This window comes from Aeromonas sp. s12, assembly GCF_040907925.1.
GTDB lineage: Bacteria > Pseudomonadota > Gammaproteobacteria > Enterobacterales > Aeromonadaceae > Aeromonas > Aeromonas veronii.
This window is the reverse complement of the sequence record NZ_JBFOCT010000037.1, coordinates 56,970-168,275: the sequence shown is the minus strand read 5'-3', so window position 1 is coordinate 168,275 and position 111,306 is coordinate 56,970. Positions and strand designations below refer to the sequence as shown.

Sequence of the window (111,306 nt, the reverse complement as noted above, 5' to 3'; positions counted from 1 at the left end):
TTGATGTTGTCGCCCGGCATTACCATCTCTACGCCTTCCGGCAGTTCGATGGTACCGGTCACGTCGGTAGTACGGAAGTAGAACTGCGGACGGTAGCCTTTGAAGAACGGGGTATGACGACCGCCTTCTTCTTTGGACAGTACGTACACTTCAGATTCGAACTTGGTGTGCGGCTTGATAGAACCCGGCTTGGCCAGTACCTGACCACGCTCTACGTCTTCACGCTTAACACCACGCAGCAGCGCGCCGATGTTCTCGCCTGCACGACCTTCGTCCAGCAGCTTACGGAACATTTCAACACCGGTACAGGTGGTAGAAACGGTATCTTTGATACCAACGATTTCTACGGTCTCACCTACTTTAACGATACCGCGCTCTACACGACCGGTAACTACGGTACCACGGCCAGCGATAGAGAATACGTCTTCGATAGGCATCAGGAACGGCTGGTCAATCGCGCGCTCCGGCTCCGGGATGTAGGTATCCAGGTGGCCAGCCAGCTCGATGATCTTCTCTTCCCACTGAGCGTCGCCTTCCAGCGCTTTCAGTGCGGAACCACGAACTACCGGCAGGTCATCACCCGGGAAGTCGTACTCGGTCAGCAGTTCACGAACTTCCATCTCAACCAGTTCGAGCAGCTCTTCGTCATCAACCATGTCACACTTGTTCATGAACACGATCATGTACGGGATACCAACCTGACGACCCAGCAGGATGTGCTCACGAGTCTGCGGCATCGGGCCGTCAGTCGCTGCTACTACCAGGATCGCGCCGTCCATCTGGGCAGCACCGGTGATCATGTTTTTAACGTAGTCGGCGTGACCCGGGCAATCTACGTGGGCGTAGTGACGGGTAGCGGTGTCGTATTCTACGTGGGAGGTATTGATGGTGATACCACGCTCACGCTCTTCCGGTGCCTTGTCGATCTGGTCGAAGGCGAAAGCTTTACCACCGAAGTGCTTGGCCAGCACGTTGGTGATAGCTGCAGTCAGGGTGGTTTTACCGTGGTCAACGTGGCCGATGGTACCCACGTTAACGTGCGGTTTATTACGCTCAAATTTTTCTTTAGACATGATCGTCCCTCTAAACTAACGCTGAGTACGCGGTGGCAAGCTAACCACAGAACAGTTTATATGATGGATTTGAATCTGGTGGGAAAGAGAGAGGTACTGATGGCTGGTTCGCTTGCCGAACTCACCCTAGGGTGCGGCTCTGCTAACGCCTGAGCCATATCAGCATCTTGGAGCGGGCAGCGGGAATCGAACCCGCATCATCAGCTTGGAAGGCTGAGGTAATAGCCATTATACGATGCCCGCATTTCTCTAACCCAAAGAACTCAAACCGCAGAGAAATATGGTGGAGGGAGAAGGATTCGAACCTTCGAAGGCAGAGCCGTCAGATTTACAGTCTGATCCCTTTGGCCGCTCGGGAACCCCTCCAGACGCCAGATTGTCACAACGGTAATTCTGCTTGCACCCGTTGTGTTTATCGCTTTTGCACGGCAAATAGACGACAGACAGTCAAGCGTCGCGCATTTTATTGTAAGGTTTTGGGGGATGCAACCATTGAACCCGGCAAAATATGCTTTATTGCTGGGAAGTTTGCAAAAAAGCGGGGGCAAACAAGCCAATCCTGCTGCGTCCCTTGTCGCTCCCCCACCCTTGGTGTATGGTCGCCGTGCCCAAGAAACAGTGATGACACCATGACGACAGAGCATAACCCCTATCTGCAATTCACCCGCGAACAATGGGCGTTATTGCGCGATTCGGTCCCCCTGACCCTGACCGAACACGATCTGCAGACCCTGCGCGGGATCAACGAGAAGGTGTCATTGCGGGAAGTGGAAGAGATATATCTGCCTCTCTCCCGCCTGCTCAATCTCTATGTCAAAGCCAAACAGCGTCGCAGCCGGGTGCTGGAGCAGTTCCTCGGCCAGTCCCGCGGCAAGGGCACCTATATCATCAGCATTGCCGGCAGCGTGGCGGGGGGCAAAAGTACCACGGCCCGTATTCTGCAGGCCCTGCTGGAGCGCTGGCCGGAACACCCGCGGGTGGAGCTGGTCACCACCGACGGCTTCCTCTATCCCAACAAGGTACTGGAAGAGCGCGGCCTGATGCGCCGCAAGGGGTTCCCGGAATCCTACGATATCCGCCATCTGGTGGAATTTGTCGCCAATATCCGCGCCGGTCACGAGAAGGTCGAAGCGCCGGTTTACTCCCACCTTATCTACGACATCATTCCCGATGAGAAGAAGGTGGTGGAGCAGCCGGACATTCTGATCCTGGAAGGGCTCAATGTGCTGCAAAGCGGCATGGACTACCCTCAGGAGCCCCATCGGGTCTTTGTGTCGGACTTCGTCGACTTCTCCATCTATGTAGATGCCGATGCCGAACTGCTGCGTACCTGGTATATCGAACGCTTCCTGAAATTCCGCAGCGGCGCCTTCTCGGATCCCGACTCCTACTTCCATAACTACGCCAAGCTGGCGGAGAGTGAGGCGACCCAGATCGCCAGCAACATCTGGCAAGATATCAACTATCTGAATTTGCAGGAAAATATCCTGCCAACGCGTGAGCGTGCCAACCTGATCATGACCAAGGGCCATGAGCACGCCATCGAGCAGATCAAGCTGCGCAAATGATGACTGCCGTTGCCGGATAACGAAGAGGGGCCCGCGGGCCCCTCTTCTGTTTGGCATCATGAGCGGCCTTGCTGACCCTCAGTCGCCCCGGCGCAGGGAGAGCTCGCCCCCCAGATAGAATTTGATCCCTTCGCCTGTCTCCAGTCGCAGGGCGCCGCGATCGTCGATACCACGAGCGATGCCGCGGATCTCCTGATCCCCCATCAGCAGGCGCACCGGGCGACCGGCAAAGTGATCGAGCCGGTTCCACTCATCGACAAAGCTTACCAGCCCCTGCTGCTCAAAGGTGTGCAGCGCCCGCTGCAGATGGACGATCATCCGGGCTGCCAACTGATTGCGATCGACCAGTTCCGGATTAATGTGACGCAGCTCGGCCCAGGCCTGATCGATCTTCTCACCTTCGCGGGCAGGCATCGCCAGATTGAGACCGATGCCGATCACCAGATGACAACTGGCCCCGGCGCTACCGCTCATCTCCACCAGTATTCCCGCCAGCTTGCGGCCCTGATAGTAGAGGTCGTTCGGCCACTTGAGCTCGACCCCCTGATAACCAAGGGACTCCAGCGCTTCAACCACTGCCACGCCGACCGCCAGACTCAGCCCCATGGCCGCCGCCATGCCTTGCTCGAGTCGCCAGTACATGCTGAGGATCAGCTGGCAACCAAACGGCGAAATCCAGGGTTTGCCACGACGACCGCGCCCGGCTGTCTGACACTCGGCCAGACAGCTCTCGCCGGAGCGCAGCTCATTGACCCGATCCAGCAGGTGTTGGTTGGTCGAGCCAATGACCGGAAAACAGTGCACCGGCGCCATCGGGGCCAGTGCCTGCAAGGTAGCCTGATCATAGAGCGCCATCGGCACCGCCAGCCGGTAACCCTTGCCGGTCAGGCTAAAGAGATCCAGCCCCAGTTCCTTGAGCGCCGCCATGTGTTTGCTCACCGCCGCCCGGCTGATGCCGAGCTGCTCACCCAGCTGTTCGCCGGAGTGAAACTGGCCGTCGCTAAGCAGGGTGATCAGAGTCTGCCTGATAGGAGTCAACGTCATGAGAGCACCTCGTCGAGCCATGTTTCACCGTGCGCGCCCATAAAGCGCACCTCATGCTCCAGCACCACGCCAAACGTCTGCTCCACGCTGTCGCGGACATGGGCCGCCAGCGCGATCAGCTCCATGGCACTGGCGCCCCCCAGATTGACCAGCACCAGTGCCTGCTCCTGATGAACAGCGGCACGGCCAATGGCGAAACCTTTCAAACCGCACTGATCGATGAGCCAGCCTGCCGCCAGCTTGGCCTGTCCTTCTCCGGCCGGATAGCAGGGCATCTGCGGATAGCGCGCCTTGAGATTCTCCGCCAGCGCGGCAGGCACCACCGGATTCTTGAAGAAGCTGCCCGCATTGCCGAGCACCGCAGGATCCGGCAGCTTGGCCATGCGGGTGGCACAGACGGTATCGAAGATAGCCTGCGCCGGAGGCTCATCACCGAGCGCCGCCAGCGGGCCATAGCCGAGCACCGGCCGCCACGCCTTGGGCAGTTTGAGCCCGACGGCGGTGATCAGGTGGGAATCCTGATACTCGTGTTTGAAGATGCTGTCGCGATAACCGAAGCGGCACTCTGCCGCCACGATCTGTTCAATCTCGCCACTCTGCCAGTTGAACGCCTCGACATAGGCGCAGAAGTCGGCCAGCTCAACGCCATACGCACCGATGTTCTGCACCGGCGCTGCACCGACCGTACCGGGAATGAGCGCCAGATTCTCCAGCCCGAACCAGCCCTGTTGCAAGGTATGGCGCACCAGCTGATGCCAATCTTCACCGGCCGCCACATGGAGCAACCAGTGATCGCCACCATCTTCAGCGGTAATCCCCTTGAGCCGGTTGAGCACCACCAGACCGAGAAAATCGGTGGTGAAGAGCATGTTGCTGCCGCCGCCCAGATTGAGGCGCGGCAGCTGGTTGAGCTGTGGATCGGCACGCAGGGTTGCCAGATCGGCAACCTGCTCCACCTCGGCCAGCCAGAGGCAGTACGCATCGAGGGCAAGGGTGTTGAGCTTCAACAAGGAGGCGTTGGCATTCAGTTTCATCGGTCTATCCCGGCTTGGTGCAAGGGCGCAGTCTACCTCAAGTTGCCCCATGACGAAAAACCCGAGCCCTTTTCGGGGGAATAGCAGTGGTTTAGAGTAGGCGACTTCAACTGCTGAGGAACAACTCATGAACAACCAGTTTGCCGTCATCGGCCTGGGCCTGTTTGGCAGCGCCCTGTGCGAAGAGCTGCAACGGCAAGATGCCGAAGTACTGGCCATCGATATCGACGAGAGCAAGACCCGGCAAATCGCCGCCCTCTGCAATCACGTTATCGTGGCGGATGCTACCGACGAGGCCACCGTAGCCGAGCTGGGACTGGCCAATTTCGATATCGTCTTCGTTGCCATCGGTGACAACCTGGAGACCAGCATCCTCACCACCCTCGTCTTGAAAGAGGCAGGCGTGAAGAAGGTGTGGGTCAAGGCGCGCGACAAGTTCCACGCCAAGATCCTGCAGAAAGTGGGCGCCGACAAGGTGATCAACCCAGAGTGGGACATGGGACGCCGGGTCGCCCAGAGCATGCTGGACAACCGGCTGTTCGACTATCTGGAGCTGGGCCACGACATGGTGCTGACCGAGTTCGTGATTGGCCTGCAACAGAACGGCCGGGAACTAGGCGACTTCCACCTGCTGCAACAGAGCGATTTCCAGCTGCTCGCCATCAAGCGTGGTGATGTGCTGCACAACGTACTGACCGGCAAGATGGAGTTGCAACTGGGCGACATCCTGATCCTGGCGGGCAACAAGCACGCCATCGACCACTGGCTCGAAACCCTATGATCAACTGGCGCAGCAGCTACGCCTTCGCCCTCCATCGGGAGCAGGACTCTCGCTGGAGCGAAGCCCGGCTGATCCTCGGCAGCTTTCTGATCATTCTGCTGATTGGCACCATCTTTCTGGTGCAACCCTCCAGCCACAATGGCGAGGTCACCTTCGTCAACGCCCTGTTTACCGCTACCTCGGCCATCAGCGTGACAGGTCTTGGCGTGGTGGATACCGGCACCGCCTTCACCCTGCAGGGGCAGATTTTCCTGCTGATGCTGATGGAGATCGGCGGTCTGGGCCAGATGACCATGACCCTGCTGCTGATCGCCATCTTCAGCAAGCGGGTCGGTCTGCGCCAACAGGTGCTGGCCAAGGAGGCGCTGGGACAGGAGGGCTCGGTCAACATCATCCAGCTGGTCAAACGGATCGTGCTGTTCGCCTTTATCGCCCAACTGATCGGTACCGGCATCATGGCGATCCGCTGGGTGCCCGAGATGGGGTGGGTGCACGGCCTCTATGTCAGCTTCTTCCACGCGGTATCAGCCTTCAACAACGCCGGGTTTTCGCTCTTTGCCAACAACCTCATCGACTATAGGGACGACCCCATCATCAGCCTGACCATCGCCGGTCTGCTGATCCTGGGGGGGATCGGCTTTACCGTCATCGTCGATCTGGTGCGCAACCGCCGCTGGCGCAAGCTGAAGCTGCACAGCAAGCTGATGTTGCTGATGACCCCGGCGCTGCTGCTGGCCGGTACCTTTATGTTCTGGCTGCTGGAACACAACAACCCGGGCACCCTCGGCAAGGCCGGTATCGGTGGCCAGCTGCTGGCTGCCTTCTTCCAGTCTGCCAGCGCCCGTACCGCCGGTTTCAATACCATAGATATCGGGCTGATGACCCCGGCGGCGCTGCTGTTCCTGATGATGCTGATGTTTATCGGTGCCGGTGCCACCTCCACCGGTGGTGGTATCAAAGTCACCACCTTCGCCGTGGTGCTACTGGCGACCAAGGCGTTTCTGACCAAACGACCCCATGTCACCGCTTTTGGTCGCACCCTGTCGCCCCAGATCGTGACCCGCTCGCTGGCCATCATCATCGTCAGCACCATGGTGCTGATGCTGGCGATGTTCCTGCTGATGGTGACCGAGGATCTGCCGTTCGACAAAATCATGTTCGAGACCATCTCGGCGTTTGCCACCGTCGGCCTCTCCACCGGCATCACCGCCTCCCTGAGCGAGCCGGGCAAGCTGATCCTGGTGCTGGTGATGATCTGCGGCCGTCTCGGCCCGCTGACCCTGGCCTTTATGCTGGCCCGCCCGGTCGAGACCCGCATCCGTTATCCGGAAGAGAACGTCTATACCGGCTGACCGGTTATGAAAACGGGGCAGCCACTGGCTGCCCCGTTTTTTATTCAGCTTGTTGCTGCGCCTTGAGCCAGCGCCCCGGGCTCATCCCCAGCTCCCGCTCGAATGCCCGACCAAAGGCAACACTGCTGCTATACCCCGCCCCCAGCGCCACCTGCGCCATAGGCTCCCCCACCAGCAGTTGCTGGCAGGCGCGCGCCATGCGCCAGTGGGTCAGATAACCAAGCGGCGCTTGACCGACCCGCTCCTGAAACCTCGCGGCAAAGCGGGCCCGCGACATGCCGGCCTCCCGCGCCAGCGTGGCCACCGTCCAGGGTTCATCCTCACGCTGATGCATCACCGAGATCGCCTTGGCCAACTGGGGATCGGAAATACCTGCCAGCATCCCCTGCTGACACACCCCTTGCTCGACCAGATGACGCAGCAGCAGGATCAACAGTACCTCCAGCAAGCGGGAGATCAGCGGATCCTGCCCGTAGCGGGGGTGAAACGCCTCGTCAAACAACTGGTTCAGCACCGGCGTCAGGGCAGGCAACTCCCTTAGCGGCAGCAGCAGCGAGCCCGGTAATGCCAGTTGCAACGGCGATGCGCCCCCCTTGCCGAATGCGACATTGGCGCACACCAAATCACAACCCCCCAGCGTTCTGGGTTCAAGCTTGTGAGGACGTCCCCGAGGGAACAGGATCAGGGTCGGCTCCTCGAGCAGCAAGCTTGCTCCCCCCTCTTCACGCAACATGACGGCGCCACTGCGCAGCAGATGAAGATGTCCGCCACTCGGATAATCATCACTGGAGGAGTTCTGGCACAGGTTGCCGGCGAAGAAGATCTTGGCTTCAGGGGAGGCATGAACCAACAGGGCAGAGAGCGGATCCATATTTGAGACGAATAGTATTTATTTGCAGACGATGAGTGATAAAACGTATCACGAATGACGGCACACTGTCTCCCGTACCTTCACTACCACAGGAGAAGATCATGAGCCGTATCCAACCCGTATCCCAACCGCAACCCGCAGCCGCCCAGACCCTGGCCACCCTGCAACGCAATCTGGGTATGGTGCCCAACCTCTACGCCACCCTGGCCCACTCGCCAGCCCTGCTCAATGGCTTCCTGGCCTTTGCCGAGGCGCTTGGCAAGGGGCGTCTCACTGCCCCACAACGGGAGTTGCTGGCACTGGCCATAGGTCAAGCCAACGCCTGCCAATACTGTTTGTCTGCCCACACACTACTGGCGGGCAAGGCCGGATTCTCGGCCCAGGAGATCCGGGCTGCCCGGCTCGGCCAAGCCTCGGCTCCCCTTGATCACGCCCTGCTGCAACTGGCAACGGCGCTGGTCAGTCAGCGCGGAGTGATCAGTGACGAGCAGCTTGCTAGAGCCCGGGCCGCAGGCGTAGATGACGAGCTGCTGCTGGAGGTGCTCGGCCAGGTGGTCGTCAATACCCTGACCAACTATGGCAACCACCTGGCAGCGACCGAGATCGACTTCCCGCCCGTCACTCTGACCCCTTAAACAAGGAGCCCCCCCATGCAACAACATGACAAAGGCTTTCTGGTCGCCCTGGCGGGCGTGGTAATGACCCTGCTCTGGATCGGCGTCTTCAAGTTTACCCCGACCGAGGCAGCCGCCATCAAACCACTGGTAGCCAGCCACCCCTTGATGAGCTGGCTCTATGGCCCCCTGTCGGAACAGAGCGTATCGAACCTGATCGGGGTGGTCGAGATAGTGATCGCCATCGGACTGGTCGTGGGTCTGTGGCAACCTCGCATCGGTTACTGGTGCAGCATGGGGGCTATCGTCACCTTCCTGGCGACGCTGAGCTTCCTGCTGACTCTGACAGGTGTCTGGAAAGTGGTTGATGGCGTGCCAGTCACCGAGTTCTTCCTGTTCAAGGATCTGGTGTTTCTCGGTGTGGTTCTGCACTACCAGCACAGGATCCGTGCCAGCTTGTCCACTCAGGCAGCCTGACAACAATGCCTTTGGCGCCCGGGATGGGCGCCTTTTTTCGTTATGCCGCCCTGGTCTGGCGCTTGCTGGCCGTCTTGCGCGGTCGGGGCCCGCCAGTCGTGCTGGCCGCCGGACTCTTGCGCCTGGTAAAACGCCGCTTGCCGGCACCCGGCGCCTCCTTGGGCAGGGCGCTGAAGCTGGCGCCGGAATCCTGTCGCGCCCCTTCAATCAGACCGTTGAGCTGCTCGGTGAGCGGCCCCATAAACTGCTGGTAGCTGCCGTGGCGCTCGGCGATCTGGCCAAGGCTCTGCTCCCACAGCGCAGTCATATCCGGCGTGGTAGCGGTGGCTGGCAACGCCTGAACCAGCGCCCGCCCGGTCGGGGTCGCCTTGATGCTCTTGCCCTGACGCACCAGAAAGCGGCGCTTGAACAGCAGGTCGATAATGCCTGCCCGGGTCGCTTCGGTGCCGAGGCCGTCTGTGTCGCGCAGGGTCTTGCGGATCTCGGGATCCTGCACATAGCGGGCGATGCCGGTCATGGCCGCCAGCAGAGTCGCATCGGTGAACGACTTGGGCGGCTGGGTCATCTTCTCCTGCAGTTCGCCCCGCTCGCACAGCAGTTGCTCTCCCTCTTTCAGGGCAGGCAGCGTGCCCGCTTTCTCTTCGTCGTCATCTTCTTCTACCCCGAGCAGTGCCTTCCAGCCCGCTTTGAGAATGCGCCGCGCCTTTGCCTGAAACAGACCACCGGCGATGCGCAGCAGCACCTTGCTGTCGTTGTATTCGAACGGGGGATAGAACTGCAGCAGATACTGGCGGGCAATCAGGCCATAGAGCTTCGCCTCGTCGGCCCCCAGCGTGGCGGGGTTGCCCTGCTTCTCGGTGGGGATGATGGCGTGGTGGGCATCCACCTTGCTGTCGTTCCACGCCTTGCTGCGGATCTTGCCGTCTGCCTCGCTCACCGCCTTGGCCAGCGCGGGCGCAGTAGCGGCGATGGCGCCGCGCACCTGCTCGGCCCGCTTGAAATGGTCGGTCGGCAGATAGCGGCTATCGGAGCGCGGATAGGTGATGAGCTTGTGGCGCTCGTAGAGGCTTTGGCAGATGTCGAGCACTCGCTTGGCATCCATGCCGAAGCGCTTGGCGGCATCGATCTGCAGGCTGGAGAGGTTGTAGGGCAGCGGCGCCGCCTGCTTGCGGGCCTGCTCCTCCACCGATTCGACCTGAGCGGACTGGCCGTTGATCCGGCTCACCACTTTGTCGGCCAGCGCCCGATTGAGAACCCGCCCCTCCTCATCCTGCCACGGCAGGCAGGCTTCCGATGGCAGCCACTTGGCGGTGAAGCGCTCGTTGCTATCGGTCAGCAGATGGGCCAGCACCTCGTAGAAGGGTTTGGGCACGAAGGCCTCGATCTCGAGATCCCGCCGCACAACCAGCCCCAGCAGCGGGGTCTGCACCCGACCGACCGAGAGCAGCTCGCTGCAACCCGCCTTGCGCCCGAGCAGGGTGTAGGCGCGGGTCATGTTGATACCGTAGAGCCAGTCGGCCCGACTGCGGGCCAGTGCGGAAACCGCCAGCGGCACGAACTCCTTGTTATCCCTCAGCTTCTCGAGGGCGCGGCGCACCGCAGGCGGGTTGAGATCGCTGATGAGGCAGCGCTGCACCGGCTTGGATTTCGGGTAGCCGAGAAAGTCGATCACCTCATCCACCAGCAACTGCCCTTCCCTGTCCGGGTCACCGGCGTTGACCACGCAGTCGGCCTGCTTGATCAGCCGCTTGATGACGGTGAGCTGGGTTTTGGTCTTGGGCTTGGCCACCAGCTGCCACTGGGCGGGGATGATGGGGAGATGCTCCATCCGCCACTGCTTGAAGGCGGCGTCATAGGCATCGGGCTCGGCCTGCTCCAGCAGATGGCCGATGCACCAGGTGACCACATCCCCCTGGGCTGTTTCGATAAAACCGTCGCCCTTCTTGTGGGGCTTGGGCAGGGCATCGGCAATGGCGCGGCCCAGCGTGGGCTTCTCGGCGATAAAGAGTCGCATCGGTGGCTACCTGCAATACTGTATATGCAGACAGTATACAACTGCCACCGCGAAAGCCCAACTGCCCCTATTCGTCAAACGGGTGCTCGTGGATGGCGGCAAACAGCCGCGCCTGATTGAGCAGCGGCGCATAGTGGAAGGCATTTTCGCCATCTTCCGCCAGCAGGTAGTCGGTCAGCTGTTCGCGCACCGCCTCTTGCAGGGTCTCCAGCTTCCACGGCTTGGCAAGGTAGTAGTGCAACCCGCCGCGATTGACCGCCTCGACAGTGGCCTCAAGCCCCGCTTGTCCGGTCAGCAGCAATTTGCGGCTGGCCCGGGTGGAGGCTCGCCGGTTCAGCTCCACCAGAAAATCGACCCCCAGGGTTCCCGGCATGATGTGGTCACAGAGGATCAGCGCCAGCTTGTTGCCGTCGCGCTCCCACTCCTCCACCACCGCACGCGCCTCATCAACGCTCTCGGCGGCTTCCAGCTCGAAGTGGGAACGGAACGGGGCGAGATCGTGGATCACCGCATCCAGCACCTCCCGCTCATCGTCCACACACAGGATCAGATAGTGTTTGTTCATTGCTCCTCCTTGGCGACATGGTTTGGCACGCCGCGCGATTGATGCTGGCGACGGCTCAGGCCGCATGCTCTTTGTTGTGATGAGGTTCGCCCCCGTAACCGGCCTGCCCCATGCCATCCAGCGGCAGACAGACCCGCATCCGGGTGTAACGGCCCGGCGCCGAGTCCACCTCAATCCGGCCGTGGTGCTGCTGAACTATCTGCAGCGAGACGCTCAGACCGATACCGAGGCCGAAATGGCCCTCCCGCTTGGTGGTGAAGTTGAGATCGAAGATCCGCTGCCACAGCTCGGGCTCGATGCCGCAACCGCTATCCTCGATCTCCACCATGACCCACTCGGGATCCAGCAACCCGGTGCGGATGGTGAGTCGCCCCGAGCCGCTCATGGCATCCAGACTGTTGGCGATCAGGTTGGTCCACACCTGTTGCAGGGCGATGGGGTGACAACGCACCAGCGGCAACGGCTGGTACTCCTTGCAGAGCTCATGATGCTTGAGGCGGTTTTCGAAAATCATCAAGGTATCTTCCAGCCCCTCGTGCAGGTCTACCAGCGAGGGCTCGGCCCGATCCTGCCGGGCATACTGCTTGAGGCTCTTGACCAGATCGCCGATGCGACGGGCACACACTTCGATATTGCGCAGGAAGCTGCCGGTCTGCTGGAACAGCTCCAGCCGGGAGAGCAGCGCCTCCCGCTCGTCGGCAGTGCGGCTGGCAAACCAGCGTTGCCAGTTCAGCTCGTCATCCAGATTCATCTGTACCGCCAGCCGCGCCTGCTGGCGATCACCAAAGCGCCCCTCCGCCAGCCGGGTCTTGTCACGGATCTCGCTGGTCGAGACCGGCTGTGAGGAGAGCGCCTGACAGAGGGTCTGGTTGCCCAGCCCCTTGATGGTTGCTGGCAGCTCGAGATTGACCAGATCTGGGATGGCGGCCCGTAAGGTCTCGCTGCCACGGATAATGGCCGCCACCGGGTTGTTCAGCTCGTGGGCGACACCGGCCACCAGTTGACCCAGCATCGCCATCTTTTCGCTCTCCACCAGCTGGGCGTGAGCGGCATCGAGTGAGTTGAGGGTCTGTTGCAGCCGCATCTCGGTGCGGATGCTGTTTTGCAGACGGCGGTTGAAGTGGCGCAGCAGCAGGTTGGTAAAGGAGGGGAGCAGTTCGCTGCGCGCCTGCATCACCCGGGAGAATTGCAGCTTGTCGAGCTTGATCACCTCGGCACCGGTCAGGGTCACGCCGGTGGTGAAGGCGGGTTCGCCGGTGACGAAGGACATGCCCCCCACCAGCGAGCCGGTACGGTAGTGCACCACCTCCTGATCGATCCCCTGCTCGTCCCGCTTGCGCAGCACCACCTCCCCCTTGGCGATAAACCAGAGGAAGCTGTTGGGCTCCCCCTCGCGGGTCAGCACATGGCCCGGGCTGTAGTGGCGGCAGACCCGCTCCTCGTCATTGCCCTCGAAAAACTGGTAGAGGCCGTCGATCACCACCCGCGACAGCTCTTCATCGCTGCAGTGGGTGTAATCCATAAAGCCCTGCCGATAGGCGGCCAACTGGCGATCGACATGGGCTCGCAGCAGCTTCTGGTTGTCGAGCACGGCGGCATAGCTCAGCAGGTCCGCCTCGGGGCGCTGCAATACAAAGTGGCTCGCCTGCTCGATCACCGCCCGGCGCAGGCTGCCATCGCGCCAGGGGCGTTGCAGGTAGTAGTCGAGACGACCGAGGTTGACCGCCTCGATGATCGATTTCATCTCCGGCTGGCTGCCGAGCAGGATCTTGCGGCACGCCTCGTGACGGCTGCCGAGGCGGATCAGAAAATCGGCCCCTCGCCCATCCCCCAGCTCGCTGTCACACACCACCACGGCGGGTGGCTGCCCCTTGCGATCCAGCTCGTCCAAGGCCAGCTCAGCCGATCCCTGACCGACCACCACCACCAACGCGAAATGGCCGAGCAGCGGAGCCAACTCCTGTTCGAATTCGGCCAGCAGTTGCACGTTGGCGGCGACACACAGCAGTGAGAAAGGGCTCATCAGCGACACTCCGTTGAGGCTCACTGCTCACTATATCAGCGAATCTTGTGGGGTTTTGCGAGGGGGCTAACAGCTGTCGCGGAAAGTGAACAAATAGATAAAATAGAAAACAACTGAATTTAATTCGACAAATGTATCAATAGCGAAACAAAAGACAAAATGTGACAACAATCAAAAATATAAACCATGATGAAGGTCAACGCCTTATCCCTATCATTACTACTACTATTGGACTAGTACTATGTAGGTAATTATTGACCGTAGGAAAACGCCGCCATGATTGGAAAACTGATAAGAAAAACCTGGTTCTGGCTCCTGCTGCTCGGGGCCCTGCTGGGTGTCGCGGCACTGGGTGTCACCGTGACCGTGCTGCACAAGACCAGCTCCACCGAATTCTGCGTCTCCTGCCACTCCATGCAGACTCCGCTCGCCGAGTATCAGGGCAGTGTCCACTTCCAGAACACCAAGGGGATCCGCGCCGAGTGCGCCGACTGCCACATCCCGGGCGACCCCACCTCCTACCTGTGGACCAAGATCCGCGCCGTGAAGGATATCTATCACGAGGCGATCGGCACGCTGGATACCCCGGAAAAGTATGAAGCCCACAAGCTGCGGATGGCTCAATCCGTCTGGGACGAGCTGAAAGCCAACGACTCCGCCACCTGCCGCAGCTGCCACAGCTACGAGGCGATGGACATTCTGGCCCAGCGCCCCAATGCCCGTGCCGAGCACCCGGTCGCCATCAAGGAAGGCCAGACCTGTATCGACTGCCACCGCGGTGTCGCCCACATCATGCCTGACATGAGCGGCCTGGCTGCCGCCGGTGCCAGCGAGCTGGCACAGGCTGCGGCCCAGACCCCAGCTAACGTCACCACCCGTTACGCCATCGCCACCACCCCGCTGTTCCTCGATGCCGCCGCCAAGACCGACGAAGGCACCCTGATGCCCTCCACCAAGGTGGAAGTGCTGGCCAACGAAAACGGCCGCGCCAAGGTGCAGATCGAAGGCTGGCAACAGGATGGTGTGAGCGAAGTATTCTACGCTGCACCGGGCAAACGGATCCTCAGCGTACTGGTCGGCGATGCCGCCAAGAAAGCGCTGGTCACCGGCCAGAGCGAAACCGACAGCGCCACCAACCTCACCTGGCATCAGGTCAAGCTGACCGCCTGGGTCGACCAGAGCCAGCTCATCGGCGATCAGGGCAAGCTGTGGCAATACGCCTCCACCCTGATGTCCAACAACTGTACCGGCTGCCACGGCCTCACCGCGCTGGATCACTTCAATGCCAACCAGTGGATCGGCGTTATCAAGGGGATGGAATCTCGTACCTCCCTGACCCCGGAACAGGCTCGCATGTTGACCCAGTATGTCCAGAAACACGCCAGTGACATGAGCGCGGCCCACTAAGGCTGGCACAGAGGAAAACCGTTATGACTTTTTTCAATGACAAGAAGACCAATCTGTCCCGCCGCAACCTGCTCAAGGGGCTCGGCGCCTGCGCAGCCCTGCCCCTGCTCGGCGGCATTTTTCCCAAGAGTGCGCTGGCACAAGCCATCAGCACCGCATTGAGTCAGTTCCCGACCCTGGTGCCCGCCCAGAAGGGCATTCTGACCGGCGCCCACTGGGGGGCTTTCGAGGCGATCGTCGAAGATGGCCGCATGGTGCGCGTCCAGCCGGTGGCCGATGATCCGGCGCCGAACGATCTCATCGACATGGCGCCGTTCCAGGTGCACGCCAAGAACCGCATCAAATACCCCATGGTACGCAAGAGCTGGCTGGAGCATGGCCCGGGGGCCAAGCCGGAGCTGCGCGGCGCCGACGAGTGGGTGCGAGTGAGCTGGGACAAGGCGATCGAACTGGTGGCCGGTGAGATCCAGCGCGTACAGAGTGACTTCGGCCCGCAGGCGATCCACGCCGGTTCCTACGGCTGGAAGAGCGTCGGCATGTTCCACAATAGCCGCACCCTGCTGCACCGCTTGATGAACCTCTCCGGTGGCTTCACCGGTTATGCCGGTGACTACTCCACCGGTGCGGCTCAGGTGATCATGTCCCATGTGATGGGCTCCATCGAGGTGTACGAGCAGCAGACCGCCTGGCCCAACGTGGTCGAGAACGCCGAACTGGTGGTGCTGTGGGGGGTCAACGCTCAGGTCACCCTGAAGAACAGCTGGAACATACCGGACCACGAAGGTCAGGCCGGTTTCATGGCGCTGAAAGAGAAGGGCACCCGCGTCATCAGCATCGATCCCATCTACAACGAGACCGCCAAGCTGGTCGGCGCCGAGTGGATTGCGCCGAACGCCTACACCGACGTGGCCATGATGCTGGGTGTGGCCCACACCCTCTACAGCGAGAAGAAGCACGATCAGGCTTTCCTCGATCGCTACACCGTCGGCTTCGACAAGTTCCTGAACTACCTGCTCGGCAAGGATGACGGCCAACCGAAGAGCGCCGAGTGGGCGAGCACCGTCTGCGGCGTCGATGCCAAGGTGATCCGCCAGCTGGCTCTCGACATGGCCGCCAAGCGCACCATGATCATGGCCGGTTGGGGGATGCAGCGTCAGCAGCATGGTGAACAGCCAAACTGGATGCTGGTCACTCTGGCCTCCATGCTGGGCCAGATCGGCCTGCCGGGCGGCGGCTACGGCTTCAGCTACCACTACTCCTCCGGTGGCAGCCCCACCGCCAAGGGTGGCATTCTGGCGGGTATCTCCGCCGGCAACGCACCGAAGAACAGCCCGGCTCCGATCCCGGTGGCCCGCATCGCCGACTGTCTCGCCAATCCGGGCAAGACCATCGACTTCAACGGCCGCAAGGTGACCTATCCGGACATCAAGCTGGTCTACGTGGCGGGCGGCAACCCCTTCCACCACCATCAGGACACCAACAACCTGCTGCAAGCGTGGCGCAAGCCGCAGACCGTGATCGTTCACGAGCCTTACTGGACCGCTACCGCCAAGCACGCCGATATCGTGCTGCCGGTCACCACCAGCTACGAGCGCAACGATCTGGAGATGGGCGGCGACTACTCCCAGCGCTATGTGTTCCCGATGCACCAGTGCGTCCCGCCCCAGCACGAGTCCCGCAATGACTTCGACATATTCAGCGCCATCGCCGCCAAGCTGGGCGTGCAGGAGCAGTACACCGAAGGGAAGGACGAGATGCTGTGGCTCAAGCAGATGTACGACGGCATGGCGGCGCAGGCCCGCGGCGCCCGCGTCGCGCTGCCGCCGTTCAACATGTTCTGGGAGTCCAACAACTACATCCGCTTCCCGATCCCCGAGGCCAACCGCCAGTGGATCCGTCACGCCGATTTTCGCGAGAATCCGCTGCTCAACCCGCTCGGCACCCCGTCCGGCAAGATCGAGATCTTCTCCAACACGGTGGCGGGGATGGGTTACGCCGACTGTGCCGGCCATCCCAAGTGGTATGAGCCCAAGGAGTGGGTGAAGAGCGAGGTGGCAGGGCGCTATCCGCTGTCGCTCAACACCTCCCACCCGACCCAGCGGCTGCACTCCCAGCTCGACAACACCCCGCTGCGGGACAAGTTCGCCATCGCCGACCGCGAGGCGATCATGATCCATCCGCTGGATGCCAAGGCTCGTGGCATCGCCCAGGGGGATCTGGTGCGCGCCTTCAACGAGCGCGGCCAGATCCTGGTGGGCGCCCTGCTCTCCGAGGATGTGCGCCAAGGGGTGGTGCGGATCTGCGAAGGGGCCTGGTACGACCCAGCCAAGCCGGGTGAAGTGGGTAGCATCTGCAAGAACGGCAACGTCAACTGCCTCACCTTCGACGAAGGCTCGTCCAGTCTGGCTCAGGGCAACTGCGGCCACATGGCCCAGCTGCAGATCGAGAAGTACACAGGCTCGGTGCTGGCCAACACCGCCCACGCGATACCGGCCAACGGCTAAGGCGATTGCCACCCAATAAAAACGGCGCCATCAAGGCGCCGTTTCTTTATCTGTCTGCCAAAGCGCAGGCATGGTCGGGACGGGTTTAGAACTCCCCCTCCTCCATATACTCCTGCGCGCACTCAACCAGCTGCGGCCACAGCTCTTCCGGCACCCAGGCGTCCGGGTCATCTTCATCCCCGTCGTACTGGCTCCAGAAATAGCGGCGCAGGCCGGAGGCAAACTCGTCGCTGATCTCGGCCAGCTCCGAGAGCGGCCCCAACCAGGCGATGCGGCGCAGGCCGGAGGCGAGATCGTTGATGGCATCCATCAGGGTGCGATCGTCGAAGCTCTGCTCCACCAGCAGGGTGAAGCGCTCGCGCGCCTGCTCGGTCTGCTCTTCATCCAGCTCGCCCACATCGGCCAGCAGGTCGACAAAATCTTCCAGAAGGAACGCGATCAGGCCATCCCTGTCTTCAAACCACTGGATCTGGGCGCCCTTGACCCCCAGCACAGAGGCATCAAACGAATCGTCAAGGTGACACAGTGCCCACGGATCGTCGGTCATGCTTCTCTTCCTCAGGCTAAAACAAATGCCATATGTTATGCCTAGCTCTCGACTCTTGCCACCTTGGGCAACGAGAGGGAGGCGGCCAGACCGCCCAGTTCGGCGCGGCCCATGATGAAACTGCCCCGATAGGCTTCCGCCAGATCGGAGACGATATTGAGGCCCAGGCCCGAGCCCGGTACCTTCTCGTCGAGCCGCACCCCGCGCAGCACCGCCTTGGCGATCTGATCCTCGCTCATGCCGGGGCCGTCATCCTCGATACGCAGGGTGATCCAGCCCCCCAGCTCGGCGCTGGAGATACGCAGCTCGCTGGCGGACCACTTGAAGGCGTTCTCCAGCAAATTGCCCACCATCTCGTCGAAATCCTGCTCCTCCACCCCGACCGCCAGATTGGCGGGCACCTGCAGGTCCACCGTCTTGCCCGGATAGAGGCGGGAGAAGGCGCGGCAGATATACTCCACCCGCGCCCGCACCGGGGTCGAGACCCCGAGAATCTTGGCGGCGCCGGTCACCCGTGCCTTGCCGAGGTGGTAATCGATATGACGCTGGATCTGGTCGAGCTGCTCGCCGATGGCAGCCTGATCCTCCGGTGGCAACTGAGCCACCTGATTGCGCATGATGCTGAGCGGCGTCTTGAGGGCGTGGGCCAGATTGCCGGTGTGGGATCGCGCCCGCTGCAGCAGCTCGCCGTAGTGGTGCAGCAGCCGGTTGATATCCTCCACCAGCGGCTGGATCTCCAGCGGATAGCGCAACCGGAACCCCTCCTGATGACCCTCGTGAACCCGCCCCAATTCGCGGCGCAGCAGGTGCAGCGGCCGCAAACCGTAGACGATCTGGAACATGAAGCCGAGCACCAGACCGGCGGCAGCAAAGCCGAGACCGAGAAACAGGCTGATGCGGGTCTTGTTGAGGGTCTGGGTCAGGGCGCTGCTGTCCTTGGCCATCACCAGAGTGAAGACCCGATCAGAACCTGGAAGCAGCACGGTACGGGTCATGATCAGCAGCGGCTCCTTGTTGGGCCCCTTGCCGACAAAGAGGTCGGGATCGCCAAACGCCGACTTGAGGCCATCGCTCTTCAGGTTGGTATCCCACAGGGAGCGGGAGCGCCCCACCACATCGCGGCCCAGCTCCAGCTGCCAGTAGTAGCCGGAGTAGGGTTGATTGAAGCGGGGATCGGAGAGGGAGCCGGTGACCACCGGCAGGCCGGTTTTGGCCACTTCCAGCCGAGAGAGCAGATCATAAAGCTGCAGGCGCAGGCCGTCGGCCTCCGCCTCCTGCCAGTAGTTGCGCATCATGGTCTGCAGGCTGAAACCGGTGGCGAACAGAAACAGCCCGCACCACACCAGCGCGATGGCGACCAGTCGCCCCCGCAGGGTTCTGACCAGCCTCATTCGTTGATCCGGTACCCGAGGCCGCGCACTGTCTCAATCAGATCGGGGTTGGTTTTCTTGCGGATCCGGCCGATGAACACCTCCACGGTGTTGGAGTCACGGTCAAAATCCTGAGCATAGATGTGGTCGATCAGCTCGCTGCGCGATACCACCTTGCCCCTGTGCTGCATCAGGTAACCCAGCACCCGGAACTCGTGGGCGGTCAGTTTGATGGGAGTCCCTTCGTACCACACCTGCGACGCAGCCATGTCGAGCCGCACCCCACCAATCTCCAGAATGGAGCTGGCGTTGCCTGCCGCCCGGCGCACCAGCGCATGGACTCGCGCCACCAGCTCGGCCACCTGGAACGGCTTGGTAAGGTAGTCATCGGCACCGGCGTTGAGCCCTTCGATCTTCTCGTGCAGCTGACCACGGGCGGTCAGCACCAGCACAGGGGTATCGATCCCCTTGCTGCGCCACTCTTTCAGCACGCTCAGGCCATCGCGCCCCGGCAGGCCGAGGTCGAGAATGATGGCGTCATAGGGTTCGGTCTCACCGAGGAAGCCGGCCTCGTTGCCATCGTGGCAGAGGTCGGTGACAAAGCCGGAGAGGCGCAGCTGTTCGGCCAGCTGGCCAGCCAGAATTTTTTCGTCTTCAACAATCAGAATTCGCATGAACAGGCTTCCACACAGGGGTTATTCATCATCCTCGACCGGGGGCTTTGGCGGTTCGAACAGCCGCTCCAGATGGTGGCCCTTGGCCCACACCAGCTCAAGGTTGTCAGCCCGATAGGCCACCTTGATTACGCTGTTTTCCCGATCGATGACTCGCAGTTCATAGAGCCAGATACCATCCTCTTCCCCCAGATCCACCCGCAACACCCGCACCGGCAATCTGGCCGCCACCTCCATCATTTCATGGAAGGGCCGAACCCGTCCCTCATGGACAGCTTGCTGCAGCTGGGCTTCATCAGGCGTGACCGCCTGTGCCAGCAACGGCAGCAATAACCCAAGCAGAGGGAGCGCTCTATTCATGGATGATTCATCTCCAAAAACCTAACATAATGGCGTTTATAGTCTGCCAGCCATGAATCCGGAATGAATATGATCCCGCGCAGTTTCCTGCTGATCCTTTGCCTGTTGAGTGCCACATGCTGGGCGGCACAGAGCCGTCTCGACATGGCCGGGCTGGTCAAACTCCTGCTGGCGCAAGGGTATCACGACATTCGGGAAGTGGAGCTGGAAGGGGACAAATTCGAGGTCAAAACCCTCAATCGCCAGGATCAGAAGGTGCATCTTATCGTCGATGCCTACACTGGCGAGATCAAACAACAAGAGGCCGATTAGGCCTCTTTTGCATTCCAGCGCCCCCGCATGGGGCGCAGCAGTTTCTCCCGTCTCGGCCAGAGCAGGGCGCAGGCCAGCAGCAGGTAGATGAGGGGCTCCCCCCAACCACTCTTGAGCGACCACCAGTAGTGCACCGGCACCAGCAGGGCGATGGCATAGACCCAGTTGTGCAGCTTCTGCCATGCGGCGCCCATGCTGCGCTGCAATACGGGCAGCGAGGTGATGCTGAGGGCGGCCAGCAGCAACAGGGCCACCATCCCCACCACGATATAACTGCGCTTGACCAGCTCGCCGCCAATCAGACCCCAGTCAAACTGCAGATCCAGCCCCAGCCACGCCATAAAGTGGAGCAGCGCCCAGGCAAAACACCAGAGCCCGAGGGGGCGGCGCAGCTTGATAAGCTGCCCCTGCCGCCAGCGCTTGGCCAGCGGCGAGACCAGCAGGGTGAGCAGCAGCAGGTTGAGCGCCCCCTTGCCGAGGTAGTGGATAAGCTCGGGCACAGGATCGCCCCCCAGCAGACCTGCCGGAATGGCAAAACCCAGCCAAAGCAGGAAGCCGAGGGAGCCCAGATGCACCAGCGCCCGCAAGCCGCTGATATGGGCCGGTTTCAATCTCAGTACCATTGGCGCAGATCCATCCCCTGATAGAGCGAGGCGACTTCGTCACCATAGCCGTTGAACATCAGGGTCGGCTGACGCTTGGCGCCAAACACTCCGCCTTCGCCGATGAAACGCTCGCTGGCCTGACTCCAGCGCGGGTGATCCACCTGCGGGTTGACGTTGGCGTAGAAGCCATATTCGTTGGGAGCCAGCAGGTTCCAGGTGGTTGGCGGCATCTCCTCCACCAGCCGGATCGAGACGATGCTCTTGATGCTCTTGAAGCCGTACTTCCACGGCACTACCAGCCGGATCGGCGCGCCATTCTGGGCGGGCAGGGTCTTGCCGTAGAGCCCCATCGCAAGGAAAGAGAGAGGGTGCATCGCCTCGTCGATACGCAGCCCTTCGACGTAGGGATACTCGATGCCGCCCCCCAGACTGGAGGCCTGCCCCGGCAGCTGCTTCGGGTCAAACAGGGTTTCGAAGGCGACAAACTTGGCGCGACTGGTGGGCTCGGCACGGCGGATGATCTCTGCCAGCGAGATGCCGTTCCAGGGCAGTACCATGGACCAGGCTTCGACGCAGCGCAGCCGGTAGATCCGCTCCTCCAGCTCGCTTTTGTTGATGAGATCCCACACATCGAGGGTAAAAGGCTTGGCCACCTCCCCCTCCACCTTGAGGGTCCAGGGTTCGGGCTTGAGGTAATGGCCGTTGCGAGCCGGGTCGGACTTGTCGGTGCCCAGCTCATAGAAGTTGTTGTAACTGGTGGCCTTCTCTTCCGGTGTCAGTACCAGATTGGCCGGGCGCTCGGCAGGCTTGCTGTTGAGCGGTTTGGTGGCTAACTGGGGAGCATCCTCTTTACCGCGCAGCAGATCGAGTACACCGGCCTGAGTGGGAAACGCCAGGGTGGCCGCGCCCAGACCCAGCCCCTTGAGAATAAGGCGGCGGTCCTGATAGACGGCTTCCGGGGTGACATCCTGTTCGGTGAGGGGGTGGGCGGTACGACGCTTGATCAACATGAAAAACTCCCGGGGCTGAGTGAGGCAGTATGGATAAGACCCGCCCCGGCAGATTTTTATTTCACACAAATTTACATCATGTGGTGCAGGGGCAGTGCCTTGGCCATGGTGCCGACCAGAAACAGGACTACGAACACCAGCAGGGGAACGATCACATTTGGCGCCATCAGACTCACTCCATGAGCAGGACAGGGCCTCTAACTATGGCCGACTGTCAGGCCGGTCACCAATGAATTTTTTTCGCGAGCGCAAGCGTATTCCTGAGTTGAAAAGGGTGATGAAGATCACACACAATTCGGCCCCCGCTTGCCGCCCCGATTGCCGGGGGTAGGCTGCCCATTTTGCGAAGCCAACTGAAGAGTCGCCCCCATGAGCCCACTGATCGCCATCGCCATCACCACTGGAATTCTCTCCGCCGTCTGGGGCTGGATTGCCGTCGCATTTGGCCTTATCTCCTGGGTCGGCTTTCTCGGCTGCACCAGCTATTTCGCGTCAAGCGGCGGCTACAAGGCGCTGCTGCAAACCATCTTCTGCAACACCAGCGGCATGCTGTGGGCACTGCTGCTGATCCATGGCGACAGTCTGTGGGGAGCGGGTGTGGCGGGTTATGTGATGACGGGGGTGGTCGCCACCCTGATGTGCGTACAGGCCAAGCAGCAGTGGCTCGGCTACATTCCCGGCACCTTTGCCGGTTGCTGTGCCACCTTCGGGGCGGCTGGCGAGTGGCGGCTGATCCTGCCCTCCCTCATCATTGGCGCCTTGTTCGGTTACCTGATGAAGGCGAGCGGCCTCTGGCTCTCCCATAAAACCCAGAAAGCCGATGCCGCTCCGGCGGTAGTTGATCCCGCCTGATTTATCCCTTCGATTTGAAGTTTGCAGCTTCGATACCGTGCCGATTCAATAACTTGTAAAAATCGGTACGGTTTCTGCCCGCCATGTTGGCCGCCAGGGTCACGTTGCCCTCGGTGGTGCGCAGCAAACGGATCAGATACTCCTTCTCGAATTCGGCCCGCGCCTCGTTGAACGAGGGGATGCCGCCGCCGCCGCCACTCAGGGCGGACTCCACCATGGAGACCCCGATCACCGGGCTGCAACAGAGGCTGGCGAGCTGCTCCACCACGTTACAGAGCTGGCGCACGTTGCCAGGCCAGGCAGCGGCCGCCAGCATCGCCAGCGATTCGGGCGAAAAACCCATGGCGGCGCAATCGCTGTGGCGGCTGCGGTAATCGTCGAGCGCCTGACGGGCCAGCAGGGGGATATCCTCACTGCGGGCACTGAGAGACGGCAAGGTGATATTGGCGACGTTGAGACGGTAGAAGAGATCTTCCCGAAAGCGCCCCTCCTCCATCGCCTTGACCAGATCCTGATGGCTGGAGCTGAGCACCCTCACCTCCGGCGTGCCCTGACCATACTCCTCCATCACCTGCAGCAGCTTGGCCTGCAGGGATTCGGAGAGGCTGCCAATCTCGTCGAGAAACAGGGTCGCCCCCTTGGCCTGCTCGAACAGACCGGACTGGCCATCTTCACCAAACAGCTGCAAGTCGAGTGACGCCCACGGAATGGCGGCACAGTTGATGGTATGGAGCGGCTTGTCGCGCCGCTGGCTGGCCTGGTGCAGCGCCTGCGCCATCGCCCCCTTGCCGGAGCCTGACGGCCCCATGATCAGTACCGGTACCTCCATGGTCGCAATGCTGTGAGCCTGGATCAGCAGCTGCTCCAGCTGAGGATTGCGGGTCAGGATCAGCGACTGCCACTCCTGCTGCTGTTTCGGCCGCGTCAGACTCAACGCATGTTCGATGGTGGCGAACAGCTCATCCTTGTTGATGGGTTTGGTCAGGAAGCTGAATACGCCGGAGCGGGTCGCCTGAATGGCGTCCGGGATGGTGCCGTGGGCGGTCATGATGATCACCGGCAAACCCAGCCACTGGGCCTGGATCCGCTCGAACAGCGCCAGACCGTCCATGCCGGCCATCCGCAGATCGCTCAGCACCAGATCGGCCCGTTGCTGACGCAACCGGTCGAGGGCTCCTTCCGCGCTGTCGGCGGTATCCACTTCATAACCCTGACTACGCAGCCGCATGCTCATCAGTTTGAGCAGGCTGACGTCGTCATCCACCAACAGGATCCGGCTCATGGTATTACCTCACGATTCTCGTTCAGCTTGCGCTGGTTGAGCTGGTCGTCGATAGCGGTCAGCTGCTCGATCTGGCGGCGCAGCCGCTGGATCTCCTGACTCTGGTCATCGCGACGGCTGTCGCGAGCCAGCAGCTGCTCGCCAAGGGCGATCCAGCTACGTAAAAAGGCCTGCGCATCGAGACCCAGTTCGGGCAACATCTGCTTCAGGCGCGCCAGACCGGCGGTGCGATTGGCCACCGACTCGGCGGGGTGGGAGTCAACCATGGCCAGACTGACCCGGCTCTCCAGATCGTCGGCCCCTTTCAGACGCTGACGCTCCTGCACCCGTTGCTGGGGGTGACTGGCCAGCAGCCAGTCGGAGTATTGCAGACGCACCTGCATCTCCTTGTTGGCAAACTCCATCCGCTTGGCAAAAGCGATATCGGAGGACTCCCGCTGTGCCTGTTGCGGCAGCAAGGAGCAACCCGCGAGCAGCCCTGCCATCAGAGCTGGAAATACGCGTTGTATCTTCATAGTCCTCATTTCAACGTCAACCTGAAACAGACATCAGCCTGTTCATCCTCTACCAGAACCAGTTCCCCCCCCAGGCTGTTGGCAGACTCACGGGCGATGGAGAGGCCCATGCCCGAGCCTTTCAAGAGACCTTGCCGCACAGTGCTGCCCTGCTCGAAGGGTTCAAAAATGCGTTGCTGATCGGCCACGGGGATCTTGGGCCCCTCGTTGGCCACTTCCAGCCAGCTTATCTGTTCATTCTGCCCTGCCCTGATCCAGATATTGCCCCCGCTGGCGCCGTAACTGACGGCGTTGGAGAAGAGGTTATCGAGGATCAGCCGTAGCCGGTAGGGCTCCGCCCACAGGGTAACCGGCACGGTCGGCAAGTGTACACGGATCTGCTTGGACTCCAATGCCAGCCGGTACTCGGCAGAAAGTTCCGACAACATCGGCAGCAGGGGGACGGGCTCCAGTTCGAAGGCCTCCTGCTGACTGAGCCGGTTGAAGTCGAGCAGCCGCTCGATCAGGGTCTGCAGGCGCCGACTGTTCTCGTCGAGCATCTGGCAGATCTCCAGCTGATCCGGCGTCAAAGGCCCGACCAGCTGCTCGCAGAGCAGATCCGTCCCCTCCCGCAGCACCGCCAGCGGGGTCTTGAGCTCGTGGGAAACATGACGCAGGAACTGGTATTTCTGCAGCTCCAGCTCCTTGAGTTTGTCGTGCAGCCAGACGATCCGCTCCCCCAACAATACCAGCTCGGCAGGGCCGTCAACCGGCTTGGGATCGGGTTCGACCCCGGCACCCAGACTCAAGATGCGCGACTCAATCTGTCGTACCGGGTGGATGATGAGGTAGGTGAAGATAAAGACCATCAGCAGGCTGAGCGCCGCCACCGCACCGCTCACCCACCAGAGCTCACTGGTCAGTCCGGCGATGGTGAGCTGCACCCGATCCATGTGTTCGTCAACCCGGCTGCGGGTGACTATTTCGAGCTGCTTGTTGGCATCGTTGAACTGCTCGAGCTTGTCCCCCGCTACCGCCGCCCGGGCCAGCGCGGCATCCTGCAGGCTGTCGAGCCAGGCCAGCCCCTGATCGAGCCCGCTGTAAAGCTGGCCGTCGGTGATGGAGTTGCGGTGTTCCGCCAGCAACACCCGATAACCATCGAGTTGCTGCTGGTAGCTGGTGAGACTGCGGCGATCCCCCAGCACCGCGAAGCGGCGCAAGGTGCGTTCGATATCGATGGCTTGCGCCGTCAGCAGGGTGGCGCGGCGGGTATCCTTGACCGCCCGCTCCATCTCGTCGCTGGTGAGCTGACTGAGGTGGGCAAGGGAGGTGCTGTTGTGCCAGATCATGCCGCCCAGCGGCATCAATACCAGCACAAATCCCATCAATACCACCTGCAGCAGGGAGCGTGGGCGAACCTTGGTCATCATCTCTTCTCTTGCATTCTCACCGGTGCGCCAGCATAGCCGCACCGCCCCAAAAAACAAAACCGGCCAACAGGCCGGTTTGTATTATCTGGATTGTGGTGATTCACGCCAACGCGACAGAGGCCAGACAGATAATCATGATCATCGCCAGCGCGCCCGAGGCGGTCAACAGCGCCCATTTCAGCTCCACACTCATGCAAACCTCCTTTCTGCCAATCAGTGCCGGATCACAATAGATAAGACAATGTTAAGCCATAGTTAATCCGATAACCGTGAGCTGCGTATACATTTCAGATGAGCCCAACCCCGGGAAGGTGAGCATGTTCTATCTGTGTAGCATTGGTTCCAATATTGACCCGCATATTCATGTCAGCCGCGCGCTGGCCGAGCTGTTTGCGAACGTCGGCCCCCTGCGGCTGAGTTCGGTGATCCGCACCAAGCCGGTGGGAATGCACTCCAGCCACGACTTTCTCAACTGCCTGCTGGTGGTGGAGAGCCCGCTCGATGCCGCCCGCCTCAAGCAGCACTTTGTCGCCCTCGAGGTGGCCCACGGCCGGGATCGCAGCGATCCGCTCTGCAAGGTGCACGACCGGCCGCTCGACATCGATATTCTGGCCAGCAACAGGAGCGGTGACTTTGCCTCGGCAGAGGTCGATTCCTATCTGGCGGAGCTGCTGGCCGAGCTCTACGGCCATGGCGAGGTGCATGACCCCAAGGTGGCGCTGCAAGTGACGCTCCACGCCCCGTCGGGCAAGCTCAAACCCGGCAAGGGCTTGCTGACCCGGCAGGTCGGGCTGGGGCCGCTGGTGCTTGGCAATTCTTCAGAGGGTAGCCAGCGCGCGCCCGCCATCTACTTTGATGCTGGCCCCCGTCATATAACTGTTCCCCATCAGTAACTGCACCGCCTGCCAGATGGGCTCAAGTCCCCCCTCCCGCGCCAGCGGTGTTTTTGCCAACACCTGCTGGCGCCACGCCTCGTCATGCTCGTCGAGAAACAGAATGGGGCCCGGCTCTATGGTGTTGACCCGAACCGCAGGCGCCAGGTCTCGGGCAAAGCTCATGGCCAGCGAATGGGCTCCCGCCTTGGTGGCCACATAGCTGGCAAAACGGGGGGCCGGGGCATGGATATAGATATCGGTGATATGAATGATGCTGGCGTTGGGATTGCTGGCCAGCTGGGGGGCCAGCGCCCGGTTTAGCTGGAAGGGGGCCGCCATGTGCACCCGGTAGAACTGCTCGAACTGGGCCAGTTGCGCCGCCGGATCAGTTGCCTGCGGCTCGAAGGCCGAGGCGTTGTGGATCACCAGCGTCAGATCCTGATGGGTCGCCAGCACATCGATCAGCTTGCCAACGTCCTCTTCCCGACCAAAATCCGCCTGCACCAGTTCGACCCCCAATGCAGCCAGCGTGGCCAGCTCCGGCCGCTCGCTGCGATAACTGCCCGTCACCTGCCAACCCGCCGCCACCAGCTGTTCACAGAGATAAAATCCGAGTCGACGGCCGCAGCCCGTAACCAATGCACGCATACGATCTCCTTTCCCTTTCATGGTCTTGCATGAACGAAGCCCGCCTGCCAGCGGATCACCGCCGATGGCTTGTGCCTATCAATCCCTGCGGCACAAGCCATTGGTCGCGGGCCACCCACCCGCGTCATAGTGGCGGCATCCCCCCTCTTGCGGAGTCACCACCATGCTGAAAGTACACCACCACATGGGTCGCCTGACCCACTCCCTCACTGCCGGACTCGGCCTGGCAGAAGCGCTGGATCGCCTGCATCAATCGGGTCTTGGCGGCCTGCCGGTACTGGATGAGCAGAAACGGCTGATCGGCTTTCTTTCCGAACAAGATTGCATTCCCAGCCTGCTCACCGGCAGCTACCACTGCGATACCCGCACCCGGGTGGAGGATCTGATGAACCGCACACCCCTCTCGGTCGGGCCGGATGAGAGCATTCTGGATCTGGCTCGCCAGATGGCCGATGCCAAGCCCAAGATCTACCCGGTGCTGCAACAGGGCAAGGTGATCGGCATCATCAGCCGCCGTCAGGTGATGCAGGCCCTCAACCAGCAGATGAAGGTGTGCCAGCAGACCTAGATCTGGTAACGCCCCTTGTCACCGATATCGAAGTGCAGGGGCATCCGCCACTTGGCCAGCGCCAGCAAGGTCAACAGGGCGCCGCAGACCAGCGCCACCAGTGCGGCGGCCCACTCCACCCGCAACCACTCCAGCAACCATAACGCCGGCAGCAATACGGGCACCAGCTTGATGCCGGGAATGGCGAAGCAAAACTGCTCCTTGAACGCCAGCCCGGAGAGGGTCGCCAACGCCGCCCCCAGCACCAGCGCATCCGGCGCTCCCACCGCTGCCAGGGCCAACGCGCCCCAACCAAATCCCTGCAGAATCAGGCGAATCCGCTTGTCGTAGATATGCAGCGAGAAGCCGCAGATTGCGCTTGCCACTGCCAGCGACATCAACCATTGTGCCGACGGGAGCAGTGCCATCCCGCTCAGCAGCGCCGCACCGCGGCAAAGCAGCAACAGGGCTGCCGCACTCAAGCCAAGGCGGTAGAGCGAGACGGTCAACTTGTCGATCCCGTCCAGCGGGCTCTCGATTTCAGGATTTGCCATAAACAGTCGCTTCTAACGGATCAGGTGCCATCCAATATACTGGAATCAGGTCTTGGAATATCTTCAAACGGGCTCAGGAGACGTAGTTTGCGTGTGATCCCCCTGTTTTGGTTGCTGTTTCCACTCGGATTGCCCGCCAAAGAGCTGGTGATCTGCGGCACCATGGAGCCCCCGCTCAAGTATCTCGATGCAGATCAGAAACCCCGCGGACTCGATATCGACATAGTCACCGCCATCTTCGACAAGCTGGAGACGCCCTTTCGGATCGAGCTGGCCGACTCCGGTGCCCGCCTCACCCGCAATGCCGAAACCGGCGCCTGCGATCTGGTGATGACCCACTCCTACAAGGCAGAGCGGGAGAGTTATCTCATCTATCCCCAACAGGCCCATCTTCGCCACAGCTGGCACTTCTTCGTGCGCAAGGCGGACCTGATGAAGATCCGCTACGAAACGCTGGCCGATCTCAAACCCTGGCGCATCGGCGTGACCAAGGATTTCTCCTACACCCCTGAACTGGCGGTGGCGATGACCGACCCGGCCTATCAGTTCCAGGAGATCACCATGAACCAGCTGCAACTGCGCAAACTGCTGGCCGGACGCATCGATACCGTGCCCATGCCGCTGGTCACCGCCTTCACCCAGATCAAGGAGGAGGGGCTGACGGGAAAGATCGATTACCTGCCCAAACCGCTCAAGAGCAGCCCCTACTTCAACACCTGGGCCCGCGCACGAGCGGATGCACAGACCCCCGCCCTGATGGCGGCCTACGATGCCGAACTGCTGCGCATGAAGCGAAACGGCAGCCTCAAGGCCCTCTACGACAAGTACGCCATCCCCTATATCGAACCCTGATCAAGGGGTCAGGGTTTCACATCCCGCAGGATCGGGTTTTGCAGCGAAATCAGAGTTTCAGTGGACTGGATCTCGTCGATGGTCTGGATCTTGTTGATCAGCACTATCTGCAGCTCGTCGATGGAGCGGGTCATCACCTTCATGAAGATGCTGTAGTGGCCGGTGGTGTAGTAAGCCTCCACCACCTCGTCCAGCGCCTGCAGCTTGGCCAGCGCCGAGGGGTAATCCTTGGCACTCTTCAGATTGATCCCGATAAAGCAGCAGACGTCGTAACCCAGCTTCTTGGGGTTAACCTGCACCCGCGTCCCCTCGATGATCCCCGCCTGTTTCATCTTCTCCACCCGCACATGGATGGTGCCCGGGCTGACCGCCAGTTGTTTCGCAAGTTCGGCGTAAGGGATCCGCGCATTTTCCATCAGAGCGGTGAGGATGGCCTGATCGAGATTATCGATCCGGTAATTTTCCGGCATTTTTTTGCACTCCCGTTGACGATACCTCATTAAATAACGGCTTATTTTGAAGAAAAAAATGCATAAAGCCTATTTCTATTATCGAATATTGAATTTAGTTGGCAATCCGTTGAAGAATCACCACATCCAACGGGGTTTGAAACAGGAATTCAGCATGAAACAGCACTACATTCGCAGCCAACAGCAGATCAGCTTCGTCAAAGAGATGTTCTCCCGCCAACTCGCCCAGCAACTGGGTCTGATGGAGGTGCAAGCCCCCATTCTGAGCCGGGTCGGTGATGGTACTCAGGACAACCTCTCTGGCCACGAGAATGCAGTGCAGGTCAAAGTAAAAACCCTGCCGGATCACAGCTACGAAGTGGTCCATTCACTGGCCAAATGGAAGCGCCAGACCCTGGGTCGCTTCGGCTTCGGCCCGGGTGAAGGGATCTACACCCACATGAAGGCGCTGCGTCCGGATGAAGACAAACTCACCCCCATCCACTCCGTCTACGTGGATCAGTGGGACTGGGAGAAGGTAATGCCGAGCGAGCGCCGCGATCTGGCCTATCTGCAGGAAACCGTGCGCGGCATCTGGGCCGCCATCAAGGCCACCGAGCGCGCGGTCTGTGCCGAACATGAGCTGACCCCCTTCCTGCCAGCCGAGATCCAGTTCCTGCACAGCGAAGAGCTGCTGGCCCGCTACCCGGATCTCGATGCCAAGGGGCGCGAGCGCGCCATCGCCAAAGAGCTGGGTGCCGTATTCCTGATCGGCATCGGCGGAGCCCTCTCCCACGGCGAGCGCCACGATGTGCGCGCCCCGGATTACGACGACTGGAGCAGCCACAGCGAGCTGGGTCTGGCCGGTCTGAACGGCGACATTCTGGTGTGGAACCCGGTGCTGCAAGATAGCTTCGAGATCTCCTCCATGGGGATCCGGGTCGATGCCGAGGCGCTGCGTCGCCAGCTGGCTATCACCGGCGACGAGGATCGCCTGCAGTACGACTGGCATCAGGATTTGCTGGCAGCACGGATGCCGCAAACCATCGGTGGCGGTATCGGCCAATCCCGTCTGGCCATGCTGCTGCTGCAAAAAGAGCATATCGGTCAGGTGCAGGTTGGTGTGTGGCCCTCTGAAATGAAGGCCGCTATCCCTGGCATGCTGTAACGAATGAAGGCCATGCCGGCGCTATCGCAGCTGGCATGGCAACAAGCAGGTGGCCGTCGGGGTTGAGTGAGCGCATCCCCGGCAGGCTGTAAGAAGCGAGGCCAGCAGTGGCCGCGCTTCGCAATCGGGGGCTTGCCCCTGCGACCCGCTCAACCCACGCCAGGTCGCGTCACTACATTCCTCCCGGCAATCTTCGGATTGCCGTTTTTTTCTTCCGAATCCCCGCCACCAGATATGACAACGCCAGCACGAAGGCTGGCGTTGCAAACATAGATACGAGACTGGTTACTGGGTCATTGTCAGGCCGTTGCTGTCGGCCCCCAGCACCAGTTTTTTGCCCGGCACGATGCGGCCGGAAAGCAGGGCCTGCGCCAGCGGGTTCTCCACCTTCTGCTGGATCGCCCGTTTGAGGGGACGCGCCCCGTAGACGGGGTCGAACCCGGCATGCACCAGCTTCTCGAGCAGCGCTTCGCTCACCTCCACCTCGTAGCCCTGAGCCTCCAGTCGGCCCATCAGGCTCTTGAGCTGGATGCGGGCGATGGACTTGATGTGATCCTCGCCGAGGGGATGGAACACCACTGTCTCGTCGATCCGGTTGATAAATTCCGGCCGGAAACTGCGGGTCAGCACATCCATCAGCATGGCCTTCATCTCGTCGTAATCCTTCTCGGAGTGGTGCTCCTGAATCAGATCCGACCCGAGGTTGGAGGTCATGATCACCACCGAGTTGCGGAAATCGACGGTGCGACCCTGACCATCGGTCAGGCGGCCATCGTCCAGCACCTGCAACAGGATGTTGAACACATCGGGATGCGCCTTCTCCACCTCGTCCAGCAGGATCACCGAGTAGGGACGACGGCGCACCGCCTCGGTCAGATAACCACCCTCTTCATAACCCACGTATCCGGGAGGCGCCCCCACCAGACGGGCCACACTGTGTTTCTCCATAAACTCGGACATATCGATCCGCACCATGGCATCCTGGGTATCGAACAGGAACTCGGCCAGCGCCTTGCACAGCTCGGTCTTGCCCACCCCGGTGGGCCCCAGGAACAGGAAGGAGCCGATGGGGCGGTTAGGGTCGGAGAGACCGGCACGGGAGCGACGAATGGCGTTGGAGACCGCATCGACCGCCTCTTCCTGACCAATCACCCGGCTGTGCAGCTGATCTTCCATCCGCAGCAGCTTGTCGCGCTCCCCTTCCAGCATGCGGGCGACCGGAATACCGGTCCAGCGGGCCAGCACGTCTGCAATCTCCACGTCGGTGACCCGGTTGCGCAGCAGACTGGTCTCCTGCATCTCGGCCTGAGTGGCGAGATCCAGCTGTTTCTCCAACTCCGGAATGCGGCCGTACTGCAGCTCGGACATCCGGCCCAGGTCGCCTGCCCGGCGCGCCACATCGAGATCCTGACGGGCCTGCTCCAACGCAGCCTTGATATGCTGGGTGCCGGCGAGTGCGGCTTTCTCGGCCTTCCACACCTCGTCCAGCTCGTTGTATTCCCGATCTTTTTCGCCAATCTCCTGATTGATCAGCTCCAGACGCTTGCGGCTGGCGTCATCATCCTCTTTCATCAGCGCCTGCTGCTCCAGCTTGAGCTGGATGATGCGCCGCTCGAGACGATCGAGCGCCTCGGGCTTGGAGTCGATCTGCAACCGGATGCTGGCTGCCGCCTCGTCGATAAGGTCGATGGCCTTGTCCGGCAGCTGGCGATCCGCAATGTAGCGGTGGGACAGCTGGGCCGCCGCCACGATGGCGGGGTCGGTGATCTGCACATGGTGGTGCAGCTCGTAACGCTCTTTCAGGCCGCGCAGGATGGCGATGGTATCCTCGACTGTCGGCTCCTCCACCAGCACCTTCTGGAAACGGCGCTCCAGCGCGGCATCCTTCTCGATGTACTGACGGTACTCATCCAGAGTAGTGGCTCCGACGCAGTGCAGGTCGCCACGGGCCAGCGCTGGTTTCAGCATGTTGCCCGCGTCCATGGCCCCTTCGCCCTTGCCGGCGCCGACCATGGTGTGCAGCTCGTCGATAAAGAGGATGACGTTGCCCTCCTCCTTGGCGAGATCGGTCAGTACAGCCTTGAGCCGCTCTTCAAACTCACCGCGATACTTGGCACCGGCCACCAGCGCCCCCATGTCCAGCGACAGCACCCGCTTGTTTTTGAGCCCTTCCGGCACTTCGCCGTTGATGATGCGCTGAGCCAGTCCCTCGACGATGGCGGTTTTACCGACACCGGGGGCACCGATCAGCACCGGGTTGTTCTTGGTACGGCGTTGCAGCACCTGAATGGTACGGCGGATCTCGTCATCACGGCCGATCACCGGGTCGAGCTTGCCGATCTCGGCCCGCTCGGTCAGATCGATGGTGTACTTTTCCAGCGCCTGACGGTTCTCCTCGGCGTTGGCATCCTCCACCTTCTTGCCGCCACGCACCTTGTCGATGGCCGCTTCGAGCTTCTCTTTGGTCAGCCCCTGAGCACGCAACAGCTCGCCCAGCGTCCCCTTCTCGTCGAGGGCCGCCAGCACGAACAGTTCGGAGGAGATGAACTGATCCTTGCGCTGCTGGGCCAGTTTGTCGCAGACGTTGAGCAGGCGGCCGAGGCCGTTGGAGAGCTGCACGTCCCCTTCCACGCCGCTGACGCGCGGCAGGCGATCCAGCTCCTCACCGAGGCGGGAGCGCAGGGCATTGATATCCATCCCGGTCAGGGTGAGCAGCGGACGGATAGAGCCGCCATCCTGATTGACCAGTGCGGTCATCAGATGAACGGGTTCGATGAATTGGTGATCACGACCCAGCGCAAGAGACTGGGCATCGGAAATAGCAATCTGGAATTTGCTGGTAAGGCGATCGAGGCGCATTGCACTCCCCCTTCAAACAGGCAGACGCCGCTTGCGCGGCAAACAACATAACTTTCTGAGATGAAAGATGAGGCCCGTACGGGCTATTTCAAGGGCATGGGCTGGTTATTTTTTCTGCAAAGCGGGGAGAGGGCAGGATCCCCGCCTCTCTCATACGGATCTGTTCTTGAGAGAGACGGGCTATTACTTGGCGGGTGATTGCTTAGCGGGCCAACCAGATGAGGGAGGCCATCCGGCCGGTCTGGCCGTCGCGACGATAGGAGTAAAACTGCTCGCTATCGCTGAAGGTGCAGTATTCGCCGCCATAGACGGCGGTAACGCCGGCACGGGCGAGGCGCAACCGCGCCAGCTGGTAGATATCCGCCAACCATTTGCCGTCGTTGGCGGAAGGCACGAAAGCCGCGACCGCTTCAGCCTGCTCCGCCATAAAGGCTTCGCGCACCTCGCCACCCACTTCAAATGCAGTGGGGCCGATGGCCGGGCCCATCCAGGCCAGGATCTCACCCGGCTCACAGCCCATGGCCGCGATACTCGCCTCGAGCACGCCCTCTTTCAGTCCACGCCAGCCAGCATGGGCAGCTGCGACCACAGTACCCGCCCGATCGCAGAACAGCACCGGCAGACAGTCAGCAGTCATTACGATGCAGGCCTGATCCGCCTCATGGGCGCAGGCAGCATCGGCATCCGGCGCTTGCTGATAATGGCTGCTGACCGGATGAACCACGGTGCCATGCACCTGATTAAGCCAGTTGAGGGGCCCCGGGATGGCGGCCGCCTGCTGCAAGCGAGCACGATTGGCCTCGACTCGCACCGGTTCATCCCCCACATGGGCGCCCAAATTGAGACCGGCAAAGACCCCTTCACTGACGCCGCCATCCCGGGTGGTCGACAACGCCCTGACACACGCCGGGGCTGGCCAGTCGGGTTCGATCCATTTCATCTGTGACTCCTTCAATTCACCGATATAAAAACGGGGCTCCTGCAAGGGAACCCCGTTTGGCATCTGTTCGGGCCGGATGACGCCAGAAACCGACGCAGCAGGCCCTATCGCATCAGTTCCAGACTAAATCATCCGGATTGGCGAGCGTATCCGCGCGCAGCACTTCCATCAGCTCCACCATGTCTTGCGGTGTAGCTGAATGCCACTGCATCACTTCACCCGTGATGGGGTGAGCCAGTTGCAGCATGGTGGCATGCAGCGCCTGACGGTTAAAGTTGCGCAGTGCCTGAGTCAGCTCAGGGGTAGCGTTGCGCAGCGGGCGCAGACGGCCACCGTAAGCGGGATCACCCACCAGCGGGTGTTTGATGTGCGCCATGTGGACACGGATCTGGTGGGTACGGCCGGTCTCCAGACGCAGACGCAGACGGGTGTGGCCACGGAACTTCTCGTGAACCCGGTAGTGAGTTACGGAAGGACGACCATTGGGCACCACGGCCATATGAGTACGCTGGGTCGGGTGACGGCCTATGGGCGCATCGACGGTGCCACCTGCGGTCATGTGACCGATGGCGATCGCTTCGTACTCACGGGTGATCTGGCGCGCCTGCAACGCTTCCACCAGATGGGTCTGGGCGGGTACGGTTTTGGCAACCACCATCAAACCTGTGGTGTCTTTATCCAGACGGTGCACGATACCGGCGCGAGGTACCTCGGCAATGCCGGGGTAGCGGTGCAGCAGGGCGTTGAGGATGGTGCCATCCGGCGTGCCTGCGCCCGGGTGAACCACCAGTCCGGCCGGTTTATCGATCACCAGAATGTGTTCATCTTCATAAACGATGTTGAGCTCGATATCCTGGGCATCCCAGCGAGTATCATCTTCCAGCTCGACATTCACATGCACCTGCTGCCCGGCCAGAATCTTCTCGCGCGGGGTGTTGGCAACCTGACCGTCCAGGGTCACTCTGTCCTGTAAAATCCACTCCTTGATGCGGGTGCGGGAGTAGTCTGGAAACAATTCGGCCAGGGCCTGGTCGAGTCGCTGCCCGAATTGGTGATCCTGGAATTCGCCTGTCAGTTCAATATGCTGGCTCATGTATGGTCTCTTGAGCGGGGGGTATCAATTCGAAATAATCCGGGTATTCTAGCTTTTCTTTTAGCCAAGCATAACGGATACTTTGCCAATTTCGTGGAAATGGACCGGATGTTGTTGATGGGAAAGAAGTCTCACCTGCTGATGTCGCTCGCCTTGGTCGCTACCTTGATCACAGGCTGTTCCAGCACCAAACCCAAGGTACCCGACGAACCGCCGGAGACCCTGTACCAGAAAGCACGCCTCAAACTGGACGTTGGCAATTACGTGCAAGCCACTGAATTGCTTGAGGCTTTGGACTCTCGCTACCCGTTCGGCGCCTACTCCAATCAGGTGCAGCTTGACCTCATCTATGCCTACTACAAGCAGGATGATACCGCTCAGGCGATCGCCAATATCGACCGTTTTATCCGCCTCAATCCGGCGCATAAAAATATCGATTACGTCTTCTATATGCGCGGCCTGACCAACATGGCGGCGGATTACAACTTCTTCCAAAGCCTGTTCGGTATCGATCGGGACGACAAAGACCCTGCTTATGCCCGTCAGGCATTCCAGGACTTCAAGACCCTGTTGCAGAACTACCCCAACAGCGTCTATGCCGCCGATGCCCGTGCGCGCATGATTGGCCTGAAGAATCGTCTGGCCCGATATGACCTGAGCGTGGCCGAGTATTACGTGAAGCGTGATGCACTGGTCGCGGCCGCCAACCGGGCCAAGCTGATTGTCGAAACCTACCCCGACACAGCCGAAACCGAGAAGGCACTGGAGATCATGGTCGAGTCTTACGACTCTCTGAAGATGCCGCAGCTGGCCAAGCATGCCCGCGAAGTGCTGGCCAAGAACTACCCGGAGAACCGCCTCGGCCGTGGCTGAGTGATACGGATAAACCGGTAACAAAAAACCGATGCCAAGGCATCGGTTTTTTTATCGCTGCAAGCAACGCTTACTTCGCGACGTTACCCGCCACGTTCAGGGCATCCCAGGTGCGGGAGAAGGGCGGCGCATAGGCAAAGTCCAGCATGCCGAGCTGCTCGGTGGTCACCCCCATGGTGATGGCCACTGCCAGCGCGTCGATGCGGTGGACCGCCCCCTTGCGACCGAGGATCTGGCCGCCCAGCAGCCGTTTGCTGCCCGCCTCGTAGACCAGCTTGACGTGGATGTCGGACTGACCCGGGCAGTAGTTGGTGTGGCACTTGTCCTTGATCACCACGGTGCGATAGTCGATGCCCATCGCCTTGGCTTCCTGCTCGGAAAGACCGGTACGGCCCGCCTCCAGCCCCAGCACCTTGAGCGCCGCAGAACCGAGGGTACCCGGGAACTCCTGCTCGGCCCCCGCCAGGTTCTCGCCCACCATGCGCCCCAGCTTGTTGGCGATGGTGGCTAGCGGCACATAGACCTGCTGCTGCTTCACGCTGTGCCAGACGCTGGCACAGTCACCGGCCGACCAGACGTTGGCCAGCGAGCTGCGCCCCTGACGGTCCACCTTGATGGCACCATTGCCGAGTCGTTCGATGCCGGTATTAGCCAGAAACTCGGTGTTGGGCTTGACCCCGGTGCAGACCACCACGATATCGGCCTCGTACTCGCCCTGGCTGGTGCGCACGCCGGTCACCCGACCATCCCCCAGCAGTGCTTCAACTCGCTCACCCAGATGGAGAGAGACCCCCTGCTCGCGCAGTTCGGTTTCGATGTGCTGGGTGATCTCGCCATCAAACGCATCGGGGATGACCCGCTCCGCCAGCTCGATCAGGCGCACCTCTTTACCCTGATGGACCAGCGCCTCGACCACTTCCAGCCCGATAAAGCCGGAACCGATCACCACGGCGCGGCGATTATTCTTGTCTTGCACCGCAGCTTTGAGCGCCAGCCCGTCGGCCATCCGGCGCAGACCGAATACCCCTTTCTGCTGCAGACCGGGGATGGGGGGCATCACTTCGCGGGCACCGGTGGCGATCATCAACCGATCGTAGCGATCGGTGAAGTTGTCGCCGTTGTGCTCCACCTGCAGGGTCTGGGCAGTTGCGTCAACGCTCAGCACCCGATGGCCAATCTTGACCTCGATCCCCTTGGCGGCGAACTGCTCGGGTGTGAACTCGGCCATGTAACCGGGCTCCTGAAACTCGTCGCCGACGAAATAAGGCAGGCCGCAAGCACCGAAAGAGATCACTTCGGAGGCCTCATACACCACGATGTCGGCATCTTTGGCCAGACGGCGCGCCTTGGCCGCCGCGCTCATACCGGCGGCTTCGCCACCGATGATCAGAATTCTCATTGTTTTTCCTCTCAATGGCGCAGGGAGGGCATGCCCTCCCTGCGGTCTATGACGGGAAAGAGTCACCCCTTTCCACGAGCAGATCAACCGACGCAAATCAGACGGTGGACTCTTCGCCGTCCAGACTCACTTCGTGATCGCTGTTGAACACATGCATGTCGGTCTCGCCCATCAGGCGGCTGGTGACCGTCCCTGCGGTGATGGAGCCGGAGACGTTCAGCGCGGTACGGCCCATATCGATCAGCGGCTCGATGGAAATGAGCAGACCGGCCAGCGCCACCGGGAAGTCCAGCGCGGAGAGCACGATCAGCGCGGCAAAGGTGGCGCCACCGCCAATCCCGGCCACCCCGAAGGAGCTGACGGTGATGATGGCGATCAGGGTCATGATAAAGCCGGGATCCATCGGGTTGACCCCGACGGTCGGGGCAATCATCACGGCCAGCATGGCAGGATAGATACCGGCACAGCCGTTCTGGCCGATGGTGGAACCGAAGGAGGCAGCGAAGTTGGCGATCCCCTCAGGAATACCCAGCGACTTGGTCTGGGTCTGCACGTTCATCGGAATGGAGCCCGCACTGGTACGGGAGGTGAAGGCAAACGCCAGCACCGGCGTGATCTTCTTGAGGAAGCGCAGCGGGTTGATGCCGACCATGCTCACCAGCAGCAGGTGCACGACAAACATGATGGCGATGGCGCCGTAAGAGGCCATCACAAAGCTGAGCAGGTTGAGAATATCTGCATAGTTGGAGCCGGAGACCACCTTGGTCATCAGCGCCAGTACGCCAAACGGGGTCAGGCGCAGCACCAGAGTCACCATTCGCATTACGATGGCATGAGCCACGGCCACGAAGTGGCTGAAGCTGGCGAAGATCTCCGGCTTCTTGCGGGCGATGCCGGTAGCGGAGAGGCCGATGAAGATGGAGAAGATCACCACGGCGATGGTGGAGGTCTTGCGCGCCCCGGTCATGTCGAGGAAGGGGTTGGCGGGAATGAACTCCAGCATCATCTTGGCGAAAGACATGCTCTCGACGCTGCCGAGGGTAGTCTGCAGCGCGGCGCCACGGGCGCTTTCGGCGGCCCCGGAGGTGAGCCCTTCAGCGGTCAGGCCAAACAGGTTGGACATCAGGATGCCCGCCCCGGCGGCGATGGCGGTGGTGAAGATCAACACGCCTATGGTCATGGCGCTGATCTTGCCCAGCGCAGTGCCGCCATTGAGCTTCAAGATAGCGCTGATGATGGAGACCATGATCAGCGGGATGATGATCATCTGCAGCAGCTTCACATAGCCGCTACCCACGATATCCAGATAGTCGATGATCTGAACAATGACGGGCGAACCTGCACCGTAAAGCAGTTGCAACGCGGCGCCGAACAGAATACCGAGCCCCAGACCGGCAAATACCCGGCGGGTGAAGCTCACATGTTTTTCCTGTAACCGGTAGAGAAAGAACAGCAAGATGGCGGCGATGGCTAGATTGCCGATAACGCTAAATGTCATGGTATGACTCCCCAAAAAGCGGGCTTGGGCCCGAGAAACAAGAGCAAGCGCCATGCTTGCCCTGGCAACCGTGTCAGACGGTCTGCGCCGTCGTGACAAGAACAAGGGGGTCTATCGCCCCCTTGTCACAGATTCACTGCTTCTGCTGTTTCGCTCGCATGATGTTGATGATTTCGATGTCGGTATCCAGCATCCCCTCTTTGGAGAGGCGGCCCAGATTGGCGATGGTCTGGTCCACATCGTCGGAGACGATCCCCTCGCTCTGGGGGACATGCAGGTTGTTGATAGCCATCAGCGAAGACTTAACCGCCGCCGAGGTGGAGGTGGAGACCTTCATGGAGCAGGCGCTACCCGCGCCGTCGCAGATGATGCCGGAGACATCGCCAATCATGTTGTTGATGCAGTGGCTGATCTGCTGATACTGGCCGCCCAGCAGCCAGGTGATGGCCGCACCGGCCCCCATGGCGGCGGTACTGGCGGCGCACAGCGCCGACAGCTTGTTCTGATAGGTCTTGATGTAGATGGCCACCAGATGGCTCATCACCAGTGCCCGGGTCAGCTGCTCGTCGCTCGCCTTGAGGAAGCGGGCCGCCGCGACCACCGGCATGGTGGCGGCAATGCCCTGATTGCCGGAACCGGAGTTGGACATGGCGGGCAGCATGGCACCATCCATCCGCGCATCGGAGGCAGCGGAGGAGAGGCGCATCGCCAGCGTCATCAGGTCATCGGAGAGCAGCTTGCGCTCCACCTGCTCGGTGAGGATCTTGCCGATCTTCAGGCCGTAACCCTGCAACCCTTCATCTGCCAGCGCCTGATTCATGGTGGCGGCCTCGCGGATGAAGTCGATCTCAACCAGCGGCACTTCCAATGCAAAATCGACGATCTCCCGCAAGGTCATGGCCGGTTTGGCGGATTTGGCTGGCTGGATCTGCACGCCGGGGGCACTGGCCTGCTCCATCAGCACCTCGCCATCCTTCTCCATCAGGATGATGCGGGTGTGGTCGGTGCAGATCACCACCCGGGCACTATGGCTCTCCACTTCGGCCAGTACCTCGGCGTAGAGCACGTCCGGCACATCCTTCACATCCACCTTGATCACCGGCAACAACGTCTTGGCCGCTTCCACCTGTTCTGGTGTGAGGGTCTTGAGCACCTCCAGCCCGGCATCGGGGTGGCCCCCTGTGATGCCGACCGCAGCGGCCACCGGCAGACCGATCATGCCGGTGCCCGGCACCCCGACCCCCATGCCATTCTTGAACAGATTGCCACTGACCCAGACGCTGATACGGGTCGGGGTCTCCCCCAGCAGCTTGCGGCAGTTTGCCGCTGCCAGCGCCACCGACATCGGCTCGGTACAGCCCAGGGCCGGCACCACTTCACGCTTGAGCAGGGTAATAAAGTCGGTCCATTGTGCTTTCATCGCAGTGTTTCTCATGTTCAGGGTGCCCGCAGGCAGTTATTGCTTGTTCAGATCCGCCTTGTGGTTGCGGATATGCAGATAAACAGTATGACGGGAGATGCCGAGCATCCGGGCAACCAGCTGGGCCGCCTCCTTGATCTCGAAGATCCCCATGTCGAAGAGCCGGGTCACTATCTCCTTGTTGCGCACCGTGCAGGAGAGCGAATCGTCCCGATCCACCTTCTCAATCACCTGAGTCACCAGCTCGTCCACCGAGCTGGCAAAAGTCTCGTTATTGAGCGGAGCCGGTGCCGTGGGCAACGCAAAAGTATCGAGCAGGCAGCCAAGGGAGGTATCCAGACTGAAGTTCACGCAGAGCATGCCGATGGGCTTGCCCTGCCGGTTGCTGATGGTGATGGAGGAGGACTTCATCAGCGTCCCGTCGCGGGTACGGCTGAAGTAGCTGCTCCACTGGCTGCCCGCCTCCCCCTGCAAGCGGTTGAGGGCAAAGTCGGTGACCGGCGCCCCCTCCCGACGACCGGTGACATGGCCGTTGGCAATCTTGATGACCGATGCCTCCAACGTATCGAACGCATGCAACACCACCTCGCACCCTGCGCCAAACAGCGCGGCCAGCGCCTCGACCGCGGGCTCGAAACTGGCGATCAGATGACGTTCTTCATCCGTTAACGAATTGATCTGGTCAGTGGTGGCTGCTGTGGACATATATGAGTAACTTTGAGTAAACCGCAGTTGATTCTACTATCAACAAGATCAACTAATGTTGAGCGGCATCCCCTTTTTGCTCGCCATTATGCCCACCTTTTAACAAAGTGCGACAAATTGTGAAGCGGCGCACAGCAGGGCAGCAACTCAGAGGTGATAGCGGGCCAGCAACTGCTTGTAGGCGGGAGTCTGTTTGAATGCCTTGAGGGCAGAGGAGAAGCGGATAGCCAGCTGGTCGTGGCCGGGCTTGTGGGTAAACGCGAGGAAGTTGCGGTTGTCGTCGGTCAGCAGGCGCGAGCCGTGGTTCACCTGATCCTGCAGCCCCTGGGTATGCAGCAAGTAGCGACCGACCCGCTCGTTGAGCACCACCCCGTCCAGCCGACCGGCCATCATCAAATGCAGCTGTTTGATGGCATTCCCCTCCCCCGTCATCGGCATCCGGAGCACCCCGGGATCGATCAGAAAATCGGGACTGTAGGCATAATCTTCCTGAATACCTATCCGCAGACCCTTGAGGTCGGAGAGCTGCTTGAAATCCACCGGACGGGCCGTCGGATAGAAGAGCACTTCACCGCTGTAAGAGAGCGGCTCTTCGGGGTAGTGGAGCCAGTGCTGGCGGGAAGGTTCAAAGAAGACGTCGACTACCGCATCCCCCTGCTTGAGACGGGCCTGCTGCAGAACCCGCTTCCAGGGCAGCACCCTGATTTCAGTGCGATAACCCATCTGGCGCAACACGGTACAGGCCAGATCGAGATCGGCGCCGGCCAGCTCGCCATTGTCACCACGCATCACATAAGGGGGCCACAGCTCGGTCAGCAGCGTCAGAGTCGGCGGCTCGTCCGCCGCTACGGCCGAACCAGCACCAAACAGGGAGGCCAGCAGCCAGCCGTACAACCCGATCCTTCGCCAACCCTGACACCACATCATGGAGATCCCTCATGGTCCGTATGGATTGAGGATATACAAGGGATGAGCAATAAAAAAGGAGGCCGAAGCCTCCTTGATATCCACTCTCTGAATGACACTTACAGTGCTTTCAGGATTGCCTCGACGCTGGCCTTGGCATCGCCAAACAGCATCTGGGTATTTTCCTTGAAGAACAGCGGGTTCTGGACGCCGGCGTAGCCAGTGTTCATGGAGCGCTTGAAACCGATGACGTTCTGCGCTTTCCACACTTCCAGTACCGGCATACCGGCGATCGGGCTGCCCGGATCTTCCATCGCAGCCGGGTTTACGGTGTCGTTGGCACCAATCACCAGCACGGTATCGGTATCGGCGAAGTCGTCGTTGATCTCGTCCATTTCCAGCACGATGTCATACGGGACTTTCGCTTCCGCCAGCAGCACGTTCATGTGGCCAGGCAGACGACCGGCAACCGGGTGGATACCGAAGCGCACCTTGACGCCGCGATCACGCAGCTTCTGGGTGATTTCAGCCACCGGATACTGGGCCTGCGCCACCGCCATGCCGTAGCCCGGGGTGATGATGACGGAGCTGGAGTTCTTCAGCAGGTCAGCCACTTCCTCGGCGCTGGTTTCGCGGTATTCGCCCATCTCCTGATCAGCCGTGGAGGCCACGCCATCGGAGCCGAAGCCACCGGCGATCACGGAGATGAAGGAGCGGTTCATCGCCTTGCACATGATGTAGGAGAGGATCGCACCGGAGGAACCTACCAGAGCGCCGGTGACGATCAGCAGGTCGTTGGAAAGCATGAAGCCCGCCGCCGCCGCCGCCCAACCGGAGTAGGAGTTCAGCATGGAGACCACCACCGGCATGTCGGCGCCACCGATGGAGGCAACCAGATGCCAACCGAAGGCGAAGGCGATCAAGGTCATCACCAGCAGGGCGAAGGTAGAGCCACCGGTGTTGACGAAGTAGACCATCAGCGCCAGAGAAGCGACCACGGCCAGCAGGTTCAGCTTGTGGCGGTGCGGCAGCATCAGTGGCTTGGAGGAGATGAGACCACGCAGTTTGCCGAAGGCAACCACGGAACCGGTAAAGGTTACGGCACCGATGAAGACGCCCAGGAAGATCTCGACCAGATGGATGTTCAGCATGGCGCCGGTCAGGTGCTCGACCTGGGCAACGCTGTTGGCCTGCTCGAACGCCGCACGGGCGGCTGCCAGGGTGGCATCCAGGTTGGAACCGACGGAGACGACCACCTCAGCAGGGGCAGAGGGGTGCAGATCGATGAAGCTGTTGAAGCCCACCAGCACTGCCGCCATACCCACGAAGCTGTGCAGCACGGCCACCAGCTCGGGCATCTCGGTCATCTCGACCTTGAGTGCCAGACGCACGCCGATGGCACCGCCAATCACCATGGCCAGGATGATCCAGTGAACACCGCTGGTCTCCGGGTTGAATACGGTAGCGAGCAGGGCGATAGCCATACCCGCGATACCGAACAGGTTGCCATGTTTGGCCGTTTCTTGCTTCGACAGTCCCGCGAGACTGAGGATGAAGAGCACGGCGGCAACGATATAGGATGCTGTTACCAGTCCTTGAGACACGTTAAACCCCCTTAATCCTTACGGAACATCTTCAGCATGCGCTGAGTGACGGTGAAGCCGCCGAAGATGTTGATACTGGCAATCAGCACGGCGATGAACGCCAGCGCGGTAACCAGAGTCGACCCTTGCCCGATCTGCAGCAGGGCACCGACCACGATAATGCCGGAGATGGCATTGGTGACCGACATCAGCGGCGTGTGCAGGGCGTGCGATACGTTCCACACCACGTAGTAACCGACCACACAGGCCAGGATGAATACGGTGAAGTGGGAGAGGAAGGCTGCCGGGGCAACGGAGGCGATCCAGCCGAAGGCGGCGATGCCGAGGGCACCGAACACGAACTTCTTGTTGGAAGGCTTGGCCTCTTCCTTCTTGGCTGCCGGTTTGGCGGCGGCCGGTTTCTGCGGGGCGGCAGAGACGGAGATGGCGGGCGGCGGGAAGGTCACTTCACCGGCCTGGATCACCGTCATGTTGCGCTGAACCACGTCCTCGAAGTCGATGGCGACGTTGCCGTCCTTCTCCTTGCACATCAGCTTCATCAGGTTGACCAGGTTGGTACCGTAGAGCTGGGAGGACTGGGCAGGCAGACGACCCGGCAGATCGGTGTAACCAATCACCTTGACGCCGTTGTCGGTGACATGCAGCTCACCCGGCACTGTGTATTCACAGTTACCGCCAGCCTGAGCGGCCATGTCCACGATGACGGAGCCCGGCTTCATGCTGTCGACCATCTCTTTGGTGATCAGCTTGGGAGCCGGCTTGCCCGGGATCAGGGCGGTGGTGATGATGATGTCCACCTCTTTGGCCTGCTGGGCGAACAGCTCCATCTCGGCCTTGATGAACTCATCGGACATGACTTTGGCGTAACCATCGCTGGATGCGCCGTCTTCGCCACCGAAGTCCAGCTTGAGGAATTCCCCACCCATGGATTCGATCTGCTCGGCCACTTCCAGACGGGTATCGAAGGCACGCACGATGGCACCGAGGGAACCGGCCGTACCGATGGCAGCCAGACCGGCAACACCGGCACCGATCACCAGTACCTTGGCAGGCGGCACTTTACCGGCTGCGGTGATTTGACCGGTGAAGAAGCGACCGAACTGGTGCGCAGCTTCAACCACGGCGCGATAGCCACCGATGTTGGCCATGGAGGAGAGGGCATCGAGGGACTGGGCACGGGAGATCCGCGGCACCATATCCATCGCCATCACATTGATGTTGCGCTCGGACAGCTTCTTGACCAGCTCAGGGTTCTGGGCAGGCCAGATGAAGCTCACCAGAGTGGCGCCATCTTTAATTTGTGCGATCTCGGCATCGGTCGGCGCATTGACCTTGAAGATAAGGTCGGCTTGCCAGACATTCGGCACCACGCTGGCACCGGCAGCCTCGAAGGCGGCATCATCGAAGCTGGCCGACAGGCCTGCGCCGGTCTCGATGGCGACCTCGAAGCCGAGCTTTTTCAGCTGCTCGACGGTAGCCGGGGTCGCTGCGACCCGGGTCTCACCGGCGAGACTCTCTCTCGGTATTCCAATCTGCATGACTATTCCCTGATGGTTAATAAACAATCGCTGCCCAGTGTCTCACTTCTGACGAAACAAGACATGACCAAAGTGCAGGTCCAGGGCTCTTTGTTATGAAAATCAGTAGGCTTTACCTCAACCTCCTGTCATGGTCAGGCCCCCGCTTTTCAGGCGCGAAGGTGATTAGTATCAAATTTTGGAGTTTTATTACAACCGCAGTCCCGACGGCACTCGTACAGAATTCAGCCCATCCCTGGCTACGATTAAAAAAAACAAACCAAATTAGAGGCTTATACCAGTAAAAACGGCTGAAAAAAGTGATCCAACCAGTCAAAAAAAATGTTTTACCGGCCCTCTATCTTAGCGTTTTTTGTTCTTACGAAATCCGCTTTCGTCTCACTTCTCGCAGCGAAACGCCGAAAAGTAACATTTTCCCAACAAAAGCGGGGCCGCTCAGCCGCCAGATAGCGGGAGAGGGCCCCGGCAATTCAATCGTTTCGCCCGTTTGGCACCGATTGGCGGCCCTTACCAGGCCGCTTCATAAATATGCTGGCTCTGCACCAGATCGATATCGCTGTGCTCGCCCAGACGGGTCATGCCGTGCTCACCCAACTTGCCGATCAGAGTGTCGATACCCAGATCTTTCAGACCGTAGTCGCGCAGTCGGGTCTTGACCCCCATCCGCTCGAAGAAGTCGCGGGTCGCGGCGATGGCATCGTCGATGCGCTCCGCTTCGCTACCGCTGTGCAGACCCCACACCCGCTCGGCGTATTGCAGCAGCTTGGCATGTTTCTGTTTGCGCTTGGCCCGCAGCAGGGCAGGCAGCACCACCGCCAGCGTCTGGGCGTGGTCGAGGCCGTGCAGGGCAGTCAGCTCGTGACCCAGCATATGGGTGGCCCAGTCCTGCGGCACACCGGCACCGATCAGGCCGTTCAACGCCATGGTGGCGCTCCACATGATGTTGGCGCGTACCTCGTAGTTGTGCGGCTCGGCCAGCGCCTTGGGCCCCTCTTCGATCAGGGTCAGCAGCAAGCCTTCGGCGAAGCGATCCTGCACCTTGGCATTAACCGGATAGGTGAGGTACTGCTCCACGATGTGGACGAAAGCATCCACTACCCCGTTCGCCACCTGACGCTCGGGCAGGGTGTAGGTGAGCACCGGATCCAGCACGGCGAAGCGCGGCATCACGAACGGCGAGAAGAAGTGCACCTTGTCGCCACTGCTGCGACGGGTGATGACGGCGCCCATGTTCATTTCGGAACCGGTCGCCGGCAGGGTCAGCACTGAGCCGAGCGGGATGGCGGAACGCACTTCGCTGCCGACGGTCTCGAGAATGTGCCAGGGATCTTTGGCCAGCTCGTAGTGCGCGGCAGCGGCGATAAACTTGGTGCCATCGAGCACGGAACCACCGCCAACGGCGAGCAGGAAGTCGACCCGCTCGGCACGGGCCAGCTCCACGGCGCCCATCAGGGTCTCGTAGGCCGGGTTCGGTTCGATGCCGCCAAATTCAAACAGGGTCATACCGGCCAGCTCGTTGCGGATCTGCTCCAGCAAGCCGCTGCGTACCACGCTGCCGCCGCCATAGGTGATCATGACGCGGGCATCGCTCGGGAGCTGCTCGCGCAACTGGGCGATCTGCCCTTGGCCGAACAGGATTTTGGTCGGGGTATGGAGAGTAAAGTTGTTCATCGACATTGCCTTCTTCTGATAGTCAGGGCGGCCAGGCCGCGAAATCGTGATTGCATTTTTCTCCAGAACCACCCTACCATCAAGACAACATCCTGCTTGATTCTTGCCTATTTCTACAAAGCAGCGAAAACCGGACCTGTCGAATCAAAGAGCCCCCATGCAAAACCGTTACAGCGACCTCGCAACCAGATTGACCCGCCACGTCACCGCCCCCGGCATCACCCCATCACCGGTGAAACAGGTCAACCTCATCTATACCACCGAACACCATGGCCGCACCCCGGTGCTCTACCAACCGCGGATGATCGTTATCCTGCAGGGACACAAGGTGGGTTATCTGGCGGATCAGGTGTTTCGCTACGACCCCAACCACTACCTGTTGATGACCCTGCCGCTCCCCTGCGAGTGCGAGTGCTTCGCCTCCCCCGAGCAGCCGCTTATCGGGTTTACCATCGAGATCGATCTGGTCACCCTGCAAGAGCTGCTGCTGGAGCTGGGCGATGCCCTGCCCGCCCCCGCGCCACAAAAGAGCGGCGTCCACTCGGTCCCCCTGTCGGAAACCATGTTTTGCGCCGCCGAGCGACTGATCGAGCTGATGGACAACCCGCTGCACGCCAGGGTGCTGGGGCCGCAGACGGTGCGGGAGATGCTGTTCCACGCCCTCACCGAGGGGGGCGGCCCGGCGCTGCAGGCGCTCGCCAATCGCCACAACCATGTGGGCCAGATCGCCCGGGTGCTGCGTATGATAGAGTCCCGTTATGCCGACAACCTCACCATGGAGGAGCTGGCGCGGGAGGTGAACATGAGCGTCTCCGCCTTTCACCACCACTTCAAGGCGGTCACCGCTACCTCGCCGTTGCAGTACATCAAGTCGTTTCGCCTGCACAAGGCGCGGATGATGATGCTGCACGACGGTATCAAGGCGGGCACCGCGGCGGCCAGAGTCGGTTACGAGAGCAACTCCCAGTTCAGTCGGGAGTACAAGCGCTTCTTCGGCAGCACGCCGACGGATCAGGCCTCCCGCTTCCGGGATGGCCAGCTGCGCATCATTGAGGGATAACAAGAGAGGGATTACTTATGCGTTCACTGCTTTGCCTGTTCACCGCTTTACTGCTAACGGCCTGTACCGGGATTGCCGATGGCATCCGCCCCGTCACCGGCTTCCAGCTCGATCGTTATCTTGGCACCTGGTATGAGATTGCCCGCCTCGACCACAGCTTCGAGCGGGGGCTGGAGCAGGTGAGCGCCACCTACAGCCTGCGGGACGATGGCGGCGTCAAGGTGCTCAACCGCGGCAAGCAGAGCGATGGCAGCTGGCGCGAAGCCGAAGGCAAGGCCTACTTCGTCGGCAACCCGGACGAGGCGCGGCTCAAGGTAAGTTTCTTCGGCCCCTTCTACGGCGGCTACAACGTCATCGACCTCGACCCTGATTACCAGCTCTCGCTGGTGACCAGCTACAACCACGACTACCTCTGGATCCTCTCCCGCTCACCCAACCCGCCCAAGGCGAAGGTGGATGCGCTGGTCGCCAAGGCGAAGTCGCTGGGCTTTGCCACCGACCAGCTTATCTGGGTCAAGCAGACCCCTTAAGCCAGTCGTGAAATAACAAAGGGCAGCCCGCGGGCTGCCCTTTTTCATGGAGAGTAGGCGGAGGATCAGAGCCGGAAGCGGCCGATCTCCTGCTCCAGCCGCTCGGTCAGCGACTTGAGTTCGGCCGCCTGCGCCGCCTCGTTGCCCGCCTGCTCGGCAAGCTCTTGCGAGACGTGGCGGATATTCTCGGTATTGCGGCTGATCTCGCCGGTCACCGAAGTCTGCTCCTCGGCCGCCGCGGCGATCTGGGTCGCCATGTCGCTGATGGAGCCGATCGCCTCGTTGATCCGGGCAAGGCTCTGGTTGGCCGCTTCCGCATCTTCGACGCTGGTACCCGCCAGCTGACGGCTGGTCTCCATGCCGCCCACGGCGCGACGGGTGGTCTGCTGCAGGGTCTCGATCATCTGCTGGATCTCGTCGGTGGAGTCGTGGGTACGGCGCGACAGCACCCGCACCTCGTCCGCGACTACCGCAAAACCGCGGCCCTGCTCACCGGCCCGGGCCGCCTCGATGGCGGCGTTGAGCGCCAGCAGGTTGGTCTGCTCGGCGATGCCGCTGATGGTCGCCAGAATGCCGCTGATCTTCTGGGCATGGCTGTCGAGCTCATTGATGATTTGGCTGGCATCGGCCACTTCGTCCGCCAAACCGGTAATGCTGCGCTGACTCTGACCAACCTGGGATTGACCGGCGACCGCCAGTGCGACCGCATCGGTGGCGGTGGTGGCGGCAAACTCGGCGTTACCGGCGATCTCCTGGGTAGCGGAAGCCATCTCGGTCACCGCGGTCGCCACCATCACGATCTCGTCCTGCTGCTGGCGCACCCGCTGACTGCGAGCCTGCGCCCCGGCCGCCTGGGCACGGGACTGGGCCGCCAGCTCGACGGTCACATCCCGCAACCGGCTGACGATGCCGTGCAGCCGCGCCACGAACTGGTTGAAGTTCTGGGCCAGCTGACCCACCTCATCCTTGCTGTGGGTGTTGATGTGAACGGTGAGATCCCCCTCGCCGTGGGCAATGTCGTGCAGGGCGTGCGCGACCCGACCGAGATCGGCAAACAGGTATTTGAAGGTGGCAGTGAGCAGGGCACTGAACACCAGCATCAGCACCAGGGTCAGCCCCACCAGCTCCCACAGCAGGCTGCTGAGCGGCGCTTCCAGCACATCGCGATACATCACCATAGCCAGCAGCCAGTCGGTGCCCGGCACCGGTTGTACCGCCAGCAGCACATCCCGCCCGTCGAGGGTGGCGGCGTGCAGCTCGCTGTTTTCGCGGCCCCATTGCTGGAAGGTGGCGGCCGAGAGTCCCGGCGCCAGCTCGGCGATGGGCTTGAGCGCCAGATCCTTCTGCGGATGGCCGACGATGAGGCCGCTGCTGTCGAGCAGCATGGCGTAGCCCTCACCCTGCACCTTCATCGCCAGCACTTCGTCGATCAGCTTGTCGAGCGCCAGGTTGGCCCCCACGGCACCGACCAGCTCGCCCTGATGGCGCACCGGCTCGGAAAGAGTGACCACCAGCTTCTGCATGGTGACGCTGACATAGGGGGCGGTGACGATCAGCTGCCCCGCCTTCACCGCATCCTGATACCAGGGGCGCTCGCGCGGGTCATAGTTGCCGGTATTGAGGGAGGGATCCTGCCGGGTCATCACCCCCTGCGCGGAGCCAAAATAGGTGAGGCCGAAGCCGCCGGAGGTGTAGGCCTGCTTCAGGTGGGGCACCAGTTCGGCTTGGGGGTTATCGCTGATCAGGTTGACCAGCGCATGGACGGTGTTCTTGCGATCCGTCATCCATTCACCGATGGCGACCGAGTAGGCGTGACCATAGTTGACCGCCTCGCTCTGGATGGCGCTCATGGTGCGGGATTTTAGGGTGTGAAAGGCAACGATGCCGAGCAGTGATGCCATCAGCAGCACTACGCCAAGACTGGTGGCCAGCAGCTTGCCGCGCAGAGAGAGGGTCATGACGACGAATCCTTGTTGTTGTGTCAGGCAGGGAAAACCCTGATGTATCAAAGGCTATCGGCCGCAATATGAACAGACTTTAGTGAATCTGTATATTTTCCCATCTATCAACAACAGAACACGCTATTCGTGTGAACCAGATCGCTATTCCGTGCTACTGACTCTTGTAACAACAAAGCAGCAGGCCGCCCGAAGGCGGCCTGTCACTTACCCCTGATATGCACCGGCGGAGTAGGTCAGCTCATAGCTGTGGCTGTAGATCTCGACGATATTGCCGAAGGGATCTTCCATGTAAACCATGCGGTAGGGTTTCTCGCCCGGGTAGTACTCGCGCACCGGCATCCGCTGCTTGCCGCCCGCTGCGACGATGCGCGCCGCCAGCCCCTCGACATCCGGATCCTGCACGCTGAAGTGGAACACTCCGGTCTTCCAGAATTCGAAGTTGTTCTCACGGCGCTCGCTGTTGGGGAACTCGAACAGCTCGATGCCGATCTTGTCGCCGGTAGAGAGGTGGGCGATGCGAAAAGAACCCCAGCCCGGGCCGAACACGTCGTTGCACATCACGCCGATGGCGGAGTCATCCTCGCTGATGGTGGTGGCCGGCATGATGAGATACCAGCCCATCACCTTGGTATAGAACTCGACCGCTTTGTCGAGGTCAGTCACCGTGATACCGATATGGGAGAAGTTGCGTGGATAGGTCATACGTCACCTTGAAATTGTGTGTGGGAAACAGGTGACATGATAGGAAGGGGCGACATAATGAAAAATAAGGTCAAAATAATGGAAGGCATAAATTAAATTTATGGTTAATCCACTCTGGCTCCATACCCTGGTGGTGGTGCATGAAACCGGCAGTTTTACCCGTGCCGCCGATCGGCTGGATCTCACTCAGGCCGCCGTCAGTCAGCATATCTCGCGTCTCGAGGCCGAATTTGGCCCCCTGCTGCTGCGCAAGCCCCGTCAGCTGGAGCTCACTCCGCGCGGGCTGGTGCTGCTCGACTTCGCCCACCAGCAGGAGCAGGCCGCCGAACAGCTGCGGGCGCGCCTCTCGGACGATGACCCTCACCACGGCGCCATCACCCTGTCCACCCCGGGCAGCATTGGTCTGCTGCTCTATCCCCTGCTGCTCGACCAGCAACAGGAGCACCCCGGACTCACCATCCAGCACCGCTTCGCCCCCACCCCCGACATAGTGCAGGCGGTACTGGCAGGGCGCAGCGATCTGGGACTGGTGGATCAACCGCCGGAGCACCCCAGCATCGCCGCCGAGCCCTTCGCCCGCGAGCCCCTCTGTCTGGTGGTACCCAACGACGGCGAGGAGCAGAGCTGGCAGCACCTCTGTCAGCTCGGCTTTATCGATCACCCGGATGGCCGCAGCATGGCACAACGCCTGCTGGGACGACGCTACCCCGGCCAGCGCTTCGACGAGATCCCGCTGCGCGGCTTTACCAACCAGATCGGCCTGATCCTGGAGCCGGTCGCCCGTGGCCTCGGCTTTACCGTGCTGCCCCGCTTCGCCGTCACCGCCTTTGCCCAACAGGAGAAGATCCGGGTGATCCAGAGCAGCATTGAAGTGATCGACACCCTCTGGCTGATCTACCGCGCCGAGTGGCCGCTCCCCGCCCGTCACCAGCGGCTGGTCACCGTCCTGAAACAGCGGGTTGCTGCACATTGAACGCTCTTGCGGCAGACATCGAGATCAATGTGGCCACAGTCACCGAGAGCTAGCGGCAAGAAGGAGAAGAGAAAGGAGAGAGGGATAAATTGGCGAACGCCGGAAATGCGAAAGGCCAGCTCAATGAGCTGGCCTTTCTGAAAATGGCAGGGGCGGCAGGACTCGAACCCGCAACCATCGGTTTTGGAGACCGCTGTTCTACCAATTGGAACTACGCCCCTGCAACAAACGAGGCGTAGTATACAAAGCGGGTTTCAAAGGTAAAGGCTTTTTTCACACTTTTAATGCGATTGCACAAATCCCGAACAAGTCGCGCCGATTTGTGCAGCAACGAGGGGTAACTTGCTGTATTTCCAGACTCAGCGGGGTAGGAATGGGGCATAAATGGGGGTAGGGTGAAAGCAGGTACCGGGAGGCCACTTATGCTCAATTACCGACTGCTCCAACAACTTGCGCCCCTCAACTTCAGGGACGAACGCAAAACAGAGTCCCTGCCCGACTACCTGGCCCGGGTCGCCCCGCTGGTGCCCTTCATCCCCGAAAATGTGCTTTCCCAGTGGATTTACCGTCATTGGCGCGGTTTTGAGTCCAACTGGAGCTTTATCGATCTCGCCAGCCACCAGTTCGCATGCGAAAGCTGGCCCACCGCGCAGATTATCGAGCAGATAGACTCCCGCCATATGGAGGTGATCGAGCGCTGGGGCGAGATGCTGCGCAGCAACCGCTATGTCCGCCGCTCCTGGCTCGGCGAGAAGATGCTGAGCGAAGGCACCTGGCCCGAACCTGTCATCGTGCTGGTGCCGGAAGAGGGTTCCAGCTACCCGAACGGTCATCCCCTGCCCCGCCCCTACTGCCTGCTGGAAGGGCACCACAGACTCGGTTATTTGCGCGCCATGGCCCGCGATGGGGAATCGCTGCAAGAGACGCACAGAGTGTGGATTTGTCGTCATGTTTCCGCCACTTAAACGTTTTTCATGCTGAAATTGGCATCGGAAATAAAATTTTGACAATTAAAAATGCGGCCCTATAATCTGTCCGGTTTTGAAAAAGGTCGGGACGAAACGATGCAGTTTTTGATTCAGAAAACAGCCTTGCAGACGGGTGGTGCGCACCAGAGCGGCCCCGTTGTTTCCGGTTCCCACCCCAACGATCCCCAGTTATTTTTAAAAAAAGCCCCTGTTTCAGGGGCTTTTTTTTGTGCCCGAAAAACCTCCAATGATGTCAAAGGGAATGCAGACGATGACCAATCCACTCTATAAGAAACATGTCATCTCCATTTCGGACCTGACCCGGTCAGAAATGGAACTGGTAGTCTCAACCGCACAACGGTTGAAGGCTGAACCTGACACCAGCCTGTTGAAAGACAAGCTGGTTGCCAGCTGCTTCTTCGAAGCCTCCACCCGCACCCGCCTCTCGTTCGAGACCGCGGTACAGCGCCTTGGCGGCAACATCATCGGCTTCGCCGACGGTGGCAACACCAGCGCCAAGAAAGGCGAGACGCTGGCTGACTCCATTAAGATCATCGGTTCCTACTCGGATGCGGTGGTGATGCGCCACCCGAAAGAGGGCGCGGCCCGTCTGGCCTCCGAGTTCTCCCGCGTGCCGGTCATCAACGGCGGCGACGGCTCCAACCAGCATCCGAGCCAGACCCTGCTCGACCTGTTCACCATCCATGAGACCCAGGGCCGTCTGGACAACCTCAACGTCGCCTTCGTCGGTGACCTGAAATATGGCCGCACCGTGCACTCGCTGGCCCAGGCCCTCAGCCTGTTCAACTGCCGCTTCTTCTTCATCTCCCCGGAAGCGCTGGCGATGCCGGACTACATCTGCGAAGAGCTGGAAGAGAAGGGTATCCAGTTCAGCGTCCACCAGACCATGGAAGAGGTGATGCCGGAGCTGGACATCCTCTACATGACCCGCGTCCAGAAAGAGCGCTTCGACGAGACTGAATACAAGCACATGGCTGCCAAGTTCATTCTGGAGCTGGCGACTCTGGAAGGGGCCAAGCCCACCATGAAGATCCTGCATCCCCTGCCCCGCGTCGACGAGATCGATGTGGCGGTCGACAAGACTCCCCACGCTTGCTACTTCCAGCAGGCGGAGAACGGGGTCTATGCACGCCAGGCGCTGCTGGCACTGGTACTGAACGAAACTGTCTGAGCTTAGGGGAATATCATGTCTGACAAGAACCAACTGCAAGTCGAAGCCATCCGTCACGGCTCCGTCATCGATCACATCCCCGCTGGCCAGGGCATCAAGATCCTCAAGCTGTTCCAGCTGGTTGAAACCCAGGAGCGGATCACCGTCGGCTTCAACCTGAAATCCGGCGCGCTGGGCAAGAAGGATCTCATCAAGATTGAGAACACCCGCCTGACCGAACAGCAGGCCAACCAGCTGGCGCTGTTCGCCCCCAAGGCGACAGTCAACATCATCGAAGACTTCAATGTGGTGAAGAAGCACCTGCTGGAGCTGCCGGAGTTCATCGCCGGGGTGTTCCACTGCCCCAACTCCAACTGCATCTCCCACAACGAGCCGGTGGACAGCTACTTCCGGGTGCGCGAAGTGAAAGGCGTGGTACGGATGAAGTGCAAATATTGTGAGAAGTCCTTCACTCAGGACATCGTCAGCGAGCGTTACTGATATCTGATTGGGCCCCGCGGGGCCCATTTTTGAACCCTGTCACATCACCGAATTTCCAGTCAGCTATAATTTGCCATCGCAAGATGGTAATGCCCGCTCATTCCCTGCATATAGATAGATTATCAGTGTTTTTGCCTGATAACTGACTGCTATGGCAGATATCGCGCGTTTACCTCCGGTCATCATCAAAGGAATTCGCCGTGGTCAAAACCCTCAGTCGTCCCGTTGCCCAAGAGCCCGATCTGGCCCAGCTGGATGCCTGTCGCCAGATCATCGGTCAGCACTGCTACAGCACCCAGGAAGAGATCCGTCGCGAGCTGTCGGAGCGCGGCTTTGCCGACATCAGCCAGTCCACCATCTCCCGCCTGCTGCGCCGTCTCGGCGTTGCCAAGGCGCAGAATGCCAACGGCAAGAAGGTCTACACCCTGGTCGACGAGCAGCTGGAACCCGCCGGCAGCACCCGCTCGATCCACGACATGGTGCGTGAAGTGGTACACAACCAGCAGATGGTGCTGATCCACACCACTCCGGGGGCCGCCACCGTGGTGGCCCGCCTGCTGGATCGCAACGCCAATCCCGAGATCATGGGCGCCGTCGCGGGCAACGATGTAGTACTGGTCGCGCCGCGCCATATCAGCCGTACCCGTCAGGCCCATGCTGCCGTGGTGCGCACACTGGCGCAGGCCCGCTAAGCTCTCTCCCCAAATACATCGAGGCGACCCGCGGGTCGCCTTTTTGTTGCTTGCTATTTTGTGTCCATCACTTCTTGCGCCCATAAAAAACGGGAGCCCGCAGGCTCCCGTTTCATCTTGCTTGTTATCCCTCAGGAGAGCACGGCCCCCAGGCTCAGGCAGACCACGATCAGCACGGTCAGGATACCGAGCAGCGGAGCCACCCACTTCAACCAGCGCACATAAGGCACCTTGGCGATGGCCAGACCGCCCATGACCACGGCGGAGGTCGGGGTCACCAGGTTCACCAGACCGGAGGCAGACTGGTAAGCAGTCACCACCAGATCGCGGCCCACGTTGGCGAAGTCGGCCAGAGGCGCCATGATCGGCATGGTCAGTACGGCCAGACCGGAGGAGGACGGCACCAGGAAGGAGAGCACCACTTCCAGCACGAACATCACGTTGATAAAGACGATGGTGGAGAGGCCGGTCACGATCCCTTCTGCACTGTGCAAAATGGTGTGAGTGATCATGCCGTTATCCATCACTACCACGATACCGCGGGCGATACCGATGATCAGCGCCACACCCAGCAGGTCGCGGGCACCATCGATAAAGTTGGAGGTCAGCTCCTCCTCGCTCATGCGGGAGATGAGACCAACGATGATGGCGGCAGCCAGGAACACACCGGAGATCTGTGCCATCCACCAGCCCAGCACGGCCACACCGTAGATCATCACGGCAAAGGCGGCGACGAAGATACCCAGTACGATTTTACGGGTCAGGGTGAACTCCAGCATCTGGTCGCTCTTGTTGCCAAGGAAGTGGGCACGGTTCTCTTCCCACTTGTCAGCCACCAGGGATTTGCTCGGATCGCTGCGCACCATCTTGGCGTAACGCATGACGTAAGCAACGCAGAGCAACCAACCGGCGACCAGCATGGCAACGCGCAGCCAGATACCGTCGGTGAAGGAGATACCGGCCGCGTTGGCCGCAATAACGGTGGCAAACGGGTTGATGGTGGAACCGAGAGTACCGATACCGGCACCCAGCAATACGGTTGCTGCAGCCACCACAGGGTCGAAGCGGGCGGCCATCATCACCGGCACCAGCAGGGTGTAGAAAGGCAGTGACTCTTCGGCCATCCCGTAGATGGTGCCGCCTGCGGCGAACAGCGCCATCAGGATCGGGATCATCCACTCTTCCCGGCCGCGCAGGCGGTCGGTCACACGTTCAATACCGGCATCGATGGCACCGGTCTTGGTCACAATGCCAAGAAAACCACCGATGATCAGGATAAAGAGGGAGACGTCGATGGCGCCTGCCTCATAGGTGTCGTGGTTGTAGAGGCCATCGATAGGTGCCAGCAGCACATCGACGATCCCCTGGGGATTCCCCTCCACCAGTTTGTAGGTACCCGCCACCGGCACTTCTTTGCCGAGGGCTTCGTTCATGGTCATCTCATATTTGCCGGCCGGCACTATCCAGCTCAGGGCGGCCACCAGGGCGATCAGCACAAACAGTATCGTGTAGGCTGACGGGAACTTGAATTTGGTCATGGTCCAGCTTCCTTCTGTGGGTGTGGTATCCATGCAGGCTGCGGGTTGTAGGGTTAGAGGTATTATGCCGCTGTCACATGGTCGAAAAGCCGGGGGTCGCCCCCCGGCACCACTACTGCGACCTTAGTCGCCCAGCGTAGCAACCATCACTGCCTTGATGGTGTGCATCCGGTTTTCGGCCTCGTCGAACACGATGCTGTGCTCGGATTCGAACACGTCCTCGGTCACTTCCAGGCCTTTCATGCCATATTTGTCAGCCACTTCCTTGCCCATGGTGGTCTCGTCGTTGTGGAACGCCGGCAGGCAGTGCATGAACTTCACATCAGGATTCTTGGTGGCATTGATGACATCCATGTTGACCTGATATGGAGTCATCAGTTTGACGCGCTGATCCCAGGCTTCTTTCGCTTCACCCATGGATACCCAGACGTCGGTGTAGAGGAAGTCAGCACCCAGCACACCCTCTTTCACATCTTCGGTCAGGGTGATGCGTGCGCCGGTCTCTTCGGCGATCAGGCGGCACTTGGCAACCAGCTCCTCTTCCGGCCAGAAGGCTTTCGGCGCGACCAGACGGATGTCCATGCCCATTTTGGCGGCGCCGACCATCAGGGAGTTACCCATGTTGTTGCGGGCATCACCCAGGTAGGCGAACTTGATTTGATCCAGACGCTTGCCCTTGCCGCGCTCCAGCATGGTCATGAAGTCGGCCAAGATCTGGGTCGGGTGGAATTCGTTGGTCAGGCCGTTCCAGACCGGAACACCGGCGTAGGCGCCCAGCTCTTCCACGATCTCCTGACCGTAGCCGCGGTATTCGATACCGTCATACATGCGACCCAGTACACGGGCGGTGTCCTTCATGGACTCCTTGTGACCGATTTGGGAACCGCTTGGGCCAAGGTAGGAGACCTGAGCGCCCTGGTCGAAGGCCGCTACTTCAAACGCACAGCGGGTACGGGTGGAGGTCTTCTCGAAAATCAGGGCGATGTTCTTGCCGACCAGATGCTTACGCTCGTAGCCACCGTATTTGGCTTTCTTCAGGTCGATGGCCAGATCGATCATGTATTGGATTTCGCGCGGGGTGAAGTCCAGCAGTTTCAGGAAGTTACGGTTACGCAGATTAAAAGCCATGATGAGTTCTCTCTATATATGTTTCAGACCAGTTCGGGCAGTAGTGTTGACTACGCATTCTCAGTACAGATATCGGTAATTACGCATGTACGGTGCGGGTGGCGACGATATTGGTGCCGGCTTCCCCCTTGAGGATGGCGAGGCCATCTTCCAGCGAGCCGATGCCGACCATGCCGCCGGTCGCTTTGACAAATTCACAAGAGGCTTCGACTTTCGGTCCCATGGAACCTGCATCGAACTTGACCCCGTCCAGCTCGTCCGGGCTGGTGACTCGCAGCGGACGCTGGGTCGGTTTGCCCCAATCCAGATAGACGGCATCGGCGTCGGTCAGGATCAGCAGGGCGTCGGCCTTGATCTGCTTGGCCAGGTAGGCGGCAGACATGTCCTTGTCGATGACGGCTTCGATACCGGTCAGGCTCTGGCCATCCCAGGTCACAGGGATGCCGCCACCACCGGTACAGATGATGAGGTGGCCTTGGGCAATCAGGGTTTCGATGGCGTCGCCTTCGACGATGCGCTGGGGCAGCGGGGATGGCACTACGCGGCGGAAGAACTTGCCGTCAGCCTTGACCACCCAGTGCTTCTCTTCTGCCAGGGTGCGGGCTTCAGCCTCTTCGTAGACGGGGCCGATAAATTTGGTCGGGTTGGCAAATGCCGGATCCTTGGGATCAACCTGCACCTGAGTCAGCAGCGCGGTGACGTTGCGGCTCGGCATCAGGTTTTTCAGCTCCTGGATCAGCATGTAGCCGATCATGCCCTGAGACTCGGCACCCAGCACATCCAGCGGATAGGGGGATACCTTGGTGTAGGCGCTGTTCTGCAGGGCCAGCAGGCCGACTTGCGGGCCGTTGCCATGCACCAGCACCACGTTGTACTCCTGAGCGATCAGGGCGATGGTCTTGGCGGCCGTTGCGATGTTCTTGCGCTGGATATCCGCTTCCAGTGGCTCACCACGACGGAGCAGTGCATTGCCACCCAGAGCGACGACGACAGTTGGTTTTTTCATAGTGGTTAATCTCGAGTTTGGTTCTGTGTGGCGCCAGCTTCTGCCGGCGCCACGCCGTCTCATCAGATGCTGTCGCGTTCCATCGGGCAGCTCATGCAGCGGGCGCCGCCGCGGCCACGGCCCAGTTCATCACCCGGAATGGAGAGAACTGTGATACCGGCCTTGTCATATTTCTCATTGGTGTAGGTATTGCGCTCGTAACCCACCACCACGCCGGGACGTACGGTCAGTACGTTGTTGGCGTCGTTCCACTGCTCGCGTTCGGCTTCGAAGCTGTCACCGCCAGTGGTGATGATCTTCAGCTGATCGACGCCCAGTGCTTTCTCGATAGCGGTGACGAAGTAGCCCTCTTCCTTGATGTTCATGCCGGTAGCGCCGCCCGGAGTCAGGCTCCAGCACTGCACGTCCTTGCGGATCACTTCCGGATAGACGGAGAAGGTGTCGATATCCATGTGGGTCATGACGGTATCCAGGTGCATGCAGCTGCGGTGTTTCGGCAGCTCCATGGCGATGACCTGCTTGGCCTGACCATGTTTGAACAGGCTGCGAGCCAGGTGCTCGACACCTTGCGGGGTGGTGCGCTCGGACATGCCGATCAGCACGGCACCGCGGCCGATAACCAGTACGTCGCCACCCTCGATGGTGGAGTTGTCGTAGTCACGCTCCTCGTCACCGAAGTACTTGATGAAGTCCTGACCGGCAAACATCGGGTGCCAGCGGTAGATGGCCTTCACATGGTTGGTCTCGCGGCGACGAGCCGGCTTGGCCATCGGGTTGATGGAGACGCCGCCATAAACCCAGCAGGAGGTGTCACGGGTGAAGAGGTGGTTGGGCAGCGGTTCGATGATGAAATCGGTCGGAGCGTGCATGCCCACTACCATGTTGACACCGCTGTAGGGCATCTCGGAGTAGGTCAGGCCGCCGGAGAGAATACGGGCCAGTTCGCGGTGCGGCATGTCAGCCAGGAAGCAGCGCACGTCGTTGGCAAAAGAAGAGCCGAGGCGGTAGTCGGAGACCTGATGTTGCAGCAGCCAGGTTTTGGCTTCCGGCACATCAAGTGTTTCCGCCAGCAGATTGGTCAGCAGGAAAACTTCGACATTCTGATCGCGCAGTACCTGAGCGAATTTGTCGTGCTCCTGACCGGCGCGTTCAACAGACAGGACGTCATCGAACAGCAGATCCTGGCAGTTGGAAGGAGTCAGACGCTTCAGACTGAGGTTGGGGCGGTGCAACATGACACGGCGCAATTGGCCAACTTCAGAACCTACATAAAATTTGCTCATGATTATATTCCGTCTAGCAGTGGTCCCTGCGAGTGATTGAATAGATTCCTTCTATTCATGCTCGTGGCTAAGGCGGGATATTCTTTATGTAGGGTAATCGGCTTATGTTCTATCCTGCCCTTGCCTTTCGAGACCGAGGTTAGCCCTGCGAATCACGACAAACTTAGACATTGATCACATTCACTCAGAACTGAATATATTCACCATCCAATCTATGACCCCGGTAGCAAATTGCGCATTTTCCAAACAAATCGCACCGAATAACCATGCAAAACCACCCTGCTATATTTCAGGTTGATTCATTTTTTATTCATGCCAGTTCACTGGAGTGATTAAATGAAAATAACAAAAACTGTTAAAAATCATCACTATAAATAACTTTACAAATATAATTTGAATATTACTCCCTAAGTATTGAATACATCGCCGTGACGGGAGGAGCACGGGAGAAATAAATACTCACATCGACCACATTCACTGCATAAATCTTTTCTTGTTCCAGATCATGGCATTGATGCCAACCCCATCAGGCTCGGCCTCATCAGTCACCACCTCTTTGTGCGGTTCAACTTAATATGCACAAAGTCCGCATCAAGGTGGGCAGCTATCCTCGTCGGTCACCACAACGCCTTTTGATACTTTTTTCATTAATTGAATTTATTCGTCTCACCTTGCACTGGCGCCAACCTCGACTTAACTCAGAAAGTGATCCAGATCACACAGGAATGGCACTACCAAGGAGTTGTTATGAAAATGAAACCCATGCTGTTGCTCGCGACTTTGCTGCTCTCTGCGCTCCCCACCCTCAGTCAGGCTGAAGGAGCCCCTGCCATGCCCATGGTGGTATGCCATGTCGACAAGGCCCCCCAGATGCTGGTGCCTGACTATGTCTGCCGCTGGCAGGGAGGCAGCGTTCATTACTAGTCGAAACAACGAGAGGAGCATCACTCCTCTCGCCTTGTGATGAGACTGGCCCCTCCTATACTGAAATCAGCGGTTTTCTCATGGATAGGGGAACGTCATGATCTTGTTGGTCGGTGGAGAGAAGGGGGGGAGTGGCAAGAGCTGCTTGGCACAAAATCTGGCGGTCTACCTCAGATCCCAATTTCAGGGGGAGGTGTTACTGGTCGACTGCGACCCGCAGCGAACCACCTCTGACTGGATTCAGGAGCGCAACGACAACCCGGAGCTGCCACAAATCAACTGCGTACAGCTCTATGGCAATATTCGCAACGACCTGCTCAGCCTGAAAAACCGCTACGACTACGTCATCGTCGATTGCGGCGGGCAAGACAACCGGGCACTGCGCTCCACTATGGCTGTCGCCACCCACGCCCTGATCCCCTTGCGTCCGAAACGCCGCGACCTCAAGACCCTGCCCCACATGGAAGATCTCATCACCACCTGCAAGATGGTCAACCCGACCCTCAATGCAGCCGTAGTGCTGACCCAGTGCCCCGCCCTGCCCAATCAGGTAAAACGCATTCTGGAAGCGAAAGAGGTTTGCTCCTCGTTCGGTGTCGACGTCCTGAACGCCATCACCTATGGCCGCAACGTCTATGACGACAGCGAAGAGAAGGGACTGTCGGTGATGGAGATCGAGCCGGATGGCAAATCCGCCGAAGAGATCCGGGCCATCGCCAAAGAGTTCCTGCAAGTGGGGGTGTGAGATGGGTCTGGCCGATCTGAAGAAAAAACACCAGCTGCATCACCAGAAGAAGTTCACCGTCGACGAATTTATCGAAGATGCGGAGTTCTACGCCAAGGGCAAACCCAAGGTGGTCAGCCTTGAACTGGGCCTGCATCGTGATGAAGCCTTGTCGGCGCTGGCCTTTATCGAGAGTGGTGAGCACCTGAAGCCCAGCTACAAAAAAGCCACCTTCTCCATGAGCACGGTGGCCATCGACGAGCTGGGTAACCTGACCCAGCAAGACGGCATGAACAAGTCCCTGTTGCTGCGCCTTTTTACCCACTACTTCTCTTCGCTCACCCCGGAAGAGCGCCAGACCATCTATGAGCGGCTCAACCAGCGCTCATAATTTCTCCATTCAACCGCTCTTTGTGTGCCTCACCAACTCACCCCGAATGACCATCATCAGACTGCAAAATCTGTTTCTGAAGCAACCAAAACGCCATGTAAGAGATCTGCCATTCCACATGTAAGCCAACAGCCGAAAAGATCCCCGAGATAATCGGAAGATAAGATCTTAAAACATGAAGATGAGCAACTTAAATAGCTGTTTATAAATGAATAAATCGAAACTCACCACTTTCGAAATAGCCAATGACAAAAACGTTTTCCAATCTGGCGTTGTAGCCGGTTAGAAAATCCTTATAGTTACTCATGCACGGACGCAATGAAGTCGGTCAGGAAGACTGGCTGCCAGGGTTGGGCAAATGGACTCACCACAGGATGTGGTAAAGGACACCTCCCAGGACGGAGAAAGTGCGACGGGACAGGATGACTCGTCAGGCCAAGATGGCTAAAGGACACCCCAAAGGATTGGGAAGGGGAAACCTAAAGGAAGAGGTAAACAGTCAGGGATTGCAGGGAGCAACTTCGTTCAAGGATCTGAGCGATACGACTACCGGGGGCGACGCAAGTCGCCCCCATCTTTTTATCTACATTTCACCGTCCCCTTGCTTGGCTCTCAATTGCTTGCCTCAGCGCAGAGACTTCTAACCAGAACCTTCGCGACCCGCTGCCTAAGCAAAAATACATATGAAAAGGGCGCCACGATGGCGCCCTTTTCTGTTTTCTAATCGGCAAACAAGCTTATATCACGCGAGAGAACTGCTGCTGGCGTGCCTTGTTGCGCAGGTACACGTCGAAACACATGCAGATATTGCGGATCAGCAGCTGCCCCGTGGAGGAGACCTCCAGACCATCCTCCGTCATACGCACCAATCCATCGTTGATGAAGGTCTGCAGTAGCTTGAGATCATCGGCAAAATACTCTCTGAAATTGAGCCCGTGCGCCTGTTCGACAGCAGCAAAGTTCAGACGGAAATCACAGATGAGCCGCTTGATCACCTCACGGCGGATCAGGTCATCCTGATTGAGCGAGCAGCCTTTCCACTGGGCATGACCCAGCTCTGCAACCTGAGCGTAATAGGCCTTGAGCTCTTTCTGGTTCTGGGAGTAGGCATCACCGATCATGCTGATGGAGGAGACCCCCAATCCCAGCAGATCGCAATCACCTTGTGTGGTATAGCCTTGGAAGTTGCGGTGCAGCTTGCCCTCGCGCTGCGCCACTGCCAGCTCGTCATCGGGTTTGGCAAAATGGTCCATACCGATGAACTGGTAACCCTGACCGGTGAGGAAGGCAATGGTGTCCTGCAGCATGGCCAGCTTCTCCTGCGGAGCAGGCATGTCGTCTTCTTTCAGCTTGCGCTGGGCGGCAAAGCGACTCGGCAGATGGGCATAGTTGAAGATGGAGAGGCGCGCCGGATCTGTCTTGAGCACCTCTTCCAGCGTATGGTGGAAGCTGGCACGATCCTGATGCGGCAGGCCATAGATAAGGTCGAGGTTGGTCGAGCGGAAGCCAAGTTCACGGGCCCGTTCCAGCATCGCTTTAATAAAGTCGTTGTCCTGCTCGCGGTTGACCGCAACCTGCACATCCTTGTTGAAGTCCTGCACCCCAAGGCTGATGCGGTTGAAGCCGACGTCTCGCAGCACATCCAGCATGGTAATGGCAATCTCGCGCGGATCGACCTCGATGCTGAACTCCCCCTCTTCGGCGAAATGGAAGTGCTCACGCAGCATGGCCATCAGACGGCGCGTTTGCGCTTCATCCAGATAGGTGGGTGTACCGCCACCCCAGTGCAGCTGGGTAACCAGACGATGCTTGAAGAGCGGGGCTTGCGCCTTGATCTCCTGCTCCAGGCAGTCGAGATACTCGTCAGCCTTGTGCTGATGACGGGTAATGACCTTGTTGCAGCCGCAGTAGTAGCAGAGCTTGTGACAGAAAGGGATGTGCACGTAGAGCGACAGATTGCGCTCGGGATACTGGCCGGCAGCGCGGACAAAATCCGGATAGCCGAAGCTCTCGTTGAACTCCAGCGCAGTGGGATAAGAGGTGTATCGCGGGCCACTGTAGTTATATTTTTCGATCAGGGCCTGATCCCACACAATCTGTTCTGCTTGCACGCTCGCTTCCTCTCTTGTTGTTATTGTTGGCTCACCGACCTAACTGAAAATCCTTCAGCTGGGCCACATCCTTGAGGATCTGAGCCTCCAGCTCGGCCTCGTAGCCACTGCGTTCGAGATCCATCTTCATCACTTCATTGCGCTTGAGGGCACGTCTGGCTTCATGAGTCGGCATATCTTTCACCTTCTCATACAGCCCGTACAGACCCGGGAACTCGGCAACGAACGCTCGCCCCCCCTTGATCTGCAACGCATCCAGCAGATTGGTCAGCCGAATGGCGCCTTCGGAGTAATCACACTGCCCTTCCTGCACCGCATGAGCAATGACCCGCACGCTCTCCAGAATTCGTTCATTGCGAGCGGTAATCGCCTGCCACTGCATCGCTTGCTGTCGTCTCAGCCTAGCCAGCAGCATGCCTGCATAGATGGCTAATCCTGACAAAATCAGGCCGCCCAACAGGGCGGCCAGCATCCATCCACTCATCACTTTTTCTTCGGCTCAGGCTTGGGTTCCGGCTTGAAATCGACCTGGTTGAAACGATCCCACAACTCCTCTTCGGAGGCCGGTTTCTGCTCGTTGAACTCGGCATCATCGCCATCATCAAACGGCAGATCGTCATCTTCATCATCGTCATTGTCGATGATGCCCAGCTCATCCATCAGCTCCTGATAACGGTCGACGCGCTGATCAACCCAGGCCTGCTCGGCCGCTTCCAGGGTTTCACCGGCATCCAGACGATCCAACAGATCATTCAAGCGGTCATCGTTTTCGATAGAAGCCAGCTCCTGCTCGGGGGTCATCACCAGCTTCTTCTCTTTCACCGCCTTGGGTGCTGCCGGCTTCTTCTGTTTGTCATCCACTACCAGTACTACCGGCTTGCGGGAACCAATACGCGGATCTTTGGACTGGCTGTTGCCAGACTTGCTCTTCGGCTGTTCAACTTGCTGACGAGAACCAGCCTTCAGGCCCTTCCGCTTGGCAGCCCGTTTACGCTCACGGCCTTCCTGAGCACTGACATCAGATTCTTTGCGCTTGCCAGTAGGCTTGCGAGTGGGTTGTTTGGCAGACATGAATGGCTAACTCCGAAAATAACTGGTTTGACCCGTACCCGGGATGATCTCACCCGGTGGGATACGATGCGAGGAACAGTAAGGCTGGAACAAGAGCAGGATCCCGCACCAATCAGGCCCAATCAGGCCACTGAACACCGCAGGATCGGTATCCTCTGGGCATGTTGCTGGTATTTTGACACAGAATGGCTAATCGGGTTAATGACCCAAAAGAAAAAAGGCAGCCGAAGCTGCCTTGATATGTTCATGCGTGCACCATCCTGAATGGCAAAACAATCTGTTTCGTCCTCTCCGTGACAACTTGTCGCCGCATCATATCGTTGTGTGGTCATCCTGACCTTATATTGGTCGTTCCTGAATGTGCGTGTGCCTGTTTGACCCGTCTCGACCGCATCCTGCCATCGTGCCGGGGAGTCTGCATCCCGCAACCCCATCCCGCTCCGGAGATGGTCACCATCCTGATCCTTCAATCCTTTGCCAGCTCATCCGAGCCCATGGCATCCCGCCACGCCAGCCATCCTCTGCTCACAACACCCTGTCGTGAAACCGTCACCCAATCCGTGGGTGAATCCATTAAGCATACTGTACCAACTCTATAAAGCGGCTCAATCCACTCAAAACATTCTCAGCATGTCGAAAAATATCAATATTCATATAATTCATTGATAAATAATGATTATTTAATATTTTATGCAATTTTATGAGCCTTGGCCTGCCTTGAGAATGGGAGATCTCTTACAGAACGGGGGGATTAAACCGAGAATTATCTGAAAGCCATAAAAACAACGGGGAGCCCAGGCTCCCCGTTTCAACTCAAATCGACCGTATCGACTATATCAGTGCAGACCCGCCACATATTTGGAGAGGGCTTCGATATCCTGATCAGTCAGTTTCTTGGCAACGTCCCGCATCATGCCATTCGGATCGTTGTCACGCGTCCCGGCACGGAATGCGGTGAGCTGAGCCTTGATATAGGCAGGATGCTGGCCGGACAGGTTGGGATACTTCGCCTGTTCGACACCAGAGCCACGGGGACCATGGCAAGCCGTACAAGCTGCCAGACCGCGACTCATGTCACCACCCATATAGAGTGCCTTGCCCGCTTCGACCACGTCGTCAGGGACAGCGATAGGGGTAACCTTCAGGCTGGAGAAATAAGCCGCCAGGTCATCCATGTCCTGTTCCGACAAAGGTAACGCCATCGGCCCCATCACTGGCGCAACCCGGCCAATTTGACCAGAAGCGGCAGCCTTCAGTTCAACTAACTGCTTTTTGATATATGATGCGTGCTGACCAGCAATTTTGGGGTACATATCAACCAGGCTGTTTCCGTCCGGTCCATGACAAGCCGCACAAACGGCAGCCTTGGTCTGTCCCGCAGCGGCATCGCCCTTGGCTTGTGCCATCCCCGTTACGCCAACCATCAGAGCAAGAGTAATGACTAGGTTCTTCATGGCGTTCCAACTTTTCGTTATTAGGCTTCCAGATCCCATGCCGCTGAAGGCATGTTAAAATAAACGCGTTTAAGCGACGCTATTTTACACCATTTTACAAAAAAGTAACTCTATAACCCTCTATCTCCATGGGGAATTTACGTTGGATACACAAACTCTGAATTTCAATAAGGTGCATTTTGTGACCAGCGCACCCGACATCCGTCACCTGCCAGATGATGGGGGTGTCGAGATCGCGTTTGCCGGCCGTTCCAACGCCGGTAAGTCATCTGCATTGAACACCTTAACCAAACACAAGAACCTGGCGCGCACCAGTAAGACACCCGGTCGTACCCAGCTGATCAACCTGTTTGAGCTGGAACCGGGCAAGCGTCTGGTCGACTTGCCGGGTTATGGTTATGCGCAAGTTCCGCTGGAAATGAAGCTCAAGTGGCAAAAGTCACTGGCAGAGTATCTGCAGCGCCGTGAGTCATTGAAAGGTTTGGTGATCCTGATGGACATCCGCCACCCGCTCAAAGATACCGACATGAACATGCTGGAGTGGAGCTCGCACCGTCAGTTGCCCGTCATGCTGCTGCTGACCAAGGCTGACAAATTGAGCCCCGGCCCGCGCAACAACCAGGTGATCAAGGTGCGCCAGGCCGTTGCCAACCTCGGTTCCCAGATCCAGGTCGAAGCGTTCTCCTCCCTCACCAATATCGGTGTGGAGAAGCTGGCGCAAACCCTGACTGAATGGTACGTCAGTGGTGACGATACCGACCTGCTGAACGCTGACGAACAGCAACCTGCCGAGGAGTAATCTACTCCTCGCTCTCCTTGCAATTGGCGGAGCACTCCTCCGCTGATTGAAAGGGTTTCAGATTGCCGCTTTCACCTGCCTCACGACAAATACCCCGCATTCGCCTCCCCTGCTATATCCAATACTGCTTAAAGTTCATATAGATAGGCAGTTAATTCACAAAAATAATTAACTTAAGTAGGTGTTGATAGCGTTTTCAATTTCGTTCTTTCAAAACGAACCAGAATTACAAAAAGAGACAAAAATGAAATTTAATTACAAGTTCTAACCGAAAGGGATAAAAATGAGGCCGGACGACAGTGATGCCATCCAGCCTGAAATAATAAATTCAAAAAATTGGGAAGAAGCTGAATCTTGAGTACCAGACGACAGGTATTCCTCAAGAAGCAGCCTCATTCTATCAAATGCATCGCCAATTTAAAGCATTTACTCTAAATTGCGCACATAAAAAAAACACCCCGACGAGAACCTCATCGGGGCAGCTATTCAGCCACATTCAATTACGTGAAATAAAAGGTCTGAAAGATAGAACATCTTACCTCTGTACCCTACGCAGACAACTGTACAGCAAAGCAGCAGAAAGTGAAAGTAATTTATGTAATTTAGTTTCACAACTTACAGATTAAGAAAAAATCTTTTATTTTCATACAGATAAAAAAATCCCCAGTATGAATACCGGGGAGTTATAAAGGTGACTAGCTAGCACTTCCTCAACTATCTAGTTAGTCAGCGCCATTTCAAAGTAGTTCCGCTACAAAACAAAAAAACTTTGAAAAATCAGAGGTAGATAGCGCCATCTTCAGCAAACTCTTGTTCTTCAATGAGTTTTTCAGCCATATCTTCAATATCAAAACGCACACTTTCGAAGGCTCTGACGATGTCATCCTCTCTCGTCAGCGCCAGACCGGTCATTCTCTCCAGTCGCCGATGGCTGATGTAACAATCTATCAGCGCCCCCATCTGCTGGGCAGGAAAACGCACCCGCTGTTCGTCAGCCTGCCACTCCATCAGGTCGGGAAACAGAATACCCTGGTTCATATCGCCCCCAAGTTACGCTTCAACTCTCTCAATACCTGTTTAGTCCCGGGACGAATTCCGCGCCACACGGTAAACGCTTCGGCGGCCTGTTCCACCAGCATGCCGAGTCCATCCATGGTTTGACGGGCCCCATGCTGTTTGGCCCAACTGATAAACGCCGTATCCGAGGCGCCATACATCATGTCGTAGATGGCAATATCAGTGTGGATCAGGGCAGGGGCCAACGGCGGCAGCTCCCCTTGCAGGCTGGCGGAGGTAGAGTTGATGACGAGATCGAATGGCCCTGCCAACTGCTCATAGGTCTGGGCAATCACAGGTCCCAGATCGTGGAATTCGGCAGCCAACTGTTGCGCTTTTGTGTGGGTACGGTTGGCGATCACCAGTTCGCTCGGCAACTCAGCCAGCAGCGGCGCCAATGCACCACGAGCCGCACCACCGGCACCCAGCAGCAGGATCCGACTATCCGCCAGCGTCACACCATGGGACTTGAGATCGGCGACCAATCCAGCGCCATCGGTATTATCCCCCAGCAACACGCCATCATCGGTCAGCTTGATGGTATTGACCGCGCCCGCCCGCTTGGCCCTCGGGCTCAAGCGATCGACCAAAGTGAATGCTTGCTCCTTGAACGGCACAGTGATGTTGCAGCCCTTGCCCCCTTGGTCAAAGAAGGTGCACAGGGCTTGGGCAAACTCGTCGACGGCGGGTTCAGCCAGCCCATACTCCAGCTCTTGCTGGGTTTGTCTGGCAAACAGGGTGTGAATGAAGGGGGACTTGCTGTGGCGCACCGGGTGGCCAAAAACCAGATAACGATCCATCAAAGAGTTCCATCAGAGGGCAATATTCCGATTTAACGGGTTTTCGCACTCGGGAACAAGCCGAATATCGGCCAGCAAAAAGGGGCCATCAAGGCCCCTCGGGTCACAGCCACTCTCGCGGCGTGAGATAGTCGGTGTAGAGCAAGGCTTCAGGAGTGCCCGCTTCCGGCTGCCAGTCATACTCCCAACGTGCCAGCGGTGGCATCGACATCAGGATCGACTCGGTACGCCCGCCAGTCTGCAACCCGAACAGGGTGCCCCGGTCATACACCAGATTGAACTCCACATAACGGCCGCGACGATAGAGCTGGAACTCCCGCTCCCGCTCGCCATAGGGCAGCGCCTTGCGTCGTTCGATGATCGGCAGGTAAGCATCAAGATATCCCCGACCTACCGCCTGCATAAAGGCAAAGCAGTCGGCAAAAGGCCAGCGATTAAGATCGTCGAAGAAGAGACCGCCCACCCCTCGCGTCTCGTTGCGGTGTTTGAGGAAGAAGTAACGATCGCACCAGGATTTGAACTCGGGGTAGATCTCATCACCAAAGGGCCGGCAGAGATCACGGGAGACCTGATGCCAGTGCTGCACATCTTCGGCAAACGGGTAGAAGGGCGTCAAATCGAAACCACCGCCAAACCACCAAATGGGCTCTTCACCCTCTTTCTCGGCAATGAAGAAACGGACGTTGGCGTGGCTGGTAGGCACATAGGGGTTGTGCGGATGGATCACCAGCGACACGCCCATCGCCTCAAACTTGCGACCGGCCAACTCGGGCCGATGGGCTGTAGCAGAGGCAGGCATGGCATCGCCATACACATGGGAGAAGTTGACGCCCCCCTGCTCGATCACCGCGCCGTGGCGCAGCACACGGGTGCGACCACCGCCACCGCCTTCACGGCTCCAGGCATCTTCCACAAAGTGTCCACTGCCGTCGGCCTGCTCCAGACCACGGCAGATCTCGTCCTGCAACTGCAACAGGAAGGCCTTGACCTGGGCCACATCCGGTTTGCTCATCTTGTCTCCAGTCAGGCAGGATCGTGAACGCCCTGTCCATTTTTATAGTTAAATCAATCCGGTGAGCTCACCACTCAGCAGATTGATAGCAAATCATGACGTATCCGCCTGCTCAGGAGGGGCGAATAATGGCGCCGGTTCGGGCGTCCTTGATCTCTGATGGGTTGGCTTGACCACCCACTTCACCGGGCAGGATATAGGCCAACTTGCTTGCCAGCCGCTCACCGATCTCGGCCACCCGACGGGCAGGCTCCTCACCGGTCAGGTTGGCGCTGGTAGAGACTAGCGGCTTGCCAAAGGCGCGACACAACGCCTGCACCTGAGGATGAGCCGTCACGCGTACCGCCAGGGTCTCGAACTGCCCGGTCAGCCAGGTCGGCGTCGTTGCACGGGCAGGCATGATCCAAGTAAAGGGGCCGGGCCAGCTGGCTTCAACCCGAGCCAGTTGTTCACCGCTAAGTTGGCTCAGATCGATGTAATCCTGCAATTGCTCTACGTCGGCAGCAATCAGGATCAACCCCTTCTCAACCGGACGCTGTTTGATGGCCAGCAGTCGCTGCACCGCCACTTCGGAGTCGGGATCACAACCCAGACCAAACACGGCCTCGGTCGCATAGGCGATCACCCCTTCCTGCTGGAGGGCAGCAACCGCCTGTTCAAATTCATTTGGCATAGGAAAAATGCGGCAGCCTGGCTGCCGCCTCGTCACTTAGTAGCAAGTTGAATCCGTATGGCGGCGACCATGGCAAAGTGACGTTTTGCTGTTGCACAGGAAAATACGACACATCCGGATCGCCACCCGTTCACTTACTTGAGTTGAGCCTGCAGGGCGGCATCCTTAGCCATCACCTCTTCGGCATTCTTCTGGCGTTCGGCCCGAACCTTGGCCGCCAGTTCATCATCGGCTACTGCCAGCATCTGGGCTGCCAGATAACCTGCGTTCTTGGCACCGGCTTTGCCGATCGCCACGGTCGCTACCGGTACACCACCCGGCATCTGCACGGTGGAGAGCAACGCATCCAGCCCCTTGAGCGGACCACCGTCGATGGGCACCCCGATCACGGGACGAGTCGTGATGCCGGCTACGGCACCCGCCAGATGCGCCGCCAGACCGGCAGCACAGATAAAGACCTTGCAGCCACGGGCCTCGGCATCGGTCACATACTGATGGGTCGCAGCCGGCGTGCGGTGCGCGGAGGTGACTTTGACTTCCACTGCGATATCAAATGACTTGAGCACCTCGAGGGTAGTCTGCATCACGGGGAAATCAGAATCAGAGCCCATCAATACGGCAACAAAGGGTTTATTCATGGTGGGAATTTCCTTACTCCAAGTGGGGGGTTGAAGTTCACCGAAAACGTTTCAATCCGGTTGCGGCGGCGGGATTATACCTGCTCACTTTGGTGGCCGCATTTCTTTTGCGGACAGACCCAACGCAGAGTTCCCCTCACTTTTTTCTCTACCATGATGCCCCAACCACACGCGGGACAAGGCATGGGGATCGGCTTGTCGTTCACCACATATTTGCAGTGTGGATAGCCATCACAGGAGTAAAACTGCTTGCCGTAGCGGGAGGTGCGGCTCACCAGATGACCCTTGCCGCACTCGGGGCAGAGGATCTGGGTATCGTCGCTCTCCTGCAGGGATTCGATGTGCTGACAGGCCGGATACTGGGTACAACCGACAAACAGACCGTAACGCCCCTTCTTTATCGCCAACGGCTCTCCGCAATCGGGACAGGCAGAGCCTTCGAGCACCTTTTCGATGTCGCGGCCGGATGGCGTCAGGGAGCGGATGTAATCACAGGCAGGATAGGCAGAACAGCCGAGAAAGGGGCCATGTTTGCCCTGGCGGATCACCAGCTCGGCCCCGCACTGCGGGCACGGCTCGCGCTCGAAGGCATGTTCGTGGGCTGAAAAGAGGTGATGATCGATTTTTGACATGGGCCGCGCCTTGAAATCCAGATGGCCTGAATTCTACCAGCGCGGCACCGGACTGTCAGTGAATGACGCCGTCTGACTCATCAAACACCAGCTCTTCCATCTGCTGGTAGGCATTTTCACTGCCCGGTACGTTGAACAGCACCATCATGACGACCCACTTCAGGTCATCCAGCTCGATATCCGGCTTGTCCAGCTCGAGCAGGCGCTCGATACAGATCTCGCGGGTTTCGGCATTCAACACCTGGGCCTGTTCCAGAAAGAGCAGGAAGCCGCGGCACTCGGTGCTGAGGCGTGCCAGCTCTTGCGGAGCATAGATACGCATCGAGCCTTGCGCGCTGGCGGTAACATAGACCTCCCGCTCGCTATCGTGCAGATTGGCCAGCCGCTCCAGCCAGTCGAGCGCCTTGTCGATCTCTTCTTTATCGAAACCGGCCCGGCTCAACTCGTCGGTGAGCTCATCCTGCTCGACCATCACATCTGCATCGCTGTGGATGTAGGTCTCGAAAAGGTACATCAATACATCAAACATGATTCGCCCTCCTCGCTCTGACGTATCCACCGGCTACCGCCATCACTGCACCGGCCAGCTCCAGCTCTACCAACCTGCCCAATACCACTTCGACAGGAAGCTGGGCCCGCTCGGCAACGGTATCCACGCTCGTGGTCTCATAATCTACGTTATCCAACAAATCGGCATAAGGCAATTCGCTATTATGCGGTTGCTCAGATGGTGTGACCGACGGATCTGGCCGTACGACCCACTCTGGCAGCTCTTCCACTATATCGGCCGCACTCAGCACAAGTTTGGCCCCCTGCTGAATTAATCTGTTACACCCTATAGCCTGGGCATTTTGCGGGGCGCCGGGTACCGCAAACACTTCACGCCCCTGTTCAAGCGCATAGCGAGCTGTGATCAGCGAACCGCTCTGCTCGGTCGCCTCCACCACCAGAGTCCCCAGCGACAGACCACTGATAATACGGTTGCGACGAGGAAAATGTTCAGCCAGCGGTCCTTTATCCGGCGCCAGCTCGGATATAAGCAAACCACTGCTCTCCAGAATCTGACCTGCCAGCCCCTGATGGCGTTTGGGGTAGAGGCAATCCAACCCGGAACCCAATACTGCAAGGGTGATACCACCACAAGCCAGCGCTTGCTGATGGCAAACACCATCGATACCAAGCGCAAGGCCCGAGGTGATGGCTAACCCGCATCCAACCAGCTCGCTACAGAGGCGGGAGGCATTATCTTTGCCTGCATAGGTAGGATGGCGTGTCCCCACCATTGCCAGCTGGGGTAGCGACAGCGTAGCAAGATCGCCACGACAGTAGAGCAACAGGGGGGCTGCGGGGATTTCCCGCAACAAGGGTGGATAAATCGGGTGATCTTGCGGAATAAGGAGATTGTCAGGCAAAGCGGTCCAAGCCAGGCTCTGCTCAACCACCGGCGAGGGCCAGCGCAGTTGTTTGATCTGCTCTGACGACAACCCCATACCATGCAGCTGCGCTTCGTCGCTCTGGAACAGGGCCTCAATACTTCCCCCGGCCCGCTCCAACAGACGTGCAGCGGTCACCGGACCGATACCGGTGACCGCATCGAGAGTTAGCCAAAGCGCCAGACGCGCGTCGGGGTAGTTCACGTCAGAAGTGAGTGACCTGATAGCCCGCACTCACCATGTCGTTACTCTGCATGATGAGACCGTAACTCAGCTTGTCATACACCTTGAACAACATGACACGGGCAATCGCTTCAGAGGGCAGTGGTGCCTTCTTGTTGCTGCTGTAAAACACCCGGTTAAAAACCGACGAGAGCTCCTTGTACTGTACATCGCCATTCTTGGTGACCAGAGCAGCACCGGGCCGTCTGACATCCAGTACATCCCCAGCGACCAGTTGATCGCGGCCACCCCGGTTGATCAGCACCACATCAAACTTGCCACCGCCCCGGGTCTTGTTCGGCAAATCGATGATATAGCCCGGCGTGATGGCAGGTGCCGCTTTCGGTGTGAAGACGGCGGGCATGTTCTCCTGAGCGGGCAGCGGCATCACCTTGTCGCCCTGCAGCACTTCGCGCTGGTTATGAGTCAGAGTCACCTCAGTCCGATCGCCATCAAGACGCGCCACGGCCCGCACCACACCGGCAAAGATCGCCTCCTGGCCCAGCAGTTCACCGGTTTCGCGATCCTTGTAGACCACTCCGGGGTGATAAATGCCATAAACCTGCCCCGGAGTCAGGGAGCCCTGCACATAGAGGGTGTCCCCCTCCAGCATGCCGATATGCTTCTGATCCGACCCCAGCAGATAGGGCAAGGTTTTCTGCTGCTGGCTATCAGCCAAAATATGGTCGGTTTGCAGGAAGGGGCCTATCTCGCTGATAGGCAGGGTCGGAATGGGGTTGGCTTTGTTCTCGTAACGGGTTTTCGGGCCGAGACGGATAACTTGCTTGCCCCCCTGCATCGCCTTGCCGAGTTGGGGTTCACCATTGACCCAGCTCAGATGCAGTACATCACCGGGGTAGATCCAGTGAGGATTGGCAATCTGCGGATTGATGTTCCAGAGGCGGGGCCAGAGCCAGGGTTCGGAAAGATACTTGCCGGAGATATCCCACAGGGTGTCGCCTTTTTGCACTACATAGCTTTCGGGGTAACCCGCTTTCAGCCTCAGCTGATCGGCCACTGCTGCCTGACTCACGGTCACCAGCAGGCAGGCGAGGATGGTTTGCTTCAGATACATAACACTCCCTGTTACTTCTGTACGCAAAGTGTTGCTGTTTTTTGTCGGCGTAAATGACTAGAATTACGCCAATATTGACTGCATTTATAAGAAACTAAAGAAAAAACTATGGCCATTCTAGATGTATTGCGTTTTCCCGATGAGCGCCTGCGCACCGTTGCAGCCCCTGTCGAGACCTTTACACCCGAGTTACAACAGATTGTAGATGATATGTTCGAAACCATGTACGCGGAGGAAGGCATTGGCTTGGCCGCGACTCAGGTCGACATTCACCAGCGCATCATAGTGATCGATGTCTCTGAAAACCGTGAAGATCCTCTGGTATTGATCAATCCGGAGGTCATCGAGCAGTGCGGCAGCACCGGCATTGAAGAGGGTTGCCTCTCCGTGCCCGGCAGCCGTGCTCTGGTGCCTCGCGCCGAACAGATCAAAATCCGCGCCCTGGATCGCAACGGCAAGCCGTTCGAGCTGGAAGCCGACGATCTGCTCGCCATCTGCATCCAGCATGAGATGGATCATCTGGTCGGCAAGCTGTTTGTGGATTACTTGTCCCCGCTCAAGCGCCAGCGCATTCGCCAGAAGCTGGAAAAGATGGCCCGTGAAGATCGCAAAGTCCTCTGAGGATCTGCCCCATTGAATAAGCTGAAACTGATTTTTGCCGGTACTCCCGACTTCGCCGCCCGTCACCTGGCGGCGTTGTTGTCTTCCGACCACGAGGTCGTTGCCGTTTATACCCAGCCTGACAAGCCCGCTGGCCGTGGCCAGAAGCTCACCGCCAGCCCGGTCAAAGAGCTGGCATTGGCCCACAACCTGCCGGTTTACCAACCTGCCTCTCTGCGCAAGGAAGAGGCGCAAGCCGAACTGGCCGCCCTTGGCGCCGACCTGATGGTGGTAGTTGCCTATGGCCTGATCCTGCCCAAGGTGGTGCTCGATACCCCGCGTCTGGGCTGCATCAACGTCCATGGCTCCCTGCTGCCTCGCTGGCGCGGTGCCGCACCGATCCAGCGATCTATCTGGGCGGGCGATGCCGAAACTGGCGTCACCATCATGCAGATGGATGTGGGATTGGATACCGGCGCCATGATCCGCAAAGTGACCTGCCCCATCGCCGCCGACGAGACCTCCGCCAGCCTCTATGACAAGCTGGCCGAGCTGGGCCCGCAGGCACTGGTCGACACCATCAATGCCATGGCCGCCGGTGAAACCGCTGCCGAGGCGCAAGATGATGCGCTGGCCAACTACGCCGAAAAGCTCTCCAAGGAAGAGGCCCGCATCGACTGGTCGATGGAGGCTGTTGCCATCGAACGCTGCATCCGCTCGTTCAACCCCTGGCCCATCAGCTGGTTTGAAGTGGCTGACCAGACCGTCAAGGTATGGCAAGCCGCCGTCATTGACAGCGACCACGGCCAACCCGCCGGCACCCTGCTCAAGGCCGACAAGCAGGGGATCGATATCGCGACCGGCAAAGGGGTACTGCGCCTGCTGACCCTGCAACCGCCCGGCAAGAAGGCGATGTCCGTTTCGGATCTGCTCAACTCTCGCCGCGACTGGTTTGAACCCGGCACGCAATTGAATTGAACTGGATTGAATTGACACAAGCGGGGCCCAGGCACCGACTTGCGCATCTAAGGTAACTCTATGAAAACACGTGCACAGGCCGCTCTCGTTATTCAACAGGTGCTGGATCAGGGTCAATCCCTCTCCGCTGTTCTGCCTGCTGCCCAGGAGAAAGTTGCACCTCGCGATCGCGCTCTCCTGCAAGAACTCTGCTACGGCACCCTGCGCTGGCTACCCCGCCTCGATGCGGCAGTCAACGAGATGATGGACAAGCCGCTCAAGAATAAGAGCCGCATTTTCCACTACCTCATCCTGGTCGGTCTCTATCAACTCATCTACACTCGCATTCCGGCTCACGCCGCGGTGGCCGAGACCGTCAACGCCGTCAAACTGCTCAAGGGCACCTCCCTGCGTGGCCTCATCAACGGCGTGCTGCGCAACTTCCAGCGCAGCGCCGAAGTCATTTTGCTGCGTATCGACCGCGTTCCCAGCATTCGCCTCGGTCATCCGGAGTGGCTCACCAAGCGCCTGCGTCAGGCCTATCACGATGAGTGGGAATTCATCATGGAGGCGAACAACCAGCGCCCCCCCATGTGGATCCGCAACAACAGCCAGCGCCAGAGCCGCGATGCCATGCTGGCTCGCATGGCTGAAGCCGGCATCAATGCCGTGGCCGGTGAAGAGGGAGAGGATTGCATCCTGCTGGAGCGTCCCTGCGATGTGACCAAGCTGCCCGGCTTCGAGGTCGGTGACTGCTCGGTACAGGATGGTGCAGCACAACAGGCCGCGGCACTGCTCGACCCGCAACCGGGTGAGTGGGTGCTGGATGCCTGCGCCGCCCCCGGCGGCAAGACCGCCCACCTGCTGGAGCGTCAGCCCAAGCTGGCCGGGGTGGTCGCCGTTGATGCCGACGAGAACCGCCTCAAGCGGGTGCAGGAGAACCTGGATCGCATCGGCCTGACCGCCAAAGTGATCCACGGCGATGCCGCGGCACCGGAACAGTGGTGGCCGGAGGGCCAGTTCGACCGCATCCTGCTGGACGCCCCCTGCTCCGCCACCGGTGTTATCCGTCGCCACCCCGACATCAAGTGGTTGCGCCGTGATCAGGACATCCGCGAGCTGGCCGAGCTGCAGCGCCGCATTCTCAATGCCCTCTGGGGCAAGCTGAAGAGCGGCGGCACCCTGCTCTACGCCACCTGCTCCGTCCTGCCGGAAGAGAATCGCGACCAGATCCGCGCCTTCCTTGCCGCGACCAAAGATGCCAAATTGGTACCGTTGCACGAACAGGACACCCCGGACTGCCCGGGTCGCCAGTTCCTGCCGGGTGAAGCCGAGATGGATGGCTTCTACTACGCCAAGCTGGTCAAGCTGTGACGCTGACATGCTTCTTCCGGGGCAATCGCCATGCAGGTGAAAGGCCCCTTTACTGCCTCAACGTGAGTAGACGTTCCCTATGAAAATCATCATTTTGGGAGCCGGCCAAGTCGGCGGCACTCTGGCCGAGAACCTGGCCGGAGAGAACAACGACATCACCATCGTCGATACCGACAGTGAGCGCCTGCGCGAACTGCAGGACAAGTTTGACCTGCGGGTGGTCAACGGCCATGGCGCTCACCCCAAGGTGCTGCGCGAAGCGGGGGCTCAGGATGCCGACATGCTGGTCGCCGTCACCAACAGTGACGAGACCAACATGATCGCCTGTCAGGTGGCCTACTCCCTGTTCAACACTCCGAACAAGGTGGCGCGGATCCGCTCGCCAGCCTATCTGACCGAGCGGGATCGCCTGTTCCTGCCGGAATCGGTGCCGGTGGATCACCTGATCGCGCCGGAGCAGTTGGTGACCGACTATGTGCGTCGCCTGATCGAATATCCGGGCGCCCTGCAAGTGGTTGATTTTGCAGGTGGTCGCGTCGGTCTGGTGGCGGTCAAAGCCTACTACGGAGGCCCGCTGGTGGGCAACGCCCTCTCGACCCTGCGCGAGCACATGCCCAACATCGAAACTCGGGTAGCGGCCATCTTCCGTCAGGGCCGCCCGATCCGCCCGCAAGGCACCACCATCATCGAAGCGGATGACGAGGTCTTCTTCGTCGCCGCCGCGGGCCATATCCGGGCCGTGATGTCGGAGCTGCAGCGCCTCGAGAGCCCCTACCGCCGCATCATGATCGTCGGTGGTGGCAACATCGGCGCCGGTCTCGCCCGCCAGCTGGAAAAGCGCTACAGCGTCAAGCTCATCGAGCGCAACCAGAAGCGGGCGGAGCAGCTCTCCGAACTGCTGGAGAACACCATCGTCTTCTGCGGCGATGCGGCGGATCAGGAGCTGCTGGCCGAGGAGCACATCGACCAGATCGACGTCTTCATCGCCGTGACCAACGAGGATGAGGCCAACATCATGTCGGCACTGCTCGCCAAGAAGATGGGCGCCAAGAAGACCATGGTGCTGATCCAGCGCGGCGCCTACGTCGATCTGGTGCAGGGTGGTTCCATCGATATCGCCATCTCGCCGCAACAGGCCACCATCTCGGCCCTGTTGACCCACGTGCGTCGGGCCGATATCGCCAACGTCTACAGCCTGCGCCGCGGCGCTGCCGAGGCGATCGAAGCGATAGCCCACGGTGACGAGAACACCTCCAAGGTGGTCGGCAAGACGGTGGGCGAGCTCAAGCTGCCGCCGGGCACCACCATAGGTGCCGTAGTACGCGGAGATGAGGTGCTGATCGCCCACGATCGCACCAAGATCCAGCAGGATGACCACGTGGTCATGTTCCTGGTGGACAAGAAGTACATCCCGGAAGTGGAGCGGCTGTTCCAGCCAAGCCCCTTCTTCCTGTAACGTCTTCATGCGCACAGGCTGTCAAACCAGACCCGGCTCAGCTCCCCCAAGGGGATGGTCCGGGTCTTTTGTTAATCAACGACCAGGTTATCGAACATGATCAAGCTGCGTCCCATTATCTTCACCCTCGGGCTTGTGCTCTCCAAGCTGGCGCTCTTCATGTGGCTGCCCACCTTGCTGGCACTGCTCACCGGGTCAGAGGGATTTGTCGAGTTTCTCAAGTCCGTGCTGATCACCCACGGCGCTGCCCTGCTCTGCCTCCACTACGGTCGCAAGGCGGAGTTTCATCTGGGGGTGCGGGAGATGTTCCTGCTCACCACCTCGGTCTGGGTGGTGGCCTGTATCTTCGGGGCGCTGCCCTTTGTCTTCATCACCCACATCAACTTCACCGACGCCTACTTCGAGACCATGTCCGGGGTGACCACCACGGGTTCCACCGTGCTCTCCGGCCTCGACAACATGGCCCACAGCATCCTGTTGTGGCGTTCCATCCTGCAGTGGCTGGGCGGGGTCGGCTTTATCGTGATGGCGGTTGCCGTGCTGCCCTACCTCAACGTCGGCGGCATGAAGCTGTTCCAGACCGAGAGCTCGGACTGGTCGGATAAAAGCGCCCCGCGTGCCAAGACGGTCGCCAACAACATCGTCGTGGTCTATCTGGTGCTCTCCATGCTCTGCTTCATGGCCTACTGGGCCAGCGGCATGAACATGTTCGAAGCGATCAACCACGCCATGACCACTCTCAGTACCGGCGGCTACTCCACCTCCGATCAATCCATGTCCCACTTCTCCAACTCGGCCCACTGGATTGGCACCCTGTTCATGTTCCTCGGCGGCCTGCCCTTCCTGCTCTATGTGCAGAGCCTCAACCACAGGGACAACAGCCTGTTCAAGGATGCCCAGGTGCGTGGCTTCTTCTGGCTGGTGGTCTGGGTCACCGTCATCATGACCTTCTATCTGTGGGAGAGAGACCTGTTCGGCTTCTGGGATGCCCTGCGTATCAGCTGCTTCAACATCGTCTCGGTGCTCACCACCACCGGCTACGGCCTTGGTGACTTCGGCACCTGGGGGCCGCTCGCCAGCATCGTCTTCATCGTGCTGCTGGCGCTTGGCGCCTGCTCAGGCTCCACTGCGGGCGGCCTCAAGATCTTCCGGGTACAGGTGGCATTCGCCCTGTTCAGAAAGCAGATGCGCCAGCTGATGCACCCCTCTGCCGTCTTCCCCCAGAAGTACAACGGCCGGACGGTCAATGACGCCATCATCCGCTCGATGATCTCCTTCGTACTGGCCTACTTCGCCATCATTCTGGTGATAGCCGCGCTGCTGGGTGCCATCGGGCTTGACCCCCTGACAGCCATATCCAGCTCCATCACCGCCGTTGCCAACGTTGGCCCGGGCATGGGCCCGGTGGTCGGCCCCAGCACCAACTTTGCCAGCCTGCCGGAATCGGCCAAATGGCTGTTGTCATTCGGCATGCTGCTGGGACGACTGGAGATCCTGACGGTCGCCGTGCTCTTCTTCCCCTCCTTCTGGCGCCAGTAATCCCTCACTGCAAGCCAGCAAAAAGCCGCAGCGTTCACACGCTGCGGCTTTTTTATCTCACCCATCCCCACGACCTTCGCTCTACGCTCATCAGCCCCATTACCGGATGGCCTGAACGAGCTCATCAGGATGGCCAGAGCGGATCACAAGCATAAAAAAACGGACCCAAACCAGAGGTTTGGGTCCGTTTATCAGTGAACCGTCAGCGGCCGCAAGGGCTGCCGAGACTCAGCACATAGCATTAACCACGGCCAGAGCGCTTACGATCCAGCTCAGTCAGCAATTTCTTGCGGATACGGATGTTCTTCGGAGTCACTTCTACCAGTTCATCGTTGTCGATGAACTCGAGAGCCTGTTCCAGAGTCATGCGGATCGGCGGAGTCAGCACTTGAGCTTCGTCGGTACCGGAGGCACGCATGTTGGTCAGCTGTTTGCCTTTCAGGCAGTTAACAGTCAGGTCGTTGGAACGGGAGTGAATACCGATCACCTGGCCTTCGTACACCTCGGTCGCGTGACCGATGAACAGACGACCGCGGTCTTGCAGACCAAACAGGGCGTAGGTCAGTGCTTTACCGGTAGCGTTGGAGATCAGCACGCCGTTCTGACGCTCGCCGATGCTGCCACCCTTGTGCGGACCGTAGTGGTCGAAGGTGTGGTACAGCAGACCGGTACCTGAAGTCATGGTCATGAACTCGGTCTGGAAGCCGATCAGGCCACGGCTCGGGATCATGAAGTCCAGGCGGACACGACCCTTGCCATCCGGGGTCATGTTGGTCATTTCGCCTTTACGCAGACCCAGTTGCTCCATCACGGAACCCTGGTGCGCTTCTTCCACGTCCACAGTTACAGTTTCGAACGGTTCTTGCAGAACACCATCAACGGTACGCAGGATTACTTCCGGACGGGACACAGCCAGTTCGTAACCTTCGCGACGCATGTTTTCGATCAGGATGGAGAGGTGCAGCTCACCACGACCGGATACACGGAACTTGTCCGGATCATCAGTCTCTTCCACACGCAGAGCCACGTTGTGGACCAGCTCCTGGTTCAGACGCTCCAGAATGTTACGGGAGGTCACGAACTTGCCTTCTTTACCAGCGAACGGCGAGGTGTTGACCTGGAAGGTCATGTTCACGGTCGGCTCGTCAACGGAGAGCGGCGGCAGGGCTTCAACGGCACCGTTGTCACAGATGGTGTCGGAGATTTTCAGCTCGCCCAGACCGGTGATAGCGATGATGTCACCCGCTTGCGCGTCGGTAACTTCAGTACGGGACAGACCCAGGTAACCCAGCACCTGACCGACTTTACCATTACGGGTCTTGCCGTCAGCACCAACGATGGTGACTTGCTGGTTGGTCTTGACGCGACCACGAGTGATACGGCCGATACCGATAACACCCACGTAGGAGTTGTAGTCCAGCTGGGAGATCTGCATCTGGAAACCACCTTCGGCATCAGCCTTCGGCGCTTCAACGTTGTCAACGATAGCCTGGAACAGCGGCTCCATGTTCTCGGACTCGACGTCCTGATCCATGGTGGCCCAACCGTTCAGTGCAGAGGCGTAAACAACTTTGAAATCCAGCTGTTCATCAGTCGCGCCCAGGTTGTCGAACAGGTCGAATACCTGATCCATTACCCAGTCAGGACGAGCACCCGGACGGTCAACCTTGTTGATGACCACGATCGGCTTCAGACCCTGAGCGAACGCTTTCTGGGTCACGAAACGGGTTTGCGGCATCGGGCCGTCTACGGCGTCAACCAGCAGCAACACGGAGTCAACCATGGACAATACGCGCTCTACTTCACCACCGAAGTCGGCGTGACCCGGGGTATCAACGATGTTGATGCGGTAGTCATTCCAGCGGATCGCAGTGTTCTTGGCGAGAATGGTGATGCCACGTTCCCGTTCCAGATCATTGGAGTCCATGATCCGTTCCTGGCCTTCCGTGGAGCGGTCCAGGGTGCCGGACTGCTGCAGCAGCTTATCAACCAGAGTCGTTTTGCCGTGGTCAACGTGCGCAATAATCGCAATATTGCGTAAATTCTCTAACATTCTCGCCTCAATCACCGGGTAAAATTGGGCGCTAATTGTACTCTTGCCTTTGTGATCTGCCTAGCAGAATTGCAGTACATTCGCGCATAACAACAGATCTGGATCATAGACCTCTCTGACAAACCCTGCTTAGATGGGCGGTGACCGTATTTCGCGCACCATTACAGTGCACCAAAACGATCCACCATCGCACTAAATTGATGCAACGCGAGTCGAGATCGCCTGATTTTGGGGAGCCTCTTCAGCGAGATTGCCCTGAAATCAAGCTGTCACAAACTTGGCACGATACTGGCTTATGTGAATACGACGACGCATTCACCCAGAGAGTTTTAACACCGGAGGTTACTTAGCATGTCAGCCCAGAACGTTTTGGCCCTGATCCAGGAACACGAAGTCAAGTTTGTTGATCTGCGCTTTACCGACACCAAGGGTAAAGAGCAGCATGTATCCATCCCTGCTCACCAGGTTGATGAAGATTTCTTCGAAGACGGCAAGATGTTCGATGGTTCCTCCATCGGCGGCTGGAAGGGCATCAACGAATCCGACATGGTACTGATGCCGGACGCAGCCTCCGCCAAGCTGGACCCGTTCACCGAAGAGACCACCCTGAACATCGTTTGTGACGTGCTGGAGCCTGCCACCATGCAGGGCTATGACCGCGATCCGCGCTCCATCGCCAAACGTGCAGAAGATTTCCTGAAGTCCAGCGGCATTGCTGACACCGTGCTGTTCGGGCCGGAGCCGGAATTCTTCATGTTCGACAACATTACTTTCTCCAACACCATGGGCCACAGCTTCGTGAAAATCGAATCTGAAGAAGCCGCATGGAACTCCGGCACTGCCTATGAGCATGGCAACAAGGGTCACCGTCCGTTCGTGAAAGGCGGTTACTTCCCGGTTGCACCGGTCGACTCCTCCCAGGATATCCGCGCCGCCATGTGTCTGGTGCTGGAAGAGATGGGCCAGGTCGTTGAAGCTCACCACCACGAAGTGGCCACTGCCGGTCAGAACGAAATCGCTACCCGCTTCAACACTCTTACGCTGAAAGCTGACGAAGTGCAGGTACTGAAGTACGTGATCCACAACGTGGCCCACGCCTACAACAAGACCGTGACCTTCATGCCGAAACCCATGTTCGGTGACAACGGCTCCGGCATGCACTGCCACCAGTCTCTGGCCAAGAACGGCGTCAACCTGTTCGCTGGTGACCTGTACGGCGGTCTGTCCGAGATGGCGCTGCACTACATCGGCGGTATCATCAAGCACGCCAAGGCTATCAACGCCTTCGCCAACCCGACCACCAACTCCTACAAGCGTCTGGTTCCGGGTTATGAAGCACCGGTCATGCTGGCCTACTCTGCCCGCAACCGCTCTGCCTCCATCCGTATCCCGGTGGTACCGAGCCCGAAAGCACGTCGTATCGAAGTGCGCTTCCCGGATCCGGCTGCCAACCCGTACCTGGCCTTCGCAGCCCAGCTGATGGCCGGTCTGGACGGTATCATCAACAAGATCCATCCGGGCGATGCCATGGACAAGAACTTGTATGACCTGCCGCCGGAAGAAGCCGCAGAAGTGCCGACCGTTGCCGGTTCTCTGGACGAAGCCCTGGCTGCTCTGGATGCTGACCGCGAGTTCCTGACCCGCGGCGGCGTGTTCAGCGATGACTTCATCAACTCCTATCTGGAACTGAAACAGCAGGATGTTGACCGCGTGCGCATGACCCCGCACCCGCTGGAGTTCGAACTGTACTACTCCGTCTAAGTCTCAGCAGACTGTCCGTTTAAATCTGGTCAGCTTACTTAATCGTGACAAAACCCGCCATCTGGCGGGTTTTTTCTCTGATAGGATTAAGCAAAATACCGTCAAGGAGAGATGGATGAACAACAAGCATGGCATCGGGCTTGTCGCCCTCCTGTTGCTGACCTCGTTTGGTACGCATGCCGCCAAGGTCTACTCCTGGGTCGATGGCAATGGCGTCACCCACTACTCGGATGCGCCACCACCCGGCAAAAACGCCAAAGAGGTCGATCTGCGGGTCGCCCCGCTGCTGGGCAGCAGCGCGCCCAGATCGGTGCAGGTGGATAACTTCAACAGCCTGACTGGCGCCGATGCCAAGAAAGAGAAAGAGGTTGCCAAGCTGACCATCGAACTGCTCTCCCCGGAACAGGGCAGCACCCTGCGCGACAACACAGGCAACATAGTCTTTCAGGGCCAGATCAGCCCCAAACCACCCACCCAGTATGATGTGCGCCTGACCCTGGATGGCAAAGCCGCCCCCATCGTCAGCAACAGCCTCTCTGTACGGGTCGAAAACGTCGATCGCGGCGCCCACGAGGCTCAGCTCGAGCTGCTCGCCAAAGACGGTACGATCCTTGCTAAATCCAGTGCAGTCACCTTTTACCTGCATAGAGCGAGCGTGACGCCGGCTCCCAAACCCACCCCCAAAGCCGACTAGGGGTGATATAGCGCACCGATGCGGGTAAACTCTATGCACCATATCGGTGCATAACAGGTGTGTAGCACCGTTTTAGGGAGAAACCTGTGCCAACCCGCTCGGACAACGCCAAAACACTCTTGGATAATTTGCTGACCGCCGTGATCCTGATGGATGAGCGGCTCTGCATCCAGTTCGTCAACCCGGCGGCTGAACAGCTGCTCTCTCTCAGTGAACGCAGGCTGATCGGCATCGAACTGCCCCATCTGCTGGAACATATCTCCCTCGATTTGCAGCGGCTCAAGCAGTGCCTCGTATCAGGGCAGGGCTTTACCGATAGCGAAGTGACTCTGGTGGTAGAGGGAGAACCGCGACTGGTGGAGCTGAGCGCCACCCCGATGGCCGACCACGAACAACGTCTGCTGGTGGTGGAGCTGCGCAAGATCGACCAGCAGAAGAAGATCAGCCAGGAGCAGCAGCAACATGCCCAGCAGCTGGCGGCCAAGGAGCTGGTGCGCGGGCTGGCCCACGAAATCAAGAATCCCCTCGGCGGCCTGCGCGGCGCGGCGCAGCTGCTGCAAAAAGAGCTGCCGGATCCGGCGCTGCGCGAATATACCGGCATCATCATCGAACAGGCTGACAGGCTGCGGGTACTGGTCGATCGGCTGCTCGGCCCCCAGCGCCCCGGCCGTCACCAGATGCACAATGTCCATTCGGTGCTGGAGCAGGTACGCCGACTGGTGGAGCTGGAGCTACCACCGACGGTGCGCATCGAACGGGATTACGACCCCAGCATCCCCGAATTCGAGATGGAGCCGGATCAACTGCAGCAGGCGTTTCTCAACATAGTGCGCAACGCCGCCGAAGCGCTGGGGGATCAGACCGGGCTTATCCGCATCAAGACTCGCACCGCGTTCCAGATCACCATCCACGGCCAGCGCTACCGGCTGGCGGCGGAGATCAAGATCATCGACAACGGCCCCGGCATTCCCGATGCCATTCGCGACACCCTGTTCTATCCCATGATCACCGGCAAGGAGGGGGGAACCGGGCTCGGCCTCTCCATCGCCCAGAACCTGATCGACCAGCACAAGGGGCGAATTGACTGCATCAGCTGGCCGGGTCACACCGAATTCACCATTTTTCTACCGCTTCGCAAGTAAGGGAACCCCATGACCGCCAAAGTGTGGATCGTCGATGACGACAGTTCTATTCGCTGGGTGCTGGAGCGCACTCTCGGCAGCGAAGGCTTCAACTGCGAAAGCTTTGCCGATGGCGAAGCCCTGCTGCACGCCCTTGAGCTGCGCTCGCCCGATGTGATCCTCTCCGATATCCGGATGCCCGGCATCGACGGCCTGAGCCTGCTTGAGCAGATCCATCGCCGTCAGGCCGATCTGCCCATCATCATCATGACCGCCCACTCGGATCTCGACAGCGCGGTCAACGCCTACCAGCGCGGCGCCTTCGAGTACCTGCCCAAACCGTTCGACATCGACGAAGCAGTGACCCTGGTGCGGCGCGCCGAGAATCACCTCAAGGAGCAGCGCACCAAGCGCAAGTCTCGCCAGCAAGAGGCGACAGCCACCCCGGAGATCATCGGTGAAGCACCGGCGATGCAGGAGGTGTTCCGCGCCATCGGTCGCCTGTCACGCTCCAGCATCTCGGTGCTGATCAACGGTCAGAGCGGTACCGGCAAGGAGCTGGTCGCCCACGCCCTGCACAAGCACAGCCCGCGCGCCCACAAGAACTTTATCGCCCTCAACATGGCGGCCATCCCCAAAGATCTCATCGAATCCGAGCTGTTCGGTCACGAGAAGGGGGCTTTCACCGGCGCCAACAACATCCGCCATGGCCGCTTCGAGCAGGCCGACGGCGGCACCCTGTTTCTCGACGAGATCGGCGACATGCCGCTGGATGTGCAGACCCGGCTGCTGCGGGTCTTGGCCGATGGCCAGTTCTATCGAGTCGGCGGCCACCAGCCGGTGCAGGTAGACGTGCGGATCATCGCCGCCACCCACCAGAATCTGGAAAAGCGGGTGGCCGATGGCGAGTTTCGCGAGGATCTGTTTCACCGCCTCAACGTCATTCGCATCCATATTCCTGCCCTCAAGGAGCGCCGTGAGGATATCCCCCAACTGGCCCGTCACTTCCTGCTGCGCGCAGCCAAAGAGCTGAACGTCGAGGCCAAGAGCCTGCACCCCGATACCCAGGCCTATATCAGCCGCCTGCCCTGGCCGGGCAACGTGCGCCAGCTGGAGAACGTCTGTCGCTGGCTCACCGTGATGGCATCCGGTCAGGAAGTGCTGGTCGGCGACCTGCCTGCCGAGCTGCTCACCCCCATCACCCACAACGCCGAACCGGGTCAACCGGCGTTGCCCGGTTGCTGGCAGCAACAGTTGCAGGAGTGGGTGGCCAGCAAGCTGGCGCTGGGAGAGACAGACATCCTGGCCGATGCCATGCCCCAGTTCGAGCGGATCATGCTGGAAACCGCGCTGGAACACACTCACGGCCACAAGCAGGAGGCCGCCCGCCTGCTCGGTTGGGGTCGCAACACCCTGACCCGCAAGCTGAAGGAACTCGATCTCTCCTGAGTCCCGGGGAAAAACGATTCCCATCACGCCCTGACAAATCACCGCCCGCCAGAACCCCGTTTAACCATAAACGGGGTATCTTTTTTGAAAGCCCCGCCTAGAATGGCAGGCTTTCAAACCTGACTCGACGAGGGCGCCCCAATGATTGACAGATCTCTCCCCCTGACCGACCTGCACCGCCATCTGGACGGCAACATCAGCCCGCAAACCATCCTCGAGCTGGGTCGCCAACACAATATCCCGCTGCCCGCATTCGAGCTGGAAGCGCTGCGTCCCCACGTACAGATCGTCGAGAACGAGCCGAGTCTGGTTGCCTTCCTGAAGAAACTGGACTGGGGTGTGGCCGTGCTGGCAGACTATGACGCCTGCCGCCGGGTCGCCTACGAGAACGTGGAAGATCTGCTGCGCGCCGGTATCGACTATGCCGAGCTGCGCTTCAGCCCGGCCTATATGGCCATGGCCCACAAGCTGCACCCGCAGGGCGTGGTGGAAGCCATCATCGACGGCGTGGCCGCGGGCAGCCGCGATTTCGGTATCAAGACCAACCTGATCGGCATCATGAGCCGCACCTTCGGCACCGAACAGTGCAATCAGGAGCTGGCCGCCTGTCTGGCCCACCGCGACAAGCTGGTCGCCATCGATCTGGCTGGTGACGAACTGGGCTTCCCGGGCGAACTCTTTGTCGACCACTTCCGCAAGGTGCGCGATGCGGGCATGCGCGTCACGGTGCACGCAGGTGAAGCCGCCGGCCCCGAAAGCATGTGGCAGGCCATTCGCGAGCTGGGCGCCGAGCGTATCGGCCACGGCGTCAAAGCGATTCAGGATCCGGCCCTGATGGCCTATCTGGCCGAACACCGCATCGGCATCGAATCCTGCCTCACCTCCAACATCCAGACCACTACGGTGGCGAGCCTGACCGAGCACCCGATCCGCCAGTTCCTGGCTGCCGGTGTACTGGCCTGCCTCAACACCGACGACCCGGCAGTAGAGGGCATCGACCTGCCGCACGAATATGAGGTGGCCGCTCCGGCCGCTGGCATGACGGCGAGCGAGATCCGCACCGCCCAGCAGAATGGCCTGACCCTGGCCTTCCTGAGCGATAGCGAGAAGGCAGAGCTGAGCGCCCGCGCTGCCAGCCGCTGATCCACACCGGCACTGCAAATAAAAACGGCCCACTTCGGTGGGCCGTTTGCTTTGCGGATTTCTGATAATGGGTAAGCACTTGGCCAGCTGACAGATAGCAAAAGGCCCAAACCGGGTTTGGGCCTTGGCTGATGGCGGTACAGGGGAAAAACTACTCCCGCTCCTTGTCGCGCTCCAGCGCCCGCTCCACCAACGGCTCGGGCAGGCTCTTGGTTACCTCCACCCCCAGCTCGCGGAAACGCTCGACCTGCGCAATCAGGTTGCCACGGCCGTTGACCAGCCGTCCCATCGCCTTGTCGTAGCTCTCCTGCGCCTTGTGCAGGCTGCCGCCCATCTGCTGCATCTCCTCGACAAACAGCCGCAGCTTTTCGTAGAGGCGACCGGCCCGCTCGGCGATCTGGCGAGCATTCTGGTTCTGCCGCTCGTAGCGCCACAGGTTTTCGATAGTGCGCAGCGCCACCATCAGGTTGGTGGGGCTCACCAGCAGGATATTGTTGTCGAGGCCGTAACGCACCAGCGAGGGATCGGCCTCCATCGCGGTAAGGAAGGCGGGCTCTACCGCCACGAACATCAGCACATAGTCGAGGGTGCGCACTCCGGGCAACTGCTGGTAATCCTTGCGGCCCAGCTCGCGGATATGGTTGCGCACCGAGGCGACGTGCTCTTTCAGCGCCACCGCCTTCTCCAGCTCGTCATCGGCGTTGAACCAGCGTTCGTAGGCGGTCAGCGACACCTTGGCGTCGATGATGATGTCCTTCTCCTGCGGCAGGTGGACGATGACATCGGGCTGGTAGCGCTTGCCCTTCTCCACCTCGATATTGACCTGGGTGTGGTACTCGTGACCCTCGCGCAAGCCGCATTCGCTGAGGATCCGCGCCAGCACCACTTCACCCCAGTTGCCCTGCTGCTTGCTGTCACCCTTGAGGGCGCGGGTTAGCGCTGCCGCCTCCTCGGTCATGCGGGCATTGAGCTCGGCGAGGCGCTCCAGTTCGAACTTGAGGCTGTGGCGCTGGGCCGTCTCCTGGGCGTGGGTCTCGCCTACCTGACGACGAAAGCCCTCGAGCTGCTCTTTGAGCGGGGTGAGCAGCAGATCGAGGCTGTTCTGGTTCAATTCGCGGAAGTTGCCGGAGTTTTGCTCGAAGATCCGGTTGGCGAGGTTCTCGAACTGCTGGCTGAGGCGCTGCTCCGCCTCCTGTTGCAGTTGCAGCTTCTCAGCGGCGGCCAACCGTTCGCTGCGCAGGGTCGCTTCCGCATCCTTGAGGCGGGCGGTGAGCTTGATCAGCAGGGTCTGCTGCTGATCCAGCTTCTGCTGGCCCTGCATCCGCTCATCCTGCAACTCGTCGAAGCGATCCTGCAGCGCTTGATGCCGCTCCTGCGCCAGCATCAGCTCCTGAGCCTGCGCCGTGGCGGCCCGCCGCCCGATCAGCCAGCCCAATCCGAGGGCCAGCACGGCGGCAGGCAGCAAGATCCCCCAGAGCCCGGGGTCAATCATTTGCGGCTCCGCTGACGCAGGAAGAGTTCGAGATAGCGGTTAACCAGGATCCAGAGCACCACGTAGATGAGGTAGGCGGCCAGCACCACCCACTTGTGGGTGTTGACGCCGGTATCGAGCTCGGCGAACTCGATACCCTTGATGCGGCAGTAGGCCCACATCAGCAGGGGAAAGACATAGAGCAGGGACGCACGCCAGAGAAATAGCCACATATGATTTCATTCAACCACGTAAAAAGACCCGCCTAGCTTACACAAGGGCAACTGCGCTTGCGATCCTGACGGCCGCTATTCTCTGGCCTGCTTCCCGAAACTTCGATAAAATTAACCCCTAATAGGTATCAGGGGCGAGCATGACTCACTATTTCCTCCGTTGGCTGACACAAGGTTGGCAAGCTTCCCGCAAGCCCGCCGTGGTTTGCCATGAAGCGCGCCCGCCATGGGCCATCGAGGAGTCCCAATACCTCTCCCTCTGCACCCGCTGTGGCGAGTGTTTCAAGGCCTGCCCGCGCGGTCTGCTCAAACCGGCCACCCAGGAGGAGTACGAGGGGAGCCCCATCGCCGGTACCCCGGTACTCGATCTCGCCTGCGGCCAGTGCAGCTACTGCGGCAGCTGCGCCAGAGCCTGTCCCACCGGCGCCCTCGACCTGCAACTGGGTCGGCAGGTGCAGACCCGGGTGCAGATTGAAGAGAGCTGTCAGGCACGGCAGGGCTTCTACTGCCTGCTCTGTGAAGATGCCTGCCCACAACAGGCGATCAAGGCCACGGCCGACGGCATCAACGTCAATATGGATGCCTGCAATGGCTGCGGTGCCTGCGGCCTCGCCTGCCTGCACGGCGCCATCACCCTGATCCGCCAGCCAGGCAGTCGCTAAAAACCACCTGCGTACAAAAGCAAAAGAGGCCATCAGGCCCCTTTCACATCTTGTTCAATATTCCGCGCCCCGTCAGGCCATGGTCACAATAGTCTCTTGCTCGATACCCAGCAGGTGGCAGAGACGGTTGGGATCGCGCACCGCATCAGCCAGAGTGTACTCACCCAGCACTTCGAGGAAGGCGTTCATGGCGCGGCGCAGAATGCCCTGAATGCGGCAGCCGCCGGAGAGACGGCAGTTCTCGCGCTTGCAATCGACCGGACAGAGCACATGCTCCATGTCCATCACCACATCCCGCAAATTGATGGAGACCGCCGAGCGACCGAGGCGGATGCCACCGTGCTTGCCGCGTACCGTCTCGATATACCCCTTGATGCCAAGCTGGTGCACAATTTTGACCACGTGGTTGCGAGAGATGCCAAAGGTATCGGCCACTTCGGTAATGGTCGACAGACGATCCCCCGGCTGAACCGCCAGGAAGGTCAGGGTACGCAGGGCGTAGTCGGTAAATCGTGTCAGTTGCATGGTCGCACTTGCCTCTTACTACAAGCCAGGAATCAGGACGACAACATTGAGCTAAGAGGCAGGAGACAACCGGTTTGCCTCTGTTTGCCCATTGGTTCGCCAGAGGGGGGGCCTGTCTCTTAATCTGAGTTGCGGAGTGACAGGTTAAGAGCAGCACAACCGGGTGTCGATGAAGATGCACATAAATCGACACTTTCTTTGATTGATCGCAAACTTGCCGGGTTAGCCCGGCGTTTACCCGCTTTATGGCGGGTAAATCTCCCGAATAGTCCCCCTCGCCAAGCCCCTTCGACCAGCAGCCAGATGGCCTGCGAACCGCCCCTCAATCGACCGTCAAAGAGATGGTTCAGTGAGGTTGTTTCAGCCAGTTTTTCAGGGCAACCGAGGGGATGGAGCTCTCTGAGGCGACGGCAAATGCGCCCCAGTCCACCGCGCACTGCAACGCATCCTTGATTGCCATGCCTCGCGCCAGCCCATGGATCAATCCGCCAGCGAAGGCATCCCCCGCCCCCGTGGTATCGACCACAGATACTGGCCGGGCGGCGACCCGGATCTGCTCATCGCCGTGGATGGCTACCGCCCCCGCTTTGCCTTCGGTCAACACCAGCCATTCAAGCTGCTCCCCCGCCAGCTGGCGGGCATGCTGCCAGGGGTCGCTCACCTCGCCGAGATCGGAGCGGGAGGCCACCAGCACATGGCAGGGGCGGCGCGCTTGGCCGCCCTTGGGATACTGGGCCACCACGAAGCTCTTGCCGAGCATCTGGCGCATGTAGCTGATGATGGCGGTGCCGGGATAGTTCACATAGACGCAATCCACCCCCTCCAGAGGCAGATCGCCGGGCAGATCGGGACGCCGCGGGCGGCGCAGTATGGTGCGCTCGCCGGTGGAGTCCACCAGGATCAGCAGTTCGCCGGTCTCGCCGCCAAAGCGTTCCACATGGCTGCAATCCAGCCCGTAACCAGCCGCCTGCTCCAGCAGCCAGTCGCCGGTCTCGTCCAGCCCGATACGGGAGGCGATGGTCACCTCGTGACCCGCCCACACCAGCCCTATGCCGGTGTTGGCGGCGCCACCGCCGAGCCTGCGCCCCTGATCCACATATTGCAGCCGGGCCCCCGCCACCAGCGGTTCGGAGAGGGAGAGCACATGATCACAGTTGAGATTGGCAAGCAGCAGAATGCGGGACATAGAGACCTCGGACGATGGAGATAGCCCAAAAGAGACAGGCTGAACCCCGAGTAGAGCCCAGCCTGACAGAAGAGACAACCGGCAGCGATCGGGAATCCGATCGGGATCAATAGATGGGCAGCTCCACCCCGGCCAGCAGCTCGTCGATGCGCGCCTGACTCGGCTGCTGCATCACGCTCTGGATCACCTCCTTGGTGAGGTGAGGTGAGAAGGAGCTGATGAAGTCATACATGTAGTTCTGCAGCAAGATGCTCTTGCTGAAACAGATCTGGGCCGGACAGGGCTTGAACAGGTGCTCCAGATTGATGGAGACCAGCCCGGGGCTGTCGGTGTCGTTGGCCACCAGCGAGGAGATGATGCCGATGCCAAAGCCCAGCTCCACGTAGCGTTTGATCACCCCGGCATCCATTACCGTCATGTAGTAGCTTGGGGTCAGCCCCGCCGCCTGAAACACCTCGTCCTGCACCTGCCGACCGGTGGCACCGCTCTCGTAACTGAGGATCGGGTAGTGGCAGAGCTGCTCCAGCGTCGGCTTCTTCACCTTGGCCAGCGGGTGATCCTGCGGCACCACCAGCGAGAGGGTCCAGAGGTAGGCTGGCAGCGCGATCAGCTCCTTGTCGAAGCCAATCTCGTGGGCAACGATAGAGAAATCGGAGTAACCCTTGCTGATCTGCTCCTTGCTCGCCGACATCACTGGATGGAGGTGGAACGAGATTTTGGGGTACTTCTTGGTGAAGTAGGTAACCGATTTGGGCAGCAGATAGCGGGCGATGGTGTGGGTAGTGTGGATGTTGAGGGTGCCCACGGTCGGATCCAGATACTCGCGGGAGATCGCCTTGATCTTGCTCTCGATGTTGAGCATCGCCTCGGCACACTTGATGATCTCCTCGCCCACCGGGGTGATGCGGTGCAGATGCTTGCCACGGCGCTCGAAGATCCGCACTCCCAGCTCGCTCTCCAGCAGGCCAATCTGCTTGCTGACCCCGGGCTGGCTGGTATAGAGCGCATCGGATGCCACCGAGACGTTGAGGTTGTGGTCCCGGATCGCGATCAAATACTTCAATTGCTGTAGTTTCAAGGCTTCACCCTCTCAAGCTGGTGCGGCGATCACGCCAGACAAACAGGCCGCCACAAAGGGCGGCCAGTGTATCATCCGATCCCGACATCGCAGCGCTTGATCCTTCATTTTGCTACAAAATCTAGCACCCGAAGGGGGTCGCTGACAAACCGGGCTCAGGCCGCACCAGCCCGCAGCGGCAGGATCCCCAGAAACTGCAGCAGCCACTGCATCATGGTCGCCGAATCCACCTCTCCCTCCAGCGAGGAGAGGCTGCTCTGGTAGCGCTCGTCGGGCAACAGGCCACGGCGCCGCTCGATCAGCGCCCGGTTGTACTCCACCGAGAACTCAGGATGCCCCTGAATGGCGACGATGTGATCCCCCTGCAAAAACATAAAGTTGGGACAAAAATCGTTGCCCGCCAGCCGGGTGGCTCCGGGGGGGAGCAGCGCCACCTGATCCTGATGGCTCGCCAGAATGCGGATATGATCCCGCGCCGGCGCCATCCAGGGCTCATCTGCCAGCATGGGGTGCACCGACACACCCAGCCCCCACCCCTTGGTAGACTTCACCACTTCGCCACCCAGTGCCTGGGCGATCACCTGATGACCGAAGCAGACACCGGCCAGCTTGACGTCGGCATCGTGCGCCTGACGGATCCACGCCCGCAGTGCCTGAATCCAGGGGATATCGCTGTAAGCATCGTGGCGCGAGCCTGTGATGAGCCAGGCATCGCACTCGTGCAGATCCTCCGGCAGCTCCCCATCGAGAGCCGACCAGACCCGAAATTCCAGTTCGGGGGCCAGGGCCGCAAAGCCCCTGATAAACATCTCGGAGTAAACGGGGCCAAAACGATCCGCCAGATCGGGATCGAGCCGGTCACAATCGAGAATTCCCAATCGCATCTGTTGTTCCTTTACAGAGTTCGCCCCCGCCAATCAACGACCGGCGGGGGCAAGAGGTTAGGCCATGAACACGCGCCAGCGCGTCACTTCATGGTCGGCATGGAGAACTCGGCACCACTGCGCAGGCTCTGGGGCCAGCGCGCCGTCACCGTCTTCATCCGGGTATAAAAGCGAACCCCGTCCGGCCCGTGCATGTTGAGCGGCCCGAAGATGGAGCGCTTCCAGCCACCAAAGCTGTGAAACGCCATCGGCACCGGAATGGGGACGTTCACCCCTACCATACCGACCTGCACCCGCGCCGTGAAGTCCCGCGCGGTGTCGCCATCGCAGGTAAAGATGGCGGTGCCGTTACCGTACTCGTGCTCGTTGATGAGCCGCAGCGCCGTCTCGTAGTCCGGTACCCGCACGATGGAGAGCACAGGGCCGAAGATCTCCTCGCGGTAGATGCGCATCTCGGGAGTTACCTCGTCAAACAGGCAGCCGCCGATAAAGTAACCCTCGTCGTGGCTCAGCGTGCGACCATCGACCCGCAGCGCGGCCCCTTCGGCCACCCCCTGATCAACGTAGCCGCGCACCTTGGCCAGATGCTCCTTGCTGATGAGCGGCCCCATCTCGTTCTCCGGGCTCTGGCCCAACCCCGGGCCCACCCGCAGTTTTTCCACCAACGGTGTCAGCTTGGCCACCAGCGCATCGGCGGTCTCGTCACCCACTACCACGGCTACCGAGATCGCCATGCAGCGCTCGCCCGCTGCCCCATAAGCAGCCCCCATCAGGGCGGAGACCGCCTGATCGAGATCCGCATCCGGCATCACCACCATGTGGTTCTTGGCGCCGCCCAGCGCCTGTACCCGTTTGCCGTGGGCCGAGGCGGTGGCATAGATGTACTGGGCGATTGGGGTGGAACCGACAAACGACACGGCTCCGACCCGCGGGTCGGTCAGCAGCACATCCACCACCTCCTTGTCACCGTTCACCACGTTGAGCACGCCGTCCGGCAGACCGGCCTCCTTGAGCAGCTCGGCCATCCGCAGCGAGAGGGAGGGATCCTTCTCGGAGGGTTTGAGGATAAAGGTGTTGCCGCAGGCGATAGCGACCGGGAACATCCAGAGCGGCACCATGGCCGGGAAGTTGAACGGGGTGATACCGGCGCAGACCCCCACCGGCTGCATCATGGAGTAGCTGTCCACACCGCGGCCGACGTTGAGGGAGTGCTCCCCCTTGAGCAGATGGGGAATGCCGCAAGCAAACTCCACCACCTCCAGCCCGCGGGTCAACTCACCCTGCGCATCGGAGAAGACCTTGCCGTGTTCGCGGCTGATGAGCTGGGCCAGCTCGTCTCTGTGCTGCTCCATCAACTCCTTGAAGCGGAAAAAGACCCGGGCCCGCACCAGCGGCGGGGTTTGCGACCAGTCGGCAAAGGCGCGCTCGGCGATGGCGATCGCCTCCTGACACTCGGCGGCGCTGGACAGCCCCACACTCCCCTGCTGCTTGCCGCAGGCGGGATTGAAGATGGCACCCTGGCGCTCGCTGCGACTCTCCTGCGGCTGGCCGTTGATGAAGTTGCTGACCCTGTATGTCATGTATCCTCCGTGATAACTGATGTGGTAAATGCGCTGAGCAAACCAACGCAAGGCCCCGCCAGTGCGGGGCCATCAAATGGGTTAGGGTTGTGCCTGCAGGGCATCCTGCAGCAGGGTGAAGAGATCGTCGATCTGACTGCGCTCGATGATAAGGGGTGGCGACAGGGCGATGATATCGCCGGTCACCCGGATCAATGCCCCCTTCTCGAAGCAGCGCACGAACACCTCGTAGGCGCGTTTGCCCGGTGCATCCGGCATCGATTCCAGCTCGATACCCGCCACCAGCCCGTAGTTGCGTACATCCTTCACATGCTTGCAGCCCTTCAGCGAATGGGCCGCCTCCTCCCAGTAGCCCGCCAGATCGGCGGCGCGGCTGAGCAGGTTCTCGTTGCGATAGATCTCGAGGGTCGCGAGCCCCGCAGCCGCAGCCACCGGATGGCCGGAGTAGGTGTAGCCGTGGAACAGCTCGATGGCCCCCTTGCCTGCCGCCATCATGTCGTCATAAATGTGCTTCTGCACCAGCACCGCCCCCATGGGGATGGCGCCGTTGGTGAGCCCCTTGGCGCAGGTGATCATGTCGGGAATGACATCGAACTCCTGCGCGGCGAAGGGGGAACCGAGGCGGCCGAAACCGGTGATCACCTCGTCAAAAATCAGCAGGATGCCGTGTTTGGTGCAGATCTCCCGCAGCCGCTTGAGGTAGCCTTTGGGCGGCATCAGCACGCCGGTACTGCCAGCGATGGGCTCGACGATCACCGCCGCGATATTGCTGGCATCGTGCAGGAAGACGATCTTCTCCAGCTCGTCGGCCAGCGCCACATCCTCCTCGGGCAGCCCTTTGGTGAAGGCGTTCTTGGCGATGTTGAGGGTATGGGGCAGATGATCCACCCCGGTCAGCAGGGAGCCGAACCACTTGCGGTTGCCGGGAATACCCCCCACCGAGATGCCGCCAAAGCCGACCCCGTGATAGCCACGCTCGCGACCAATCAGCCGGGTGCGGGTGCCCTGACCGCGAGCCCGCTGCCAGGCCAGCGCAATCTTGAGCGCGGTATCGACCGACTCGGAACCCGAGTTGGTGTAGAAGACGTGACCAAAGCCCTTGGGGGCAATCTCCACCAGCTTGTTGGCCAGCTCGAACGGCAGGGGGTGGCCCATCTGGAATGTGGGAGCGAAATCGAGGTGGGAAATCTGCTGGGAGACCGCCTCGGCAATCTCGCGCCGACCATGGCCCGCGTTGCAACACCAGAGTCCGGCTGTGCCATCCAGTATCTTGCGGCCATCCTCTGAGTGATAATACATCCCCTCTGCCGACTTCAGGATGCGCGGCGCCGCCTTGAACTGCTGGTTGGCGGTGAACGGCATCCAGAAGGCGGACATGTCGGAGGGCGTATTGATGTCGCTGATCGGTTTCATGGTCACCTCATCCTTAAGGTGTTTAGCAACTGTCGGCCAATGCCTATTAAATTAAACACCTGAATCCATAAAAAAGGGCCCGTTATCGCCCTGTCTGGTGCCACCCCTAGCTAGACGCATCAGCAGGGTGGTATAAGATATTTAACACAATTTTAATAATAGTAAACAGTCAAGGAGTGTCTATAGATGGATATCGGTCACCGCCTCAAGGCGGTTCGCACCAAGGCAGCCCTCTCCCAGCGCGAGCTGGCCAAGCGCTCCGGTGTGACCAACGGATTTATCTCCCAGATCGAGAAAAATCAGGTGAGCCCCTCTGTCGCCTCCCTGCGCAAGGTGCTGGAAGGGATCCCCATGTCGCTGGCCAGCTTCTTCACCGAAGAGACTGAAATGGGCACCGAAGTGATCTTCCGCGCCGCCGATATGCCGGATCTCGGCACCCATCCCATCAGCTATCGGCTGGTCGGGCACAGCCGCGCCAACCGCGCCATCGGCATGTTGCAGGAGGTGCTGCCACCGGGCGCCGACACCGGCGACGACATGCTGAGCCACGAGGGTGAAGAGTGCGGCATCGTCATCAAGGGCGAAGTTGAAGTGACCGTGGGCGAGCAGATCTACCTGCTGGGCGCCGGGGATGGCTACTACTTCGACAGCCGCACCCCCCACCGTTTTCGCAATAGTGGCGAACAGGAGTGCGTGCTGATCTCGGCCAACACCCCCGCCAGTTTCTGACATTCAGACGCGCATCGGCAGGGGGCAATGTTTAATGAATTGTTACAAGATGGATTTACAAGCGGCAGAATGTTTAGCATATTGATACGCGGAAACTGACTTTTGCCGGTTCAAGGAGTGAACATGAGTGACCTGACCCTGGCCCAGTGGCAACACAAGGCCGCCCATCTGACCCTGCCCTCGCAAGCCTTTATCAACGGCAGCTATCGGGATGCCGTCAATGGCGCCACCTTCGATTGCATCAACCCGGCCAACGGCAAGCTGCTGACCAAGGTGGCAGCCTGCGATGCCGCCGATGCCGAACTGGCGGTACAGGCTGCCCGTGATGCCTTCAACGACAAGCGTTGGAGCGGCCTGCCACCGAAACAGCGCAAACAGATCATGCAGCGCTTCGCCGAGCTGATGCGCCTCAACAAGGTTGAGCTGGCGCTGCTGGAGTCGCTGGATATGGGCAAACCCATCGGCGATGCCATGGGCTATGACGCCCCCGCCGCCGCCAACTGTATCGCCTGGAACGCCGAAGCGATCGACAAGATTTACGATCAGGTCGCCCCGGTGGAGGAATCCGCCCTGGCACTGGTGACCCGCGAAGCGCTCGGGGTGGTCGCCGCCATAGTGCCCTGGAACTTCCCGCTGGTGATGGCCTGCTGGAAGCTGGGCCCGGCGCTCGCTACCGGCAACTCGGTTATTCTCAAGCCTTCCGAAAAATCGCCCCTGACCGCCCTGCGTATCGCAGGTCTGGCCAAGGAGGCGGGCATTCCGGACGGCGTGTTCAACGTGCTGCCGGGCTTTGGCCATACCGTGGGCGAGGCGCTGGCCATGCATATGGATGTGGATTGCATCACCTTCACCGGCTCCACCAAGATCGGCAAACATCTGGTGGAGTGCTCCGGCAAGTCCAACCTCAAGCGCGCCTTTATGGAGTGCGGCGGCAAGAGCCCCAACATAATACTGGCCGACGCACCGGATCTGGACGCTGCGGCCAAGAGCGCCGCTGGCGCCATCTTCTACAACCAGGGCGAGGTGTGCACCGCCGCCTCTCGGCTGCTGGTGCAAAACAGCATCAAGCCGCAATTTATGGAGCGACTGCTGGCCCATGCCCGCGAGTGGATCTCGGCCAACCCGCTCGATCCCGCTACCCGCATTGGCGCCATGGTGGATCACATCCAGATGGAACAGGTGCTGCGCTATATCGAGATTGGCAAGCAGGAGGGGGCCAAGCTGCTGCTGGGCGGCAACCGCACCAACATGGAGAGTGGCGGCTTCTATATCGAACCCACCATCTTCGACGACGTGACTCCGCAGATGCGCATCTTCCGCGAGGAGATCTTCGGCCCTGTGCTGGCTGTGACCGGCTTCGATACGCTGGAAGAGGCCATTGCGCTGGGCAACGACACCGACTACGGCCTGGCCGCGGCGATCTGGACGGCGGATCTCAACAAGGCGGTGAAGGGCTCCCGCGCCCTGCGCGCAGGCACCGTGTTCGTCAACAACTGGGACGGTGGTGACATGACCATGCCATTTGGCGGCTTCAAACAGTCCGGTAACGGTCGCGACAAGTCACTTCATGCGCTGGAGAAGTACACCGAGCTGAAAAGCACCTGGATTCAGCTGGATTAACACGACAAAGCAGCACTATCGGATCAAAAAGGGGGAGAAATCCCCCTTTTGCATTTTTGGCCTTCCATCACCGGGCTCAATCCTTATAATGATAAAAAAGCCAACATGTTAAATATAAAGACAAAAATGCTATTTTTTCTGGGAAGCGTACTTTTTCTGGTGATCGGTTTGCCCCTGCTGTTCTTCGTGCTGGGGCACGGCGAGGCCTACGTGACCTGGGGCCCCTGGATCTCCGCCATCGCCCTGATGTTGTGGCTGTTGATGGACGTCGACAAGATCCGCCGTGGTAAAGGCTGACCGGCCAGCAACACACCTCCTTTCCCTCAAACTTCGTTTATTCGCTTCTTTCCCCGCAAAAGGATCGCTACACTGATTTTTTGCGATGTTTTCCCGCATCCAACGCTTCAGTAAAGGTCATCCGCATGCCGCAACAGATCCAGCGTCAGGGCGTCATCTACGCCCTGTGCGCCTATACCCTTTGGGGCATCGCCCCCATCTATTTCAAGACCATCTCTGCCGTCCCGGCCGCCGAGATCCTGACACACAGGATGATCTGGTCCTGCGTGCTGCTGATGGTACTGACCCTGGCAGGGCGCCAGTGGCACAAGGTGCAGGCGGTGCTGCGCCAGCCAAAAGTGTTGCTCACCCTGGCGTTTACCTCAGTCACCGTCGGCGGCAACTGGCTGCTGTTCATCTGGGCCATCAACAACGGTCACATGTTGGATGCCAGCCTCGGCTACTACATCAACCCATTGTTCAATGTACTGTTGGGAATGGTGTTTCTGAGCGAGAAACTGCGCCGCCTGCAGTGGTGGGCGGTGGCGCTGGCCTTTGCCGGGGTGGCGATCCAGCTTATCGCCTTTGGCTCCTTGCCCTGGATAGCACTGGTGCTGGCGTCGAGCTTTGCCATCTATGGTCTGGTGCGCAAAAAACTGGCCCTCGATGCTCTCACCGGTCTGCTGATCGAAACCATGATCATGCTGCCGCCAGCAGCCATCTATCTGTGGGGCTTTGCCGACAGCCCCACCAGCCATCTCACCCAGAACGACTGGCACCTCAACCTGCTGCTGATCGCCGCTGGCGCCGTCACCACGGCCCCCCTGCTCTGCTTCACCGCCGCCGCGACCCGGCTCAAGCTCTCCACCCTGGGCTTCTTCCAGTACATAGGCCCCAGCCTGATGTTCATCCTCGCGGTCACCCTCTATGGGGAAGCGCTGGCGATGGACAAACTGCTCACCTTTGCCTGCATCTGGAGCGCGCTGGTGCTGTTCAGCCTGGATGGGCTGCGCAGCGGCAAAGCCGCGCCAAGCCGTACCTGACACCGCCTCACCACCATCGACCCCGGCTCATCAGCCGGGGTTCTTTTTCGTGCCACCAGCGGCCTTCAGACTGCGACTTCCCCTTCTCCAGAGCCGACTCGCCATCAACAGACCACACCCGAGTCTCACTATCCCGCCAGAGAGCTATGCTATCCATGAACGGAGCCGAATGGAGGCAACATGCTCAAGCACATTCACGACAGATCCCTGCTTTTTGGTCAGGTTCTGGGGATCATGGTCATTATCACGCTGATCTCCATCAGCTTTTTCGGGCTTTATTCGGTCCGGAGCGCAGCCGACCAGATGGGACAGGGGAAGGATGTGGTAGCCGATATTCTGCCGCCGCCTCTCTACCTCATCGAATCCCAGTTGCAGGTCTACACCCTGCTCCATGCCAAACCGGAGGAGCGGGAGGCCCTGCTGCAAACCCTCGCCCGACTGCAGCAAGAGTTCGAGAGCCGTAACCGCTTCTGGCAAGAGAGCAGCCTGAACGAGCCCCTCAGGGAGCTGCTGCTGGGGGAGCAAAAAGTGCAGGGGGAACTGTTCTGGCAGTTGCTCAACGACAAGTTTGCCCCCGCCATCAAGGCGGGGGATCTGGCGCAGGCGGGCGCGATTGCGGCACGCCTGCACACCCTCTATAACGCCCACCGGCTAGGGGTGGACGCCACCGTCATCCGCGGTAACGAGTATGCCGCCGAGCAGATGGCCCATCTCGCCAACACCACCCGACTCTGCTACGGACTGCTGTTGTGCGCCGCACTGCTGGGGGCCGGACTCATCTTCTGGCTGGGACGCCCCACCCAACAGCGGCTGCTGGCCGCTGGCAAGGCCACCGCCGCCATCGCCGAAGGGGAGTTGAACCGCCCCATGCCGGAGCCGGGGCTTGATGCCATCGGCGAGCTGATCCGCCAGATTGGGGCCATGCGTGACCAGCTGGCAACCCTGGTGGAGTCGCTGCAACGCAGCGCCAGTACGCTGGATGATCGCGCCACCAGCCTGACCGCCATGGCAAAACGGCACACCGATGACAGTCAGGCGCAGGTCGGGGCGGCCCACCATATCGAACAGGCCATCGAACAGCTCACCCACTCCATTGAGCAGGCGGGTAGCCAGCTGCATCAGGTAGGGGAGCAAACCCAGCAGTCAGCAGAGCGGGCACAAGAGGCGACGCTCGCCATCCACACCGTGGAACAGGTGATCGGGGAGCAAGTCACGGGAGTGAAGCAGGTCTCCCATACCATTTCGGATCTGGCCGGCCTCTCGCAGCAGATTGCCGGGCTGGCGGGCGCTATTCACGATATTGCGGAGCAGACCAATCTGCTGGCGCTGAACGCCGCCATTGAAGCGGCGCGGGCAGGTGAACAGGGGCGCGGTTTTGCCGTGGTGGCCGATGAAGTGCGCTCGCTGGCGACCCGCACCGGCAGTGCCACCACAGAGATCAACACTATCATCGGCAAGATCCAGGATGTCAGCCTGCGCGCCGCCAGCGAGATGGATACCGAGCTGGCCCGGGTCGAACAGGCGGTCACTCACACGATGACAGCGCGCCAGAGCGTCGCCCGGATCGCGCAGAGCTGCGAGGAGATCAACCAGCGCATCGCTCAGGTCGATCAGTTGATGAGCGATGAGACCCGGCTGGTGCAGGGGATCCACCATCAGGTCGGGGAGATGTCGCGGTTGGCGGCCGAGGCCAACCAGAGCGCCAGTCAGGCCGCCGAAGAGGCGACCATGGTCGCCCAACACGCCCGCATTCTGACCAGACAGACTCACCACTTCCATCTCGACACCACCCGCCATTGATCCCCGGCGCTGACGGGAGTCAGCGCCCCCCTTTTTCTCTGCACTGGTTAAATGGGTAGCATTAGACTCCATGAGGGAATAGGATCCGCCCCTCTGAAAACCAACTGCAAGGATCAACTGACATGACTCGAAAATGGTCGCTCCCCATCGTGGCAATCGCGGGGGGAGCGTTACTCTGGCTTGGCAATACTTTTGGTATGAAATGGGCTCTGATGGCCCTGATCGGATTCGGCTTCGGCTTCACCCTCTCCTTCAGTCGCTTCGGCATCGTATTCGGTTGGCGCGAAATGCTGACCAAGCGCAACAGCTACTACGTGCGGGTTCACCTGCTCACCATCGCCATCGAAATTCTGCTGTTCACCACTTTCCTCTCCTTTAGCCACGCCCTGTTTGGCGATGCCATGGTGGGTAACGTGATGGCTATCGGCATTCCTTTCATCGTCGGTGCCTTCCTGTTCGGCATCGGCATGCAGCTGGCTGGCGTCTGCGCCACCGGCACTCTTTATTGCTGCGGCGAGGGGCAACCCCGCTTCTGGCTGGTGCTGATCTGCTACGGCATTGGCACCCTTATCAGCAACCAGTTCCGCCCCGAACTGGAGGCTACCTTCTCCAGCCATGTGGTATTGGCCCGGGATCTGACCGGCAATATCTGGAGCGGCATGCTGCTCAACCTGGCGCTGGTCGCCGCGCTGTTCCTGCTGTTTCGCAACAGCGAACTCAAGCGTACCGGCGAACTCAAGCCCCTCTTCAGCGGCGGCAACCTGTTCTGGCGCGATGGCCGCTTCACCGCGCTGACCGGCGGCATCATCATAGCTCTGCTCAACTCGTCCGTGGTCGCTCTGCACGGCTCGGCCTGGACCATCACCGGCGCCGTCTATGACATGGCGCTGCGCGGCGCCTCCCTGTTCGGCCTGTTCGAGGGCAACCCCAAGCTGGCCCAGCCACTCTTTATCAACCCCATGGTCGGCATGTTCTGGCTCGGGATTCTGGGGGCCATGCTGGCGCGCTGTTTGAGCGGTGGCGGCACCTTCGCCCCGATGCGGATCGGCAACAGTCTGGCCTCCATCATCGGCGGCCTGTTGATGGGGATGGGCGCCATGTACGCCGCCTGCAACCTCGGCGGCTTTTTCGATGGCACCGCCTCTGGCAGCCTGCACGGCTGGGTCTGGATGCTGATGGCCCTGGCGGGCAGCCTCATCGGCATTCGCCTGCGCCCGCTGTTCGGGCTCTGAGGCTCGACATCGTAAACACCCCATAAGAAACGGGAGGCCAAGCCTCCCGTTTTTACATTTATTGCTCCCGTCGCTCTGCTTATTGGACAGGCTGGGAAACCCCTTCCAGATGGATTTCCACCCGGCGATCCGGTGCCAGACAGGCGATCAGCTCCTGTTTGGAGCGGCTGGCACAGCTGCTGCCAGTGACCGGATTGGCCTTGCCACGTCCCTCGACTCGTACCTTGTCGGCATACAAGCCTTTGGATACCAGATAGCTGGCCACGCTCTGGGCCCGCTTCTCGGAGAGGGCCAGGTTGTAGTTGTCGGAACCGATGCGGTCGGTATAACCGATGACAGTTGCGACACCATCTTTCGGATTGGCCGCCACAATCTGGCTGAACAGGGCATCGAGCGCCTGATTGGCAGCCGGTTTCAGGGTCGCCTTGTTGAACTCGAACAGCACATCGGAACTCAGACTGAAGGTCTTCGGCTCAACCACGGCTACAGGTGCCGGTTCGGCAGCCGGAGCGGGCGCCGGTGCTACGACCTCGCCACCTTGCTGACCGAAACGATAGAGCATCCCGAACGAAATCAGGCCGTTATCCATCTCGATACCGGAGCGATCGAGAGACGCATCTCCCAGCGGCGTGGTGTACTGGTACTCCAGACGGGCAGCCCAGTCACGATCGATGGCGTATTCGGCACCCAGCGCACCAACGAAGGCGGCGCCATGCTTCTTGCCGGTCTCGCTGCTATTGGCGAAGCTGATCTCGCTATCCGTCCAGGCATAGGCGCCGCCCAGTCGACCATAAAGATCGAGCACATTTGTTGCCGGGAAGCTGATCTTCATGGTGGCCTGAATCATCTGGCTCTTGGCTTCGGTATTGAGGGTATTGGCGCCAGTGCCCGAAGTGGTGTCGTATTTGCCAAGCCAGTCATAACCCAGCTCGAAACCCAGGTTGGGGTTGAGCTGGTAACCGGCGAACAGGCCCAGACCCAGATCATCCGTGTTCTCGCTGGTATTACCCAACGTCTGGGCAATCGACTCGGCATACTGGTTGTGGTCAACGCCATAGTAATTGGACCAACCGGCCTTGCCACCGACATACCAGGTATTGTCCTGAGCGGTGGCCTGCACGGCTCCGGCCGCCAGCAAACCACTGACCAATACGGCAAGCATGGATTTATTCATATTTTCGCCTCTGCAATAAGTCGTTATGGGCGCCTGAGTGCGCACTCTTCCCTGTGTGAAGCCGTCAGGCGGCCTCTCCGCTATTCAGGGTATCCCATCCGAACGCAGCCTCAAATGACCAAGCCATCAGGAGTGTGAGCTTGCCAGCAATATCCGGCGTAAAAATCACCTGTGTACCTATTCATACTGTTTTGCCAGTTAAACCATGACGTTGCGTCGTACGGAGTGGACCTATCCGCACGCAGCAATAGAAAAGGGAGGCATAATGCCTCCCTCCTGATAAGTTGTTGAAGCCCCCCTTGCTCAACTGGCCAGAAACAGCCGGTAGGCAGGGTCGTTGCTCACCTCTTTCCAGCCGTAGCCAATCTCGTGCAGGTAGTCGTGGAAGGCGGCCACGTCCTCGTCCGGCAGCTCGAAGGCGCAGAGCACTCGGCCGTAGTCGGCACCGTGGTTGCGGTAGTGGAACAGGCTGATGTTCCAGCGACAGCCCAAGGTCTCGAGGAAGCGCATCAGGGCACCCGGCTGCTCCGGGAACTTGAAGCTGTAGAGCCGTTCACCGAGGGGCCGGGCCGGGCGGCCGCCAATCATGTAGCGCACATGATTCTTGGCCAGCTCGCTCTCGGTCATGTTGACCACCGGATAGCCGTTGCCGCCGAGCTGAGCGATGATCTGGCCCAGCTCCTCGTCACCGCCGGTGAGACGCACCGAGACGAACAGCGACGCCTGCTCGGCATCCGCATAGCGGTAGTTGAACTCGGTCACCATGCGGGGGCCAAGCTGACGGCAGAAGTCGAGGAAGGCCCCCTTACGCTCGGGGATGGTCACCGCCAGCATGCCCTCGCGCTTCTCGCCAATCTCGCAGCGCTCCGACACGTAGCGCAGGCTGTGGAAGTTGACGTTGGCGCCGGAGAGAATGGCCGCCATCCGCCCCCCTTTGACCTGCTCCCGCTCGCTGTAGGCCTTGAGGCCCGCCAACGACAGGGCGCCCGAAGGCTCGGCGATGGCGCGGCAGTCGTCGAAGATGTCTTTCAACGCGGCACAGATCTGGTCGTTGGAGACTGTCACCACCTCGTCCAGATACTGGTTGCAGAGGCGGAAGGTCTCCTCGCCGATGCGCTTGACCGCCACCCCGTCAGCAAACAGCGAGACCCGCTCCAGATTGACCGGCTCGCCGGCCGCCAGCGCGGCCTTGAGGCAGGCGGAGCCCTCCGCCTCCACCCCGATCACCTTCACATCCGGCAGCAGCTGCTTGATATAGACCGCCACCCCGGCGGCCAGACCGCCGCCGCCCACCGGCACGAACACGTGAGTGAGGTGGGTATCCTGCTCCAGCAGCTCCTTGCCGATGGTGCCCTGCCCGGCGATCACCTCAACGTCGTCAAACGGCGGGATCAGGGTGTAGCCCTCCAGCGTGGCGAGGCGGCGGCTCTCGCCATAGGCCTCGTCGAAGCTGTTGCCAAACAGCATGACGTTGCCTCCCTGCCGGCGCACCGCGTCGATCTTGATGTCCGGCGTGGTCTTGGGCATCACGATGATCGCCTTGATACCGAGCTTGGCGGCCGAGAGGGCGACCCCCTGCGCGTGGTTGCCAGCAGAGGCGGCGATGACGCCGCGCGCTTTCTGCTCCTCGGTCAGGGTGGCGATCTTGTGGTAGGCACCGCGCAGCTTGAAGGAGTGGACCGGTTGCAGATCCTCCCGCTTCAGGCTGACGTGGTTGCCGAGCCGCTCGGAGAGTTTCTTCAGGGTTTGCAAGGGGGTGACCCGCGCCGCCTCATAGACGGGGGAGAGCAACACCTTGCGTAGATAATCCGCCGCAAAGACCATGATTTATTCCCCCAGCATTGAGCGATCGCGCACCGCGCCTTTATCGGCGCTGGTGGCGAACATGGCATAGGCGCGCAGGGCAAAGGAGACCTGACGCTGACGATCGAGCGGCTTCCAGCCACGGGCTTCCACGGCGACGTGGCGGGTAGCAAGCACGCTGTCGGCCACCTCCAGCACCATGCTGCGGGCCGGGATGTTGATGCTGATGATGTCGCCATCCTCCACCAGACCTATGGTGCCGCCAGAGGCTGCTTCCGGCGAGACGTGGCCGATGGAGAGGCCCGAGGTGCCGCCGGAGAAGCGGCCGTCGGTAATCAGGGCACACGCTTTGCCGAGGCCCATGGATTTCAGATAGGTGGTGGGGTAGAGCATCTCCTGCATGCCGGGGCCCCCTTTCGGCCCTTCGTAGCGGATCACCACTACTTCGCCTGCTTTCACGGTACCGTCGAGGATGCCGTTCACCGCGCTCTCCTGACTCTCGAACACCCGGGCCGGGCCACGGAAGGTGAGGTTCTCCTCATCCACGCCTGCGGTCTTGACGATGGCGCCGTTGACCGCGAGGTTGCCGGAGAGCACCGCCAGACCGCCCTCCTGGCTATAGGCGTTATCCAGCGAGCGGATACAGCCTTCTGCTCTGTCCAGATCCAGCTCCGGCCAGCGACAATCCTGACTGAATGCCTTGGTGGTGCGGATGCCGGCCGGGCCTGCGCGGTAGAAGTCCACCACCTCCTGACTCGGCTGGCGGCTGACGTCATATTCATTGAGCTGTTCGACGAGGGAGCAACCCAGCACGGTGCGGGTATCCCCATGCACCAGACCCGCTTTTTCCAGCTGACCCAGAATGGCGACCACGCCACCGGCTCGGTGCACATCTTCCATATGGTACTTCTGGGTAGAGGGCGCCACCTTGCAGAGCTGCGGCACCTTGCGGGACATGCGGTCGATATCGGCCATGGTGAAGTCGACGCCCGCCTCCTGCGCCGCCGCCAACAGGTGCAGCACGGTATTGGTGGAACCGCCCATGGCGATATCCAGCGCCATGGCGTTCTCGAACGCCGCCTTGGTGGCGATGTTGCGCGGCAGTGCCGAGGCATCGTCCTGCTCATACCAGCGCTTGGCCAAAGTCACGATGCGCTGGCCCGCCAGCTTGAACAGCTGCTCGCGATCGGCGTGGGTCGCCAGCAGGGAGCCGTTGCCCGGCTGGGAGAGGCCGAGCGCCTCGGTCAGACAGTTCATGGAGTTGGCGGTAAACATGCCGGAACAGGAGCCGCAGGTGGGGCAGGCGCTGCGCTCAACCTGTTCGCTCTGGGCGTCCGACACCTTGGGATCGGCGCCCTGGATCATGGCATCCACCAGATCCAGCTTGATGATCTGGTCGGAGAGCTTGGTCTTGCCCGCTTCCATCGGGCCGCCGGAGACAAAAATGACCGGGATATTGATACGCAGGGCGGCCATCAGCATCCCCGGGGTGATCTTGTCGCAGTTGGAGATGCAGACCATGGCGTCGGCGCAGTGGGCGTTGACCATGTACTCCACCGAGTCGGCGATCAGCTCCCGCGATGGCAGGGAGTAGAGCATGCCGCCGTGGCCCATGGCGATGCCGTCATCCACGGCGATGGTGTTGAACTCTTTGGCAACGCCCCCCGCGGCTTCGATCTCGCGCGCCACCAGCTGGCCCAGATCCTTGAGGTGGACGTGGCCCGGCACGAACTGGGTGAAGGAGTTGACCACGGCGATGATAGGCTTGCCGAAATCCTGATCGGTCATTCCGGTGGCACGCCAAAGGGCGCGGGCCCCGGCCATGTTACGTCCGTGGGTGGTGGTGGCGGATCTCAACTTCGGCATTGTCTCTACTCCCTGAATGCCCATATGGGCTCGATGCGTTATGCGGTGATGATACGAGTGGATCGGAATCGATCCTGGTGAAGACTCCTCAGGGAAGCGCTCACCGGAAGCGACTCGGGGAGGCATGACGCCTCCCCTCTCTCATCAGTCGTTGACGGGCGTCAGCCAGCCCCACTTGTCCTCGGTCTTGCCAT

The 111,306-nt window shown here is 59.9% G+C and carries 106 protein-coding genes and 3 tRNA genes (1 of these 109 cut by a window edge); 43 read left to right on the top strand and 66 right to left on the bottom strand.

All coding sequences use genetic code 11. From position 1 onward, the window contains the following. The 3 genes from tuf to AB5Y67_RS19900 form a co-directional block, all read right to left on the bottom strand. On the bottom strand, window positions 1-1,073 hold a 1,073-nt coding region (tuf, locus tag AB5Y67_RS19910; protein WP_021229319.1), incomplete at its 3' end, for an elongation factor Tu. A 168-nt stretch (window positions 1,074-1,241) separates the two neighbouring features. Continuing rightward, window positions 1,242-1,316, bottom strand: a tRNA-Gly gene (locus tag AB5Y67_RS19905). A 38-nt stretch (window positions 1,317-1,354) separates the two neighbouring features. Continuing rightward, a tRNA-Tyr gene (locus AB5Y67_RS19900) sits at window positions 1,355-1,439 on the bottom strand. 263 nt (window positions 1,440-1,702) lie between these two features. Between AB5Y67_RS19900 and coaA the strand changes: the two genes are divergently transcribed. Then, window positions 1,703-2,641, top strand: a complete 939-nt coding sequence (coaA, locus tag AB5Y67_RS19895; protein WP_005339877.1) for a type I pantothenate kinase — start codon at window positions 1,703-1,705, stop codon at window positions 2,639-2,641. A 78-nt stretch (window positions 2,642-2,719) separates the two neighbouring features. On the opposite strand, the gene birA is transcribed toward coaA, so the two are convergent. Both birA and murB read right to left on the bottom strand, forming a co-directional pair. Next, window positions 2,720-3,685 (bottom strand): bifunctional biotin--[acetyl-CoA-carboxylase] ligase/biotin operon repressor BirA, encoded by a 966-nt coding sequence (gene birA / locus AB5Y67_RS19890; protein WP_064338928.1) that lies wholly within the window; start codon window positions 3,683-3,685, stop codon window positions 2,720-2,722. Next, on the bottom strand, window positions 3,682-4,719 hold the full coding sequence (gene murB, locus AB5Y67_RS19885; protein WP_368208064.1) for a UDP-N-acetylmuramate dehydrogenase: 1,038 nt from the start codon (window positions 4,717-4,719) through the stop codon (window positions 3,682-3,684). Before murB ends, birA begins: the two co-directional genes overlap by 4 nt. A gap of 127 nt (window positions 4,720-4,846) precedes the next feature. On the opposite strand from murB, the gene AB5Y67_RS19880 reads away from it, so the two are divergent. Further along, window positions 4,847-5,500, top strand: a complete 654-nt coding sequence (locus tag AB5Y67_RS19880) for a TrkA family potassium uptake protein (RefSeq protein ID WP_005339863.1) — start codon at window positions 4,847-4,849, stop codon at window positions 5,498-5,500. Next, the gene (locus AB5Y67_RS19875; protein WP_150390141.1) at window positions 5,497-6,852 is read left to right on the top strand and encodes a TrkH family potassium uptake protein; all 1,356 of its coding nucleotides are present in this window, start codon (window positions 5,497-5,499) and stop codon (window positions 6,850-6,852) included. The genes AB5Y67_RS19880 and AB5Y67_RS19875 overlap by 4 nt, the downstream gene beginning before the upstream one ends. A 40-nt stretch (window positions 6,853-6,892) precedes the next feature. On the opposite strand, the gene AB5Y67_RS19870 is transcribed toward AB5Y67_RS19875, so the two are convergent. Beyond that, on the bottom strand, window positions 6,893-7,723 hold the full coding sequence (locus tag AB5Y67_RS19870; RefSeq protein WP_150390140.1) for an AraC family transcriptional regulator: 831 nt from the start codon (window positions 7,721-7,723) through the stop codon (window positions 6,893-6,895). A gap of 101 nt (window positions 7,724-7,824) precedes the next feature. On the opposite strand from AB5Y67_RS19870, the gene AB5Y67_RS19865 reads away from it, so the two are divergent. Both AB5Y67_RS19865 and AB5Y67_RS19860 read left to right on the top strand, forming a co-directional pair. Then, window positions 7,825-8,358 carry a carboxymuconolactone decarboxylase family protein gene (locus AB5Y67_RS19865; RefSeq protein ID WP_150390139.1) on the top strand — a complete coding sequence of 178 codons (534 nt, stop codon included), beginning with the start codon at window positions 7,825-7,827 and terminating at the stop codon, window positions 8,356-8,358. Between the two features lie 15 nt (window positions 8,359-8,373). Continuing rightward, entirely contained in the window at window positions 8,374-8,814 is a 441-nt protein-coding gene (locus AB5Y67_RS19860) for a DUF417 family protein (protein ID WP_139461831.1), read from the top strand. Window positions 8,815-8,854: 40 nt separating this feature from the next. Here the strand turns inward: AB5Y67_RS19860 and AB5Y67_RS19855 are convergent, their stop codons facing one another. From AB5Y67_RS19855 to AB5Y67_RS19845, 3 genes are all read right to left on the bottom strand, one after another. Continuing rightward, a complete protein-coding gene (locus AB5Y67_RS19855; RefSeq protein WP_199427706.1) occupies window positions 8,855-10,828 on the bottom strand; it encodes a DNA topoisomerase III in 1,974 nt (657 codons plus the stop codon). Window positions 10,829-10,895: 67 nt separating this feature from the next. Next, a complete protein-coding gene (locus AB5Y67_RS19850; RefSeq protein ID WP_199427705.1) occupies window positions 10,896-11,393 on the bottom strand; it encodes a response regulator in 498 nt (165 codons plus the stop codon). 55 nt (window positions 11,394-11,448) lie between these two features. Then, a complete protein-coding gene (locus AB5Y67_RS19845) occupies window positions 11,449-13,416 on the bottom strand; it encodes an ATP-binding protein (protein ID WP_199427704.1) in 1,968 nt (655 codons plus the stop codon). 276 nt (window positions 13,417-13,692) lie between these two features. Between AB5Y67_RS19845 and AB5Y67_RS19840 the strand changes: the two genes are divergently transcribed. After that, complete coding sequence (locus AB5Y67_RS19840) at window positions 13,693-14,823, top strand: NapC/NirT family cytochrome c (RefSeq protein WP_005339847.1); 1,131 nt, start codon at window positions 13,693-13,695, stop codon at window positions 14,821-14,823. Window positions 14,824-14,846: 23 nt separating this feature from the next. Further along, window positions 14,847-17,327 (top strand): trimethylamine-N-oxide reductase TorA, encoded by a 2,481-nt coding sequence (torA, locus tag AB5Y67_RS19835; protein WP_199427703.1) that lies wholly within the window; start codon window positions 14,847-14,849, stop codon window positions 17,325-17,327. 85 nt (window positions 17,328-17,412) lie between these two features. Here the strand turns inward: torA and AB5Y67_RS19830 are convergent, their stop codons facing one another. Genes AB5Y67_RS19830 through AB5Y67_RS19815 form a run of 4 tightly spaced genes read right to left on the bottom strand, consistent with a single transcriptional unit; the run spans window position 17,413 to window position 20,278 of the window. Next, complete coding sequence (locus AB5Y67_RS19830; RefSeq protein WP_005339830.1) at window positions 17,413-17,874, bottom strand: hypothetical protein; 462 nt, start codon at window positions 17,872-17,874, stop codon at window positions 17,413-17,415. A 41-nt stretch (window positions 17,875-17,915) separates the two neighbouring features. Beyond that, window positions 17,916-19,265, bottom strand: a complete 1,350-nt coding sequence (locus AB5Y67_RS19825; RefSeq protein WP_005339828.1) for a sensor histidine kinase — start codon at window positions 19,263-19,265, stop codon at window positions 17,916-17,918. Beyond that, window positions 19,262-19,918 (bottom strand): response regulator transcription factor, encoded by a 657-nt coding sequence (locus tag AB5Y67_RS19820; protein ID WP_005339826.1) that lies wholly within the window; start codon window positions 19,916-19,918, stop codon window positions 19,262-19,264. Before AB5Y67_RS19820 ends, AB5Y67_RS19825 begins: the two co-directional genes overlap by 4 nt. Window positions 19,919-19,939: 21 nt before the next feature. Then, window positions 19,940-20,278: a PepSY domain-containing protein gene (locus AB5Y67_RS19815; protein WP_005341875.1), complete on the bottom strand. Its 339-nt coding sequence runs from the start codon at window positions 20,276-20,278 to the stop codon at window positions 19,940-19,942. Window positions 20,279-20,341: 63 nt separating this feature from the next. Here AB5Y67_RS19815 and AB5Y67_RS19810 point away from each other — a divergent pair, with 63 nt between their 5' ends. After that, entirely contained in the window at window positions 20,342-20,590 is a 249-nt protein-coding gene (locus tag AB5Y67_RS19810; RefSeq protein WP_199427702.1) for a PepSY domain-containing protein, read from the top strand. On the opposite strand, the gene msrQ is transcribed toward AB5Y67_RS19810, so the two are convergent. Continuing rightward, entirely contained in the window at window positions 20,587-21,213 is a 627-nt protein-coding gene (msrQ, locus tag AB5Y67_RS19805) for a protein-methionine-sulfoxide reductase heme-binding subunit MsrQ (RefSeq protein ID WP_199427701.1), read from the bottom strand. The genes AB5Y67_RS19810 and msrQ overlap by 4 nt on opposite strands. Then, entirely contained in the window at window positions 21,204-22,205 is a 1,002-nt protein-coding gene (msrP, locus tag AB5Y67_RS19800; protein WP_005356348.1) for a protein-methionine-sulfoxide reductase catalytic subunit MsrP, read from the bottom strand. The genes msrQ and msrP overlap by 10 nt, the downstream gene beginning before the upstream one ends. Window positions 22,206-22,574: 369 nt before the next feature. On the opposite strand from msrP, the gene AB5Y67_RS19795 reads away from it, so the two are divergent. Further along, window positions 22,575-23,057 carry a DUF1097 domain-containing protein gene (locus tag AB5Y67_RS19795; RefSeq protein WP_005339809.1) on the top strand — a complete coding sequence of 161 codons (483 nt, stop codon included), beginning with the start codon at window positions 22,575-22,577 and terminating at the stop codon, window positions 23,055-23,057. 1 nt (window position 23,058) lies between these two features. Here the strand turns inward: AB5Y67_RS19795 and AB5Y67_RS19790 are convergent, their stop codons facing one another. From AB5Y67_RS19790 to AB5Y67_RS19775, 4 genes are all read right to left on the bottom strand, one after another. Continuing rightward, window positions 23,059-24,339 carry a sigma 54-interacting transcriptional regulator gene (locus AB5Y67_RS19790; protein WP_005339807.1) on the bottom strand — a complete coding sequence of 427 codons (1,281 nt, stop codon included), beginning with the start codon at window positions 24,337-24,339 and terminating at the stop codon, window positions 23,059-23,061. Continuing rightward, a complete protein-coding gene (locus AB5Y67_RS19785; protein ID WP_040070048.1) occupies window positions 24,336-24,854 on the bottom strand; it encodes a hypothetical protein in 519 nt (172 codons plus the stop codon). The genes AB5Y67_RS19790 and AB5Y67_RS19785 overlap by 4 nt, the downstream gene beginning before the upstream one ends. Before the next feature lie 5 nt (window positions 24,855-24,859). Then, window positions 24,860-26,260, bottom strand: a complete 1,401-nt coding sequence (locus AB5Y67_RS19780) for a HAMP domain-containing sensor histidine kinase (RefSeq protein WP_042657344.1) — start codon at window positions 26,258-26,260, stop codon at window positions 24,860-24,862. Window positions 26,261-26,363: 103 nt separating this feature from the next. Continuing rightward, entirely contained in the window at window positions 26,364-26,456 is a 93-nt protein-coding gene (locus AB5Y67_RS19775; RefSeq protein ID WP_005339800.1) for a YnhF family membrane protein, read from the bottom strand. A gap of 124 nt (window positions 26,457-26,580) precedes the next feature. On the opposite strand from AB5Y67_RS19775, the gene AB5Y67_RS19770 reads away from it, so the two are divergent. Further along, window positions 26,581-27,156 (top strand): 2-amino-4-hydroxy-6-hydroxymethyldihydropteridine diphosphokinase, encoded by a 576-nt coding sequence (locus tag AB5Y67_RS19770; protein WP_199427699.1) that lies wholly within the window; start codon window positions 26,581-26,583, stop codon window positions 27,154-27,156. Here the strand turns inward: AB5Y67_RS19770 and AB5Y67_RS19765 are convergent. After that, complete coding sequence (locus AB5Y67_RS19765; protein ID WP_199427698.1) at window positions 27,082-27,786, bottom strand: SDR family oxidoreductase; 705 nt, start codon at window positions 27,784-27,786, stop codon at window positions 27,082-27,084. The genes AB5Y67_RS19770 and AB5Y67_RS19765 overlap by 75 nt on opposite strands. 163 nt (window positions 27,787-27,949) lie before the next feature. Here AB5Y67_RS19765 and AB5Y67_RS19760 point away from each other — a divergent pair, with 163 nt between their 5' ends. Continuing rightward, entirely contained in the window at window positions 27,950-28,354 is a 405-nt protein-coding gene (locus AB5Y67_RS19760) for a CBS domain-containing protein (protein WP_040070053.1), read from the top strand. On the opposite strand, the gene AB5Y67_RS19755 is transcribed toward AB5Y67_RS19760, so the two are convergent. Then, complete coding sequence (locus AB5Y67_RS19755; protein WP_005357578.1) at window positions 28,351-28,887, bottom strand: DUF2301 domain-containing membrane protein; 537 nt, start codon at window positions 28,885-28,887, stop codon at window positions 28,351-28,353. The two genes, AB5Y67_RS19760 and AB5Y67_RS19755, sit on opposite strands and share 4 nt — an antisense overlap. 87 nt (window positions 28,888-28,974) lie before the next feature. On the opposite strand from AB5Y67_RS19755, the gene AB5Y67_RS19750 reads away from it, so the two are divergent. Continuing rightward, window positions 28,975-29,739, top strand: coding sequence for an ABC transporter substrate-binding protein (locus AB5Y67_RS19750; protein WP_069526978.1), 765 nt, complete (start codon window positions 28,975-28,977; stop codon window positions 29,737-29,739). An 8-nt stretch (window positions 29,740-29,747) separates the two neighbouring features. Here the strand turns inward: AB5Y67_RS19750 and asnC are convergent, their stop codons facing one another. Continuing rightward, on the bottom strand, window positions 29,748-30,209 hold the full coding sequence (asnC, locus tag AB5Y67_RS19745) for a transcriptional regulator AsnC (RefSeq protein ID WP_005339783.1): 462 nt from the start codon (window positions 30,207-30,209) through the stop codon (window positions 29,748-29,750). Between the two features lie 154 nt (window positions 30,210-30,363). Between asnC and asnA the strand changes: the two genes are divergently transcribed. After that, on the top strand, window positions 30,364-31,356 hold the full coding sequence (gene asnA / locus AB5Y67_RS19740; RefSeq protein WP_040070056.1) for an aspartate--ammonia ligase: 993 nt from the start codon (window positions 30,364-30,366) through the stop codon (window positions 31,354-31,356). A gap of 285 nt (window positions 31,357-31,641) precedes the next feature. Here the strand turns inward: asnA and clpB are convergent, their stop codons facing one another. The 3 genes from clpB to rluD form a co-directional block, all read right to left on the bottom strand. Further along, window positions 31,642-34,215, bottom strand: coding sequence for an ATP-dependent chaperone ClpB (gene clpB / locus AB5Y67_RS19735; protein ID WP_325794025.1), 2,574 nt, complete (start codon window positions 34,213-34,215; stop codon window positions 31,642-31,644). Window positions 34,216-34,417: 202 nt separating this feature from the next. Beyond that, complete coding sequence (pgeF, locus tag AB5Y67_RS19730; RefSeq protein WP_100647063.1) at window positions 34,418-35,155, bottom strand: peptidoglycan editing factor PgeF; 738 nt, start codon at window positions 35,153-35,155, stop codon at window positions 34,418-34,420. Window positions 35,156-35,267: 112 nt separating this feature from the next. After that, on the bottom strand, window positions 35,268-36,248 hold the full coding sequence (gene rluD / locus AB5Y67_RS19725) for a 23S rRNA pseudouridine(1911/1915/1917) synthase RluD (RefSeq protein WP_005339771.1): 981 nt from the start codon (window positions 36,246-36,248) through the stop codon (window positions 35,268-35,270). 117 nt (window positions 36,249-36,365) lie between these two features. On the opposite strand from rluD, the gene AB5Y67_RS19720 reads away from it, so the two are divergent. After that, the gene (locus tag AB5Y67_RS19720; RefSeq protein ID WP_101530913.1) at window positions 36,366-37,121 is read left to right on the top strand and encodes an outer membrane protein assembly factor BamD; all 756 of its coding nucleotides are present in this window, start codon (window positions 36,366-36,368) and stop codon (window positions 37,119-37,121) included. A 70-nt stretch (window positions 37,122-37,191) separates the two neighbouring features. On the opposite strand, the gene AB5Y67_RS19715 is transcribed toward AB5Y67_RS19720, so the two are convergent. The 8 genes from AB5Y67_RS19715 to yqhD all read right to left on the bottom strand — a co-directional run bounded on the left by AB5Y67_RS19715 (window position 37,192) and on the right by yqhD (window position 47,862). Continuing rightward, window positions 37,192-38,520 (bottom strand): CoA-disulfide reductase, encoded by a 1,329-nt coding sequence (locus AB5Y67_RS19715; protein WP_199427695.1) that lies wholly within the window; start codon window positions 38,518-38,520, stop codon window positions 37,192-37,194. Window positions 38,521-38,617: 97 nt separating this feature from the next. Continuing rightward, complete coding sequence (locus AB5Y67_RS19710; RefSeq protein WP_325794023.1) at window positions 38,618-40,018, bottom strand: L-cystine transporter; 1,401 nt, start codon at window positions 40,016-40,018, stop codon at window positions 38,618-38,620. A 133-nt stretch (window positions 40,019-40,151) separates the two neighbouring features. Next, complete coding sequence (locus AB5Y67_RS19705; RefSeq protein ID WP_325794022.1) at window positions 40,152-41,453, bottom strand: L-serine ammonia-lyase, iron-sulfur-dependent, subunit alpha; 1,302 nt, start codon at window positions 41,451-41,453, stop codon at window positions 40,152-40,154. A 21-nt stretch (window positions 41,454-41,474) separates the two neighbouring features. Beyond that, on the bottom strand, window positions 41,475-42,143 hold the full coding sequence (locus AB5Y67_RS19700) for a PAS domain-containing protein (RefSeq protein ID WP_325794021.1): 669 nt from the start codon (window positions 42,141-42,143) through the stop codon (window positions 41,475-41,477). Between the two features lie 147 nt (window positions 42,144-42,290). Beyond that, window positions 42,291-43,070 (bottom strand): transporter substrate-binding domain-containing protein, encoded by a 780-nt coding sequence (locus AB5Y67_RS19695; protein ID WP_325794020.1) that lies wholly within the window; start codon window positions 43,068-43,070, stop codon window positions 42,291-42,293. A gap of 98 nt (window positions 43,071-43,168) precedes the next feature. Continuing rightward, window positions 43,169-44,653 carry a Re/Si-specific NAD(P)(+) transhydrogenase subunit beta gene (pntB, locus tag AB5Y67_RS19690; RefSeq protein ID WP_325794019.1) on the bottom strand — a complete coding sequence of 495 codons (1,485 nt, stop codon included), beginning with the start codon at window positions 44,651-44,653 and terminating at the stop codon, window positions 43,169-43,171. Window positions 44,654-44,664: 11 nt separating this feature from the next. Beyond that, complete coding sequence (gene pntA / locus AB5Y67_RS19685) at window positions 44,665-46,191, bottom strand: Re/Si-specific NAD(P)(+) transhydrogenase subunit alpha (protein WP_019446577.1); 1,527 nt, start codon at window positions 46,189-46,191, stop codon at window positions 44,665-44,667. 507 nt (window positions 46,192-46,698) lie between these two features. After that, window positions 46,699-47,862 carry an alcohol dehydrogenase gene (gene yqhD, locus AB5Y67_RS19680; RefSeq protein ID WP_325794018.1) on the bottom strand — a complete coding sequence of 388 codons (1,164 nt, stop codon included), beginning with the start codon at window positions 47,860-47,862 and terminating at the stop codon, window positions 46,699-46,701. 157 nt (window positions 47,863-48,019) lie between these two features. Here yqhD and AB5Y67_RS19675 point away from each other — a divergent pair, with 157 nt between their 5' ends. Together AB5Y67_RS19675 and AB5Y67_RS19670 are read left to right on the top strand one after the other, a co-directional pair. Next, the gene (locus AB5Y67_RS19675; protein WP_005339751.1) at window positions 48,020-48,922 is read left to right on the top strand and encodes an AraC family transcriptional regulator; all 903 of its coding nucleotides are present in this window, start codon (window positions 48,020-48,022) and stop codon (window positions 48,920-48,922) included. A 17-nt stretch (window positions 48,923-48,939) separates the two neighbouring features. Then, window positions 48,940-49,452, top strand: a complete 513-nt coding sequence (locus tag AB5Y67_RS19670; protein WP_005356301.1) for a lipocalin family protein — start codon at window positions 48,940-48,942, stop codon at window positions 49,450-49,452. A 65-nt stretch (window positions 49,453-49,517) separates the two neighbouring features. Here the strand turns inward: AB5Y67_RS19670 and AB5Y67_RS19665 are convergent, their stop codons facing one another. Together AB5Y67_RS19665 and AB5Y67_RS19660 are read right to left on the bottom strand one after the other, a co-directional pair. Further along, the gene (locus AB5Y67_RS19665) at window positions 49,518-51,410 is read right to left on the bottom strand and encodes a methyl-accepting chemotaxis protein (protein ID WP_005357549.1); all 1,893 of its coding nucleotides are present in this window, start codon (window positions 51,408-51,410) and stop codon (window positions 49,518-49,520) included. A 207-nt stretch (window positions 51,411-51,617) separates the two neighbouring features. Beyond that, a complete protein-coding gene (locus tag AB5Y67_RS19660) occupies window positions 51,618-52,115 on the bottom strand; it encodes a lactoylglutathione lyase family protein (RefSeq protein ID WP_005357546.1) in 498 nt (165 codons plus the stop codon). Window positions 52,116-52,215: 100 nt separating this feature from the next. Between AB5Y67_RS19660 and AB5Y67_RS19655 the strand changes: the two genes are divergently transcribed. Next, complete coding sequence (locus AB5Y67_RS19655; RefSeq protein WP_199427687.1) at window positions 52,216-53,088, top strand: LysR family transcriptional regulator; 873 nt, start codon at window positions 52,216-52,218, stop codon at window positions 53,086-53,088. A 144-nt stretch (window positions 53,089-53,232) separates the two neighbouring features. On the opposite strand, the gene AB5Y67_RS19650 is transcribed toward AB5Y67_RS19655, so the two are convergent. Next, a tRNA-Trp gene (locus AB5Y67_RS19650) sits at window positions 53,233-53,309 on the bottom strand. Window positions 53,310-53,510: 201 nt separating this feature from the next. On the opposite strand from AB5Y67_RS19650, the gene AB5Y67_RS19645 reads away from it, so the two are divergent. The 5 genes from AB5Y67_RS19645 (at window position 53,511) to AB5Y67_RS19625 (ending at window position 56,420) form a co-directional block, all read left to right on the top strand. Further along, window positions 53,511-54,053 carry a hypothetical protein gene (locus AB5Y67_RS19645; protein ID WP_325794017.1) on the top strand — a complete coding sequence of 181 codons (543 nt, stop codon included), beginning with the start codon at window positions 53,511-53,513 and terminating at the stop codon, window positions 54,051-54,053. A gap of 99 nt (window positions 54,054-54,152) precedes the next feature. Continuing rightward, entirely contained in the window at window positions 54,153-54,347 is a 195-nt protein-coding gene (locus AB5Y67_RS19640) for a hypothetical protein (RefSeq protein WP_013724188.1), read from the top strand. Next, window positions 54,328-55,248 (top strand): aspartate carbamoyltransferase, encoded by a 921-nt coding sequence (pyrB, locus tag AB5Y67_RS19635; protein WP_005339735.1) that lies wholly within the window; start codon window positions 54,328-54,330, stop codon window positions 55,246-55,248. Before AB5Y67_RS19640 ends, pyrB begins: the two co-directional genes overlap by 20 nt. A gap of 15 nt (window positions 55,249-55,263) precedes the next feature. Continuing rightward, window positions 55,264-55,728 (top strand): aspartate carbamoyltransferase regulatory subunit, encoded by a 465-nt coding sequence (gene pyrI / locus AB5Y67_RS19630; RefSeq protein ID WP_139461806.1) that lies wholly within the window; start codon window positions 55,264-55,266, stop codon window positions 55,726-55,728. Between the two features lie 200 nt (window positions 55,729-55,928). Next, the gene (locus AB5Y67_RS19625; RefSeq protein ID WP_005339728.1) at window positions 55,929-56,420 is read left to right on the top strand and encodes an arginine repressor; all 492 of its coding nucleotides are present in this window, start codon (window positions 55,929-55,931) and stop codon (window positions 56,418-56,420) included. A 131-nt stretch (window positions 56,421-56,551) separates the two neighbouring features. Here AB5Y67_RS19625 and AB5Y67_RS19620 read toward each other — a convergent pair whose 3' ends face one another. From AB5Y67_RS19620 to arcA, 4 genes are all read right to left on the bottom strand, one after another. Then, on the bottom strand, window positions 56,552-57,958 hold the full coding sequence (locus tag AB5Y67_RS19620; protein WP_005339725.1) for a YfcC family protein: 1,407 nt from the start codon (window positions 57,956-57,958) through the stop codon (window positions 56,552-56,554). Window positions 57,959-58,081: 123 nt separating this feature from the next. Continuing rightward, a complete protein-coding gene (argF, locus tag AB5Y67_RS19615) occupies window positions 58,082-59,086 on the bottom strand; it encodes an ornithine carbamoyltransferase (RefSeq protein ID WP_368208063.1) in 1,005 nt (334 codons plus the stop codon). Between the two features lie 79 nt (window positions 59,087-59,165). Continuing rightward, complete coding sequence (gene arcC, locus AB5Y67_RS19610) at window positions 59,166-60,092, bottom strand: carbamate kinase (protein WP_107683217.1); 927 nt, start codon at window positions 60,090-60,092, stop codon at window positions 59,166-59,168. Window positions 60,093-60,154: 62 nt separating this feature from the next. Then, window positions 60,155-61,375 carry an arginine deiminase gene (gene arcA / locus AB5Y67_RS19605; RefSeq protein WP_005339718.1) on the bottom strand — a complete coding sequence of 407 codons (1,221 nt, stop codon included), beginning with the start codon at window positions 61,373-61,375 and terminating at the stop codon, window positions 60,155-60,157. Window positions 61,376-62,122: 747 nt separating this feature from the next. On the opposite strand from arcA, the gene AB5Y67_RS19600 reads away from it, so the two are divergent. The 3 genes from AB5Y67_RS19600 (at window position 62,123) to AB5Y67_RS19590 (ending at window position 63,414) form a co-directional block, all read left to right on the top strand. Further along, window positions 62,123-62,299 carry a hypothetical protein gene (locus AB5Y67_RS19600; RefSeq protein ID WP_005339717.1) on the top strand — a complete coding sequence of 59 codons (177 nt, stop codon included), beginning with the start codon at window positions 62,123-62,125 and terminating at the stop codon, window positions 62,297-62,299. 97 nt (window positions 62,300-62,396) lie between these two features. Continuing rightward, window positions 62,397-63,044 (top strand): AAA family ATPase, encoded by a 648-nt coding sequence (locus AB5Y67_RS19595; protein WP_005339716.1) that lies wholly within the window; start codon window positions 62,397-62,399, stop codon window positions 63,042-63,044. A 1-nt stretch (window position 63,045) separates the two neighbouring features. Then, entirely contained in the window at window positions 63,046-63,414 is a 369-nt protein-coding gene (locus tag AB5Y67_RS19590) for a hypothetical protein (RefSeq protein ID WP_005339715.1), read from the top strand. A gap of 737 nt (window positions 63,415-64,151) precedes the next feature. On the opposite strand, the gene hemN is transcribed toward AB5Y67_RS19590, so the two are convergent. The 4 genes from hemN to AB5Y67_RS19570 form a co-directional block, all read right to left on the bottom strand. Then, window positions 64,152-65,525: an oxygen-independent coproporphyrinogen III oxidase gene (gene hemN, locus AB5Y67_RS19585; protein ID WP_199427685.1), complete on the bottom strand. Its 1,374-nt coding sequence runs from the start codon at window positions 65,523-65,525 to the stop codon at window positions 64,152-64,154. Window positions 65,526-65,556: 31 nt separating this feature from the next. Next, the gene (locus AB5Y67_RS19580; RefSeq protein WP_005339712.1) at window positions 65,557-65,997 is read right to left on the bottom strand and encodes a DUF2489 domain-containing protein; all 441 of its coding nucleotides are present in this window, start codon (window positions 65,995-65,997) and stop codon (window positions 65,557-65,559) included. An 11-nt stretch (window positions 65,998-66,008) separates the two neighbouring features. Then, window positions 66,009-66,596, bottom strand: a complete 588-nt coding sequence (gene yihI / locus AB5Y67_RS19575; protein WP_199427684.1) for a Der GTPase-activating protein YihI — start codon at window positions 66,594-66,596, stop codon at window positions 66,009-66,011. A gap of 836 nt (window positions 66,597-67,432) precedes the next feature. Continuing rightward, window positions 67,433-68,050, bottom strand: coding sequence for a cytochrome c (locus AB5Y67_RS19570; protein WP_005339710.1), 618 nt, complete (start codon window positions 68,048-68,050; stop codon window positions 67,433-67,435). Between the two features lie 142 nt (window positions 68,051-68,192). Between AB5Y67_RS19570 and yihA the strand changes: the two genes are divergently transcribed. Beyond that, window positions 68,193-68,849 carry a ribosome biogenesis GTP-binding protein YihA/YsxC gene (gene yihA, locus AB5Y67_RS19565; protein WP_199427683.1) on the top strand — a complete coding sequence of 219 codons (657 nt, stop codon included), beginning with the start codon at window positions 68,193-68,195 and terminating at the stop codon, window positions 68,847-68,849. A 777-nt stretch (window positions 68,850-69,626) separates the two neighbouring features. Here the strand turns inward: yihA and AB5Y67_RS19560 are convergent. The 9 genes from AB5Y67_RS19560 to AB5Y67_RS19520 all read right to left on the bottom strand — a co-directional run bounded on the left by AB5Y67_RS19560 (window position 69,627) and on the right by AB5Y67_RS19520 (window position 76,390). Continuing rightward, complete coding sequence (locus AB5Y67_RS19560; protein WP_005357522.1) at window positions 69,627-69,887, bottom strand: DUF1488 domain-containing protein; 261 nt, start codon at window positions 69,885-69,887, stop codon at window positions 69,627-69,629. After that, window positions 69,884-70,705 (bottom strand): shikimate dehydrogenase, encoded by an 822-nt coding sequence (aroE, locus tag AB5Y67_RS19555; protein WP_199427682.1) that lies wholly within the window; start codon window positions 70,703-70,705, stop codon window positions 69,884-69,886. The genes AB5Y67_RS19560 and aroE overlap by 4 nt, the downstream gene beginning before the upstream one ends. A 103-nt stretch (window positions 70,706-70,808) precedes the next feature. Further along, window positions 70,809-71,717: an oxygen-dependent coproporphyrinogen oxidase gene (gene hemF / locus AB5Y67_RS19550; protein WP_042079793.1), complete on the bottom strand. Its 909-nt coding sequence runs from the start codon at window positions 71,715-71,717 to the stop codon at window positions 70,809-70,811. 112 nt (window positions 71,718-71,829) lie between these two features. Then, complete coding sequence (locus tag AB5Y67_RS19545; RefSeq protein WP_199427681.1) at window positions 71,830-72,390, bottom strand: L-threonylcarbamoyladenylate synthase; 561 nt, start codon at window positions 72,388-72,390, stop codon at window positions 71,830-71,832. 134 nt (window positions 72,391-72,524) lie between these two features. Continuing rightward, complete coding sequence (gene purE, locus AB5Y67_RS19540; RefSeq protein WP_005339704.1) at window positions 72,525-73,028, bottom strand: 5-(carboxyamino)imidazole ribonucleotide mutase; 504 nt, start codon at window positions 73,026-73,028, stop codon at window positions 72,525-72,527. 74 nt (window positions 73,029-73,102) lie between these two features. Then, window positions 73,103-73,660 (bottom strand): type I DNA topoisomerase, encoded by a 558-nt coding sequence (locus tag AB5Y67_RS19535; RefSeq protein WP_005339702.1) that lies wholly within the window; start codon window positions 73,658-73,660, stop codon window positions 73,103-73,105. A 55-nt stretch (window positions 73,661-73,715) separates the two neighbouring features. Further along, window positions 73,716-74,189, bottom strand: a complete 474-nt coding sequence (locus AB5Y67_RS19530) for a DUF494 family protein (RefSeq protein WP_005339699.1) — start codon at window positions 74,187-74,189, stop codon at window positions 73,716-73,718. Then, window positions 74,182-75,297, bottom strand: coding sequence for a DNA-processing protein DprA (gene dprA / locus AB5Y67_RS19525; RefSeq protein ID WP_199427680.1), 1,116 nt, complete (start codon window positions 75,295-75,297; stop codon window positions 74,182-74,184). Before dprA ends, AB5Y67_RS19530 begins: the two co-directional genes overlap by 8 nt. 1 nt (window position 75,298) lies before the next feature. Continuing rightward, window positions 75,299-76,390: a LysM peptidoglycan-binding domain-containing protein gene (locus AB5Y67_RS19520; protein WP_021231485.1), complete on the bottom strand. Its 1,092-nt coding sequence runs from the start codon at window positions 76,388-76,390 to the stop codon at window positions 75,299-75,301. A gap of 108 nt (window positions 76,391-76,498) precedes the next feature. Between AB5Y67_RS19520 and def the strand changes: the two genes are divergently transcribed. The 5 genes from def (at window position 76,499) to AB5Y67_RS19495 (ending at window position 82,316) form a co-directional block, all read left to right on the top strand. Further along, window positions 76,499-77,011: a peptide deformylase gene (gene def, locus AB5Y67_RS19515; protein ID WP_005357510.1), complete on the top strand. Its 513-nt coding sequence runs from the start codon at window positions 76,499-76,501 to the stop codon at window positions 77,009-77,011. Window positions 77,012-77,023: 12 nt separating this feature from the next. Continuing rightward, on the top strand, window positions 77,024-77,968 hold the full coding sequence (gene fmt, locus AB5Y67_RS19510; RefSeq protein ID WP_064338967.1) for a methionyl-tRNA formyltransferase: 945 nt from the start codon (window positions 77,024-77,026) through the stop codon (window positions 77,966-77,968). A gap of 60 nt (window positions 77,969-78,028) precedes the next feature. Further along, window positions 78,029-79,321, top strand: a complete 1,293-nt coding sequence (gene rsmB, locus AB5Y67_RS19505; RefSeq protein ID WP_005341964.1) for a 16S rRNA (cytosine(967)-C(5))-methyltransferase RsmB — start codon at window positions 78,029-78,031, stop codon at window positions 79,319-79,321. Window positions 79,322-79,400: 79 nt separating this feature from the next. Continuing rightward, on the top strand, window positions 79,401-80,777 hold the full coding sequence (gene trkA, locus AB5Y67_RS19500; protein ID WP_005339689.1) for a Trk system potassium transporter TrkA: 1,377 nt from the start codon (window positions 79,401-79,403) through the stop codon (window positions 80,775-80,777). A gap of 96 nt (window positions 80,778-80,873) precedes the next feature. Next, window positions 80,874-82,316 (top strand): TrkH family potassium uptake protein, encoded by a 1,443-nt coding sequence (locus tag AB5Y67_RS19495; RefSeq protein WP_069527008.1) that lies wholly within the window; start codon window positions 80,874-80,876, stop codon window positions 82,314-82,316. Between the two features lie 241 nt (window positions 82,317-82,557). On the opposite strand, the gene typA is transcribed toward AB5Y67_RS19495, so the two are convergent. Continuing rightward, window positions 82,558-84,369 (bottom strand): translational GTPase TypA, encoded by a 1,812-nt coding sequence (gene typA / locus AB5Y67_RS19490; RefSeq protein ID WP_005339679.1) that lies wholly within the window; start codon window positions 84,367-84,369, stop codon window positions 82,558-82,560. Between the two features lie 351 nt (window positions 84,370-84,720). Here typA and glnA point away from each other — a divergent pair, with 351 nt between their 5' ends. The 5 genes from glnA (at window position 84,721) to add (ending at window position 90,537) form a co-directional block, all read left to right on the top strand. Further along, window positions 84,721-86,130: a glutamate--ammonia ligase gene (gene glnA, locus AB5Y67_RS19485; RefSeq protein WP_005339672.1), complete on the top strand. Its 1,410-nt coding sequence runs from the start codon at window positions 84,721-84,723 to the stop codon at window positions 86,128-86,130. A gap of 115 nt (window positions 86,131-86,245) precedes the next feature. Then, complete coding sequence (locus AB5Y67_RS19480) at window positions 86,246-86,824, top strand: DUF4124 domain-containing protein (protein WP_199427679.1); 579 nt, start codon at window positions 86,246-86,248, stop codon at window positions 86,822-86,824. An 86-nt stretch (window positions 86,825-86,910) separates the two neighbouring features. Continuing rightward, window positions 86,911-87,966 (top strand): nitrogen regulation protein NR(II), encoded by a 1,056-nt coding sequence (glnL, locus tag AB5Y67_RS19475; RefSeq protein WP_005341973.1) that lies wholly within the window; start codon window positions 86,911-86,913, stop codon window positions 87,964-87,966. Window positions 87,967-87,975: 9 nt separating this feature from the next. Beyond that, entirely contained in the window at window positions 87,976-89,394 is a 1,419-nt protein-coding gene (gene glnG / locus AB5Y67_RS19470; protein WP_005339666.1) for a nitrogen regulation protein NR(I), read from the top strand. 141 nt (window positions 89,395-89,535) lie between these two features. Continuing rightward, a complete protein-coding gene (gene add, locus AB5Y67_RS19465; protein WP_150390116.1) occupies window positions 89,536-90,537 on the top strand; it encodes an adenosine deaminase in 1,002 nt (333 codons plus the stop codon). A 151-nt stretch (window positions 90,538-90,688) separates the two neighbouring features. Here the strand turns inward: add and rmuC are convergent, their stop codons facing one another. Together rmuC and AB5Y67_RS19455 are read right to left on the bottom strand one after the other, a co-directional pair. Beyond that, complete coding sequence (rmuC, locus tag AB5Y67_RS19460) at window positions 90,689-92,029, bottom strand: DNA recombination protein RmuC (RefSeq protein WP_150390115.1); 1,341 nt, start codon at window positions 92,027-92,029, stop codon at window positions 90,689-90,691. Further along, a complete protein-coding gene (locus tag AB5Y67_RS19455) occupies window positions 92,026-92,241 on the bottom strand; it encodes a hypothetical protein (protein WP_075116079.1) in 216 nt (71 codons plus the stop codon). The genes rmuC and AB5Y67_RS19455 overlap by 4 nt, the downstream gene beginning before the upstream one ends. 140 nt (window positions 92,242-92,381) lie before the next feature. On the opposite strand from AB5Y67_RS19455, the gene AB5Y67_RS19450 reads away from it, so the two are divergent. Continuing rightward, window positions 92,382-92,903 (top strand): ferredoxin-type protein NapF, encoded by a 522-nt coding sequence (locus tag AB5Y67_RS19450; RefSeq protein WP_005339657.1) that lies wholly within the window; start codon window positions 92,382-92,384, stop codon window positions 92,901-92,903. A gap of 72 nt (window positions 92,904-92,975) precedes the next feature. Here AB5Y67_RS19450 and AB5Y67_RS19445 read toward each other — a convergent pair whose 3' ends face one another. The 6 genes from AB5Y67_RS19445 to AB5Y67_RS19420 all read right to left on the bottom strand — a co-directional run bounded on the left by AB5Y67_RS19445 (window position 92,976) and on the right by AB5Y67_RS19420 (window position 99,569). After that, window positions 92,976-93,428, bottom strand: coding sequence for an Rrf2 family transcriptional regulator (locus AB5Y67_RS19445; protein WP_005339654.1), 453 nt, complete (start codon window positions 93,426-93,428; stop codon window positions 92,976-92,978). 346 nt (window positions 93,429-93,774) lie between these two features. Beyond that, on the bottom strand, window positions 93,775-94,614 hold the full coding sequence (locus tag AB5Y67_RS19440; RefSeq protein ID WP_325794015.1) for a PfkB family carbohydrate kinase: 840 nt from the start codon (window positions 94,612-94,614) through the stop codon (window positions 93,775-93,777). 106 nt (window positions 94,615-94,720) lie between these two features. Further along, on the bottom strand, window positions 94,721-95,692 hold the full coding sequence (locus tag AB5Y67_RS19435) for a LysR substrate-binding domain-containing protein (RefSeq protein ID WP_270905543.1): 972 nt from the start codon (window positions 95,690-95,692) through the stop codon (window positions 94,721-94,723). Between the two features lie 155 nt (window positions 95,693-95,847). Continuing rightward, window positions 95,848-96,576 carry a glutamine amidotransferase gene (locus tag AB5Y67_RS19430; RefSeq protein ID WP_167570671.1) on the bottom strand — a complete coding sequence of 243 codons (729 nt, stop codon included), beginning with the start codon at window positions 96,574-96,576 and terminating at the stop codon, window positions 95,848-95,850. A gap of 83 nt (window positions 96,577-96,659) precedes the next feature. After that, window positions 96,660-98,156: a CoA-acylating methylmalonate-semialdehyde dehydrogenase gene (locus AB5Y67_RS19425; RefSeq protein ID WP_167566080.1), complete on the bottom strand. Its 1,497-nt coding sequence runs from the start codon at window positions 98,154-98,156 to the stop codon at window positions 96,660-96,662. Window positions 98,157-98,237: 81 nt separating this feature from the next. Next, the gene (locus AB5Y67_RS19420) at window positions 98,238-99,569 is read right to left on the bottom strand and encodes an aspartate aminotransferase family protein (protein ID WP_005357473.1); all 1,332 of its coding nucleotides are present in this window, start codon (window positions 99,567-99,569) and stop codon (window positions 98,238-98,240) included. A 186-nt stretch (window positions 99,570-99,755) separates the two neighbouring features. Between AB5Y67_RS19420 and AB5Y67_RS19415 the strand changes: the two genes are divergently transcribed. The 6 genes from AB5Y67_RS19415 to AB5Y67_RS19390 all read left to right on the top strand — a co-directional run bounded on the left by AB5Y67_RS19415 (window position 99,756) and on the right by AB5Y67_RS19390 (window position 106,269). Next, the gene (locus AB5Y67_RS19415) at window positions 99,756-100,298 is read left to right on the top strand and encodes a cupin domain-containing protein (RefSeq protein WP_005339643.1); all 543 of its coding nucleotides are present in this window, start codon (window positions 99,756-99,758) and stop codon (window positions 100,296-100,298) included. A gap of 123 nt (window positions 100,299-100,421) precedes the next feature. Then, entirely contained in the window at window positions 100,422-101,918 is a 1,497-nt protein-coding gene (locus AB5Y67_RS19410) for an aldehyde dehydrogenase (RefSeq protein WP_199427677.1), read from the top strand. Between the two features lie 126 nt (window positions 101,919-102,044). Beyond that, window positions 102,045-102,215 carry a hypothetical protein gene (locus tag AB5Y67_RS19405; RefSeq protein WP_005341999.1) on the top strand — a complete coding sequence of 57 codons (171 nt, stop codon included), beginning with the start codon at window positions 102,045-102,047 and terminating at the stop codon, window positions 102,213-102,215. Window positions 102,216-102,340: 125 nt separating this feature from the next. Then, window positions 102,341-103,237 carry an EamA family transporter RarD gene (rarD, locus tag AB5Y67_RS19400; protein WP_005356175.1) on the top strand — a complete coding sequence of 299 codons (897 nt, stop codon included), beginning with the start codon at window positions 102,341-102,343 and terminating at the stop codon, window positions 103,235-103,237. A 180-nt stretch (window positions 103,238-103,417) separates the two neighbouring features. Continuing rightward, window positions 103,418-105,037 (top strand): methyl-accepting chemotaxis protein, encoded by a 1,620-nt coding sequence (locus AB5Y67_RS19395; protein WP_150390110.1) that lies wholly within the window; start codon window positions 103,418-103,420, stop codon window positions 105,035-105,037. 122 nt (window positions 105,038-105,159) lie between these two features. Continuing rightward, the gene (locus tag AB5Y67_RS19390; RefSeq protein WP_190973198.1) at window positions 105,160-106,269 is read left to right on the top strand and encodes a YeeE/YedE thiosulfate transporter family protein; all 1,110 of its coding nucleotides are present in this window, start codon (window positions 105,160-105,162) and stop codon (window positions 106,267-106,269) included. 79 nt (window positions 106,270-106,348) lie between these two features. Here the strand turns inward: AB5Y67_RS19390 and ompA are convergent, their stop codons facing one another. From ompA to AB5Y67_RS19370, 4 genes are all read right to left on the bottom strand, one after another. After that, complete coding sequence (ompA, locus tag AB5Y67_RS19385; RefSeq protein WP_150390109.1) at window positions 106,349-107,443, bottom strand: porin OmpA; 1,095 nt, start codon at window positions 107,441-107,443, stop codon at window positions 106,349-106,351. A gap of 303 nt (window positions 107,444-107,746) precedes the next feature. Next, entirely contained in the window at window positions 107,747-109,267 is a 1,521-nt protein-coding gene (gene ilvA / locus AB5Y67_RS19380; RefSeq protein ID WP_150390108.1) for a threonine ammonia-lyase, biosynthetic, read from the bottom strand. 3 nt (window positions 109,268-109,270) lie between these two features. Next, the gene (gene ilvD, locus AB5Y67_RS19375; protein ID WP_150390107.1) at window positions 109,271-111,112 is read right to left on the bottom strand and encodes a dihydroxy-acid dehydratase; all 1,842 of its coding nucleotides are present in this window, start codon (window positions 111,110-111,112) and stop codon (window positions 109,271-109,273) included. A 144-nt stretch (window positions 111,113-111,256) separates the two neighbouring features. Then, a protein-coding gene (locus tag AB5Y67_RS19370) for a branched-chain amino acid transaminase (RefSeq protein WP_111900975.1) crosses the window boundary here: on the bottom strand, window positions 111,257-111,306 show its end. The gene runs 895 nt beyond the window's last position; the window shows 50 of its 945 coding nt (coding positions 896-945); the start codon falls outside the window, past its right edge; its stop codon occupies window positions 111,257-111,259.

What these genes read in the sequence shown, in the direction of transcription:
- aroE (WP_199427682.1), bottom strand. Translation starts at nt 70,705, where the DNA reads ATGGATCGTTATCTGGTTTTTGGCCACCCGGTGCGCCACAGCAAGTCC.
- asnA (WP_040070056.1), top strand. Translation starts at nt 30,364, where the DNA reads ATGAAACAGCACTACATTCGCAGCCAACAGCAGATCAGCTTCGTCAAA.
- ilvA (WP_150390108.1), bottom strand. Translation starts at nt 109,267, where the DNA reads ATGGTCTTTGCGGCGGATTATCTACGCAAGGTGTTGCTCTCCCCCGTC.
- def (WP_005357510.1), top strand. Translation starts at nt 76,499, where the DNA reads ATGGCCATTCTAGATGTATTGCGTTTTCCCGATGAGCGCCTGCGCACC.
- AB5Y67_RS19455 (WP_075116079.1), bottom strand. Translation starts at nt 92,241, where the DNA reads ATGTGGCTATTTCTCTGGCGTGCGTCCCTGCTCTATGTCTTTCCCCTG.
- AB5Y67_RS19840 (WP_005339847.1), top strand. Translation starts at nt 13,693, where the DNA reads ATGATTGGAAAACTGATAAGAAAAACCTGGTTCTGGCTCCTGCTGCTC.
- AB5Y67_RS19795 (WP_005339809.1), top strand. Translation starts at nt 22,575, where the DNA reads ATGAGCCCACTGATCGCCATCGCCATCACCACTGGAATTCTCTCCGCC.
- torA (WP_199427703.1), top strand. Translation starts at nt 14,847, where the DNA reads ATGACTTTTTTCAATGACAAGAAGACCAATCTGTCCCGCCGCAACCTG.
- rluD (WP_005339771.1), bottom strand. Translation starts at nt 36,248, where the DNA reads ATGAGCCAGCATATTGAACTGACAGGCGAATTCCAGGATCACCAATTC.
- trkA (WP_005339689.1), top strand. Translation starts at nt 79,401, where the DNA reads ATGAAAATCATCATTTTGGGAGCCGGCCAAGTCGGCGGCACTCTGGCC.
- AB5Y67_RS19450 (WP_005339657.1), top strand. Translation starts at nt 92,382, where the DNA reads ATGACTCACTATTTCCTCCGTTGGCTGACACAAGGTTGGCAAGCTTCC.
- pyrI (WP_139461806.1), top strand. Translation starts at nt 55,264, where the DNA reads ATGTCTGACAAGAACCAACTGCAAGTCGAAGCCATCCGTCACGGCTCC.
- AB5Y67_RS19545 (WP_199427681.1), bottom strand. Translation starts at nt 72,390, where the DNA reads ATGCCAAATGAATTTGAACAGGCGGTTGCTGCCCTCCAGCAGGAAGGG.
- AB5Y67_RS19660 (WP_005357546.1), bottom strand. Translation starts at nt 52,115, where the DNA reads ATGACCTATCCACGCAACTTCTCCCATATCGGTATCACGGTGACTGAC.
- glnG (WP_005339666.1), top strand. Translation starts at nt 87,976, where the DNA reads ATGACCGCCAAAGTGTGGATCGTCGATGACGACAGTTCTATTCGCTGG.
- AB5Y67_RS19705 (WP_325794022.1), bottom strand. Translation starts at nt 41,453, where the DNA reads ATGAGAAACACTGCGATGAAAGCACAATGGACCGACTTTATTACCCTG.
- AB5Y67_RS19415 (WP_005339643.1), top strand. Translation starts at nt 99,756, where the DNA reads ATGGATATCGGTCACCGCCTCAAGGCGGTTCGCACCAAGGCAGCCCTC.
- AB5Y67_RS19790 (WP_005339807.1), bottom strand. Translation starts at nt 24,339, where the DNA reads ATGAGCCGGATCCTGTTGGTGGATGACGACGTCAGCCTGCTCAAACTG.
- AB5Y67_RS19775 (WP_005339800.1), bottom strand. Translation starts at nt 26,456, where the DNA reads ATGAGTGTGGAGCTGAAATGGGCGCTGTTGACCGCCTCGGGCGCGCTG.
- AB5Y67_RS19820 (WP_005339826.1), bottom strand. Translation starts at nt 19,918, where the DNA reads ATGCGAATTCTGATTGTTGAAGACGAAAAAATTCTGGCTGGCCAGCTG.
- AB5Y67_RS19755 (WP_005357578.1), bottom strand. Translation starts at nt 28,887, where the DNA reads ATGGCAAATCCTGAAATCGAGAGCCCGCTGGACGGGATCGACAAGTTG.
- AB5Y67_RS19710 (WP_325794023.1), bottom strand. Translation starts at nt 40,018, where the DNA reads ATGACATTTAGCGTTATCGGCAATCTAGCCATCGCCGCCATCTTGCTG.
- AB5Y67_RS19395 (WP_150390110.1), top strand. Translation starts at nt 103,418, where the DNA reads ATGCTCAAGCACATTCACGACAGATCCCTGCTTTTTGGTCAGGTTCTG.
- AB5Y67_RS19700 (WP_325794021.1), bottom strand. Translation starts at nt 42,143, where the DNA reads ATGTCCACAGCAGCCACCACTGACCAGATCAATTCGTTAACGGATGAA.
- AB5Y67_RS19580 (WP_005339712.1), bottom strand. Translation starts at nt 65,997, where the DNA reads ATGCTGGCCGCCCTGTTGGGCGGCCTGATTTTGTCAGGATTAGCCATC.
- msrQ (WP_199427701.1), bottom strand. Translation starts at nt 21,213, where the DNA reads ATGGTACTGAGATTGAAACCGGCCCATATCAGCGGCTTGCGGGCGCTG.
- coaA (WP_005339877.1), top strand. Translation starts at nt 1,703, where the DNA reads ATGACGACAGAGCATAACCCCTATCTGCAATTCACCCGCGAACAATGG.
- clpB (WP_325794025.1), bottom strand. Translation starts at nt 34,215, where the DNA reads ATGCGCCTCGATCGCCTTACCAGCAAATTCCAGATTGCTATTTCCGAT.
- AB5Y67_RS19645 (WP_325794017.1), top strand. Translation starts at nt 53,511, where the DNA reads ATGCTCAATTACCGACTGCTCCAACAACTTGCGCCCCTCAACTTCAGG.
- pgeF (WP_100647063.1), bottom strand. Translation starts at nt 35,155, where the DNA reads ATGAAATGGATCGAACCCGACTGGCCAGCCCCGGCGTGTGTCAGGGCG.
- rsmB (WP_005341964.1), top strand. Translation starts at nt 78,029, where the DNA reads ATGAAAACACGTGCACAGGCCGCTCTCGTTATTCAACAGGTGCTGGAT.
- pntA (WP_019446577.1), bottom strand. Translation starts at nt 46,191, where the DNA reads ATGCAGATTGGAATACCGAGAGAGAGTCTCGCCGGTGAGACCCGGGTC.
- add (WP_150390116.1), top strand. Translation starts at nt 89,536, where the DNA reads ATGATTGACAGATCTCTCCCCCTGACCGACCTGCACCGCCATCTGGAC.
- AB5Y67_RS19875 (WP_150390141.1), top strand. Translation starts at nt 5,497, where the DNA reads ATGATCAACTGGCGCAGCAGCTACGCCTTCGCCCTCCATCGGGAGCAG.
- murB (WP_368208064.1), bottom strand. Translation starts at nt 4,719, where the DNA reads ATGAAACTGAATGCCAACGCCTCCTTGTTGAAGCTCAACACCCTTGCC.
- rarD (WP_005356175.1), top strand. Translation starts at nt 102,341, where the DNA reads ATGCCGCAACAGATCCAGCGTCAGGGCGTCATCTACGCCCTGTGCGCC.
- purE (WP_005339704.1), bottom strand. Translation starts at nt 73,028, where the DNA reads ATGAATAAACCCTTTGTTGCCGTATTGATGGGCTCTGATTCTGATTTC.
- AB5Y67_RS19570 (WP_005339710.1), bottom strand. Translation starts at nt 68,050, where the DNA reads ATGAAGAACCTAGTCATTACTCTTGCTCTGATGGTTGGCGTAACGGGG.
- AB5Y67_RS19535 (WP_005339702.1), bottom strand. Translation starts at nt 73,660, where the DNA reads ATGTCAAAAATCGATCATCACCTCTTTTCAGCCCACGAACATGCCTTC.
- ompA (WP_150390109.1), bottom strand. Translation starts at nt 107,443, where the DNA reads ATGAATAAATCCATGCTTGCCGTATTGGTCAGTGGTTTGCTGGCGGCC.
- AB5Y67_RS19390 (WP_190973198.1), top strand. Translation starts at nt 105,160, where the DNA reads ATGACTCGAAAATGGTCGCTCCCCATCGTGGCAATCGCGGGGGGAGCG.
- AB5Y67_RS19720 (WP_101530913.1), top strand. Translation starts at nt 36,366, where the DNA reads ATGGGAAAGAAGTCTCACCTGCTGATGTCGCTCGCCTTGGTCGCTACC.
- glnA (WP_005339672.1), top strand. Translation starts at nt 84,721, where the DNA reads ATGTCAGCCCAGAACGTTTTGGCCCTGATCCAGGAACACGAAGTCAAG.
- msrP (WP_005356348.1), bottom strand. Translation starts at nt 22,205, where the DNA reads ATGTTGATCAAGCGTCGTACCGCCCACCCCCTCACCGAACAGGATGTC.
- AB5Y67_RS19560 (WP_005357522.1), bottom strand. Translation starts at nt 69,887, where the DNA reads ATGAACCAGGGTATTCTGTTTCCCGACCTGATGGAGTGGCAGGCTGAC.
- AB5Y67_RS19430 (WP_167570671.1), bottom strand. Translation starts at nt 96,576, where the DNA reads ATGCGATTGGGAATTCTCGATTGTGACCGGCTCGATCCCGATCTGGCG.
- yqhD (WP_325794018.1), bottom strand. Translation starts at nt 47,862, where the DNA reads ATGAACAACTTTACTCTCCATACCCCGACCAAAATCCTGTTCGGCCAA.
- rmuC (WP_150390115.1), bottom strand. Translation starts at nt 92,029, where the DNA reads ATGATTGACCCCGGGCTCTGGGGGATCTTGCTGCCTGCCGCCGTGCTG.
- arcA (WP_005339718.1), bottom strand. Translation starts at nt 61,375, where the DNA reads ATGAGCAAATTTTATGTAGGTTCTGAAGTTGGCCAATTGCGCCGTGTC.
- AB5Y67_RS19845 (WP_199427704.1), bottom strand. Translation starts at nt 13,416, where the DNA reads ATGAGCCCTTTCTCACTGCTGTGTGTCGCCGCCAACGTGCAACTGCTG.
- AB5Y67_RS19425 (WP_167566080.1), bottom strand. Translation starts at nt 98,156, where the DNA reads ATGACATACAGGGTCAGCAACTTCATCAACGGCCAGCCGCAGGAGAGT.
- ilvD (WP_150390107.1), bottom strand. Translation starts at nt 111,112, where the DNA reads ATGCCGAAGTTGAGATCCGCCACCACCACCCACGGACGTAACATGGCC.
- arcC (WP_107683217.1), bottom strand. Translation starts at nt 60,092, where the DNA reads ATGAAAAAACCAACTGTCGTCGTCGCTCTGGGTGGCAATGCACTGCTC.
- argF (WP_368208063.1), bottom strand. Translation starts at nt 59,086, where the DNA reads ATGGCTTTTAATCTGCGTAACCGTAACTTCCTGAAACTGCTGGACTTC.
- AB5Y67_RS19770 (WP_199427699.1), top strand. Translation starts at nt 26,581, where the DNA reads ATGTTCTATCTGTGTAGCATTGGTTCCAATATTGACCCGCATATTCAT.
- AB5Y67_RS19590 (WP_005339715.1), top strand. Translation starts at nt 63,046, where the DNA reads ATGGGTCTGGCCGATCTGAAGAAAAAACACCAGCTGCATCACCAGAAG.
- hemF (WP_042079793.1), bottom strand. Translation starts at nt 71,717, where the DNA reads ATGAGCAAACCGGATGTGGCCCAGGTCAAGGCCTTCCTGTTGCAGTTG.
- AB5Y67_RS19830 (WP_005339830.1), bottom strand. Translation starts at nt 17,874, where the DNA reads ATGACCGACGATCCGTGGGCACTGTGTCACCTTGACGATTCGTTTGAT.
- AB5Y67_RS19655 (WP_199427687.1), top strand. Translation starts at nt 52,216, where the DNA reads ATGGTTAATCCACTCTGGCTCCATACCCTGGTGGTGGTGCATGAAACC.
- birA (WP_064338928.1), bottom strand. Translation starts at nt 3,685, where the DNA reads ATGACGTTGACTCCTATCAGGCAGACTCTGATCACCCTGCTTAGCGAC.
- AB5Y67_RS19410 (WP_199427677.1), top strand. Translation starts at nt 100,422, where the DNA reads ATGAGTGACCTGACCCTGGCCCAGTGGCAACACAAGGCCGCCCATCTG.
- yihI (WP_199427684.1), bottom strand. Translation starts at nt 66,596, where the DNA reads ATGTCTGCCAAACAACCCACTCGCAAGCCTACTGGCAAGCGCAAAGAA.
- AB5Y67_RS19440 (WP_325794015.1), bottom strand. Translation starts at nt 94,614, where the DNA reads ATGTCCCGCATTCTGCTGCTTGCCAATCTCAACTGTGATCATGTGCTC.
- AB5Y67_RS19860 (WP_139461831.1), top strand. Translation starts at nt 8,374, where the DNA reads ATGCAACAACATGACAAAGGCTTTCTGGTCGCCCTGGCGGGCGTGGTA.
- AB5Y67_RS19675 (WP_005339751.1), top strand. Translation starts at nt 48,020, where the DNA reads ATGCAAAACCGTTACAGCGACCTCGCAACCAGATTGACCCGCCACGTC.
- AB5Y67_RS19785 (WP_040070048.1), bottom strand. Translation starts at nt 24,854, where the DNA reads ATGAAGATACAACGCGTATTTCCAGCTCTGATGGCAGGGCTGCTCGCG.
- AB5Y67_RS19695 (WP_325794020.1), bottom strand. Translation starts at nt 43,070, where the DNA reads ATGATGTGGTGTCAGGGTTGGCGAAGGATCGGGTTGTACGGCTGGCTG.
- AB5Y67_RS19825 (WP_005339828.1), bottom strand. Translation starts at nt 19,265, where the DNA reads ATGAGGCTGGTCAGAACCCTGCGGGGGCGACTGGTCGCCATCGCGCTG.
- AB5Y67_RS19620 (WP_005339725.1), bottom strand. Translation starts at nt 57,958, where the DNA reads ATGACCAAATTCAAGTTCCCGTCAGCCTACACGATACTGTTTGTGCTG.
- AB5Y67_RS19880 (WP_005339863.1), top strand. Translation starts at nt 4,847, where the DNA reads ATGAACAACCAGTTTGCCGTCATCGGCCTGGGCCTGTTTGGCAGCGCC.
- AB5Y67_RS19760 (WP_040070053.1), top strand. Translation starts at nt 27,950, where the DNA reads ATGCTGAAAGTACACCACCACATGGGTCGCCTGACCCACTCCCTCACT.
- AB5Y67_RS19865 (WP_150390139.1), top strand. Translation starts at nt 7,825, where the DNA reads ATGAGCCGTATCCAACCCGTATCCCAACCGCAACCCGCAGCCGCCCAG.
- AB5Y67_RS19815 (WP_005341875.1), bottom strand. Translation starts at nt 20,278, where the DNA reads ATGAATAGAGCGCTCCCTCTGCTTGGGTTATTGCTGCCGTTGCTGGCA.
- AB5Y67_RS19640 (WP_013724188.1), top strand. Translation starts at nt 54,153, where the DNA reads ATGCAGTTTTTGATTCAGAAAACAGCCTTGCAGACGGGTGGTGCGCAC.
- AB5Y67_RS19810 (WP_199427702.1), top strand. Translation starts at nt 20,342, where the DNA reads ATGAATATGATCCCGCGCAGTTTCCTGCTGATCCTTTGCCTGTTGAGT.
- AB5Y67_RS19480 (WP_199427679.1), top strand. Translation starts at nt 86,246, where the DNA reads ATGAACAACAAGCATGGCATCGGGCTTGTCGCCCTCCTGTTGCTGACC.
- AB5Y67_RS19420 (WP_005357473.1), bottom strand. Translation starts at nt 99,569, where the DNA reads ATGAAACCGATCAGCGACATCAATACGCCCTCCGACATGTCCGCCTTC.
- AB5Y67_RS19595 (WP_005339716.1), top strand. Translation starts at nt 62,397, where the DNA reads ATGATCTTGTTGGTCGGTGGAGAGAAGGGGGGGAGTGGCAAGAGCTGC.
- AB5Y67_RS19520 (WP_021231485.1), bottom strand. Translation starts at nt 76,390, where the DNA reads ATGTATCTGAAGCAAACCATCCTCGCCTGCCTGCTGGTGACCGTGAGT.
- AB5Y67_RS19850 (WP_199427705.1), bottom strand. Translation starts at nt 11,393, where the DNA reads ATGAACAAACACTATCTGATCCTGTGTGTGGACGATGAGCGGGAGGTG.
- AB5Y67_RS19600 (WP_005339717.1), top strand. Translation starts at nt 62,123, where the DNA reads ATGAAAATGAAACCCATGCTGTTGCTCGCGACTTTGCTGCTCTCTGCG.
- AB5Y67_RS19715 (WP_199427695.1), bottom strand. Translation starts at nt 38,520, where the DNA reads ATGAGAATTCTGATCATCGGTGGCGAAGCCGCCGGTATGAGCGCGGCG.
- AB5Y67_RS19780 (WP_042657344.1), bottom strand. Translation starts at nt 26,260, where the DNA reads ATGACCAAGGTTCGCCCACGCTCCCTGCTGCAGGTGGTATTGATGGGA.
- asnC (WP_005339783.1), bottom strand. Translation starts at nt 30,209, where the DNA reads ATGCCGGAAAATTACCGGATCGATAATCTCGATCAGGCCATCCTCACC.
- AB5Y67_RS19670 (WP_005356301.1), top strand. Translation starts at nt 48,940, where the DNA reads ATGCGTTCACTGCTTTGCCTGTTCACCGCTTTACTGCTAACGGCCTGT.
- typA (WP_005339679.1), bottom strand. Translation starts at nt 84,369, where the DNA reads ATGTTAGAGAATTTACGCAATATTGCGATTATTGCGCACGTTGACCAC.
- AB5Y67_RS19665 (WP_005357549.1), bottom strand. Translation starts at nt 51,410, where the DNA reads ATGACCCTCTCTCTGCGCGGCAAGCTGCTGGCCACCAGTCTTGGCGTA.
- AB5Y67_RS19765 (WP_199427698.1), bottom strand. Translation starts at nt 27,786, where the DNA reads ATGCGTGCATTGGTTACGGGCTGCGGCCGTCGACTCGGATTTTATCTC.
- pyrB (WP_005339735.1), top strand. Translation starts at nt 54,328, where the DNA reads ATGACCAATCCACTCTATAAGAAACATGTCATCTCCATTTCGGACCTG.
- AB5Y67_RS19870 (WP_150390140.1), bottom strand. Translation starts at nt 7,723, where the DNA reads ATGGATCCGCTCTCTGCCCTGTTGGTTCATGCCTCCCCTGAAGCCAAG.
- AB5Y67_RS19405 (WP_005341999.1), top strand. Translation starts at nt 102,045, where the DNA reads ATGCTATTTTTTCTGGGAAGCGTACTTTTTCTGGTGATCGGTTTGCCC.
- AB5Y67_RS19530 (WP_005339699.1), bottom strand. Translation starts at nt 74,189, where the DNA reads ATGTTTGATGTATTGATGTACCTTTTCGAGACCTACATCCACAGCGAT.
- AB5Y67_RS19495 (WP_069527008.1), top strand. Translation starts at nt 80,874, where the DNA reads ATGATCAAGCTGCGTCCCATTATCTTCACCCTCGGGCTTGTGCTCTCC.
- AB5Y67_RS19445 (WP_005339654.1), bottom strand. Translation starts at nt 93,428, where the DNA reads ATGCAACTGACACGATTTACCGACTACGCCCTGCGTACCCTGACCTTC.
- AB5Y67_RS19855 (WP_199427706.1), bottom strand. Translation starts at nt 10,828, where the DNA reads ATGCGACTCTTTATCGCCGAGAAGCCCACGCTGGGCCGCGCCATTGCC.